Annotated in this window: 89 protein-coding genes and 1 tRNA gene (2 of these 90 cut by a window edge); 51 read left to right on the top strand and 39 right to left on the bottom strand. The window is 35.1% G+C overall.

The features are described from left to right. On the top strand, positions 1-389 hold the 3' end of the coding sequence (locus tag OZP07_RS08200) for a tRNA dihydrouridine synthase (protein ID WP_281637936.1). 559 nt of this gene lie to the left of the window's left edge; the window shows 389 of its 948 coding nt (coding positions 560-948); its start codon lies off the left edge, out of view; it ends in the stop codon at positions 387-389. Positions 390-449: 60 nt separating this feature from the next. Here the strand turns inward: OZP07_RS08200 and OZP07_RS08195 are convergent, their stop codons facing one another. The 4 genes from OZP07_RS08195 to OZP07_RS08180 all read right to left on the bottom strand — a co-directional run bounded on the left by OZP07_RS08195 (position 450) and on the right by OZP07_RS08180 (position 5,278). Continuing rightward, on the bottom strand, positions 450-2,666 hold the full coding sequence (locus OZP07_RS08195; protein ID WP_281637935.1) for a TonB-dependent receptor: 2,217 nt from the start codon (positions 2,664-2,666) through the stop codon (positions 450-452). 9 nt (positions 2,667-2,675) lie between these two features. Further along, complete coding sequence (locus tag OZP07_RS08190; protein ID WP_281637934.1) at positions 2,676-3,971, bottom strand: tetratricopeptide repeat protein; 1,296 nt, start codon at positions 3,969-3,971, stop codon at positions 2,676-2,678. A gap of 73 nt (positions 3,972-4,044) precedes the next feature. Beyond that, complete coding sequence (locus tag OZP07_RS08185) at positions 4,045-4,596, bottom strand: DUF4331 family protein (RefSeq protein WP_194642291.1); 552 nt, start codon at positions 4,594-4,596, stop codon at positions 4,045-4,047. 31 nt (positions 4,597-4,627) lie between these two features. Beyond that, positions 4,628-5,278 (bottom strand): DUF4331 family protein, encoded by a 651-nt coding sequence (locus OZP07_RS08180; RefSeq protein WP_281637933.1) that lies wholly within the window; start codon positions 5,276-5,278, stop codon positions 4,628-4,630. A gap of 225 nt (positions 5,279-5,503) precedes the next feature. Between OZP07_RS08180 and OZP07_RS08175 the strand changes: the two genes are divergently transcribed. Together OZP07_RS08175 and OZP07_RS08170 are read left to right on the top strand one after the other, a co-directional pair. Beyond that, the gene (locus OZP07_RS08175; RefSeq protein WP_281637932.1) at positions 5,504-6,034 is read left to right on the top strand and encodes an RNA polymerase sigma factor; all 531 of its coding nucleotides are present in this window, start codon (positions 5,504-5,506) and stop codon (positions 6,032-6,034) included. After that, the gene (locus tag OZP07_RS08170) at positions 6,034-6,822 is read left to right on the top strand and encodes an anti-sigma factor (protein ID WP_194642288.1); all 789 of its coding nucleotides are present in this window, start codon (positions 6,034-6,036) and stop codon (positions 6,820-6,822) included. The genes OZP07_RS08175 and OZP07_RS08170 overlap by 1 nt, the downstream gene beginning before the upstream one ends. Positions 6,823-7,083: 261 nt before the next feature. Here OZP07_RS08170 and OZP07_RS08165 read toward each other — a convergent pair whose 3' ends face one another. The 6 genes from OZP07_RS08165 to OZP07_RS08140 form a co-directional block, all read right to left on the bottom strand. Then, complete coding sequence (locus OZP07_RS08165; RefSeq protein WP_194642287.1) at positions 7,084-7,629, bottom strand: glutathione peroxidase; 546 nt, start codon at positions 7,627-7,629, stop codon at positions 7,084-7,086. 1,346 nt (positions 7,630-8,975) lie between these two features. Continuing rightward, a complete protein-coding gene (locus OZP07_RS08160) occupies positions 8,976-12,188 on the bottom strand; it encodes a cytochrome c biogenesis protein CcsA (protein ID WP_281637931.1) in 3,213 nt (1,070 codons plus the stop codon). 211 nt (positions 12,189-12,399) lie between these two features. Then, complete coding sequence (gene arsB, locus OZP07_RS08155) at positions 12,400-13,470, bottom strand: ACR3 family arsenite efflux transporter (RefSeq protein WP_281637930.1); 1,071 nt, start codon at positions 13,468-13,470, stop codon at positions 12,400-12,402. Between the two features lie 2 nt (positions 13,471-13,472). Then, the gene (locus OZP07_RS08150; protein WP_281637929.1) at positions 13,473-14,105 is read right to left on the bottom strand and encodes an arsenate-mycothiol transferase ArsC; all 633 of its coding nucleotides are present in this window, start codon (positions 14,103-14,105) and stop codon (positions 13,473-13,475) included. A gap of 89 nt (positions 14,106-14,194) precedes the next feature. Next, positions 14,195-14,662 (bottom strand): DUF6428 family protein, encoded by a 468-nt coding sequence (locus OZP07_RS08145; RefSeq protein WP_281637928.1) that lies wholly within the window; start codon positions 14,660-14,662, stop codon positions 14,195-14,197. 112 nt (positions 14,663-14,774) lie between these two features. Then, positions 14,775-15,107, bottom strand: a complete 333-nt coding sequence (locus OZP07_RS08140) for an ArsR/SmtB family transcription factor (RefSeq protein WP_194642282.1) — start codon at positions 15,105-15,107, stop codon at positions 14,775-14,777. Between the two features lie 178 nt (positions 15,108-15,285). Here OZP07_RS08140 and OZP07_RS08135 point away from each other — a divergent pair, with 178 nt between their 5' ends. Genes OZP07_RS08135 through OZP07_RS08110 form a run of 6 tightly spaced genes read left to right on the top strand, consistent with a single transcriptional unit; the run spans position 15,286 to position 19,222 of the window. After that, positions 15,286-16,047 (top strand): Rossmann-like and DUF2520 domain-containing protein, encoded by a 762-nt coding sequence (locus OZP07_RS08135; protein WP_281637927.1) that lies wholly within the window; start codon positions 15,286-15,288, stop codon positions 16,045-16,047. Beyond that, on the top strand, positions 16,031-16,558 hold the full coding sequence (locus OZP07_RS08130) for a KdsC family phosphatase (protein ID WP_194642280.1): 528 nt from the start codon (positions 16,031-16,033) through the stop codon (positions 16,556-16,558). The genes OZP07_RS08135 and OZP07_RS08130 overlap by 17 nt, the downstream gene beginning before the upstream one ends. Before the next feature lie 59 nt (positions 16,559-16,617). Further along, on the top strand, positions 16,618-17,550 hold the full coding sequence (locus OZP07_RS08125; protein ID WP_281637926.1) for a geranylgeranylglycerol-phosphate geranylgeranyltransferase: 933 nt from the start codon (positions 16,618-16,620) through the stop codon (positions 17,548-17,550). After that, positions 17,543-18,124 (top strand): Maf-like protein, encoded by a 582-nt coding sequence (locus tag OZP07_RS08120; RefSeq protein WP_281637925.1) that lies wholly within the window; start codon positions 17,543-17,545, stop codon positions 18,122-18,124. Before OZP07_RS08125 ends, OZP07_RS08120 begins: the two co-directional genes overlap by 8 nt. Before the next feature lie 17 nt (positions 18,125-18,141). After that, a complete protein-coding gene (locus tag OZP07_RS08115; RefSeq protein WP_281637924.1) occupies positions 18,142-18,675 on the top strand; it encodes a mechanosensitive ion channel domain-containing protein in 534 nt (177 codons plus the stop codon). 37 nt (positions 18,676-18,712) lie between these two features. After that, the gene (locus OZP07_RS08110; protein ID WP_281637923.1) at positions 18,713-19,222 is read left to right on the top strand and encodes a hypothetical protein; all 510 of its coding nucleotides are present in this window, start codon (positions 18,713-18,715) and stop codon (positions 19,220-19,222) included. A gap of 78 nt (positions 19,223-19,300) precedes the next feature. Here the strand turns inward: OZP07_RS08110 and OZP07_RS08105 are convergent, their stop codons facing one another. After that, positions 19,301-20,302, bottom strand: coding sequence for an alpha/beta hydrolase (locus tag OZP07_RS08105; RefSeq protein WP_281637922.1), 1,002 nt, complete (start codon positions 20,300-20,302; stop codon positions 19,301-19,303). 287 nt (positions 20,303-20,589) lie between these two features. Here OZP07_RS08105 and OZP07_RS08100 point away from each other — a divergent pair, with 287 nt between their 5' ends. Together OZP07_RS08100 and OZP07_RS08095 are read left to right on the top strand one after the other, a co-directional pair. Then, positions 20,590-23,121, top strand: a complete 2,532-nt coding sequence (locus OZP07_RS08100; RefSeq protein ID WP_281637921.1) for a PIG-L family deacetylase — start codon at positions 20,590-20,592, stop codon at positions 23,119-23,121. A gap of 112 nt (positions 23,122-23,233) precedes the next feature. Then, complete coding sequence (locus OZP07_RS08095) at positions 23,234-24,976, top strand: sodium:solute symporter family protein (protein WP_281637920.1); 1,743 nt, start codon at positions 23,234-23,236, stop codon at positions 24,974-24,976. Between the two features lie 103 nt (positions 24,977-25,079). Here the strand turns inward: OZP07_RS08095 and OZP07_RS08090 are convergent, their stop codons facing one another. After that, positions 25,080-25,925: a DUF2911 domain-containing protein gene (locus OZP07_RS08090; protein WP_194642272.1), complete on the bottom strand. Its 846-nt coding sequence runs from the start codon at positions 25,923-25,925 to the stop codon at positions 25,080-25,082. Between the two features lie 166 nt (positions 25,926-26,091). Between OZP07_RS08090 and OZP07_RS22145 the strand changes: the two genes are divergently transcribed. Next, positions 26,092-26,280 (top strand): hypothetical protein, encoded by a 189-nt coding sequence (locus OZP07_RS22145; RefSeq protein ID WP_349293676.1) that lies wholly within the window; start codon positions 26,092-26,094, stop codon positions 26,278-26,280. Next, entirely contained in the window at positions 26,196-26,417 is a 222-nt protein-coding gene (locus OZP07_RS22140; RefSeq protein ID WP_349293656.1) for a low affinity iron permease family protein, read from the top strand. The genes OZP07_RS22145 and OZP07_RS22140 overlap by 85 nt, the downstream gene beginning before the upstream one ends. On the opposite strand, the gene OZP07_RS08080 is transcribed toward OZP07_RS22140, so the two are convergent. The 4 genes from OZP07_RS08080 to OZP07_RS08065 all read right to left on the bottom strand — a co-directional run bounded on the left by OZP07_RS08080 (position 26,335) and on the right by OZP07_RS08065 (position 29,076). Next, positions 26,335-26,988, bottom strand: a complete 654-nt coding sequence (locus OZP07_RS08080) for an HAD family hydrolase (RefSeq protein WP_194642271.1) — start codon at positions 26,986-26,988, stop codon at positions 26,335-26,337. The two genes, OZP07_RS22140 and OZP07_RS08080, sit on opposite strands and share 83 nt — an antisense overlap. Before the next feature lie 10 nt (positions 26,989-26,998). After that, a complete protein-coding gene (locus OZP07_RS08075; protein ID WP_281637919.1) occupies positions 26,999-27,718 on the bottom strand; it encodes a tRNA threonylcarbamoyladenosine dehydratase in 720 nt (239 codons plus the stop codon). A 114-nt stretch (positions 27,719-27,832) separates the two neighbouring features. Beyond that, positions 27,833-28,474 carry a TatD family hydrolase gene (locus OZP07_RS08070; RefSeq protein WP_281637918.1) on the bottom strand — a complete coding sequence of 214 codons (642 nt, stop codon included), beginning with the start codon at positions 28,472-28,474 and terminating at the stop codon, positions 27,833-27,835. After that, complete coding sequence (locus tag OZP07_RS08065) at positions 28,474-29,076, bottom strand: DUF1684 domain-containing protein (RefSeq protein WP_281637917.1); 603 nt, start codon at positions 29,074-29,076, stop codon at positions 28,474-28,476. The genes OZP07_RS08070 and OZP07_RS08065 overlap by 1 nt, the downstream gene beginning before the upstream one ends. A 327-nt stretch (positions 29,077-29,403) precedes the next feature. Between OZP07_RS08065 and OZP07_RS08060 the strand changes: the two genes are divergently transcribed. The 4 genes from OZP07_RS08060 (at position 29,404) to OZP07_RS08045 (ending at position 33,467) form a co-directional block, all read left to right on the top strand. Further along, positions 29,404-30,621 carry an MDR family MFS transporter gene (locus OZP07_RS08060; protein ID WP_281637916.1) on the top strand — a complete coding sequence of 406 codons (1,218 nt, stop codon included), beginning with the start codon at positions 29,404-29,406 and terminating at the stop codon, positions 30,619-30,621. Between the two features lie 378 nt (positions 30,622-30,999). Next, positions 31,000-31,359, top strand: coding sequence for a BlaI/MecI/CopY family transcriptional regulator (locus tag OZP07_RS08055; protein ID WP_194642266.1), 360 nt, complete (start codon positions 31,000-31,002; stop codon positions 31,357-31,359). 4 nt (positions 31,360-31,363) lie between these two features. Then, on the top strand, positions 31,364-33,247 hold the full coding sequence (locus OZP07_RS08050) for a M56 family metallopeptidase (RefSeq protein WP_281637915.1): 1,884 nt from the start codon (positions 31,364-31,366) through the stop codon (positions 33,245-33,247). A 79-nt stretch (positions 33,248-33,326) separates the two neighbouring features. After that, on the top strand, positions 33,327-33,467 hold the full coding sequence (locus tag OZP07_RS08045) for an SsrA-binding protein (protein ID WP_281637914.1): 141 nt from the start codon (positions 33,327-33,329) through the stop codon (positions 33,465-33,467). Positions 33,468-33,568: 101 nt separating this feature from the next. Here the strand turns inward: OZP07_RS08045 and OZP07_RS08040 are convergent, their stop codons facing one another. Then, on the bottom strand, positions 33,569-34,081 hold the full coding sequence (locus tag OZP07_RS08040; protein ID WP_281637913.1) for an adenine phosphoribosyltransferase: 513 nt from the start codon (positions 34,079-34,081) through the stop codon (positions 33,569-33,571). A gap of 94 nt (positions 34,082-34,175) precedes the next feature. Here OZP07_RS08040 and OZP07_RS08035 point away from each other — a divergent pair. After that, positions 34,176-34,249: transfer RNA gene (locus OZP07_RS08035), tRNA-Arg, on the top strand. A gap of 148 nt (positions 34,250-34,397) precedes the next feature. Here the strand turns inward: OZP07_RS08035 and OZP07_RS08030 are convergent. From OZP07_RS08030 to OZP07_RS08020, 3 genes are all read right to left on the bottom strand, one after another. Continuing rightward, the gene (locus tag OZP07_RS08030) at positions 34,398-35,351 is read right to left on the bottom strand and encodes an ISAon1 family transposase (RefSeq protein ID WP_281638443.1); all 954 of its coding nucleotides are present in this window, start codon (positions 35,349-35,351) and stop codon (positions 34,398-34,400) included. Positions 35,352-35,373: 22 nt separating this feature from the next. Beyond that, the gene (locus tag OZP07_RS08025; RefSeq protein WP_281635552.1) at positions 35,374-35,721 is read right to left on the bottom strand and encodes an ISAon1 family transposase N-terminal region protein; all 348 of its coding nucleotides are present in this window, start codon (positions 35,719-35,721) and stop codon (positions 35,374-35,376) included. 283 nt (positions 35,722-36,004) lie between these two features. Further along, positions 36,005-36,190: a DUF4833 domain-containing protein gene (locus OZP07_RS08020; protein ID WP_281637912.1), complete on the bottom strand. Its 186-nt coding sequence runs from the start codon at positions 36,188-36,190 to the stop codon at positions 36,005-36,007. A gap of 293 nt (positions 36,191-36,483) precedes the next feature. On the opposite strand from OZP07_RS08020, the gene OZP07_RS08015 reads away from it, so the two are divergent. The 7 genes from OZP07_RS08015 to OZP07_RS07985 all read left to right on the top strand — a co-directional run bounded on the left by OZP07_RS08015 (position 36,484) and on the right by OZP07_RS07985 (position 45,057). Beyond that, positions 36,484-37,125, top strand: a complete 642-nt coding sequence (locus tag OZP07_RS08015) for a Crp/Fnr family transcriptional regulator (RefSeq protein WP_281637911.1) — start codon at positions 36,484-36,486, stop codon at positions 37,123-37,125. A gap of 151 nt (positions 37,126-37,276) precedes the next feature. Continuing rightward, positions 37,277-38,590: a TolC family protein gene (locus tag OZP07_RS08010; protein WP_281637910.1), complete on the top strand. Its 1,314-nt coding sequence runs from the start codon at positions 37,277-37,279 to the stop codon at positions 38,588-38,590. Positions 38,591-38,644: 54 nt separating this feature from the next. Next, complete coding sequence (locus OZP07_RS08005; protein WP_281637909.1) at positions 38,645-39,736, top strand: efflux RND transporter periplasmic adaptor subunit; 1,092 nt, start codon at positions 38,645-38,647, stop codon at positions 39,734-39,736. Positions 39,737-39,803: 67 nt separating this feature from the next. Continuing rightward, positions 39,804-43,082 (top strand): efflux RND transporter permease subunit, encoded by a 3,279-nt coding sequence (locus tag OZP07_RS08000; RefSeq protein ID WP_281637908.1) that lies wholly within the window; start codon positions 39,804-39,806, stop codon positions 43,080-43,082. Positions 43,083-43,155: 73 nt separating this feature from the next. Further along, positions 43,156-43,464, top strand: coding sequence for a hypothetical protein (locus OZP07_RS07995; RefSeq protein WP_281637907.1), 309 nt, complete (start codon positions 43,156-43,158; stop codon positions 43,462-43,464). Between the two features lie 132 nt (positions 43,465-43,596). Continuing rightward, positions 43,597-43,782: a YgaP family membrane protein gene (locus tag OZP07_RS07990; protein ID WP_281637906.1), complete on the top strand. Its 186-nt coding sequence runs from the start codon at positions 43,597-43,599 to the stop codon at positions 43,780-43,782. Between the two features lie 669 nt (positions 43,783-44,451). Beyond that, a complete protein-coding gene (locus OZP07_RS07985; protein WP_281637905.1) occupies positions 44,452-45,057 on the top strand; it encodes a 5'-methylthioadenosine/S-adenosylhomocysteine nucleosidase family protein in 606 nt (201 codons plus the stop codon). Positions 45,058-45,151: 94 nt separating this feature from the next. Here the strand turns inward: OZP07_RS07985 and OZP07_RS07980 are convergent, their stop codons facing one another. Further along, positions 45,152-47,653 carry a cation-translocating P-type ATPase gene (locus OZP07_RS07980; protein WP_281637904.1) on the bottom strand — a complete coding sequence of 834 codons (2,502 nt, stop codon included), beginning with the start codon at positions 47,651-47,653 and terminating at the stop codon, positions 45,152-45,154. A gap of 317 nt (positions 47,654-47,970) precedes the next feature. On the opposite strand from OZP07_RS07980, the gene OZP07_RS07975 reads away from it, so the two are divergent. The 4 genes from OZP07_RS07975 to OZP07_RS07960 are packed head-to-tail and all read left to right on the top strand — an operon-like array spanning position 47,971 to position 50,775. Then, on the top strand, positions 47,971-48,408 hold the full coding sequence (locus OZP07_RS07975) for a thioredoxin family protein (RefSeq protein WP_281637903.1): 438 nt from the start codon (positions 47,971-47,973) through the stop codon (positions 48,406-48,408). Between the two features lie 40 nt (positions 48,409-48,448). Beyond that, entirely contained in the window at positions 48,449-49,342 is an 894-nt protein-coding gene (locus OZP07_RS07970; protein ID WP_281637902.1) for an FAD:protein FMN transferase, read from the top strand. Next, positions 49,339-49,572 (top strand): DUF4266 domain-containing protein, encoded by a 234-nt coding sequence (locus OZP07_RS07965; RefSeq protein ID WP_194643600.1) that lies wholly within the window; start codon positions 49,339-49,341, stop codon positions 49,570-49,572. Before OZP07_RS07970 ends, OZP07_RS07965 begins: the two co-directional genes overlap by 4 nt. 18 nt (positions 49,573-49,590) lie before the next feature. Further along, entirely contained in the window at positions 49,591-50,775 is a 1,185-nt protein-coding gene (locus tag OZP07_RS07960; protein ID WP_281637901.1) for a DUF3570 domain-containing protein, read from the top strand. Positions 50,776-51,068: 293 nt separating this feature from the next. Here OZP07_RS07960 and OZP07_RS07955 read toward each other — a convergent pair whose 3' ends face one another. The 13 genes from OZP07_RS07955 to pnuC all read right to left on the bottom strand — a co-directional run bounded on the left by OZP07_RS07955 (position 51,069) and on the right by pnuC (position 68,005). Then, positions 51,069-51,566 carry a DUF2231 domain-containing protein gene (locus OZP07_RS07955; RefSeq protein WP_281637900.1) on the bottom strand — a complete coding sequence of 166 codons (498 nt, stop codon included), beginning with the start codon at positions 51,564-51,566 and terminating at the stop codon, positions 51,069-51,071. A gap of 67 nt (positions 51,567-51,633) precedes the next feature. Next, positions 51,634-52,755, bottom strand: a complete 1,122-nt coding sequence (locus OZP07_RS07950; protein ID WP_281637899.1) for an efflux RND transporter periplasmic adaptor subunit — start codon at positions 52,753-52,755, stop codon at positions 51,634-51,636. Between the two features lie 10 nt (positions 52,756-52,765). Next, positions 52,766-57,100 (bottom strand): CusA/CzcA family heavy metal efflux RND transporter, encoded by a 4,335-nt coding sequence (locus OZP07_RS07945; protein WP_281637898.1) that lies wholly within the window; start codon positions 57,098-57,100, stop codon positions 52,766-52,768. Positions 57,101-57,260: 160 nt separating this feature from the next. Then, a complete protein-coding gene (locus OZP07_RS07940; RefSeq protein ID WP_281637897.1) occupies positions 57,261-58,640 on the bottom strand; it encodes a sensor histidine kinase in 1,380 nt (459 codons plus the stop codon). A 4-nt stretch (positions 58,641-58,644) separates the two neighbouring features. Further along, complete coding sequence (locus OZP07_RS07935) at positions 58,645-59,313, bottom strand: response regulator transcription factor (protein ID WP_281637896.1); 669 nt, start codon at positions 59,311-59,313, stop codon at positions 58,645-58,647. A 6-nt stretch (positions 59,314-59,319) separates the two neighbouring features. After that, positions 59,320-59,763 (bottom strand): thioredoxin family protein, encoded by a 444-nt coding sequence (locus OZP07_RS07930; RefSeq protein WP_194643613.1) that lies wholly within the window; start codon positions 59,761-59,763, stop codon positions 59,320-59,322. A gap of 440 nt (positions 59,764-60,203) precedes the next feature. Next, positions 60,204-61,565 carry an AMP-binding protein gene (locus OZP07_RS07925; protein WP_281637895.1) on the bottom strand — a complete coding sequence of 454 codons (1,362 nt, stop codon included), beginning with the start codon at positions 61,563-61,565 and terminating at the stop codon, positions 60,204-60,206. Further along, positions 61,552-62,133 (bottom strand): hypothetical protein, encoded by a 582-nt coding sequence (locus OZP07_RS07920; RefSeq protein WP_194643617.1) that lies wholly within the window; start codon positions 62,131-62,133, stop codon positions 61,552-61,554. Before OZP07_RS07920 ends, OZP07_RS07925 begins: the two co-directional genes overlap by 14 nt. Beyond that, positions 62,126-63,877 carry a hypothetical protein gene (locus tag OZP07_RS07915; protein ID WP_281637894.1) on the bottom strand — a complete coding sequence of 584 codons (1,752 nt, stop codon included), beginning with the start codon at positions 63,875-63,877 and terminating at the stop codon, positions 62,126-62,128. The genes OZP07_RS07920 and OZP07_RS07915 overlap by 8 nt, the downstream gene beginning before the upstream one ends. Then, positions 63,870-64,841 carry a hypothetical protein gene (locus OZP07_RS07910; RefSeq protein WP_281637893.1) on the bottom strand — a complete coding sequence of 324 codons (972 nt, stop codon included), beginning with the start codon at positions 64,839-64,841 and terminating at the stop codon, positions 63,870-63,872. Before OZP07_RS07910 ends, OZP07_RS07915 begins: the two co-directional genes overlap by 8 nt. After that, positions 64,829-66,421 carry an AAA family ATPase gene (locus OZP07_RS07905; protein ID WP_228520958.1) on the bottom strand — a complete coding sequence of 531 codons (1,593 nt, stop codon included), beginning with the start codon at positions 66,419-66,421 and terminating at the stop codon, positions 64,829-64,831. Before OZP07_RS07905 ends, OZP07_RS07910 begins: the two co-directional genes overlap by 13 nt. Before the next feature lie 20 nt (positions 66,422-66,441). Further along, complete coding sequence (locus tag OZP07_RS07900) at positions 66,442-67,458, bottom strand: AAA family ATPase (protein ID WP_281637892.1); 1,017 nt, start codon at positions 67,456-67,458, stop codon at positions 66,442-66,444. Further along, entirely contained in the window at positions 67,427-68,005 is a 579-nt protein-coding gene (pnuC, locus tag OZP07_RS07895; protein ID WP_194643622.1) for a nicotinamide riboside transporter PnuC, read from the bottom strand. The genes OZP07_RS07900 and pnuC overlap by 32 nt, the downstream gene beginning before the upstream one ends. Positions 68,006-68,387: 382 nt before the next feature. Between pnuC and OZP07_RS07890 the strand changes: the two genes are divergently transcribed. The 5 genes from OZP07_RS07890 (at position 68,388) to OZP07_RS07870 (ending at position 85,289) form a co-directional block, all read left to right on the top strand. Then, positions 68,388-70,817 carry a beta-galactosidase gene (locus OZP07_RS07890; protein WP_281637891.1) on the top strand — a complete coding sequence of 810 codons (2,430 nt, stop codon included), beginning with the start codon at positions 68,388-68,390 and terminating at the stop codon, positions 70,815-70,817. A 229-nt stretch (positions 70,818-71,046) separates the two neighbouring features. Continuing rightward, a complete protein-coding gene (locus OZP07_RS07885; protein ID WP_281637890.1) occupies positions 71,047-74,991 on the top strand; it encodes a hybrid sensor histidine kinase/response regulator transcription factor in 3,945 nt (1,314 codons plus the stop codon). A 337-nt stretch (positions 74,992-75,328) separates the two neighbouring features. Continuing rightward, positions 75,329-77,701, top strand: a complete 2,373-nt coding sequence (locus OZP07_RS07880) for a TIM-barrel domain-containing protein (protein ID WP_281637889.1) — start codon at positions 75,329-75,331, stop codon at positions 77,699-77,701. 303 nt (positions 77,702-78,004) lie between these two features. Continuing rightward, on the top strand, positions 78,005-81,664 hold the full coding sequence (locus OZP07_RS07875; RefSeq protein WP_281637888.1) for a hybrid sensor histidine kinase/response regulator transcription factor: 3,660 nt from the start codon (positions 78,005-78,007) through the stop codon (positions 81,662-81,664). Between the two features lie 637 nt (positions 81,665-82,301). Then, on the top strand, positions 82,302-85,289 hold the full coding sequence (locus OZP07_RS07870) for a glycoside hydrolase family 2 protein (RefSeq protein ID WP_281637887.1): 2,988 nt from the start codon (positions 82,302-82,304) through the stop codon (positions 85,287-85,289). A gap of 259 nt (positions 85,290-85,548) precedes the next feature. Here OZP07_RS07870 and OZP07_RS07865 read toward each other — a convergent pair whose 3' ends face one another. Continuing rightward, a complete protein-coding gene (locus OZP07_RS07865; protein WP_281637886.1) occupies positions 85,549-85,779 on the bottom strand; it encodes a hypothetical protein in 231 nt (76 codons plus the stop codon). Positions 85,780-86,300: 521 nt separating this feature from the next. Between OZP07_RS07865 and OZP07_RS07860 the strand changes: the two genes are divergently transcribed. The 3 genes from OZP07_RS07860 to OZP07_RS07850 all read left to right on the top strand — a co-directional run bounded on the left by OZP07_RS07860 (position 86,301) and on the right by OZP07_RS07850 (position 92,819). Further along, positions 86,301-88,406, top strand: coding sequence for a hypothetical protein (locus OZP07_RS07860; protein ID WP_281637885.1), 2,106 nt, complete (start codon positions 86,301-86,303; stop codon positions 88,404-88,406). 96 nt (positions 88,407-88,502) lie between these two features. Next, on the top strand, positions 88,503-90,053 hold the full coding sequence (locus OZP07_RS07855; RefSeq protein WP_281637884.1) for a hypothetical protein: 1,551 nt from the start codon (positions 88,503-88,505) through the stop codon (positions 90,051-90,053). A gap of 423 nt (positions 90,054-90,476) precedes the next feature. Then, positions 90,477-92,819: a GAF domain-containing protein gene (locus tag OZP07_RS07850; RefSeq protein WP_281637883.1), complete on the top strand. Its 2,343-nt coding sequence runs from the start codon at positions 90,477-90,479 to the stop codon at positions 92,817-92,819. Positions 92,820-92,927: 108 nt separating this feature from the next. Here OZP07_RS07850 and OZP07_RS07845 read toward each other — a convergent pair whose 3' ends face one another. Next, the gene (locus OZP07_RS07845) at positions 92,928-94,118 is read right to left on the bottom strand and encodes a Pycsar system effector family protein (protein ID WP_281637882.1); all 1,191 of its coding nucleotides are present in this window, start codon (positions 94,116-94,118) and stop codon (positions 92,928-92,930) included. Between the two features lie 530 nt (positions 94,119-94,648). On the opposite strand from OZP07_RS07845, the gene OZP07_RS07840 reads away from it, so the two are divergent. Continuing rightward, positions 94,649-98,383: a metallophosphoesterase gene (locus OZP07_RS07840; protein ID WP_281637881.1), complete on the top strand. Its 3,735-nt coding sequence runs from the start codon at positions 94,649-94,651 to the stop codon at positions 98,381-98,383. Here the strand turns inward: OZP07_RS07840 and OZP07_RS07835 are convergent. Then, a complete protein-coding gene (locus OZP07_RS07835; RefSeq protein WP_281637880.1) occupies positions 98,366-99,244 on the bottom strand; it encodes an esterase-like activity of phytase family protein in 879 nt (292 codons plus the stop codon). The genes OZP07_RS07840 and OZP07_RS07835 overlap by 18 nt on opposite strands. A gap of 1,432 nt (positions 99,245-100,676) precedes the next feature. Here OZP07_RS07835 and OZP07_RS07830 point away from each other — a divergent pair. The 9 genes from OZP07_RS07830 to OZP07_RS07790 all read left to right on the top strand — a co-directional run bounded on the left by OZP07_RS07830 (position 100,677) and on the right by OZP07_RS07790 (position 110,590). Continuing rightward, positions 100,677-101,039 carry a hypothetical protein gene (locus OZP07_RS07830; protein WP_281637879.1) on the top strand — a complete coding sequence of 121 codons (363 nt, stop codon included), beginning with the start codon at positions 100,677-100,679 and terminating at the stop codon, positions 101,037-101,039. Between the two features lie 505 nt (positions 101,040-101,544). Continuing rightward, positions 101,545-102,552 (top strand): IS110 family RNA-guided transposase, encoded by a 1,008-nt coding sequence (locus tag OZP07_RS07825; RefSeq protein ID WP_281635805.1) that lies wholly within the window; start codon positions 101,545-101,547, stop codon positions 102,550-102,552. Between the two features lie 661 nt (positions 102,553-103,213). Then, positions 103,214-104,575, top strand: a complete 1,362-nt coding sequence (locus OZP07_RS07820; protein WP_281635814.1) for an IS110 family RNA-guided transposase — start codon at positions 103,214-103,216, stop codon at positions 104,573-104,575. A gap of 500 nt (positions 104,576-105,075) precedes the next feature. Further along, positions 105,076-106,437 (top strand): IS110 family RNA-guided transposase, encoded by a 1,362-nt coding sequence (locus tag OZP07_RS07815; RefSeq protein ID WP_281635814.1) that lies wholly within the window; start codon positions 105,076-105,078, stop codon positions 106,435-106,437. A gap of 64 nt (positions 106,438-106,501) precedes the next feature. After that, positions 106,502-107,194: a hypothetical protein gene (locus tag OZP07_RS07810; protein ID WP_281637878.1), complete on the top strand. Its 693-nt coding sequence runs from the start codon at positions 106,502-106,504 to the stop codon at positions 107,192-107,194. A 409-nt stretch (positions 107,195-107,603) separates the two neighbouring features. Further along, positions 107,604-108,584 carry an IS30 family transposase gene (locus OZP07_RS07805; RefSeq protein ID WP_281635297.1) on the top strand — a complete coding sequence of 327 codons (981 nt, stop codon included), beginning with the start codon at positions 107,604-107,606 and terminating at the stop codon, positions 108,582-108,584. After that, positions 108,568-108,894, top strand: a complete 327-nt coding sequence (locus OZP07_RS07800) for a hypothetical protein (protein ID WP_281637877.1) — start codon at positions 108,568-108,570, stop codon at positions 108,892-108,894. Before OZP07_RS07805 ends, OZP07_RS07800 begins: the two co-directional genes overlap by 17 nt. 163 nt (positions 108,895-109,057) lie before the next feature. Further along, positions 109,058-109,834 carry a hypothetical protein gene (locus OZP07_RS07795; protein WP_281637876.1) on the top strand — a complete coding sequence of 259 codons (777 nt, stop codon included), beginning with the start codon at positions 109,058-109,060 and terminating at the stop codon, positions 109,832-109,834. 255 nt (positions 109,835-110,089) lie between these two features. Next, the gene (locus tag OZP07_RS07790; protein ID WP_194640908.1) at positions 110,090-110,590 is read left to right on the top strand and encodes a hypothetical protein; all 501 of its coding nucleotides are present in this window, start codon (positions 110,090-110,092) and stop codon (positions 110,588-110,590) included. A gap of 196 nt (positions 110,591-110,786) precedes the next feature. Here the strand turns inward: OZP07_RS07790 and OZP07_RS07785 are convergent, their stop codons facing one another. Both OZP07_RS07785 and OZP07_RS07780 read right to left on the bottom strand, forming a co-directional pair. After that, entirely contained in the window at positions 110,787-111,176 is a 390-nt protein-coding gene (locus OZP07_RS07785; RefSeq protein WP_228520833.1) for a DUF1634 domain-containing protein, read from the bottom strand. A gap of 4 nt (positions 111,177-111,180) precedes the next feature. After that, entirely contained in the window at positions 111,181-112,017 is an 837-nt protein-coding gene (locus OZP07_RS07780; RefSeq protein WP_194640910.1) for a sulfite exporter TauE/SafE family protein, read from the bottom strand. A 465-nt stretch (positions 112,018-112,482) separates the two neighbouring features. Between OZP07_RS07780 and OZP07_RS07775 the strand changes: the two genes are divergently transcribed. The 4 genes from OZP07_RS07775 to OZP07_RS07760 form a co-directional block, all read left to right on the top strand. Next, positions 112,483-113,271 carry a protease complex subunit PrcB family protein gene (locus OZP07_RS07775; RefSeq protein ID WP_281637875.1) on the top strand — a complete coding sequence of 263 codons (789 nt, stop codon included), beginning with the start codon at positions 112,483-112,485 and terminating at the stop codon, positions 113,269-113,271. A 118-nt stretch (positions 113,272-113,389) separates the two neighbouring features. Continuing rightward, positions 113,390-113,968, top strand: coding sequence for a TetR/AcrR family transcriptional regulator (locus tag OZP07_RS07770; protein WP_281637874.1), 579 nt, complete (start codon positions 113,390-113,392; stop codon positions 113,966-113,968). A 149-nt stretch (positions 113,969-114,117) separates the two neighbouring features. Further along, on the top strand, positions 114,118-115,326 hold the full coding sequence (locus tag OZP07_RS07765) for an efflux RND transporter periplasmic adaptor subunit (protein ID WP_432419548.1): 1,209 nt from the start codon (positions 114,118-114,120) through the stop codon (positions 115,324-115,326). 11 nt (positions 115,327-115,337) lie between these two features. Beyond that, a protein-coding gene (locus tag OZP07_RS07760) for an efflux RND transporter permease subunit (RefSeq protein ID WP_281637873.1) crosses the window boundary here: on the top strand, positions 115,338-115,343 show its start. The gene runs 3,225 nt beyond the window's last position; the window shows 6 of its 3,231 coding nt (coding positions 1-6); its start codon is at positions 115,338-115,340; its stop codon lies off the right edge, out of view.

The following is a 115,343-nucleotide window of genomic DNA, read 5'->3' as shown; positions in this document are numbered from 1 at the left end:
ATACAAAGCACAAACTGTATTACAACGGCGATATTACTTCGGTAGCAAAATTTCATGAAATGCAGGAGCGTTTTCCTTCGATAGACCACTGGATGATCGGCCGAGGATTAATTGCTGATCCGTTTTTGCCTAGCATGATAAAAAACAACACTACTGAATATCCTAAAAACAAGATGGAACTATTCAGTGCGTTTCATGATACTTTATACGAAGGTTACAGCGAATCTTTATCGGGGCAGACCCATATTTTATTGAAAATGCACCATCTTTGGGAGTACTTTTCAGTTATTTTTTCGAACCCTCACAAAGTCCATAAAAACATCAAAAAAGCAAAAAGCATCCGAAATTACGAAGCCACTGTCAAGGAAATTATTGCAAAAGAAAAATAAAAAAAGGAGTCTGCCGCTAGCAACAACAGACTCCACAACAAACAAATTAAATTCTAAGATTTAAAAGTTATAAGTAATCATTCCTTTGAGGTAAAAAGGGGTTCCTGGCGTAAAATGAATTTCTTCGACAGGTGCAGGTTCATTTTGTAATCGTGATTCGGTGGCAAATTGGGTTTCATTCCATTTGGTATTGAATAAATTTTGAATCGAAATACCAAATAGTATCCTTTTATTATAGGTATAATTCAGATTGCAATCGGCGACAAAATAGCCTTTGGCAATTATCGAATTGTCTTCATTTGCAGGTCTGTCATCCATATAGCGATAACGGATTCCTCCCGAAAAATTTTTCCAATTCTGCAGACTAATTCCGCCCGTCGTTGTAAATGCTGGCGCCAGCGGAATATAATCCTCACCTTTTGGATCATCTATACTTCTAGCGTGAGTATAATTTCCATCAAAATCAAAAAACAAAAAGTTATTCAATTGGTAACGTAAACCTAAATCAAGCCCCATTCTTTTGGTTTTTCCGCTAGGCTCTACAATTCCTGCATCGCCAACATACACAAACTCTTGCTGTAAATACAAATACCACAAAGCCGAATTGACGATTAGCTTTGGAAAAGGCTTCCAAATCGTTCCTACATCAGTACCTATAGCAGTTGGCAAAATTTCCTCTCCACTATTCGCAACCACAACTCTGGTATCATTGGAGTGAAATCCCATCCCCGATTTTACAAAAAACTGTAAATCGTTATTTTCAGAATAAATGAAGTTTAACTTGGGAGAAATTTTCATCTTGTCCTGAGTTTGTGTTTCATAATTAACTTGCAGTTTGTCCAAATAATTGAACTTAAAATAATCCAATCGAACTGCAGGATTGATGATCAGTTTGCCCAAAGTAATTTCGGTATTCAAATAAGTAAACATATTCGATTGATCGATATCGCCCAATTTTATTTGTTCCAAAGTTGTATTTCGGTTTACTGTGTGTGATAATTCGGTGTCTTTGGTCTGATCGTTGCGGGCACCAACACCAATCTGGTATAAAACTTCGGTTTCGCCATAAAGATGCTTGTTATTCAATTCTGCATTTATTCCATAAATATTCCTGTTTTCTTTTTGACGAATTTGGTCGCCATTTATTGGATCTTCCAAGAAAAATGTAAAATTCGAATACAATTCAAATTGATAATTACTGTAAAAAGTATTCGCTTTCAAAAAAGTATTTGCATCTATTGACTTATTTATCGCTACATTAAAATTAGTTCTGGAAGTATTTCCTCCTTCGGTATCATCAACAGAACCAAATCTTGAGATAATTCCTGCATCAACCAACCGCTGTGGAATTTGCCCAGAAGCATCCCATTTGCTTGAAAAGCGCGAACCTAAAATAGAAACAGTGCTATTGTCCTCCAAAACTGCCGAATATTTACCCAAAATATTGATTCGGTTAAAATTTTGAGGTGAGTCAAACGGACCGTCAGTCATAATATATTCGGTTGCCAAATAAGCACTCTGCTTTTTTTGTTTACCCAATAAATCAAATAATCCGATAGTTCTAAAAGTATTGAACTGACCAATTTCGACTCCAATACTGCTGTTTTCCAGTTTATCCTTGGTTTTGAAATCAACATAACCGGCCGTATTAAAATCACCCTTATTGGCATAATACGTTCCTTTTCCGAAATCTATTTTGTCAACCGTTTCCGGAATTACAAAATGAAGATCCGAATAGCCTTGCCCATGCGCATGAGAAACCATGTTTACTGGCATTCCATCAACAGAAAGGGCTACATCAGTACCATGATCCACATCAAATCCTCTCAAAAACATCTGCTCCGCTTTTCCTCCGCCCGCATGCTGACCTATAAACAATCCAGGTACTTTGCGTAATATTTCTTGGGTAGAATTAACAGGCGAAGTTTCTAAATCAATTTTGGTAATCACATTCATAGCCGACAATTTTGGCTGAATAATAACTTCTGATAATTGAAAACTATCCGCTTCAAGAGTGATCAAAACCGTATCATTAGTTATTGTATAAGTTGTCTTTTTATAACCCAAAGCACTAATTTTCAAAATATTTTCGGCAGTTGTTTTTTCGATGCTAAAGACACCCAACTCATTAGTATGCGCATGACTTTCAGTAGTGGTATTTAGTACATACGCATTTTCTATTGGGTGCCCGAAAGCATCAATAATTTTTCCATTTACAGTTTGAGCATGAGAATACAAGCCAATAAAAGCGATTAAAATCAACAGGTTTTTTTTCATTGGAGAATTTTATAATTGGGAAATTTTACTTTCGAGATTCGGACCTAATTCATAAGTACTTTTTAATAATTCTTCTTTAATAGGCGGAATCCTTTCGGCAAAATCATTCGATTTGTAAATAGCTGCCAAGTGGTATTGCACTCTAGGCTCAAATGATTTCCCTGCTACATGCCTTTGAGCAATTTCCAGCGCTTTTTTAACATTCCCAACATTATAATACGACCAGGCCAATAAATCATACGAATCTGGTGTTGGTCTATGGTCTACTTCTATTTTAGCAATTTCTAATGCTTTCGGAGCTGTTTCTTTTTTATCTGCAAATAATAAAACATTGTATTTATTGTACATAGCGCCGTAATTATTAGTTTTCAGCATTGCAAAATATGCTGCCGTATTTGTATTTTCTTCGGCAGAGTTTCCTTCATACTGCGCAATCTGGGCTTTCAGCAGATAAAAATCGGGAGTGTTATGAGTTTTTGAAATCGTTTCAATTATTCTTTTCGCTTCAGCAGTATTTCTTTCGTGGGAAAAAACAATCCATGCAATTCCTTTTAAAGCATAGGAATAATTTGGATCTAATTCCAATGTCTGCAGATAACTTTTGTACGATTCCTGAATACGTCCTGCGTGACCGTAAAAATCACCCAAATTAGAGTAGGACCAAATTCGCAGTGTTTTATTGTCTTCTTTCTCGGCAATCGTTCTGGCTTTCTCCATAAATTGTATCGCTGTTGATAAATCTCCTTTATGATCGTTCCATTTTGCAATCCGAATTAAATAATCATAGTCGTTAAAGTCTTTAATGGCTTCAAGATTTTTGACTGCTTCATCGTAATTTCCAAGCTCCATCTGCCCATCAAAAAGTAATTTTTGAGTTTCTTTTTTTCCTTCACCAATTGCAAAAGCCTTATTGGCTAAAACTAAAGCTTCTTTAAAACGATGCTGTGAAATATAATTTCTGGCCAAAGAACGCAATGTTCCTACTCTGCCGTAATTATTGGCTTTATTGGCCTCTTCAAGAAGTGATTCTGTTTTATACAAATTTCCAATGGCACCGGTATATTCAAAAATCACAGCATAATTGGATGCTAATTGTCCCAAATAAGTACTTTGATTTGGAGCTCTGTCTAGTTTGTCTTCCCAAAAAATAATTTCCTTATGAGCCATATCAAGTGATTTATTATCGCTTATATGCAAATATTTTTCATAATCTTCAGCATTTGTAATTTGATTACTTGGATTGTTACTACAACTTGCTAGCAGTATAAGGCATAACAATACCAAAATGTTTTTAACTGTTTTCATAATAACTTATTTGTTTGTTGTTGAAAATAAAAACAGAACAAGCAGTAGGAACTTGCTCTGTTTTTAAAATAAATTACCAAGCTGCAGCTAAGTATGGGAATGAAGTTCCGAAGGCTGCGTCATTTGCGTTTACATGGTCTGAAGTCAATTGAGGATTTGAAGTTCCAGCTGAACCGCCAAAAATCAGTAACAATTCCACATCAATCACATCATCAGCCAAAGCTCTTCCTGTGAGAACATTTGTACCATCAAAAAAAGTGGTCTTTTTAGTCGTGGATACATTCAGTACATCGGTAGCCAAAAGTCCTGTAAATGCAGCAGCCGATTGTCCCAAAGCATTCATGTTATAAGCTGGATTCAAAGCCATCAGTCTCGATTGAAAAATCGGCTGATATTTGCTCCCCATATCCGATGGAATAGCAGCATTAAAATCATCTTTTGGCTGTCCGGATGCTATAAAAACGGTGTTTATTGCTGGTCTGGCCATTTGATCCTGCTGTACATACGTTCCTGAAAAATCCTTCATTTCGGTACCGCCATTGTTATTATCGTTATTATCACAATTTGCAGAAACCAATGCCGCAGCAAGTGCGATTGTCATCATTTTTAATTTATTCGTTTTCATACTATTATCTTTAAGTTTTAAATACTATTTCTTATTGTTTTTTCTTAGTTTCAGCCCAAACGTTTAAAGTTCCTGAGCCTCCCAGCATCGCTTTTGGCACTTCAACAACAACCGACAAAACATTTGTCCCTGCAAAAGTGTCTACACCCGGGTTATTAAATCCAGCTGCAGTTCCTCCGAGAATTTTTTGAAATTGACCTAAATCAAAGAAAAACGGATCGTCCCTTGGTCCTGCAAAAAACTTCATTCCGTTTTTAGACGCTGTTACCGGAGTCATTTTATAAGCAGAAATTGCAACGTCTCCAGAAGCTTTACTTACATCTATGGAACTGTTTTTTCCAGTCATGGAAGGTTTATAAGGTCCGAAGAAATACATTTTATCACCCCTTTTTACAGCCTGAATTACTAAATCTTCAACATTATCGCCTGTGTTGTCAATATTTACTTCGATCATCACATTTTCATTAAATACTGCTTCAGCAGTTTTATTAGGAGATAACAATCCTTGGGTATTAACAGCAAAAACTAAATTATTGGTGTCCTGTCCCTGAAAAGTGAACATGTCTGTAATGTCTGCCGCATTACCGGTTACTGAAGGCGCATCAATGTGATCTGCCGCAATTAGAACTAATCCTGAAACTGCCAAGAATGAAAGTCCTAATACTAATTTTGATTTTTTCATTTTATTATAATTTTTATAGTTATAAGAGCATTTACGCAATTGATTTGCTTTTGGTTTTAAAAAAATCAAAAAAAGTTAAAATAAATTCTAATAAACTAATTTTCAATACTTTGCAATTAAAAAATATTAAATTTTAAAATCAGATTTATTTATTTTCGATAATTATTAAAAATGTCAGGAATTAAAATGATTTGTATATGTTTGTAAATCACAAATCAAAACACCATGACGCAAGAAGAATTATTAGTTTTAATTTATAGTAAGGATGAAAAAGCTTTTACGCATTTATACGATATGTACTCTAAAAGTCTGTTTGCGGTCATCAATACTTTAGTCAAAAACCGGGAAGAAGCCGAAGATATTCTACAGGAAGTATTTGTAAAAATTTGGAAAAATATCGATTCATATCATGAAAGCAAAGGGCGCTTTTACACATGGATAATCAACATTGCACGCAATACTTCTATCGATAAACTGCGTTCCAAAAATTTTAATAACAGTCAAAAAAACCTTTCTTCGGATAATTTCGTAAATCTATTAGACGACAGCAATAAACTGTCACATAAAATTGATGCTATCGGAATTCAGGAATTTGTAAAAAAACTAAAACCCAAGTGTATCCAGATTATCGATCTGTTATTTTTTAAAGGATACACGCAGCAGGAAGCTTCGGAAGAATTAGCAATACCATTGGGGACTGTTAAAACACAAAACAGAAATTGTATTAACGATTTACGACTTTATTTAAAATTATAATGGATACAAAACAATATATAGACTCCGGAATTTTAGAGCTTTATGTTTATGGTTTACTTAGCGAAACAGAAAACATAGAGATTGCCGCTTTGGCAAAAGAGTACAGTGAAATAAACGATGAAATTATTTCGATTGAGAAAGCTATTGTAGCCTTATCTTCGACTTTTTCTCCATTTCATTCGGTTGCTAATTATGAAAAAATTAAAGCCAAATTAGAGCTGAAACACGGAAAAGTTGTTGAAATGACTCCGTCAAAATCAAAATATACTTATATCGGCTGGGCTGCAGCTGTAGTTTTATTATTAGGCATTGGCTATCAATACCTGCAGCTCAATGAGACCAAAAATCAAGTAGCTGAAATAAATTCTGAAAAAGAAAATCTGATTAAAACAGTAGATTCATTAGGTATAAAAAACAAAACCATCGAAACGGGTCTGGCTGTGATTCGTGATCCAAAAAATACTGTAGTAAGCTTGGGCGGGCAGACGGTCTCGCCTGCTTCATTTGCAAAAATATATTGGAACAAAGAAACCAAAGCCGTGTATGTAGATGCATCGGGTCTGCCGAAACCGCCAAAAGGAATGGTTTACCAAGTTTGGGCTTTAAAATTAGCACCCGTCTTAACACCGACAAGTATTGGATTACTTGCAAATTTCACTGCTAATGACCAAAAAATATTCGAAGTCAGCGACGCTGGTTTTGCCGAAGCTTTTGGAATAACATTAGAACCAGAAGGCGGAAGCACTTCGCCAACAATGGAGCAATTATATACTTTAGGAAAAGTTTAGATTAAGCCTTTATTTTAATAATTTTTATATGACTTTGCGCAAATAATATCATGTATTTTTTGCCGCTGATTACACAGATTATCACAGATTTCATTACTCTTTTTATAAAAAATCTGTGTAAATCTTTTTAATCTGTTCTGTGGCTGATTCAATCAGTTTGATATTAGCTAAGAATAGTAATAAATTTTTATATCTCACAAAAAAGAGTTTGCGATGCAAACTCTTTTTTATAACTGAATACTGAATACTGCTAACTGAATACTATCCCTTAATCCAATTTACCACTTCCGGATCTGTTGGCAGGGTTTTTGGAGAAATTACTTTTACTAATTCCCCTTTTTCATTGATAAGGTATTTTTGGAAATTCCATTTTACTTCAGAATCTTCCAATCCATTTTTAGACTTTTTAGTCAAAAACTGATAAACGGCACACATATCATCCCCTTTTACCGAAACTTTATCCATCATAGGAAAGGTAACTCCGTAGTTTAACTGACAAAAACTAGCAATTTCCTCATTAGTACCCGGTTCTTGTGAAGCAAAGTTATTGGCTGGAAAACCAACAATTACAAAACCTTTGGAAGCATACTCTTTATATAATGCCTCCAGATCTTTATACTGAGGTGTCAATCCGCATTTTGAAGCAGTATTGACAATCATAATTTTTTTGCCTTTTAGCGAAGCAAAATCAAACGTCTTTCCGTACAAATCTTCAACTTTGAATTGATAAATATTTTGTTTCACTTGTGCCTGAATTTGGATATTAAAAAGAAACATTGCGCAGAACGCTGCTATTATATTTTTCATAGTTTATTTTTTGATATAAAATTAAACAAATATCCCTGTTATTTAATGTTACAAATGTTAATAAAAACAGAAAGTATTTCTGGCTAAAATTCAGAATTAATTTTACTCTTCCCCATCTTCAGCTGATTGAATTTTGGTTCAGTATGGCACAAAAAAAAAGAGGTTCTAAAAAAACCTCTTTAATTGATAATTTTAATCAGATTCCCCCATGTAATTAATTTCCCTAAACCTAACCTACTAAATTAAAAAAAAATTACAAATCCTTAAAAATCATCATTTTGAATAGATACTCAAATATACAAATTCAAAACACTTACACCATAAAAAGATATATTTTATCGATAAAATACATGTTTTTTTAAAAAACATAAGTTTTTTACTACATAAATAAAACAAAAAACAACTTTATTAACCAAAAACAACAGTCTCATAAACAGGTGATTATAAAAAAGTCAAATTCATATTTTAAAATAGAATTCGAAAAACAATGTGATTTATATAAAAAAAGATGTTTCTAAAAGAAACATCTTTTAATGAAATAACAGACTGTTTTATAAGATGCCCCCATGTAATTTTATTATCCTAAACCTAACCTACTAAATTTAAAAATAAACCTTAAAACTACAAATCTTAAAAAATGTCTTTCTCTCTTAGTAAAAACAAATTTAATTCAAAAAAAGTATAAATAATCTACAAAATACCATTTTTAACGATTAAACACATAAAATTAAATATTAAATAAGATTTTACTTAACTAAGAAGCTACAGACTAAAAGTCCATAGATTTGGTTAGGCAGACTGAAAGTGCAAGGTTGGATTGCAAAAATTGATAAAATTTTGCCACAGATTCACAGATAAAAGATGATTTTAAATCTGTAAATCTGTGGCAAAAACTTTTTTAGAAGCTAAAGCGAGATGCACTGAAAGTACATAGTTTTAAACTCTGTTTGAGACCAATAAATAATTTAAGTTTTTAGTACTAATGTGAATAGCTAAACTTCAGGCTTTTAAAAAAATTGAGATTGCCCATAAAAAAAGATGCTCTTCTACGAGCATCTTTTAACCAAATAAAAACCAATAATATATAAGAGATAACCGTCTTTTAACTAACTATTGTAAACAAACCATGAAAAATAACCTTCTAACTTTACAAAGAGATCCATACCTCAAAACATCATCAGTAATGTATTTTCAAAGACCGTGCCAAAATCTTTAAACAACATTTTTTTACCGACAAAACATAATTATTTTTTCAAAATTGTAAGTTTTAACTTTTTTAATGCAGTTCAAAAAAAAATAAGGGCTACTCTTTCGAATAACCCTTATTTTCTATTTATGATAGAATCCTACTTCTTATAATACTTTTTATATTTCGGATAAGTAACTGCTCCAATCACAGAAATTGTCCCTAATGAATACCAAATCCAGCTTAGTGAATGTGCTTCTCCGCTTGCGTAGGAATGCAGTCCAACTAAGTGGAAATTCACACCATAATATGTGAATAGAATAGAGACAAAGGCAAACATACTCATCAGGTTAAAAATCCATTTTCCTCTTAATAACGGAACAAACCTAGCATGAATTACAAAAGCATAAACCATAATACTGATTAATGCCCAAGTTTCTTTTGGATCCCATCCCCAATAACGTCCCCAGCTTTCATTTGCCCACTGCCCTCCAAGAAAGTTACCTATAGTCAGCATAATTAAACCGATTGTTAATGACATTTCGTTGATATAGGTAATCTCTTTTATGTTCAGTTCCATCTTAGTTTTATTCTTTTCATTGGTAAAAAAGATTAGAAGAAGCGACACAAAACCTAAAATCATTCCTAACGCAGTTGGTCCATAACTCGCTACAATAACAGCCACGTGAATCATTAACCAATATGAGTTAAGAACTGGCTGCAAATTGGCAATTTCTGGATCAATCCAATTCATATAAGCTGCTGAAAGTATCATTGACGTAACAAACGTAGCCGAAGCTACAGTTAATTTTGATTTTATATCGAAAGCTAAGCCAAAAAACATTGTTGACCAAGCCACGTAAACGATTGCTTCATAAGCATTACTCCAAGGTGCATGTTCCGAAATATACCACCGTGCTCCTAATGTAATTGTATGCAAAACAAAAAGAATAGCAACAATTACATGCATCGAATTGACTAAGATGCGCATCAATTTTGAATCTTTAAAGATTTGAAGAATTGTAAATGTAAACATCAAAATCGATGCAAACATATACCAATAAGGCAATTTTTGAAGCAGGTCATATTTATTATAAGCAATCTCTAATTCTATTTTTTCTTCACTCGGTCTTACTTTACTGCCAAATTTTTTCTGAAAACCGTTGATGCTTTCCAAAAGATCATCAGCTGTTTTGTAGTTCTTTGTTTGAACAGCATGTCCCAATGTTCCAAAATAAAGAGGCAGGATACTTTTGGTATAAGTAGAATCCATTCCTTTCAAACCGGCATGCTCAAGTTCTAAATAAGAAATCCATTTATTGTTTGGTTCATTAGGAATTGGAAAAATTCGTAAAATACTGCCGCTCAATGCGGATTCCATTAAATTTACTTTCTTATCTGTTTCCACAAAATCTTTTTCAAACTGATTTGGATTTCCTGCTTTGTAAGCCGCATCAAGATAAGGCGATAATTTATAATTTCCTTTTGCATCAAAGAAAGCAATAAACGGTGCATATGTATCTTTGACATCAACCCCAATTATATGGCGAATACTGTCGTTACCCGGTTTTATATAAATCAGCGGGATTTCTATCCACAGCTGGGCACTTTGTGTCATCGATAAAAATACCTGATCCGAATTCATTCCGTTATACGTATCCGAATGACTTACTTTTCGCAGCAATTCTGATGAAAAAGTATTGATTGGTTTCATTCTTCCGCCAGCATCCTGAATAATCAGACGACCAAACTTTGCTGCATGTTCTTTGGTTACTGTAAAAGCAGTCAATACTGAATCCAATTGCTTCTGAGTTGGTTTTACCCTTACATGAGCAGGACTTTCCATTTGCGAATCGGCTTTTTCCGCAGTATGATCGTGGTTATGTTCATGATCGTGCTCGTGATTATGCTCCTGGGCAAAACCTGTCAAACTAAAAAGCAATACCAAAACCGTAAGCAGTTTTGCTTTTTTGTTTTTAACTACTTCTAATTTTCTTTTCAGATCAGCAAAACGGGAATGTTTGACAAACAAAATTGCAATCATACTAAAAAACAATAAAAAATATCCAATGTAAGTGATTGTTGTTCCCCAATAATCATGATTTACAGACAACACAGTTCCCTTCTCATCAGGGTCAAATGATGATTGAAAAAAACGATAACCCTCATGATCTAGTACATGATTCATATAAATTCTGGCATCAAATGGTTTTACAGAATCCTGAACTGTTACCTGGCTTTCAAAAGAAGAATAACTTTTTTCTGTACCAGGATATTTCTGTGCAATAAAATCATTTAGTTTTATCTTAAACGGTAATACATATGCTTTGCTTCCAAAGAAAAAGCTATACTCCTTTCCTCCAATTTTGACCGTTTTGGAATCCCCTACTTTGCCTTTTGATCCCAATAAAGAAACTGATTCTTCTTTGCCATCAGCAATAAGCTTAACAACTAAAATATCTTCGTGGTTTTTCTCTTTGTAATCATTTTTTGTTTCGTAATCAATTACCCCTTTAACAGCCGGTTCTGGAAAAACAAAGCGGATATCGCCAATACTGTACAAAGAACGCATCATCAAAGGCTGTACAATATCTTTAACTACTTTACCCTGTAACTTATCTGCCATTCTCATAAAATTCCCTTCAAAAGGCATTTGAATCGTATAACTACTTCCAGTTGTATTTATATTAATAGCTCCTTCGGTAAATTTATTCAAGGCAAAAAGAACATTATGAATATTCTGCACCTCACCTGATTTCAGAAAATGCTCCTCACGGCCGCCATCACCTGCCTCAACCAATTTAAAATACAAAGTCCCTTTTGGATCCGGTTTTACATATTCTTTGGCTCCCATAATATACTTTTCATACCGCACTTCAAAAGGATTTCCTGCAAAATCACCTTTCAATGAAAAATCATTATCAGTTGCAGGAGATAACAAAACTGGTTTTTCAAAAACCCTGCGTTTCATTTCTCCTTTATATTCACCATCTACAAAAAGAGTTAAAAATGTTTTATCTGAGTAAAACTGATTCTCTGCAGCACCTTCGCGAATAGGCATCATTCCTTCATAACTAATGTAGCGTGTTATAAAAGCCCCGGCAATAATAAATATAAAAGCCAAATGCAGCAGTAAAGTTGCCCATTTTTCTTTTTTCAGCAATTGATAACGCTTGATGTTTCCTATAAAATTAATCATGAAGAACCCCATAATTGCTTCAAACCACCAAGTATTATAAATCAAAATTCGGGCAGTATCAGTATTGTATTTGCTTTCTATAAAAGTTCCTGTTCCCATTGCAATTGCAAAAGTCAGAAATAATATAGCCATTAATCGGGTAGAAAATAGGACAGAGAATAATTTTTTATCCATTTGGAAGTGAATTTCGTTTAAATAAAGTGTCGCAAAAGTACTCAAAATTACACACTTTTTTAAAGGCCTAATTGTTAATTTAATCCAAAATTAAGGAGGTCTATTTTTGAAAAGAAAAACATAAATCTATCTGTCGAAGAGATAATTCTAAACGCAAAAAGAACAAATGAGACTGCCTGAAAAAAGGAAAGTCTCATCTGTAATTTCTTCTTTATATTTCTGTTCCAAAATATTTCTTTCGGAACCAAAAAGCTGCGTTTACTAATGCAATTAATGCCGGTACTTCGACCAAAGGACCAATTACGCCAGCAAATGCCTGTCCGCTATTAATGCCAAAAACACCTATGGCGACTGCTATTGCCAATTCAAAATTATTGCCTGTTGCCGTAAATGCGATTGCGGCAGATTTAGAATAATCGGCACCAAAATGTTTTCCGACAAAAAAACTAAGAACAAACATTACCACAAAATAAACGACTAACGGAATCGCAATACGAATGACATCCATTGGAATCTGTACAATGAGTTCGCCTTTTAGACTAAACATTATCAGAATTGTAAATAATAATGCAGCTAATGTTATTGGCGAAATTACAGGAACATATTTTGTCTGAAACCATTCTTCGCCTTTCAGTTTGATTAATGTGTATCGGCTAATGATGCCGAACGCAAAAGGAATTCCCAAATAAATCCCCACGCTTTCCGCAATTTGCCCAATGCTTATATTCACTTCAAAACCGGTATAGCCAAAATAAGGCGGTAAGATTGTGATAAAAACATAGGCATAAACACTATAAAGCAGCACTTGAAAAATACTGTTTAAGGCGATTAATCCTGCTCCATATTCCCGGTTTCCTTCGGCCAGATCATTCCAGACAACAACCATGGCAATACAGCGTGCTAAACCAATTAGAATTAAACCAATCATGTATTCGGGATAATCTTTTAGAAATAATAATGCTAATAAAAACATCAGTATCGGACCAACAATCCAATTCAGGAATAATGAAGCGCCAAGAACTTTGGTGTTTTTGAACACTTCACCCATTTGTTCGTACTTCACTTTTGCCAAAGGCGGATACATCATCAGTATTAATCCGGCTGCCAAGGGAATATTGGTTGTTCCGCTCGAAAATGAGTTGATAAAACCACTGCTTGAAGGTATAAAATAACCAATTGAAACCCCTATTGCCATTGCAAGGAATATCCAAAGTGTTAAAAACCTGTCCAGAAATCCTAATTTCTTTCTTTTCAATACTGGTAAACAATTATTTGCTGCCATAATTATTGTTTAATTTGTGAAAAAACATAAATCATTTCGGCTGCAATCTGCAGGCTTCTTTCTTCGTATTTTTCTGCTTGCTGCGGTGTGTTATCAAATGCTTTTGGGTCTTCAAAAGTAATTGGTACACGCACATCTGCTCCGGCAATAAAAGGACAGCCCTGATCGGCAGAAGAACAAGTCATAATAGCTGCAAAATCATTTTCAGGGTTAAAATCATCATCATAGGTTTTTGAAAAACCAATAATCGGGTGTTCATTTTTGGCATATTTTATACTATATATTGGATTGTTTCCGCCAGAAATGGTTTTAATTTTGAAACCCTGGTTTTCCAAAGTTTTTGCCACCATAGGAAACATTGCGGTCGCTTCTGTCCCACCCGAATAGCAAAATACATTTTTTATATTGAAATAAGCCGAAGCAGTCTGTGCCCAAACTTGTGACAAATGGCTTCTTCTCGAATTATGCGTACAGATAAGGTTTAATCTTATTTCCTGCTGGTTTGCAGCTTTGTTTTGGACAAAATCGACCAAAGGCTGCAAAATTTCTCTGCGTTCTGCCGAAATGTTCTCAATGTTTAAATTCTTAATTACTTTTTCTATTTCTGGAAATAGAATTGATTGGTTTGTGGTCATTTACTTTATTAAATAGATTTATGATTAATACGAATCAAGACCTAACAGGTTTAAAAAAACTGTTAGATCTCTTAAATTCCATAACTAGTTTAGCAGCATTTTGCTTCTGGAGCGCAGCAAGGTTTGGCATTAATATCTGACAATCTCACTTTCTGTTTTTCGGATGGAATTCCGCATTGATCTTGTGCTAAACAAGCAGTATGTTTGTTCAGTAATTCAAAATTTTCACCATTGAAGCCTAAATCATATTTACCAATTGTTGTGTTTTGATATTCAACTTCAATTTCAAAATCTTCTATACCCAGCACTTTTTCTGATAACTGAATAATATTTAAAAGTTTTTCGGGTTTCAGTCTGTGTTCAAAATCATTGGCATCCCAAAGCTGAAAATTCGCAACTGTTTCACTACGGACAGTTCCGCCGCAATCGATAAACCTTTTATTTATCAAACCCACTTCTGTAACGTGAAAATGTTCAGGAACAAATGTTCCGTTTGGCAATTGAAAATTTACAGTTTCAACTGTGCCTAACAGCTTTTTAATTTGTGAAAGTTTCATATATGTAAATTTATTTGTTTAAGGTCAAATATGTTATCGCCTTTTATTTATTGGTGTTTGCTTGCAGTAAACTTGTAATTAATGGCGATTCCATAATAATTATATTTAAAATTTAACAACAATCTGTTTTCTTTCTTTCAATATGCTCGTTTACATTTTGAAAAAAACTTTTTATTTTTTCAAATCCTTTTTCGTCAATGCAATAGCAGATTGCATTTCCCTCAATACTTCCTTTTATTAATCCTGCATTCTTAAGTTCTTTCAAATGCTGCGAAATTGTTGGCTGTGCCAAAGACAATTCATTTACAATATCACCGCAAATGCAAGAGTTAACTTTTAGAAGATATTCGATAATAGCAATTCGGGCAGGATGTCCCAATGCTTTTATCAAAATTGCCAGTTCGTTTTGATTTTCAGTGTAAAAATCTGTTTTAGTCGCCCCCATAGTTGTATTTCTATATTGCAATATTACAATATTACATTTAAACAAAAAAATTAAAGCCATTTTTATCAGATTATTTTTAAAATAAAGACTGAATATACATAATAACTTACAAGTTTTACCGTTAAACCAGATTAAAAAATTGAAATCAAAACTTCACTTTTTTTGTTAATTTTGCCGAATGATTAAAATAACAATTATAGGTTCTGGGAATGTTGCACAACACCTCATTGATGCTTTCGCAAAAAATAAAGCGATAGATATCATACAGGTATTTTCAAGAAACCAAAGGCAGATTATTCCAAATCTTGATTCAAGCAAAATCATCAATGACTGGAATGCTTTGGCAGAAGCCGATTTATATATAATAGCGGTTTCGGATGATGCCATTTCAGAAGTTTCTTCACAGTTACCTTTTAAAAACCGCTTGGTTGTTCATACATCCGGGAGCGCACCATTGACATCGTTAAACAGTAAAAACAGGAAAGGGGTATTTTATCCGTTACAGACATTTACCAAAGGAAAAACAATTGATTTTAAAACCGTTCCATTCTGCTTGGAAACGGAATTTGAAAACGATTATACATTACTGGAAAAAACTGCAGCTTCTATTTCGGACAATGTGCAGGCCATTGATTCCCATCAGCGAAAAGCATTGCATGTAGCAGCCGTTTTTGTGAATAATTTCACGAATTATCTGTACCAGTTAGGAAATGACATCTGCCAGGAAAATCATGTGTCTTTTGATATTTTAAAACCACTGATTCTTGAAACTGCCGAAAAACTACTGACGCTTTCCCCAAAAGATGCCCAGACAGGTCCGGCAAAACGCAATGACATTTCGACAATTGCGGCTCATGAATCTTTTTTATCCAATGAAAATCAATCAACAATTTATAAAATACTAACACAATCCATACAAAATCATGGCAAAAAGCTATAAAGAAATAATGAATGATATAACTGCGTTTATTTTTGACGTAGATGGCGTGCTTACTGACGGTTCCGTATTTGTTTCCAATGAAGGAGAAATGCTGAGAACAATGAATATACGTGATGGCTATGCCTTGAAAGCGGCTGTCGAAAGCGGTTATCATGTATGCATTATTTCTGGCGGAAGCAATGAGGGCGTTAGAATAAGACTGCGGAATTTAGGAATTACCAATATTCATTTGGGCACACCTGACAAAGTAAAAACTTTCAAAGAATATACTGATCTTTACGGCATCAACCCTGAGCAGGTTTTGTATATGGGAGATGATATTCCAGATTATCACGTTATGAAATTAGTTGGACTGCCTGCCTGCCCACAAGATGCAAGTCCCGAAATCAAAACAATTTCGGCTTACATATCACATAAAAACGGCGGTAAAGGAGCAGTACGCGACGTGATTGAACAAGTAATGAAAGTACAGGGAAAATGGACAACTCATTTTGATGGAAAACTTGACTAAAACATCCATAAGTAAACAGCTATTAACAAATAACCACCAATAACCCTTCGCAATTCACAATGAAGTATCTCAAATTAATACGTTTCCAAAATTTACTAATGCTTGCTCTGATGCAGCTGCTTTTTAGATACGGATTTTTAAATTTCCAAAATATCACTTTGGCACTAACTGATTGGCAGTATCTATTATTAGTATTGGCAACAGTCATGATTGCTGCTGGAGGCTATGTGATAAATAACATCATGGATCAGGCAACGGACAACTACAACAAGCCAAAAAAAGTTGTTGTCGGCAAAAGCATATCCGAAGCCAGTGCCTATAATATTTATTTTTTTGTCACTGTACTGGGTGTTGGTATTGGTTTTTATCTATCAAATGTAATTGCAAAACCTGGGTTCGCATCTATCTTTATTATTATTTCGGCTACCTTATATCTGTATGCCACAAGCTTAAAACAAATGCTGCTCATCGGCAACTTTGTTGTGGCTTTTTTATTGGCATTTAGTGTAATAATCATTGGAATTTTCGATCTTCTGCCAGTTATCAATCCAGAAAATAAAATCGAAATGGCCGAGCTGTTTTCGATACTTATGGATTATGCAGTATTTGCATTTGTAATTAATTTTATCAGGGAGATTGTTAAAGACATGGAAGATATCAGCGGGGATCACAAACAAGGAATGAATACATTACCTGTCATTCTCGGCTTGAAACGTACATCAAAGATTGTCTTTGTATTAAGTCTGATTCCTTTGATCATGATTACTTACTACATCAAAAATTACTTTTTACCTAATGATCTGCATTTGGCTACATTATATTCCTTGACATGTATAGTCTCTCCTTTAATTTATTTTACTATAAAAATAGATCATGCAAAAAAGAAAAAAGATTATCATCAGCTGAGTACTATTTTGAAACTAATCATTTTATTTGGCTGTTTTTCGATTGCCGTTGTCACTTATAATATTCTTCACCATCATCATGCTTAAAGAAAAACTAAAAAACTATAAACTTATTTTAGCTTCGGGTTCACCGAGGAGACAGCAGTTTTTTAAAGATCTGGATTTAGATTTTGAAATTAGGCTAAAAGAAATTGAAGAAATTTTCCCGCCAGAATTAAAAGCTGAAGAAATCACTAATTATCTTTCTTTGCTGAAAGCCAACGCTTTTGAAGGAGAATTACAGCAAAATGACATATTGATTACCAGTGACACTATTGTCTGGCACAATAATTGTGCTTTAGGAAAACCGAAGGATCATCAGAATGCATTTGAAATATTGAAGTCATTATCAAATACCACTCACGAAGTCATCACTTCGGTATGTTTTAAGACAAATTTATCTTTTAATTTGATCACCGAAACAACAAAAGTGACCTTTAATGCGTTAAGTGACCAAGCGATACTTTATTATTTGGAAAATTACAAACCTTATGATAAAGCTGGAGCTTATGGAATTCAGGAATGGATTGGTTTTATTGGAGTTTCAAAAATAGAAGGTTCCTATGCAAATGTTATGGGAATGCCGACAGATAAAGTATATGAATATTTAAATAATTTATAAATAACTGAAAAAAATAAATGATTTTTTTTGATCAATATCTGAAAGAGCAGATCAGCACAGGAGTATTGCTGATAATAGTTATTTTATCTCGAACACTAGTATCAAAATTAGTGAGAAGATATGCCAAGACAAGCCAGATTATTGAAAGAAGAACAAATTTAGTCATCAAATATATCAACATCCTTATTACTATCATGGCATTAATTACCCTGATATTAATTTGGGGAGTTCAGGCCAAAGATATTTTTATCACGCTTTCGTCTATTGCCACGGTGATTGGGGTCGCAATGTTTGCACAATGGTCAATTTTGAGCAATATTACATCGGGAATAATTTTGTTTTTTTCATTTCCCTTCAAAATTGGAGATGTTATATTAATCCATGACAAAGATTATCTGGTGGAAGGAGAGATTGAAGATATTGGAGCTTTTCATGTAACAATACGTTCTAAAGAAGGAGAAATTGTTATTTATCCAAATAACCTGTTCTTTCAAAAAGGAATTTCGATAATTAAAAAACCGCTGCATTCTAATGATGAATACATCGATTAATCAGCTAAATTTATTTACTAATCTAAATTTAAACACAATGAAAACAATTAAATTAGTTATTATAGGTCTCCTGTTTTTTGGCGTGCACAAAACGCAGGCTCAGGTTTCAGTCGATGTAAACATAGGAACTCCAAACGTAAATGTACATATAGGAACACCTCCTGTTTGGGGACCTGTAGGTTACGATGAAGCTGAATATTACTACCTGCCCGATATTCAGGTTTATTATGACATTCGTGCGACTCAGTATATTTATTATGGAAACGGAAAATGGATCCGCTCCAGGTATTTACCTTCCTATTGCAGAGGATATGATTTATACCATGGTTACAAAGTAGTTTTGACCGATTATCATGGCCGTACTCCCTATGCCTATTATGACACTCACAAAGTGAGATATTACAAAGGGTACAAAGGAAAGCCTCAAAAAATGAGAGGTCCTTATCAAGTGCATTATGAAGATCATGACCGCCATGAACATCATGATAATGGTAATCATAATGGCAACCACGGAGGAAATGGTAAAGGAAAAGGACACAAACATTAAACCTGTTTCTACACTTTCTAAAGCCGCAACAATTTACCAGTTGCGGCTTTTTTTATTCAAAATTCTATCTAACAGTCTTTAGCTAAAGCTTGTAGATTTAGACTTTGGGTTTACATTTTGACTGCTGGATTCTTCATCACTCAGCCACACGAAAACAGCATTAAAGACAATATCTCTTACAGGCTTTCTGGACAGTATCAAATCGTGCATGCCACCTGAAAAACCAATAACTTCTTTATGCGGAGAGTCAATTAATTTGGCTTTTTTAATAATATCATTTACGTTCAAAATTGCATCACCCTCAAATATAGCTTCATTCCATTTTGAAAGATAAACCGAATGTGATGAATGCAATATCAAAATTGGTTTTGATACCGAAATTCCTTTTGCAATCTTCAGATGCCCCTGATGTATCGCATTTACCCATCCTGCATTAATAGACGGAGCGGCATGAGGTTTCCACTGCAGACTATAATCCCATTCACCATAATCGTTTTTATGCAGGCTTTTGCCATAAAACTTTGAAAAACTAATTGGCAAAGCCAAATTGGGACTTAATCTTCCTAATAATGAAAGTAATGGAACAACAAGTATCTTCTGAATCCAAGGGACATTAAAATCATAAAAAGGGCTGTTGCAGATCAGTACATCAAAAAGAGCGTCATTCTTTCGGTCTGCTGCATATAAAGTAATAATGAGACCTCCGGCAGAATGTCCATAAAGCACTGTTTCATTATTACCTTCCTCCCTTATTATACTTAAAGCCTGGTCAATATCTTCATAATACTCTGACAACTGTCTAACATTATTAGATTTTTGATGCCGCAGTATAGACCGGCCGTATTTTCTTAAATCCAAAGCGTAAAAATTATAGCCTTTCTTTAAAAATTCATCGGCAATAACTTCCTGAAAAAAGTAATCATTGAAACCATGAATACATAAAACAGCTTTAACTGAACCCGTTAAGCACAGCTTTCGGATTAATGTGGCAACAACCTCTCCCTCATAATCATCATGCTGTTTAATGACAGCTTTTTCGAAACTGTTCTTCAAAATATCCTCCGTGTATTGTATATTCATTTGGAACTGCAGATTAATTATAAATTAAAGAAACTGTCTGAAATTAATTCTAAAAAATCATTTCACAATATTCTCAAATTTAGCATTCTAATTTTAATTAATTAACATAAATCAATATTATTTTTTAAGTATTTAATGAAATATATAGTAATTATTCCTGAAAAACAATTTACAAAATATTAAACATTAACATAACTTTTGGAGTAATATACAAATATTCCCATTTTTAAATTAGTATTTTTGAAGTTGAACTAATCCATTTTATTTTAAAACAATAAACCTGTTATATGCGAAAGCTTTTTTTTAAATCATTTTTGCTTTTTTTCCTTTCAATACAATTAACAAACGCACAAAAACCTCAAAAACCAAGTTCTGCAGAGATATACAATGAAATTCAGAAACTTAATTTTCTGGGAACTGTACTTTATATTGCAGCTCATCCCGATGATGAAAACACACATTTAATATCCTATATGGCTAATAATATCCATGCCAGAACTGGTTACTTATCCTTGACCAGAGGAGATGGAGGCCAAAATTTAATTGGTCCTCAACTGCGTGAATTATTAGGTGTCATTAGAACACAGGAACTTCTTGAGGCTAGAAAAATTGATAACGGAGAACAGTTTTTTTCAAGAGCCAATGATTTTGGCTATTCTAAAAATCCAGATGAGACACTTCAGATTTGGGATAAAGAAAAAGTATTAGCCGATTTGGTCTGGGTTATCAGAAAATTTCAGCCCGATGTAATCATCAATCGATTTGATCACAGATCGCCAGGTACTACACACGGGCATCACACTTCATCAGCGATGCTGAGCGTTGAAGGATTTGATCTTGCCAATAATCCTGCAGCTTTTCCAGAACAGCTGCAGCTCGAAAAACCTTGGCAGCCTAAAAGAGTTTTTTTTAATACCAACTGGTGGTTTTATGGCAGCAAAGAAAAATTTGATTCGGCAGATAAAACCAATTTGATGGCGATACAAACAGGTTCGTATTACCCAACCTTAGGAAAATCGAATCAAGAAATAGCCGCTTTGAGCCGCAGCAGTCATAAATCCCAAGGATTTGGATCTACTGGATCCCGAGGTGAAAGCACCGAATATCTGGAATATCTAAAAGGAGAACCTTTACAGAACAAAACCTCCATTTTCGAAGGCATAGATACAAGCTGGAATCGTGTAAAAGACGGAAAAACTATTGGCGAACTAATTAACATTATTGCCAATCAGTATGATTTTAAAAACCCGTCTGCCAGTATTCCGAATTTATTAAAAGCCTATGCCATGATTCAGTCATTAGACGAAAACCACTGGAAAACAGTTAAATCTGAAGAAATAAAAAAAATAATTGCAGACTGCTCCGGCTTGTTTCTGGAAGCTGTTTCAAACACTCAGGAAGCAACTCCCGGAAGTATCGTAACACTTAAGCTGGAAGCCATTAACCGAAGCCCTTCCGACATACAGCTGATAAGTGTTACCACGCTGCCTGAACAAAAAACTACTGTTTTGAATACTCCATTGAAAAACAATATACTTCAAAACACCTCGGTGGATTTACAATTACCTCAATCAATAAATTACACACAGCCTTATTGGCTGAAAGAAAAAGGAACAGTTGGTCTTTACACTGTAGAAGATCAAAAGAACATTGGAATTCCTGATATCATACGAGAAGTCAAAGTTGTTTTTAATGTAAAAATTAATGGTGTAGAAATCCCTTTTGAGAGAACAGCTGTTTATAAATACAATGATAATGTTAAGGGTGAAATCTATAACTTCTTAGATATTGTTCCAGAAATAACAACTACTATTCAGGATAAAGTGCTGCTTTTTCCTAATACAAAACCAAAGTATATAGGCATAACTTTAAAATCAGGTAAAGATGCAGTAAAGGGAACTTTAAAATTGGATTTACCAAAAGAATGGATAATTTCTCCTGAGTCTATTCCGTTTCAATTAGACAAAAAAGGAACAGAACAAACGGTATATTTTGAAGTCACTCCTCCTGTACAAGTGGGCGAAGTTACAGCCAAAAGTATTGCAGTTATTGACGGAAAACCTTACGACAAAGAGCAGATTATAATTAATTATGACCATATTACCAAGCAGCAGGTTTTAAAAACATCTGAGGTAAAATGCATCCGAATGGATTTGAAAACCAATCAGGAGAGAATTGCCTACATCATGGGGGCTGGAGATGAAGTTCCTCAGAGTTTGTCACAAATGGGATACAAAGTAACAATAGTAAAACCCGAAGAAATAACTCCCGAAAAACTGGAATCATTTGATGTTGTCATGACTGGGGTACGTGCGTACAATACCGTTAAAGCATTAGCAAATAAACAAGATATTTTGTTCGATTTTGTAAAAAGCGGTAAAACAATGGTCGTTCAATATAATACCACTGGAGCTTTGGTTACTCCAAACATTGCGCCTTATCCATTAAAAGTTTCAAATGACAGAGTTACTGAAGAGAATGCTGAAGTTCGATTTTTGAAACCGAATCATCCTGCTTTGAATTATCCCAATACGATTACTCAAAATGACTTCAAAGGCTGGACGCAGGAACAAGGTTTGTATTATCCGAAAGAATTTGATAAAAATTTCACACCGATACTTTCGTCAAATGATAAGGGAGAAAGTGCATTGAATGGGGCATTGTTAATTGCGCCTTACGGAAAAGGAAATTATATTTACACAGGCCTAAGCTTTTTTAGAGAATTACCCGAAGGTGTTCCCGGAGCTTATAAATTACTGTCTAATTTAATTTCGACAAAACCTTCAGTAAATATTCCAAACCAAAAAATAAAACAATAACATGGACTCAAAAGATCCCAAAATCTGGTCAAAAAGCTACACATTGGTTCTGATTGCCAACGCTTTGTTTATTATTATTTTCTATCTAATTATGAAATTATACTCTTAACCTATGCAATTATTTGACTGGATTGTACTGATAGTAACACTTTTATTTATAGTAATTTATGGTGCCTGGAAAACCCGAGGAAGCAAAAATGTAGAGGAATATATTCTTGGCAACAACGAAACGCCTTGGTTTACCGTTGGTCTTTCTGTGATGGCAACCCAAGCGAGTGCCATTACATTTCTTTCAACTCCCGGACAAGCCTATCATGACGGTATGGGATTTGTGCAGTTCTACTTTGGATTACCAATCGCAATGATTGTAATCTGCGTTACTTTTATACCTATTTATCACAAATATAAAGTCTATACTGCTTATGAATATTTAGAGAAAAGATTTGACCTTAAAACGCGTTCATTGGCAGCTATTTTGTTTTTGGTGCAGAGAGGTTTAGGAACCGGTATTACTATTTATGCCCCTTCTATCATTTTATCAGCTTTATTAGGATGGGATCTTACGTATATGAATATCGTTATTGGTATTCTGGTTATTATTTATACTTTTTCAGGAGGAACAAAAGCGGTAAATGTTACTCAAAAGCAGCAAATGTTTGTTATTTTGGCTGGGATGGTGATTACATTTTTTCTAATTCTGGATTATTTGCCTAATGATATGACTTTTGACAATGCCCTGCATATTGCCGGTGCCAATCAAAAAATGAATATTGTAAACTTCTCCTTTGACTTGGATGAAAAGTATACATTTTGGAGCGGAATCACTGGCGGATTCTTTTTGGCATTAGCCTATTTTGGGACAGATCAGTCACAGGTAGGACGCTACTTATCAGGGAAGTCAGTACGTGAAAGCCAAATGGGATTAATAATGAACGGGCTTTTAAAAGTACCAATGCAGTTTTTGATTCTGCTTACCGGCGTTATGGTTTTTATCTTTTTCCAGTTTAACGGAACTCCTTTAAACTTTAATCCAAACAATAAAATTACCGTTGAAAATTCAAAATACAAAGAAGAATATCAAAACCTCCAAAAAGATTTGGATAAGCTGTGCGAAGATGAAAAAGTAGTCAATCTGCTGTACATTGACCAGCTTAATCAGGATTATGACAATCCTGCTCTTCGAAAAGAATTAGTCGATCTGGCACTCAAAGAAAAGGAATTAAGAACACAAGCCCGGGAAATTATTTCCAAAGCTGATGACAAAGCCGAAACCAACGATAAGGATTATGTTTTTTTCTATTTTATTCTTCACTATTTACCAAAAGGACTTATTGGCTTACTGCTGGCTGTGATTATTTCGGCAGCTATGTCTTCTACAGCTTCTGGACTTAATGCATTAGCTTCTACTACAGCCATAGATATTTACAAACGCAATGTTAAAACAGAAAAAAGTGAAAAGCATTATCTGAATATCTCAAAACTCTTCACTCTTATGTGGGGAATTATTGCAATAGGATTTGCCTGTATTGCTACGCTTTTTGAAAACTTAATTCAGCTGGTAAATATTATTGGTTCAATTTTTTACGGAACTGTTCTGGGGATTTTCCTTGTTGGTTTTTACCTTCAAAAAATACGCGGAAAATCTATCTTTTATAGTGCAGTAATCAGTCAGGCAGCTATTTTTATCATATACTATTTTACCAACTTTATTTACCCTAGCGGAGCCGAAAAACTAGGCTATCTGTGGCTGAATTTTATTGGAGCTTTACTCACTATCATATTGTCTTATTTATTCCAAGTGACGATATTTAAAGATGAAGAGCAAAATGAATTAACACAAAATATAGATTCATAAAAATCATTTATACTGTAATGATTAAAAAAAATCCTGATTCACATTTATTTATGAATCAGGATTTTTTTGTTTAAAAAGACAATCCGGTTTTACTAATCCGCATTTACTTTTTACTCCACTCAGCAATACTTTCTCTGTTCATTTTTACATAATCCTGATTCTTGGCCGTTTCTGCAGCTGTAAGTGAAAGATTTGCAGTTTCAATTGCTCCCTTTTTATCACCAGCTCTAGCTTGAATTAATGATTTTAAACGAGTGTACCAATAAGGTTTCTCCGTACTCATTTCCATCGCCTTGTCCATGTAAGCTGATGCTTTTGCATTATCACCATTAGATTGATAAAGATACTGAGCCGCCGAAAAATAATCAGCAGATGTTGGACCTGCCAATACTTTTTCGATATTTGCCAATACTTCCTTTTGCGTAGGAACAATAAATTTCATTGAAACTGACGAATTTTCCCAAGCCATGTCTAAATCAGCTGCATCAGCAGTTATATTTCCAATTCCTATTGTGAAAGATTCAACTGGTTTTGATAATGCTTCTTCCTTTACAGTTGTTCTCAATACAACATTCGCTTCATTCCATACTTCAGGATTTCCCCAATTGTTTGTGGTTGAATAGAAAATCACTTCCCAGCTTTCAATTTTTGGAATAGTATACAAAGCATATTTCCCTTTTGGTAATGTTTTACCATCAATTACAACATCTTCACTAAAAGAGATTGTAGTATTTTCATTAGCTCCAGTTCTCCAGACTTTTCCAAAAGGAACCAGATTACCAAAAACAGCTCTTCCTCTGGCTGCAGGTCTGCAATACACAATTTCTACATCTGTCAACCCAACAGTTTGAAAAACCGTAGCTTTTGGACTGGCTTGAGGCGTTTTTAACTGAGCCCCAGCTATTAATGGCGCTGCTATAAAAGCGAAAGCAATAAGAATCTTTTTCATATGTGTTTTTTTTGTTTTTTTTCAAATTTACAAATTCGAGAAATCAATGATGTTAATATTTCCTTAATTCAAAAACCATTTCATTGCAGTTTTATCAAAAATTAAACTTAATCCAAGCCAAAAATAATGCAGGTAAAATTTCAAAATATAAGAATTTTATAAGCTTTTGAAAAAACATAAAACAAATCCGGTTATCAGTAAATTTGATTCATTTGCCACTGCAGCATCAAAAGCAATGGGAAGCACAGCAGTATTTTTGGCTGTATTGATTTGGGGCTTACCGGTCCTGTTTTTGATTATAGTGAAACTTGGCAGCTCATCATCAATACAGGAACAACTATTGTTACTTTTTTAATCCAAAAAGCACAGAATAAAAACTCGCTTGCTCTTCAGATTAAACGGAATGGAATCAATAGTTTGAAACTATCTCAAAGTTCAGCTCATCAAAATGGTTTACTACTACGTCTGCCAAAGTTAAATCCTGGTCTTTAGAATGAAAGCTATTGTAACCAACGCAAAAAATATCGGCTGCTTTTGCCGCTTTTACTCCATTAGTACTGTCTTCAATAACTATGCAGTTTTCTTTTGGAGCAGTTGACAAAGAAGCTGCGTGCAGGAAAATTGCAGGATGCGGTTTGGAATTTGGAAAATCTTCTCCGCTTACAATATGCGTAAAATACTGGTGCAGATTAAAACGTTTAAAAACCCTGTCTATAGTTACCTTTGATGCCGATGAAGCCACAATAAGCTGCATTCCGTTTTGATAAAAGTCTTTAATTAAATCTTCTACACCATCCAGCAAAGCTAAATCTTCTTTACTGTCGAAAGCATCATTAAAAATAGATCTCTTTCTCAAAATCAAATCTTCAACTTCCTGTTCTAACTGATAATGATCTTTTAATTTCTGAAAAGTATTGCGGGTTGACAGCCCTGTAAATGAAGTGTACATCTCCTCTGGAACTTCAATCCCAAGTTCTCCAAATTGTTTGTAATAAGCATAACGGTGCACCAGTTCGGTATCTACAATTACGCCATCCATATCAAAAATTACTGTTTGTATCATAAAAAACCATTTATTCTTTTTTAAGCAAATATCGGATCACGGTTTCGGCTGCGTGCAGGCCAAATAATCCCGGCATATAGCTGTTGGTTCCGTAAAAAGATTTTTTAAAATTGGTTCCATCTGTTCTTTTTACACTGCTTTCATCTGGCTTTTCAAGAGAAAAAACGGCTTTTACTCCTTTGCTCACACCCATTTTTTTGAGACGCTTACGAACCACTTTTGCCAGCGGACATACATCCGTTTTGCCAATGTCTTTCACAACTACTTTACTTGCGATCATTTTCCCTCCGGCACCCATGTTTGAAACAATTTTCACGCCTTTTTTCTTTGCCCCCACAATCAGATTCAGTTTTGGAGTGATACTGTCAATACAGTCCAAAGCATAATCATACTCTTTGGTCACAATCTCGTAAGCACGCTCAGGAGAAAGAAATTCTTTCACTCGAATTAAATTCAACTCTGGATTTATATCCATTAATCGGTCGCCTACAACATCTACTTTTGGCTGTCCCACAGTAGAATGCAAAGCTGGTAATTGTCTGTTTATATTGGTAATATCCACCACATCTCCGTCTACAATAGTCATCGTCCCTACTCCTGCCCTTGCCAAAAATTCAGCAGCAAAAGATCCCACTCCGCCAAGTCCTACGACTAAAACGTGTGCGTTTTTTAAATTGTGTAATCCTTCTTTTTTAAATAATAGTTCGGCTCTTTCTGTCCACTCTGCCATATTTTTTTGTTTAATTATTCTTAGTTTATTCTTTGTGGTTTATTGATTTTGGCAATTTGTTTATTTAATTGTTTAAAATAATATTCAACAACTATAAACCAAAAACTATAATATCTAAAAAACCGCTGCAAAAGTACTGTTTATTTGTTGTTTAAGCTCATCCAAAGTCCAATTTTTATATCGGGAGGCCAAAGAATATACTTCTTCGATTCCTTGCTCCACTGTATCAGTTTCCAGAAAAAAACGGTCATTGGGAATACTTTGAAAAACAGTTTCGAGTTTTGGATTTTGCAATAAAAACTTTCCAAACGAAAGATAAAATCCGTTATCGATAAGTTCCTTGGCAACTTGTTCATTTTTTGAGAAACCGTGAATTATCATTGGAACGGTAATTCTCATTTTTTTCTTTATGGCAATTATTTCCTGAAAAGCGGCCACACAATGAATCACAACCGGCTTATTAAATTTTTGTGCCAAGAGCAGCTGCTTTTCAAAAACCATTTGCTGTAAATCCAAAGGTTTATCGATTCGTTTGTCTAATCCGCATTCGCCAACTGCGAGACAATTTAAATCTCCCAATTTACTTTCAATCAGCTCCAAGTCAGTCTTTAATCTTTCCTGACTGATATACCAAGGATGAATTCCAATGGAATAACATGGAATCGAAGCATCAAATTCCTGCGGATATTGGTTCACGAGTTCCAGAACCGAATTTTGGTTTGTGAATTTGTGTGTATGGAGATTAAAAAACTCCATTAATTGTGAAACTTTTTTACACCAGCTTTTATTTCGATAGCCAAATCGTTTTCAAGCGGGACTTTTGGACAGGAATAATTGTGACTGTAAGCACAATACGGGTTGTACGAAAGATTAAAATCGATCACAATTGTATTTCCTGCCGGAATTTTCAAATCAATGTATTTCCCGCCTATGTAACTCTCTTTACCCGAAGTCAAATCGGAAAAAGGTAAAAACAGGTGGTCTTTATATTCTTCTCTTTTAGAAAGTTCAATATTGCGGTAAATATTCAGTTTCAGTTCTTTTCCGTCCATTACAAAATGAGCTTCGCCGTATTTCACATAAATCTGTTTTATTGAACCGGAAGCAGGCATTTTAAAAGGTTTTTCGTCTTTGGTACGGATAAATTTAGCGACTACAAAAGCTTTTTCATTTATTGGATAAAAATCCAAGGACTTGAATTTTGCCAAATCCTCAGTATTCAATGGACTTGTCTTTGCATCAGCATATTCGGTATTTAGTTCTTTCTGAAATTTCTGGACAGCCGTCACGTCAAATTTTTCTTGGCCAAAACCAAAAGTACACAGTGCCAATAACACCAAAGTCAATACTGCTCTCATAATTTTAAATTTTAGACAAAAATAGTTTAAAATAATATACCTAAAAAAATTAAGCACAAACGAACCACGGCAGTCGCATTTAAAAAAAATAAACCCTAATTCTTATCAAAATTGAAACCAAATTTTACAAATTTTTTACAGTTTCGAATATTTTGTGTATTTAAATAGTAATCTTAATTCGTGCAAATTAGTGTAATTCGTGTCAGAGACTTTTAAAAGCGAATGCCGTGCAAACAAACCGGAATAAATACAAAGTCAGATGATCTACATTGTGCTCTTTGCGGTTAATTATATAAGGTTTATCTTTGAAAAAACTCAAATTTTAAGATGCTAAAAACTGCTTTAGGCCGATATGTCAATAATTTCAAAGGCTTCTCGCGCGAAGTCTGGATACTGACGTTAATCACTTTTATCAATAGAGCCGGTACTATGGTGCTGCCTTTTTTATCCAAATATTTGAAAGAAGATTTGAATTTCACTTATGGTGAAGTGGGCTGGATAATGGTCGCATTTGGTTTGGGTTCTATGCTGGGTTCTTGGATCGGGGGTAAATTGAGTGATAAAATTGGTTTTTATAAAATAATGATTTTCAGCCTTTTTACTAGTGGAATTTTATTTATTCTGCTGCAGTACATCACAACGTTCTGGGGATTATGCTTTGGGATGTTTATTATTATGGCAATTTCTGACATGTTTCGCCCTGCAATGTTTGTATCGCTAAGCGTATATGCAAAACCCGAAAACCGGGTTCGTGCACTTTCTTTAGTACGTTTGGCGGTGAATCTCGGATTTACTGCCGGTCCTGCTTTAGGAGGATTGATTATCATAGGAATGGGTTATCAAGGGCTGTTTTGGGTTGACGGAAGTACGTGTATAATTGCTATATTGATATTTGCTTTCTGTATCAAAGAGAAAAAGAAAATCCCAGCAATTGCTGAAGATAATGTAGTAACAAGCGCATCAAAATCAATTTTTAAAGACAAGCCTTTTTGGTTACTGCTCTTTATCAGCTTTGTAACCTTTATGGTTTTCCTTCAAATATTCTCGACTTTGCCATTATATCACAATGAAAAATTCGGACTGACCGAATTTCAGACCGGAATACTGCTTTCCATCAACGGATTATTAGTTTTTCTATTAGAAATGCCCATCGTAAGTACCCTGGAAAGAAGAAAAACTAATAAAATCAAAAGCATTGCAATAGGTTCTTTATTCATTACTCTTGGCTATTACATTTTGCTGCTCGATTCTTGGGTTAGCATTTTGATAATCAGTATCATCCTGCTCACATTTGGAGAAATATTTTCGTTTCCATTTGTCAATGCAGTTGCTCTCAACCGCGCGCCAAAAGGCCAGGAAGGAAAATATATGGGTTATTATACCATGAGCTTCAGTCTGGCACATATTGTCAGTTCCAAAACGGGTCTGGAAATCATTGCACATTATAACTATCAGGTCAATTGGTTTGTAATGGGAACCTTGGGAGCGCTATCGCTACTTTGCTGTTTTTGGCTCAATAAAATGATACGCAGCGAAAAAAAATAATCATCAGAGCATGAACTCATTAAGTTAAGGATTAAACGATGATTTGATTGAAGAATTCTGATTAACGATTTTTGATTTTAGATGTATGAGTTCTTGAAAAATAGCAGCCTTTCTATTTCATCAGCATAAAAATCTGAAATCAAAAACCTTTTAATATACTGGCATTGACTTCTATCCCCTCACGCAAAAAAACAGCAGTTCTACTTCTAAAGATATTTTTTGAAACACAGTTCGGTAATTTAAATTATTCTAATTTTCTGTCGATAATCAACGTGATTCCAGTAAAAACAATAAAAAACTAAAATTTTAGTTAAATAACTATATTTATAGTTTGACAACTATAAATATAGTTGTATGTTTGCTTCAAATTAAATCATCATGCAAAAATTAACGAACAAAGAAGAAGAAATCATGCATATTTTATGGAAGCTCAAAAAAGCTTTTGTAAAAGAAGTAATGGCCGAAATCACCGAAGATCAGCCTCATTACAATACGCTGTCTACGATAATCCGCAATCTGGAAGAAAAAGGATATGTCAATCACAATGCCTTTGGAAATACCCATCAATATTTCCCAATTGTAAGCCTTGAGGATTACCGCAAAGGCTTTATGAGTACGGCAATCGATAATTATTTTAACAGCTCTTACAAAAACATGGTCTCCTTTTTTGCTAAAGAAGAGAAAATCTCGGCAGCCGAATTACGAGAAATCCTATCTATGATCGAGCAAAAACAATAACCCTATGGAAACACTATTCCTATATATTGTAAAATCAAGCGGGCTGATAGCACTATTCTATATCGCTTACCATTTCCTGCTGCGAAAAGAGACTTTTTTTACAGCAAACCGCTGGTATCTTTTGGCAGGATTGTTCACGTCGTTAATTTTGCCGTGGATAGTTTTCACCACTATTGTCTGGGTTGAGCCAACGCCAGCCAATTTTGATTGGTCCAGACTTCCAATGAGACCGGCTCAGAAAGAAAGTTTTGAAATCAACTGGTATCTCGTTCTCGCAATTGCTTATACAATTGGAATAGCATTGTTTCTAGTTCAGTTTGCATTGGACTTTTATAACCTAAATCGTGTTTTAAAAAGTAAAACTCCGCATCAGCAGGCAGACCATAAATTCATTGACCTAAAAGAAAATATTGCTCCGTTTTCCTATTTCAACACCATTGTTTACAACTCATCACTGTACAGCAAAGCCGAAATGGAAAGTATTCTGGAACACGAAAAAGTACATAGTGAGCAGTACCACACGATAGACGTTTTAATCACGCGTTTCTTCTGCATTCTGTTTTGGTTCAATCCTTTTATGTGGCTGTACAAAAAAGCCATTCTGCAAAACTTGGAATTCATCGCTGACTGCGAAGCGTCTAAAAATATTTCCGACAAAAAAGCGTATCAATTGACGCTTTTAAAAATAACAGCCCATGAAAATGGTGTTGTGCTTACCAATCATTTTTATCAATCATTAATCAAAAAACGAATCGTTATGTTAAACAAAAATCAATCAAAAAAATCGAATTCCTGGAAGTACGTACTTATACTTCCGGCTTTAATTGCCTTTGTGTTTTTATTCCAAATGGAAGTTATTGCAAAGGAGAAAAATGTGACTCCAAAAGCAGCGCAAGCAGCCTCCGAGGATGTTGATATTTATAAAATCACCAAAAACACAACTGAAACCGAATTAAAAGAAAAAGCCGCAACAATCTCCAAAAATTACGGTGTAAGCGTTCTTTTTTCGAATACAAAAAGAAATGCAGACAATGAACTGACAGCAATAACTGTTGAATTAAAAAAAGGCAATGAAATTTCTAATAACAGAAATGTAAACAGTTCCGAAGCTATCAAACCATTTGGAATAGTTATAACCAAAGATTCAAACGGAAAATTAAATATCAATTTTATTGAAGAAGACGATAAATCAATAGACAAAGTAGTTTCAACAAGTAAAATTGTGGCTCCTAATGCACCAATTCCAGCCGACACTCAAATTTATATTAATGAGAAAAAATCAGAAAAAGCTGCAATGGATGCGTTAGATCCAAATGAAATAGCTACTGTAAATGTCATCAAAAACGATGAAAAAAAAGAGATCCGAATAATTACAAAAGACTATCACAAAATTGGTGACATGGATGAGATTTACATCAATGGAAAAAAAGTCTCTCAAAATGAATTAGATCAATTAGATCAAGGTTCTATTGACAGAATAGATGTCACTAATAATTTTGGAAAAAAAGGAATGAGGATTACCACAAAAAACGGAACGTATTATCAAGAAAAAAATATGCCAGTTCCCCCTGCCCCTCCTACTCCTCCAGTCATGAAATTTAAACATCCTGTTCCTCCGGTAATGCCAAAAGCACCAAGAGCTCCAAAAGGTGATCCTATTCATGGTGACAAAAAAGCATGGAAAGAATTTGAAAAACAAATGGATGAATTTGACGCCAAAATGAAAAAAATCGAACCACAAATGGAAGCCTTCGATAAACAAATGGCAGAATTTGACAAACAAATGGAACCTTTCAATAAAGAAATGGAAGTTTTCAATGAGAAAATGAAAGTTTTTGACAAACAAATGGAAGAATACACATCAAAAATAGAGAAAGAAAAAAAATAATAGTTTTTCTAAAATAGAAAACAGCAGAAAGACGGTCATTCATCAAGACCGTCTTTTTTTATACCTTTGAAAAAAAACTATGTTTAAAATTCTAGCCAAAATCAACAAACTTATTTTACCAAGCTTCACCAAGCAGAGACTCGATATATCCAAAGCCAAAAAATGGCAAATGGCTATTATTGGGTATCGATATTATGTAACCACGAGAGCTCTTCACTGAAGATTTTGGTTAGTTTAAAATGGTTTAAAAGTTTAAGGTTTAGAGTTATTAAAAAATACTGCTAAAATAACCTTAAACACAAATTGAACAACTTTAAACAATCAATACTTCATAGCAGCAAAAATCTCGTTTCCGGCTATCTTTTCCCTTCCGTTCAAGAAAGTGAGTTCCATCAGGAAATTACACTGCACAATAATGCCTCCAAGCTGTTCTACCAGTTCGCAGACCGCTTTTGCAGTTCCGCCAGTGGCCAAAACGTCGTCGTGAATAAGAATTCGATCTCCTTTTTGAATAGCATCAGTATGAATTTCAAGTGTGTCGGTGCCATACTCTAAATCATAAGAAGCAGAAATAGTATCAAAAGGCAATTTATTAGGCTTCCTTACCGGAACAAAACCTGCATTTAGTTCCTCTGCTAAAAGCATCCCGAAGAAAAAACCACGGCTTTCAACACCAATTACCTTATCAATTTTTTTATCTTTTACTGATGAAACCATTAATTCTAGGCATTCTTTCCGCGCTTTTGGATCAATTAACAGCGGAGTTATATCTTTAAACACAATTCCTTCTTTTGGAAAGTCTTGAATATCACGTATATATTTTTTTAAGCTCATTTTTTTTATTTTTTATGCAGATTCATACTTGCAAGATACATATTTATTCCTATATTTGCACCCGCAAACAAGTTGAATAAACAAGTAAGCAAATGGCCTCGTGGCGCAACTGAATAGCGCATCTGATTACGGCTCAGAAGGTTACTGGTTTGAATCCAGTCGAGGTCACTCTTAAAAAAAGCTAAAACTTTCGTTTTAGCTTTTTTTTGGCCTTTCCGGAACGTTTTAACCATCATTTACATCGAAAAAGCAAGCGGTGTAAATCTGTAGAGTTAACATTACTTGATTAAAACGGATCAGGAGCAAAAGTTGGGGATTAGGCAAAAATATTAGATAATCTGAATAGAAAGAAATCTATCTTTCTTACACCTCTAAACTGACTTCTAAATGCTTTTATTTTAGCATTAAAAGATTCTGCAGAAGCATTGGTACTCCTGTTATCAAAGTAGTTTAAAATTGTCTGATAGTTAATAGTTACTGTATTGAGTAATATATTAAAGTTTTTAAACCCTGATTCTTCTACATTCCTGTACCAATGTGCTAGTTTGGTCATGGCAACGTGCTTGTCGTTGTTATTATTGTAAATACCTCGAAGTTGTTGACTCAAACCGTAAGCTTTCTTTATATCTGGATATAACTCAAATAACAATTGCGCTCTCTCATTTTGGTGCTCAGTCCATTTTTCGCGAGATTTATAAAGTACATATCTGCTTCTGGCTATAAGTTGTTTTAAGGAATCTCCATTAGGCAAGAGCTCCTGTATATATGTTTTATTCTCTTTTTTGGCTTGCATTATCAATTGATTCTCAAGATCCATAGCTTCCCAGCGATGTTTGATTCTGATTTCTTGCATGGCTTCCAATGCTAATTTTTGAACATGGAATCTGTCAGTGACCTGTATTGCTTTTGGGAAGCATTTTTTGGAGATCAGTTTCATAGAATTAGCCATGTCCAGTGTTATCTCTTGAACACCACTTCTTTTTTTATAATCAATCTTACTGATGTGTTCTATGACTTTATCTGCCTTTGTTCCAGCAATAATAGCCACTAAGCAACCTTGTTTGCCTTTGAACTTCTTGTTGGTTACAATGGTGTAAAGCTCTCCTTGAGACAAAGCTACTTCATCAATCGATAAGTGTGTACCTATGTTTTCAGGGTAAAGAATCCACTGATGGGCATGTTCTCGTGGAGCCCAAGTATTAAAGGAGCTCAGGTGTTTTTTATACTGTCTTTGAAGTTTTTTTCCGTTGACCCCGAAAAATCTCCCGATGGTGTGACAGTCGGTAGCGCTGTTATCTATTGATTTCTTTTAAAAAAGCCGCAAACTCTTGAGTCATGCGGGTTCCTTTAGCAACTAAAGTCCAATCTCTTTTAAGGATTTCTCCATTGGTTTTATTAGTCCAACGACGTCTTTTGATATGTAAATACACAAACTTACCTCGTAGAGGGAAATCCTGAATGGTAATTTCATCCACAAATCCCTTTGATACTAATTCAAGTGTATCAAACTCTTTAGGGGCTTTGGCTTTTTCCTCAAAGTATAGGTGTAATATCTCCTGAGTTTCATTAGCAGAAACTACCTCAAAGTGGTCAACTAAAAAATCAGGCAGCATAAATTTCAAAAGGTCTATAGAAGTCATTACAAATTGTTAGAGCGACAAATTTCTAATTTTTTTTCGACATTTCCTCCCCAGACTTTGTTCTTGATCCATTAAAACCACCTTAATGTACCGAAAATGTTGAGTAAAAGAAAATTAATCATCTTTAATTTAACAAAATCTTAGATTTATTAACATCTAAGAGCCTGTTTAAATTTTATTTTTGAGATTTATTATTAGAGGATTTTTGAGTGAAACAAGGCAAATTTTTATAAAATAGCAGAGCTATTGTATGAAAATTTAACGAAGTTGTAACCAAAAATCATCATAAGAGAGCCAATAAATAAAACTTAAACAGGCTCTTAATCTGAATCTGTTTTTTCAAAGTTAAGGTCAACTCTTTATACGATACAAACTGAAGCTCAAACTCCTCATTATTTACCGTTTTACTTTCTATTCCGTAAGCAAATTTGCACTGTATATAACTAAAAAAAATCTTCTTTCTCAGCAAATCCAATCCCCTTTTATAAGATTGCTTTTGTTTATTTTTCCATTTCTATCTAATTAGTATATATTTTATATGAAGATAATATGAATTTTATAAAACCCCATAATTAATATTAAAGTCGTTGATAAATCATTTGGTAAAAAGGCATAAAAGAAATAATTTTATTGTTTTAAAAACACTTCTGATAAATAAATCGTTACAATATTTTCTTAGTAAATCTGAATTTAAAAAGTGCTAAAAATTTGATTTGGTGTTACAAAATCGATCTTTATATAATTCCCTAAATCTAACAAACATTGACACAGCAAGAATTAAAATCAGTAATACAAAAACATTACAGTTATATTTTCGAAGAAACCCTTATTGACGAAATTACTTCAGTGGCAGTAATTAAAAACTTTAAAGAAGGGGATATTTTAATAGAAATAGGAAATACTATTTTTAAAATGCCTTTGTTACTGGAAGGCGTTATTAAAATTTTGAGGGAAGCTCCCGATCAGGGAGACTTATTTCTATATTTTTTAGAAAAAGGAGACACTTGTGCCATGTCTATGGCCTGCTGCATGGGAAAAACCAAAAGCGAAATCAGGGCTGTGGCCGAAACTGATGGAGTTGTACTGATGTTACCTGTCGAAAAAATGGAAGAATGGCTGGGTAAATATAAAAGCTGGCGAAGCTTTGTTTTTGACAGCTATACCAACCGTATGAAAGAGATGCTTAATGCGATTGATACTCTTGCTTTTATGAATATGAACGAGCGTTTAATCAAACATCTGAATGAAAAAGCAAAAGTAAACCAAACAAACATCATGCAGATTACCCATCAAGAAATTGCTGATGAACTCAATACTTCACGTGTGGTCATTTCAAGATTGCTTAAGGTGCTTGAAGACGAAGGAAAAATAAAACTCAACCGAAATATTATAGAATTATTGTAAAATTTTAATTCACAAACAAGTTATCTATTTTATAGTAAAAGTCCCTTTTTGGGACTTTTTAAATTTTATGTGTTCCCTATGTAACTATTGTTACAAACTACCTTTCCCCGCTCTCTTACTTTTGCTTCAAATAAATGAAACAACTGTAAAGATGAAAAATAAAAATATATTTACTCTCTTCGGGCTCTTAGCCTTATCATGGACCGCTTTCGGTCAAGATACTTTGCGTATTTCAAAAAAAGACCTGATACAGAGAATGTCCGAAAAAAATCTGCAAATCAAAATTGCTGAAAAAAATTATGAGTCGGCTATGGCCGATTATCATCAGTCAAACTCCTTATTTCTTCCCAATGTAAATGTGTCACATACCGCTATGCTGACCACAAATCCGCTGATGGCTTTTGGTTCAAAATTAAATCAGGCTATTGTCAGTCCTGAAGATTTTAATCCGGCAGTCTTAAATCATCCTTCACGGACTAAAAATTTTGCCACCAAAATCGAAGTGCAGCAGCCATTAATCAATCTTGACGGTTTATACGGGCGTCAGGCAGCAAAATCAAAAATGGATGCTTTTGCTTTGCAAACCGAACGTACCAAAGAATATCTGGAACTCGAAGTAAACAAAGCGTTTATGCAGTTGCAACTGGCTTACAAAGCGGTTAGGGTTTTGCAAAAGGCCGAAAGCACAGGCAAAGCCAATCTTAAATTGGTTGAAAACTATTTTAAGCAGGGAATGTTACAGAAAACTGATTTATTGAATGTGCAGGTTCGTGTAAACGAAATCAGTAATCAGCTGCAGTATGCCAAATCAAATGTTCAAAATGCTTCGGATTATTTGGGTTTTCTTTTAAATGATGAACAATCCAAAAAAGTGTACAAACCGACAGAAGAATTTGAAAGTGAATTTTCGGTTATCAGTGTAAATACAGTTTTACCAACAAACAGAAAAGATATTCAGGCTATGGATAAATCCTCTGAAGCTTACCAAAAAATGGTAACATCCGGTAAAATGAATTTGCTTCCTAGACTGAATGCTTTTGGAAGTTATGAAATGTACGATGACAATTTATTTGGGACTAGTGCCAAAGGATATTTGGTTGGAGCGCAATTATCATGGAATGTTTTTGACGGTTACAAATCCATAGGAAAATTAGAAAAAGCAAAAGCAGACTACAACAAAGCCCAAACAGAAACCGAGCAGTATAAAGCCAAAAGTCAGATGGAGCTAAACCAAGCAGTCCGTCAGCTTTCGGATGCAGAAAACAACGTAAAGCTAACTCAACTAGCTTTTGAACAAGCACAGGAAGCCTACAAAATCAGAAGCAATCGTTTTGCTCAGGGATTAGAAAAAACAACCGATTTACTACAATCCGAAACCTTGCAGTCCCAAAAGGAATTAGAAAACCTGCAAGCCATTTTTGAATATCGATTCACACAAGAATATATTCAATTTTTAACCAAATAAAAACCAATATCAATGACAATTACAAGAATCAATATCAATTTTAAAAATAGTATAATGAAGAACTTCTTTTTAAAATCAACACTAACGATTTCGCTTTTGGTTTTGCTGTCTTCCTGCAACGGAGAGAAAAAAGACGTTATTGCTAACGAACCTGCAATTGCAGTAAAAGTAAGCGGCACGGACATAAAAAACAACAGCCCATTTATAACGGCAAGCGGAAAAATTGAAGCCCAAAACAGCGCTAACCTAAGCACCCGTATGATGGGATATGTGACCAAGCTTCACGTGAAAGTTGGTCAAAAAGTCACTGTTGGACAGCTTTTGGTGAGCATCAACAATACCGATTTACAAGCCAAAAAAGCCCAAGTAGATGCCAACATCCTTCAGGCAACTGCCGGGTACAACAATGCCAAGAAAGACTACGACCGCTTTACGATTCTATTTAAACAACAAAGCGCTTCGCAAAAAGAATTGGATGATATGACTGCCCGTTATGAAATGGCAAAAGCCGGATTAGAAGGTGCCAAACAAATGCGTAACGAAGTAATGGCACAGTTTGCCTACTCCAATATCACGGCACCTTTTTCGGGAGTTGTGACGAATACTTTTGTAAAAGAAGGAGATATGGCCAATCCAGGAATGCCTTTAGTAAGTGTTGAAGGAAATTCAAAACTACAAGTAACCGCGATGGTAGCCGAAAGCGACATTGCATCGATAACAAGCGGAATGCTGGTGAAAGTTTTGATTAAATCTACAAACAAAACACTGAACGGAAAAGTGAGTGAAGTGAGTTTGTCAGCCAAAAATACCGGAGGTCAATATTTGGTAAAAATTAATTTGGAAGAAGCTGATAAAACAGTTTTATCTGGAATGTTCGCAAACATCCAATTTCCGGGAGTCAATAAAAATAGTACGACACAAACATCAGATAAAGTCTTGATACCTCAACCAGCATTAATTCATCAAGGACAATTGACAGGGGTTTATACTGTAGGTGCAGGAAATGTTGCTATTTTGAGATGGCTTCGTATCGGAAAGACTTTTGGTAATGAAGCAGAAGTATTGTCAGGGCTTTCGGCAGGAGAGCAATACATCATTTCGGCCGATGGAAAGTTGTATAACGGAGCTAAAATCAGTATTCAGTAAACAGTCCACAGTTTTCAGTTTCTACAGAACGTGAAACTTTAAACCTAAAACTTTAAACAAAAAAAATATGCAAGAAGGAATTTCAGGCAGAATAGCCCATTTTTTTATCAACTCAAAATTGACTGTCTTATTGATGGCAGCGTTGATGATTATTGGGGTTTACAGTTCGTTTCTGATCCCAAGGGAGGAAGAACCGCAAATTAACGTTCCTATGGCCGACATCATGGTTGGTTATCCGGGAGCAAGCCCGGCAGAAGTGGAAAGCCGAGTAGTGAAACCATTGGAAAAAATAATCTCGAACATCAAAGGAGTTGAACACGTACACAGTATGGCCATGAACGGTCAGGCTATGATGATTGTCCAATTTTATGTGGGACAGGATGTTGAGCGTTCGTATGTGAAATTATACGACGAATTGGCAAAACATGAAAATATGTTCCCAACCGGCGTTTATAAACCAATGGTAAAAACCCGTTCTATTGACGATGTACCCATGTTGGCACTGACCTTATGGAGCGAAAAACAGGATGAATTTCAGTTACGCCAAATTGCCGAAGAATTGACCTCGGAAATAGAGAAAGTTAAGGACGTGGCAATCACCAAAGAAATCGGAGGACAAAACCGCGAGGTAAAAGTGATTTTGGATAAAGATAAAATGACTGAAAACGGTGTAGATCCTTTGAGCATTATGCAAATGATCCAAGCCAATAACGGGAGTTCACAATCCGGAAGTTTTGTGCAAAACGATCAGGAGTATTTGTTAACGACAGGCCAATTTTTGTCAAATACAGAAGATGTCGAAAATCTTGTGGTGGGGGTAAACAAAAACATGCCGGTTTATTTGAAACAAGTTGCTACCGTTCAGGATGGGCCTTCAACACCTAAAAGTTATGTATCTTTTGGATATGGAAAAACCAATGAAAAATTTAAAACTGCAAAATCCGAATATCCAGCTGTCACGATTTCTATTGGCAAAGTAAAAGGTGCCGATGCAATGAAAATTTCAGCCAAAATTTTGGACAAAGTAGAACAGCTTAAAAAATCGTTGGTTCCAAATGATGTTCATGTAGAAGTAACCCGAAATTACGGAGAAACCGCATCTGATAAAGTTGGTGAACTGCTGATGCACCTTGGAATTGCGATTATTGCCGTGACCGTTTTGGTTATGCTGGCCATGGGATGGCGAGGCGGTTTGGTTGTTTTTATTTCAGTGCCTTTGACTTTTGCATTAACCTTATTTGCCTACTATCTGCTTGGATATACCCTAAACCGAATCACCCTTTTTGCCCTGGTATTCGTGGTGGGAATCGTAGTTGACGACAGCATTATTATTGCCGAGAATATGCACCGCCATTTCAAAATGAAGCGTCTGCCGTTTAAGCAAGCTGCCATTTATGCCATTAATGAGGTAGGTAACCCAACAATTTTGGCAACATTTACCGTAATTGCCGCGATTTTGCCAATGGCCTTCGTTTCAGGTATGATGGGACCTTACATGAGTCCAATGCCAATCGGGGCTTCTATAGCGATGATACTTTCTTTGTTCGTTGCATTGACTGTGACGCCATATTTAGGATATCATTTTCTTCAAGAAACCCACAACAATCACAATTTTTCTTCAAATAAAATTAAAAAGTGGGTTCCTAACGACCAAAATTTAAATAACATTTCGGAAGAAAAAGAAGAACAGGAGCACAAAGAAACTCACGGTCTTGAAACGAACTGGATATACCGTTTTTACAACAAATTCGAGCGTCCGTTTCTTGAAAACTCAGGAAAAAGAAAGATATTGATGGTTGTAACGGTGATTTTATTATTGGGTTCCATACTAATGTTCTTTACCAAATCAGTATTGGTAAAAATGCTTCCGTTTGACAACAAAAATGAATTTCAGGTGGTTATCGATATGCCGGAGGGAACTACGTTGGAACGTACTTCGGCGGTAACAAGGGAAATTGCACACTATTTGTCAACACGTCCCGAAGTGGTAAATTACCAAAACTACATCGGAACTTCTGCTCCAATTACCTTCAACGGATTGGTTCGCCATTATGATATGCGTGGCGGGAGCAATATGGCCGATATTCAGGTGAATTTATTGCACAAAGAAGAAAGAGAAGCACAGAGCCACGAAATTGCCAAAGAAATGCGTCCTGAAATTCAGAAGATTGCCAAAAAATATGGCGCAAATGTAAAACTGATTGAAGTGCCTCCGGGACCACCGGTATTGTCAACTTTGGTAGCCGAGATTTATGGGCCTGATTACAAAGAGCAGATAAAAGTGGCGGATCAGGTGAAAACTATTTTGAAAAACACTCCCGATATCGTGGATGTTGACTGGATGACCGAAGACAACCAAACCGAATACAAATTGGAAGTTGACAAGGAAAAAGCGATGCTAAACGGTATAGCACCTCAGCAAATCGTCGGTAATCTTACTTATCTGTTAAAAGAATATCCGGTTTCAAATCTGTATGACGAAAAATCAAATGATAATGTAGCAATCGTCCTTTCGCTTGACGATAAAGACAAAACCAACCTTCAGGATATTGAAAACCTGAAAATCAAAGGGAATCAAGGAAATATGATTCCGGTAAGCGATTTGGTTAAGGTAAAGAATGACACTTTACAGAAAACTATCTATCGTAAAGACCAAAAACGTGTAGTTTACGTAACGGCCGATATGGCAGGAACATTGGAAAGCCCCGTGTATGCGATTTTGGGAATGAACGAAAAACTTGCCAAAATAGCTTTGCCAAAAGGCTATAAAGTGAATGAATTATATATGGAACAACCCACCGATGAAAGTGATTTTACGGTAAAATGGGATGGTGAATGGCAAATTACACTCGAAGTATTCCGCGATTTGGGAGTGGCATTCATGGTGGTTATCGTCATCATATATATGCTGATTGTAGGGTGGTTTCAAAACTTTAAAACGCCAATAGTGATGATGCTTGCCATTCCGCTGTCACTTATCGGAATCGTCTTGGGGCATTGGTTATTGGGGGCTTACTTTACGGCAACTTCCTTCATTGGGATGATTGCTTTGGCCGGGGTTATGGTTCGAAACTCGGTTTTGCTGATCGACTTTATTGAGATAAGGCTTAACGAAGGTATCAATCTCAAACAAGCCATTATCGAGGCGGGTGCGGTTCGTACCACTCCTATTCTGCTGACCACAGGTGCGGTTGTGATTGGTGCATCGATTATCCTTTTTGATCCTATTTTTCAAGGATTGGCAATTTCACTAGTGTTTGGAGCAATTATTTCAACTATACTAACGCTTATTGTGGTGCCAATAATTTATTACATCACCGAACGCAAAAAGTGGGAGAAAGAATAAATATTTTTCGGGGCTTGAAAGTCTAAACTTAAAATTCAAGTCCTGATTTTTTTAAAATTTAAACTGATTAAAAATGAAATTAGTACTAATAACCGCCATTACTGCTTTTGATTCTGAGGTCAAAGCAATACTTAAGAAATCAAAAGTGAACACTTTTACTTATAGAGAAGTTAAAGGCCATAAAGATTTAAACGAATCGGAAAAAACTGAAAACAACTGGTTTGCAGCTGAAACGGTAGAAACCGACTCTACCCTGTTCTATGCTTTTCTACCAAGCCAACAAATGGAAGTTGTTTTTGAAGAAATCGAACAACTAAACTCCAAGCAGGATATTGCTTCAAAAACTCACATAGCTGTATTAAACATCGAAAAAATAAATTAAATATAAAATGAGCATGACTGGGAATTGGTTTAAAACACCAATGAAGATATGCGGCTCGAGTCCCGATGATTATCGGGACGAACAGGCGAAGCAATTACACATTACCAATAAAAAAACAAATATTATTTACATATGAAAAATAGAATTATCAGAGCCGTTGCGGGGAGTTTTATCTTGTTGAGTTTACTTCTGGCTATTTATGTCAACAAAAATTTCCTTTGGTTTACCGCATTTGTAGGAGCTAATTTATTGCAATCATCAATCACCAAATGGTGTTTACTTGAAGATATCCTTAGCAAACTTGGCATCAAAGACTAATCCATTTTAGATTTATGTTTCCTAAGTTTTCAACGGAAATTAGCTCTCTTATTTTTTTAAATAGCTTTTTATTTGAAAAAAAATAAAAATTAAAAGCCTGAATACTTAAAAATTCAGGCTTTTATTGTTCATATAGTTAATTTAAAAATACATAATGATAAACTAAACCACTCTACACTGAAAGTTTAGAGGTCTAGTTCTATGATAAACTGGAAATCTGCAAGATTGGATTCCGAAAAATTTATGAAATTGCCACAGATTCACAGATAAAAATGATTTTGAAATCTGTGAATCCGTGGCAAATGAATATTTTTTAGAGGCAAAAAGCGAATACACTAAAGTGCATAGTTTTTAACTTTATTTGAGACCAATAAAAGAGAAAAATTTTTGAAGCCAATAATAATAGTTTTATGACACGGCATTCGCTTTTAAAAGTTTCTGACACGAATTACACTAATCTGCACGAATTAAGATTGCTGTTTAATTACACAAAATATTCGAAACTGTAAAAGTTGTAAAATTTGATTTCAATTTTGATAAGAATTAGTGTTAATTGGTGAAATTCGTGTCAGAAACTTTTAAAAGCGAATGCCTTGGTTTTATGATTAGGCCAATAGAATACAGCTCAAAAATGAATATTTTTGCATATTCAAAAAAATAAAAAAACCGATGATAAATATAAATACCGATCACTCATTTTCAATAAGAAACACTTTATTCTCTTTTGCCTTAGCCTCCGAAGCTGCCGATGTTTTTGAAGAGTGCAACACTATTATAACAGGAATAGGAAAAGTGAATGCCGCTTATGAACTAACAAAAATCATTCAAGATAAAAAACCCTCATTGATTGTGAACCTGGGGTCGGCTGGAAGTAACTTTTTTCAGAAAGGAGATATTGTCTGCTGCACCAAATTCATACAAAGAGATATGGATGTACGCGGTTTAGGTTTTCAGTTGTATGAAACTCCTCTATCTGGCTTACCTCCTATTTTAGAATATGGTTTAAAAATGGACGGTTTACAGGAAGGAATCTGCGGAACGGGCGATAGTTTTGAGATGGAACACTCCGAAGTGTTATATAATGTTGTGGATATGGAAGCCTATGCCTTGGCTATGATTGCCATGAAAGAACAAATTCCATTTTTGTGTCTGAAATACATCTCGGATGGCGCTGATGATAATGCTGCTGAGGACTGGAGTATTCAGGTTCATAAAGCAGCAATGGCTTATGGAAATCTTTTGGGAATAAATAAGTGCAGCTCTGATAAACTTTAAAAAATCAGAAAGCATTTTTAGAACCAATAAAAACCTCCAAAACTGAATGATTTTGGAGGTTTTATTTTTTTTGGCAAAAGGTAACAAAATGGTATTAGCCTCTTTTTCTTCTTCTAAAATACTTCACCCCTTCAAACCAGAGTACAGATAGTGAACCTATTGAAATACATGAAATTAATTGAAAAAATGTAATTGATTCAAAACTAAATAAAGAACGTAAATATGGTATAGCAAACAATAATGTGACCAAAAATACAGTAATGCCTACTATTATAGGAATCAAAACATTTTTGTATTGAAGTGTCACCAATAATGAATAATAAAAAGACCTATTCACCAGCGTAAGCACAACATTGGCTGTTATTAAAGTCAGAAAGACCATGCTCCTAGTACTATTTTCATCCCATTGATTATATAATGACCACTGATATATGAGTAATACTCCTAAAGTTATAGCAATCCCTTGTAAAACACTTATCGTAAGTTCTTTTATATTAAAAAAAGTCGAAGTCATCGGTCTTGGTCCTCTTTGCATCGTATCAGCTTCTGCAGGTTCGTTTTCATATATTATGGAGCAGGTTGGTCCCATAACAAGTTCGAGTAAAATTACATGAAGAGGACTGAATATATTAGGATAGATCCACCCTAAAGCAAGCGGAAGGAAAACAATCAGGATTATGGGAATGTGTATTGAAATGATATACTGAATAGCTTTTTTCAAATTGGTATAAATCTTTCTGCCCATTGCAACGGCATCCACCATTTTAGAAAGATCATCTTCCACAAGAATAAGAGAAGCTGCATCTTTGGCTATAGCCGTACCTTTTGTTCCCATTGCAATGCCTATGTGAGCCGATTTTAGCGAAGGACCGTCATTGACACCGTCTCCTGTCATGGCTACGATCTGTCCATTAGCTTTTAAGGCATTAACAATCCTTAATTTAGCTTCGGGAAACATTCTGCTAAATACATTAATATTCATTACTTTGCTTTGCAGTTCTGCATCGTTCAGCTTCATGAGTTCTTCTCCCGTAATCGCTTTATCGGAACCCAAAAAGTTAATTTCCTCCGCAATGGCATTTGTAGTACGCGCATTATCACCCGTAATAATCTTCACCCCTATTCCTGCTGTATAAAAAGACTGTAAGACCTCTTTAATATTGTCTTTTGGCGGGTCATAAAAAGCTACCAAACCTTTGAATATAAATGGTATTTCCTGCTGTGTTTCCGGAAAATTAGTACCCTGCAGATCCCCTTTGGCAACGCCAAGAACCCTGTAACCTTTGCTCATCAGTTTTTCCATAGCCAATGTTACCTTTTCTTTTTCTTCTTTTGAAAGATGACAAACTTCAAAAATAGCCTCGGGTGCACCTTTTGCAGCAATTATACGACTTCCATTAGCTTCTTGAAATACATGCGTCATCATTGGAGGAGTGCCAGATAAAGGATATTCATGAACCATTTTATAACTAATTCTTAAATCTGTATCGGTGAATTTTTTATAAGCATTATGGAGGGCAATTTCCATTGGATCAAAAGCTATCGGCTCGCTTGCCCACATAGCAATTGTAAGGAGTTCTTCTGTTTCTTTTGATTCACTGAAAGTATCTGCTGAAACCTCGGAACCTGATGGCACATAAAGTCTTGCCAATTCCATCTTATTCTGTGTGATCGTTCCGGTCTTATCGGTACAGATTACTGTTGCACTGCCTAATGTTTCGACCGTTTTCATTTGCTTGACAATAATTCCCAGCTTCATCAGTCTGCGGGATCCGAGAGCCATAAATGTTGTAAAAGCAACCGGAATCTCTTCCGGCAGTATACTCATCGCTAAAGTTAGTGCCAGCAAAAGGCTTCCAAGAATATTTCCAAGTTTAATATAGTTGATGCACCAAACCAAAATGAACATTAAAGCTCCGGCAAAAACCATTTTTTTTATAAAATTCCCAATCTGAAGTTCTAAAGGTGTTTTCTCCTCTGAAATGGCTTCCAGGCTACTTCCTATTTTCCCTAAATTGGTCTGATTGCCAATCTCAGTTACCTGAATGACAGCCAGTCCGCTGACAACGGTTGTTCCTGAAAAAACGGTATTATCATCCTTTTTCCTATCCTTGAAAACAGACATCGATTCACCGGTTAGTATCGATTCATTTACTGAAAAATCATTCGACCGTATGATAAAACCGTCAGCAGGAACCATACTGCCTTCTTCAATAACGACGAGATCTCCAACCACAATATCATGCGTTTTTATATCCTGCTGTTGTCCTTCACGAATGACTTTGCATAAAGGTTCTGTGAATTCCTGTAATTTTGCCAGCGCATTTTGGCTTCTTTTTTCCTGATAAAGTGATATGGCAACAATTAATAAAATTGAAACCGAAAGAAAAACAGCATCACTGTATTGACTGTTGATAAAATAAATGGCAGAGGCAATAAGCAATAAAACAACCATTGGTTCGGCAAATACAATTTTTAGAAAAGCCAAAAACCGGTTCTCTTTTTTGTAATCATTCTTATTGATTCCAAATTTTTTTCTATTTTCAACTACTTCGTCAAAACTTAGTCCTTTTAATTCCTGTTCAGTTGTATTCATCGAATATTTCAGATTTTTAATTTTATTTTTTTTAATAACTTTAAATCAAGCATTTATTTACTAATTATAAAGTTTTAAATCGACATGAATCATTCAAATTTTCATAAACAAATTCGTGTAAATTAGTGTAATTCGTGTTTTTTTCAGGTGCTGCCACACCTATTTCTTGTCAGAATAATTTTAAATCTTCATGCTGTAAATTTATTAAATATATGAAGTAACCTTTTTGTCCGATTTTAAAATTAATTAAATCTTAAGCTGAGAAAAAAAATAAGACCAGCTATAATTCGTTATTTCGTATATCTAAAACAATCATTATGAAACTGATAACAATGTTCCTTTTTTTAACATTTATTCCTACAATAAATTGGGAAACTGACTTTACTATTGCAAAAAAAACTGCAAAGGAAAAAAACGAACTGATACTATTAAATTTCTCCGGATCGGACTGGTGCGGACCTTGTATTGTACTGCACAGGGATTATATCCAAAGCGAGGTTTTTAAAGAAATGGCAGACAAAAATTTAGTACTTGTTAATGCTGATTTTCCGAGAAAAAAGAAAAACATAGGCACGCCCGAACAAGTTAAGCAAAATGAACAGCTAGCTGAATTATATAACAAAGAAGGAAACTTTCCTTTTACACTGCTGCTTGACGCGAACGGAAAAATAATTAAAACATGGCACGGAAAACCTCAAAACAGTCCTGAGGAATGGACTGCCGAGATAAAAGCAATCTGTGACAGCAGAAAATAATATGCATAAAGATCAAAAGTATTCTCAATCCCTGAAACTCATGGGTAACATATTTACCATCAACGTTGTAGCGGCTGATGAAAGGACTGCCAATGGACATATTGAGACTGCCATAGAAGAAATCAAAAGAATTGAAAAGCTTCTTACAACTTACAGCGATGACAGCCAGACCAATCTCATCAATGCAAATGCGGGCATTCAACCCGTAAAAGTTGACCAGGAAGTTTTTAATCTCATTGAAAGATCCATCGGCATATCCAAAATTACCCAGGGTGCTTTTGATATTTCGTACGGAAGCATTGATAAAAGTCTGTGGAATTTTGACAGATCAATGACCAAACTGCCGGACAGTGAAACTGCTTTAAAAATGGTACATCTCATTGATTACCGAAATATTATTTTGGATAAAGAAAATACAACCGTTTTTTTAAAAGAAAAAGGGATGCGGATTGGTTTTGGTGGAATTGGAAAAGGATATGCCGCCGAAATGGCAAAACAGATTCTTCTCAAACAAAATGTAAAAAGCGGAATTATTAATGCAAGTGGTGACCTCTGCGTTTGGGGACAACAGCCCGATAACAAAAAATGGACCATCGGTGTGGCCGATCCTGTTTCTCCCAATAAGCCTTTCTCCTATATGGAAATTTCCAATAGCGCAGTGGCTACATCAGGGAATTATGAAAAATATGTAACAATCAACGGCAAAAAATATTCACATACGATAGATCCAAAAACAGGACTTCCAATATCAGGCATAAAAAGTGTCACTATCATAGCGCCAAATGCTGAGTTTGCAGATGCAATGGCAACTCCAATAGCGGTGATGGGAATCAAAGCCGGCTTGTTTTTGATCGATCAGATACCCGATTTACACTGTATTATAATAGATGACAACAATAAAATTTACACCTCAAAAAATATCCGTTTAAAATGAAAAAGCCTAATCAGAAAAGACTCCTGCTTGCATGCGGTATCGTTTTATCGACAACGCTCTTTGCTTCCTGCAGTCCTGTGAAAGAATACCAGAAAGGAAAAATCAACGATTCTGAAATGGTACTTTCCAACAGAAAAATCGAAAAAACAGAACTCAGTTTTCAATCCTACCGAGAAGGAGCTTCCGGAGCAAATTCAGGAAAAAGCGGCGGAGGATGCGGCTGTAATTAATTTTTGATAATATAAAAAATGAAAAGAATATTCATATCAGGGTTTGCTTTATTGGCATTTTTCCAATTAAAAGCACAAAACGTTTCTAAGGATACAACAAATTATGAAAACCGAAAGTTAAAAGTCGAGGAAGTAAATTTAGTTTCCAGTTATTATACCCAAGATGGAGATAATTCAGCCGTTACGGGAGGAATTGGCTCGGAACATCTTACCGATATTGCCAATACCATAGACGTAAAACTTGTCAAGTACGGACAAACGGGAATCAGACACACTTTTGATATCGAAGCGGGAATTGATCATTATACTTCTGCATCTTCAGACATGATTGATTTAAGTGCTAATTCATCAGCTTCATCTTCTGACATTCGTTTCTATCCATCTTTAAGTTATCTTAGAGAAAATATAGATAAAGGGAGAAGTTTTGGCGCAGGTGTTTCGTCTTCAAGCGAATTTGATTACCAGTCTTTTGGTGCGAACCTTAGTTTTTCTCAAAAAACAAAAGATAGAAATGGTGAGTTTACGGCCAAATTCCAAACCTTTATCGACCAATTAAAACTAATTGCACCTATTGAACTCCGAACATACGGACATCAAGGTTATGACAATGCTAACCGAAATACTTTCGTAGGAACACTTAGTTATTCCCAGATTATAAATAAGGAACTCCAAATAATGCTTGTTGGAGACATTATCAGCCAGAATGGATATTTGAGTCTTCCATTCCATCGCGTTTACTTTGCAGACGGTTCCGTTCACCAGGAAAAAATGCCGGATACGAGGCTTAAAATTCCGCTAGGAATCAGGGCGAGTTATTTCTTGGGAGACAACATAATTTTAAGAGCTTATTACAGATATTATTCGGATGATTGGAGCATAAAGTCACATACAGTCGACCTTGAAATTCCTGTAAAATTAACACAGGCATTTTCACTGAGTCCTTTTTACAGGTATTATACCCAGAGCGGAACCAAATACTTTAAGCCCCATGGCGAGCATACCTCAGCAGATGAGTATTACACCAGTAATTATGATTTATCAAAATTTAACAGTGGCTTTTTTGGAATGGGCATTAAATTCACACCTCCCGAAGGTGTCTTTGGTGTCAAACATTTGAACACTTTAGAATTGCGATATGGACATTATACCAGAACCACCAACATGGTTTCCGACATTGTAAGCCTTAATATTAAATTTAGATAAAATTTTATTGCCAATTCGAGCGCAGTCGAAACAATTATAGCTTTCGACTGCACTCGATAACAAAGCTATTAAGTTTGGATAAAATTCAATCTCGCAAAGATGCGAAGTCGCAAAGTTGTTAACGTATTACTTTGCGACTTCGCTTCTTTGCGAGCCTTATTTAGAAAAAAGATAGCTAGAAAACCTTAGCTTAATAACATTTTATACTCAACTTTATAATCAAAAAAAAATAGACCGCTTGAGTCTATTTTTTTTGATTTATATCAATCCCTTGACGAGTATAAATCTAAACCTTAATCTTCTTCCTTTTCTTCCAATTGTTTTACGGCTCCGTTAACCATTGTATTGGCATTAGCTCTAATTTCAGTATGACGAATTTCCCCTCCTGAAGTTCCAACTTTTTGAACCAAAACTAATCCGATGGCAGAAATAACCACAATCAAAAAAGAAAGTAATTTTGCTTTGGCATGATTTTTAAAATTCAGATACAATCCAACAAGCGAAAATGCTCCCAAAACATACAGCAATACCGCTAATTTTTCGGCCAACTCTTCGTGTTCGTGAATAATCTGTTTCCCGACATTTGGCATATCTTCAACGAACTCCTCTGCTCCTTCTCCTGTACCCATACTGATTGCCCCAAAAATGGCCGCAACAATTAATAATACATAAGAGGTATTCATCAGGGTCTTGTTCTTTAAAACCAATCCTGCTATCAAAATTCCAAATCCAAAAATGGTTCCGATAATCGGAAAATGGTTTACTACCATGTGTAAATGTGCATCGTTCATGACTTTATTAAATTTAATGGTTATAAGACTTTTTTAATTTATTTCCTTTATATAAATGTGATAAAAATCAATTTGCTATATCAAACACACCTTTGGTCAAGATTTTAGATGTAGCGTTAATTTCATTATCCGGAATTATCTCGACGTATTTCTCTGATTTTTCACCTAGAGTAACTTTAGTTTTTTTGAAAGAATATTCCTTTTTTGAACTATCTAATAAAAGTACGAAATTTTTATTATTTTCTGTAATTAATGCTTCCGCAGGAATCGCCAAACCTTTCTTGGAATCCACAAATATTCCAGCCTCAACAAACATTCCTGTCAATAATTTTTGCTTAATGTTGTCTTCCAAATGTCCGTGAACATTTATTGTCCTGTCATTGCCTTCAATGGATTTCCCAACCAAATGAACTTCGGCATTAAATACTTCTTTTGTAGCTTCAGGTACCGTAAATTCAATTTTTTGACCTTCTTTTACTTTTAAAATATCTTTTTCAAAAACAGACAATTCCAGGTGCAAATGTTGTGTATCGACGATTTCCAATATTACATCGGAAGGAGAAATAGGCATACCAACATTAGCATTCATAATAACAATATCACCCGAAATTGGAGAATAAATAGTTATTGTCGAAGTTAATTTTCCTTTTTCAACTTGAGCAGGATTAATATTGAGCATCAGCAATTTTTCGCGCAAGCTTTGATACATTGCTTTTGTTTTACGATAATCACTTTCTGCTTTCAAATAATTTTTTTGTGAAGAAATTTTCTCATCATATAAAGTTTTTTGACGCTCATATTCCGATTTTAAATAATTAATTTGTTCAGCCACTTCGAGGTATTCCTTTTGAATATCCAAAAACTCCGTATTCTGCAGAGTCAATAAAGCTTGACCTTTGGTTACTTTATCTCCAACCAAGAGATGGGTTGACTTAACATAACCTCCAATAAACGAAGTAATTTGAGCTCGGTTTTGCGGTGGGACATCAATCTTTCCGGAACATTTGATAACTACATTAAAATCCTGTTCTGATGGTGAAGCAATTTCCATTCCTGAAGACTGAAACTGTTGCTTAGTCACAGTAATCAATCCATCATCTTTAGGCATAGCTTCGGTCTTTTTTGCTTCTTTACAAGAAAAAAACAATGATGTAAATAGTAGGGCGTATATGATTAATGGCGATTTCATGTATTTAAATTTAAAAATTAAGGTATTGTAAATCCAATTGGGTACTATTAAACTGCAGTACAGCATCGAGATGTTCTATCTGAATGGTGGCTGCGTTTTCTAAACTTTGAATGTATTGAAAAAAGTCAATTTCTCCTTGTTTATAGCTTTTATTGGCCACTTTTAAAATCTCTTCAGACAATTTTTTCCCGTATTTATTATAGTAATCCAAAGCTTCCTGATATTTCATTAATTCATTATTCTTTTGGGTCACATAGTTGTCAATTTTACGCTCTTCATTTTGCTTTCTTTGCTCCCAGCTTTGCAGTTCCAGTTTTGCCACCTTTGTTTTAGACACAGTCCCTGAAAATAAAACAGGAATAGCCAAACCTACTTGAAATCCATATAAAGACTGTGTCAAACCACTATTTTTTCCTTGAAAATAATCGACATTTATGTCAGGCAGCCAATTTTGTTTTTTTAGTTTCAACTGATTTTCATATACATTGGTCACACTATTCAGATAAGCGTTATAATACGATTTCACAGTGTCGTTTACAACTTTACCGAGAGGCTTAATCTGATTGTTTTTAACTGTAATTTTTTCATCAGCCTGAATCAAAGAATATAAGATTTCGTACTGTGCCCTTTTCTCGCTTTCAATTTGGGAAAGCTTAGACCTGATGTGCCTGAATTTGGATTCTGCCGTAATTTTTTCAAGATAATTGGTTTCACCTAATTCAAACTTTCTCCCGCTTGCATTCGAAAAATTTTGGTACAGACTATCCAAATATATATACAGTTTTTCCTGATTTTGCAGAAAAACAATCTGCTGATAGGTCTTTGAAACCTCCAATGAAAGTTTCATTTTTTGAATATCATAATTGGCTTTTTCTTTTTTGTATTCGGAATTATATACTTTTTTTTGAGCCCCATACACCGTTGGAAATTCGAACTTCTGCTGTACTCCAAATACTTTTAACGGAACATTGTTAATAGCCAAATTGTTTTGGTCATAACTATAATACACATTGGTTTTATCAAAAGAATAGGCCGTTTTTGTATTCTCTTTCATTCGCTGCACCTGAAGTTCGGCTGCTTTTATCCCTTTGTTGTTTCCTAAGGCTTTTGCCACCAGACTATCTAATTCCGAATTATTGTTTTGGGAGAATGCCAATGAAGTACTCAACAGCATTAGTATAATTAAATTCGATTTATTGTGTAATTTAAACTTTGGTTTTTTAACTTCTTTTTCATCCAAAAACTTATATAAAATCGGCAAAACAATCATCGTTAATATAGTTGCGGTGAAGAGTCCCCCGATAACCACCGTAGCCAATGGTTTTTGAACCTCGGCACCTGCAGATGAAGAAACAGCCATCGGCAGGAAACCCAAAGCCGCCGCCGCCGCGGTTAATAAAACCGGACGCAATCTGTCGGTTGTTCCTTTTAAAATCAATTCATCCAAATCTGTCATTCCTTTATGTTTGAGTTCTTTAAAATGTTCAATCAGCACGATACCGTTCAGCACCGCAATTCCAAATAGTGCAATAAACCCGACACCAGCCGAAATACTGAAAGGCAGATCACGAGCCCACAGGAACAATATTCCCCCAACTGCCGAAAGCGGAATGGCAGAATAAACCATCAATGCCTCTTTAATCGAGCCAAAGGCAAAATGCAGCAATATGAATATCAACACTAGAGCAATAGGCACTGCAATTGCCAAACGAGCTTTCGCACTATTCAGGTTTTCAAATTGTCCGCCGTATTTCACATAATATCCGGGAGGCAGTTTTATTTTGGTATTAACGATTTTCTGAATGTCGGTCACGACACTTTGCAAATCTCGGTTTCTAACGTTTACACCTACTACAATCCTTCTGTTGGTATTGTCTCTTGAAATCTTGGCAGGCCCTTCGGTATATTCAATCTTAGCCAATTCACTCAATGGAATTTGCTGTCCATTTGGAACAGAAACATATAAATTTCTCAAATCTTCAATATCATGGCGGTTTGCATCGTCTAAACGAACCACCATATCAAAACGTTTTTCTCCTTCAAAAACATTTCCAACCGTTTTCCCTGCAAAACTCAATGCTATCATGTCATTCAAATCTGAAATATTAAGCCCATATCTTGCAATTTTGGAACGGTCATATTGCACATACATCTGAGGCAGACCAGCTGTTTTTTCGATAATAACATCAGAAGCTCCTTCAACATTTTTTATAGCTTTCTCTATTTCATGTGCTTTTTGAGCCAAAATAGTAAGGTCTTCGCCAAAAACTTTAATAGCCACATCAGAACGTGTTCCCGATACCAATTCGTTGAATCTCATTTCAATTGGCTGCGTAAACTCGATTTCCATGTTTGGAATTTCTGCTGTAATGGCTGCTTTTATTTTGTCGGCCAGTTCATCTTTGCTCGAAGCCGAAACCCACTCCTCTTTTGGTTTCAGCTTTACAATAATATCGCTTTCTTCCATAGACATTGGATCTGTTGGAACTTCGGCAGCACCAATTCTGCTCACAACCTGAAGCACTTCGGGAAATTTCTTTAAAATTATTTTTTCAATTTTGGTAGTAGTGGCAATCGTTTTAGACAATGACGTTCCAGTTTTCAGCACAGGCTGAATCACAAAATCGCCTTCATCCAGCGTTGGTATAAATTCACCTCCCATTGTAGAAAACAATGCTACGGCAAAAACCAAAAGTGCTATTGATCCATAAAGGACTTTTTTTGTATTGTGTAATGCCCATGTAATTACCGGCAAATACCAACTATTTAATTTTTGAATTAACTTAGAGGATATCGAATTAGGATTTTCCTCTTTTGGTTTCAAAAACAAAGAAGAAACCACCGGAACATAAGTAAAACAAAAGATCATGGCTCCCAATAATGCAAAACTGAAAGTCATAGCCATTGGTTTGAACATCTTTCCTTCAATTCCGGTCAAAGAAAGAATCGGGATAAATACGATCAAAATGATAAGCTGTCCGAAAACAGCAGAATTCATCATTTTGGAAGCACTTTTATAGGTTATTTGATCAATTTCCAATTGACGATCTTCTTTGTTCAAACTAACCAAATCATTTGATTTATGGGCAATTTGAAAAGCTATAAACTCGACTATAATTACCGCTCCATCAATAATAATTCCAAAATCTATTGCTCCCAAGCTCATCAAGTTGGCATCAATTCCGAAAATATTCATAAACGAAATGGCAAAAAGCAAACACAATGGAATTACCGAAGCAACCACTAGTCCCGAACGCCAGTTGCCCAACAAAAGAACCACAACAAAAATTACGATAAGACAACCCAAAATTAAATTTTCGGCAACGGTGAAAGTAGTTTTCCCCACCAATTCACTGCGTTCGAGGAAACCATTGATATAAACACCTTTGGGCAATGTTTTTTGAATTTGAGCTATTCTTTCTTTTACAGCACTAATAACCTGTTTAGAATTGGCATCTTTTAGCATCATCACCTGACCGAGCACTTTTTCACCTTCACCATTACCGGTAATGGCTCCAAAGCGATTGGCATGACTAAAACGAACCTGAGCAACATTTTTAATATAAACAGGAATACCGTTAGTGTTGTTTACCACAATATTTTCAATGTCTTCAATTGAATTGACCTTTCCTTCACCGCGGATAAAATAGCTCTGATTTACTTTTTCAATGTAGGCTCCACCAGCAATACTGTTGTTTTTTTCCAACGCAGTAAAAACATCCCTCATGGTAACGTTCATAGCTTTCAAACGGGAAGGAACAATGGCTATTTCATATTGTTTTAAATAACCACCCCACGTATTAATCTCAACAACTCCTTTAATTCCTGAAAGCTGTCTTTTTACAACCCAATCTTGAAGTGTACGTAAATCGGTGACTGAATATTGCTTTTTATATTCGGGCTTTACCTCCAAAGTATATTGATAAATCTCTCCCAAACCTGTTGTAATCGGTCCCATCTCAGGCACACCGAAACCTTCCGGAATTTTTTCTGAAGCTGATTTTAATTTTTCGGCAATCAATTGTCGGGGAAGATATGTACCTATACCATCATTAAAGACAATCGTTACCACTGACAAACCAAATTTTGAAACCGAACGAATTTCTTCGACACCGGGTAAATTGGCCATTTCAATTTCAACCGGATAGGTGATGAACTGCTCAATATCTTGTGTAGAAAGATTTCTGGAAGTGGTGATTACCTGTACCTGGTTATTAGTCACATCAGGGACAGCCCCTATAGAAATTTGGAAAACAGAGAACAAACCAAATCCCAATACTGAAGCAGTAAAAAGCAAAACAACCGCTTTATTTTTTAAACTGAAAGCAATAATTTTTTCTAACATTTTTCTTCTTAATTTATTATACAAAATTGCATCTAAGAAATAAAGTTATGCTTAAGAACAAATTAAAAACCGCTTAATAATGTCTTAATAAAAGATCGCTTGGTACGTATGAAATCAATATAGAATTCATAAAACCTTTACTCTAAAAAAAATAAGAGCTCTAACTAAAAATAAAAAAAACGGTAGTTCCTTTGTTTAATTCGCTTTCGATTTTGAATTCAATATTTAACAATCGTGTTATTCGTTCTACAATCGAAAGCCCTAAACCGGAACCTTTTATTTCAGGATGTAACGTTGGATTTGACCTGAAAAATGGATTTACGATTTTGTCCAAATCACTTGCAGGAATTCCTATGCCGCTGTCTGATATGGAACAGATTGTTTTTGAGTCTTTTTTATCAATATTTATGACAATTTTCCCATTTTCATGAGAATATTTTATGGCATTTGAAATTACGTTGCTCACGATTGTAGAAACCAAATAATTATCGGAGGTAACAAAATAGTCTTTTGTAAAATCATGCAAAACCTCCATTTTTTTATCGTTTATTTTGCTTGAATACAATGAAAGTGCATCCAAAATTATGGCATTCAGGTAAATTTGTTCGATACGCAGACTTTGTTTTTGATTCTCAAACCGGGCCAATAAGAGCAGCTGATCCACCAAATTATTCAAACGGTTAACTTCTGAAATGCTGAAATTGATTTTTTCCTCATATTCAGTCTGGTTTCTTGGCTTCCGTATTAAAACTTCCAAGGTTCCTTTTAAAACCGTCAAAGGCGTTCTTAACTCATGAGAAGCATCAGAGGTGAATTGTTTTTCCCTTTCGACTGCATTTTCAATTCGATCTAACAAATCATTAATTGTTTTAGAAAGCACAAATAATTCATCCTTATTTTGAGGCAGAATGATTCTGTCTTTCAAATTGTCTTTGGTAATTCTGCTGGAAGTTTCGGTAATTAGGGTTACGGGTTTGATACTGCGCCCTGCAATCAATCTGGCAATAAAAAACAACAGTACTAAAATTAATGGAAAGGCTACAAAAAGAGTGTTTCTAAGATTGGTCAGTATCAATGACGCCTCATCCAAAGACATCGCTACAAAAAGATATCCTATTTTTTTATTTTTATCAAAAAGCGGAATCTGAATCTGCCTGATTGGTTTATTATTCAGATAAGTATCGACAAATTGATTGTCTTTTTCGGGTTTGTGCAGTTTAAGCTGAAATCCTTTGAGATTGGGAGATTTATCAATTAATTTATTGTCATTGTCCAGAAACTGTACAAAAACAGGATTTACATTGACTCTATTGTTATCGCTTTCTCTCCATTGATCCACTTGAATCAGATAGGCATTATTACTGTCAATTTTTATCTGCTCCAAATATTCACTGGATTCCTCTAGAATATCATCATTTATATGCTTGTTAATGCTGTATAAAGTAATTCCATAAATAGTGCAGAACACAACCGAAATCAATAGTGCTGTGCTGAGAATGTAATTAAAGGCAATTCGGTTTTTATAGGAGAATGAAAACATCAATTTAATTTATGTCGTTTGCAATATAACCAACCCCTCTAATGGTTTTTATAAGATCTTCGTCTTTAGTCAAATTAAGTTTTTTGCGGATGGCATTTATAAAAACATCAATTACGCCGGTATCGTATTCAAAATGTATATCCCAGACATCATTGATAATTTCATTTCGTGTGCATACTTTTCCCTTGTTTTTTATCAAATAAGCAAGCAGTTCGTATTCTCTTTGGGTAAGCGAAACTTCATCATCATTTACCAATACCTGATGTTTGGACAGTATTATTCTGATCCTGCCAAGAGAAAGCACATCATTTTGACTTTCATTTCTAAAATGAATCTTGATACGCTCCACCAATTCGTCAAAACTGAATGGCTTTTTAATATAATCATTGGCACCTGCCTTCAAACCTTCGATGGTTTCCTGAATAGTATCTTTGGCCGTTAGAAACAAAATAGGTGTTTTTGAATCTTCTTTTCGGATTTCTCTGCAAACATCAATCCCCAGCATTTGAGGCAAAATCCAATCCAGCAGAACGATATCTACTTTTTGCTTTCTTGTTATTTCAAGTCCTGACTTTCCATCGTGGGCAACCAAGACTTCGTAGCCTTCCTCTTCCAAACCCTGCTTTAGAAAATTGGCAATACCTATTTCATCTTCAACAATTAAAACTTTCATTTTTTACTATTTTTCAAACGAATGGATGAGCTTAATATATTCGGATGCCGATGCATTTTTGAAACCCGTAGTACCAATTATTTTTCCTTTTTTATCCAAAAGCAAAACCAATGGAAAGCTGCCATGCTTATTATATTTTTCGGCTAATTTATTATTGCTTTCTGCCCGTTCCGGAGAAAGCTGATTTATTTTTTTTCTAGGAAAATCAGCTCTGTAGATAACCCAGTTATTATCAGCTTCGGTTTGAAATTCCTGTGATTTCCAAACTATTTTTTCCAATCTCATACAAGGTCCGCACCAATCTGACCCAGAGAAAACCAACAAAATGTTTTTATTTTCTTTTTCCGCTTTCATTTTAGCATCTTCAAAATTAGCGCTCCAATTTTGGGAATATCCAAAAACTGTAGTTGATAAAAACAAGAAACAGATTAGGTGTTTTATAAGTCTCATTTGTACATTTTATAAAATTAACTTAAATAATTTTGTATGATTGTATGATTGAATCGGTCTTAAGCCAAATTTAAGAAATGAATTCCTTGTGGTATCGTGTTACTCAAAAGTCAGCCGTAGTTGATTTTTGTTAAACGACTCATAAACAGTCTTTTCTTTCCCTTGATTTTGAATATATTTCTGAATCTGGCGGTATATAGTTTTTTCGCTTATTTTATTAATTTAAGCATCAAATATAAAGATTAATTGCAAACAGCTGGATGTACATCATGTATTATGTTTATCATCTGCCCCCCTATCTTCTGTGGATTTAACATGCATATGAATAAATTTCTTAAATAGTGATTAGGTAAATTCTGTTTTCAAAATACACACATAAACCTATTAATCAATACTTAAAATATAATATTGATAACCAGAAACACGGCTATTTTAAACAGTTAACCGATAATCAGATCCGAGGAATACTTAGACTTTTCGGCAGTATTATTTTGAGATACTGCTTGAATAACTGCATGAATATCGATATCATTTTTAAAAATGACATTCAATAGCTCAATAATTTCTTCCGAAGTAATGTCATTAGAATATCCTGTAAATTCAATCAGCTTGTCTTTTCTCTGATGCATCTTAAAACCTGCTAAAGACAGTTGGGACAAACGGTTTGAAATATCGATGTTATTGATTTTTACATCTGATTTTGTAAAGAAAACTATTGGATTCCTGGCTTCCAGATCCATTAAAAACGGAACGCCGTTTTCTATTTTCAAACTGCAGAAATCACCTGTCCTGTAACGTATTAATGGCAGAAAAGGGTTGATACCTCCAGTAACAACTAATTCGCCTCTTTGTCCATAAGGGAGCTGTATGTCCTGATATTCATCAAAAATTTCAAGATATAAATCGGGACGGATAACTTTATGACCGGTTTCGGAAGCGTAGGCTATATTTCTGCACTCCGTCAGCGAATAAAGATCTATAACGGGGCAGTTAAAGTAATTTTCTAATTTGCTTTTTGTGCCTTCTGTCAGCTTCATGGCCGAAGATATCAGTGCTTTTGGAGTAAGCTGAGGCTTTAATTCTGCTAATGCTGTAAAAGCCAGCGGATCACCCGTAAGAATCTGGGGGTTGTATTTTTCAAGATATTTTTTGGCATCATCAGGCTGGTTCCAGTCGGATGGATTTAGATTTATTTTCAAGACCCCTGCTCCCTCCAGATAAGTTGATAAAGAGGCATATGTCAATGTTTTTTCCTGGGCACAGATCAAAGCAATTGCTGTAGTATCTTTGCCTTCATCTATAGAAATATTAAAATCACTTAATACAGATTCTATCTGTGGCAGCCAGGAAGCCTGAGAAACAGCATCAAAAAGAACATCCAGCTTTGGTCCGGTAGAGCCAGATGTATAATACACCAGCAGCTCGGCTAAATCAGCCTCATTGGAAACAAGTAAATGAGCATACTCTCTTATATCATCTCTGGAAATAGTCGGAAAAGAATCGAAGTCATTTCCTTTGTGTTTATTTTGATAAAAAGGAACAGTTTTAAGACACCATTGTAAATAATCAGTTAACCAATCAGGAGTTTGTCCTTCGTTCCAGAATATTTTTTTATCATAATACTTTTTTTTATAATCCTTAACCTTTGAAAGCTGTACGGCATTTAATCTGTCACCGCTTTTAAAATTAAACTTTGGAGCAAACTCATCTTGTTTAAGTGCATTTAAAAAACTTAAATCATTTAGCAGCGGAAAACGTTCCTCGTCTGTTAATGCTATCTGCGGATTACTACTCTCGTCCATAAGTATTGGCGGCTTCTCTTGCTGCTTTTTCAGCCATTTCTCTTTTAATATTCATTATTCTTTCATGTGCTTCATAGGACTGCTTTAAGACTTTATGTCTTTCGGCACTATTTAAAGAGGATAATTTATCTGCTGCTTCGTCATAATTTTCTCCATGAGGTATAATTTCAGAGCAATTCAGCAGTAATCTAACCATTTCTTCGGCACGTTCCTCATCATTTATCCACTCATTAAATTTTACATATTCAGAGGCATCGGATAGACTTGTAAACCAAAAATCATATAATTTATTCTCAATAGCGGGAATAGCTGCAAAATCCTGATGAAAAAGCAGCCAAACCGAAATATGAATTGCACGCCAATGATTATCTTCAATAAGTTTTAAATGAAAATCTGGCGGAATTTTATAATCATTTCTTAAAAAATCATTAGTTACCGTCTTATAGGTGTCACATATCAAAGCTATAGAATTTACGCCTTCTTTTAATAAAAAATTAGAAGGCAGTAAATAGATATCCGGACATTTTCTTAAATGCGTAACAAGTTCAAAAACATCATATTTAGACATAGGCATAATTTTGTTGTGAAAATTCAGATGCAAATTTTAAAAGTTCCTGTTCATTTGTAACATAGTATACATTCCAGCCCATATTTTTTAATCGGATCACTAACTCATGCTGATAATCCGGACGGGAGTGCAAAACCATTGTTCCGTGTCCTCCAGCATTTTTTAATGCAGTTTCGGCTAATTCCCAATGTGTTTGTTTTGTTTCTGTATCAGCGTTTAACATACTAAATATATCATTGTCCGTAACAATTACAATATGCGATTTTTTATTGGGTTTTTCTTCAAACGGTTTTCGTAACCGCTCAATTCCGTAAGCGTAACCTGTACCTAAATATGACGTTAAGGTGGTCAGTAAATCTGTTTCATCGGTAATAAAACCACCCGTTTCCAGATAACTTCCAGGCTCGCCGGAAAGACATCCCATGACAGCTGCCCCGGCACGCAAAGCAGATAATCCTATAATTGTAGCAGCCAGAACTGGCCATGAAAAATTGTGTTTCGGATTCATCATTGAACCTGAACAATCAATACCCAGATATATATTTAAAGGATTTTTTGAAATATTAGTGTCAGAATCTGAGCCATAAGTTCTCTTTTGAGTCGTTAATCCCGGAATAATCTGAGGTGATAAAATCGCTGACTGCAGCCAGTCTACTTCTTCGATAGAATCTCCAATATCCCAGATCTCTAATCCTTCGGGCAGATCCAGAGAAACATTTTCAGAAATTTCGGGCGGGAAATCAATCAGATGAGGCAAAGCGATTTCTTTATAATAAACATTAATCAAATGCTGTTCGTCTGCGCTTGGATTGACCTGTTTCATTAAATCAATATAATTTCCCGGCCCCATATAACCATTTCTTGGTCCCTGGCCGCCTGCAATATTTTTTTCTACCCCCAAACTATTAGTTTCATCCTCTTCGTTTGAGTCAATGGCTTCTTTCCGCATATCAATTACCTCATCATAACCTTCTAAATCAAATTCGGCCATACCTGAAATATTCATAGCTCCCTTTCCCGCATCTTCTGCATCTAATAGAATTAAAATCTTTTTACGGGCATCCTGAAAAACTTTATCTTCCATTAAATAAGGGTACAGCATCACTGCAAATCTGCCGCCACCGTGAATCCAGCTTTTTGAATAACTCCTGATTAAAGAAGCTAATAATGAAGCATCAGCATCTATCTTTTTGCTGTGAAATGATAAATTTATTGCCAATTCTCCACGATTCAAACGCCATAAATATTCATAAGTACGCATCATCAAAGTCCACAATTCAGAGAAACTATCCATTGAATTGATCGCTTTAAAAACTTCTGACATCCTTAATTTATTGGTGCGCTGCAATTTATCATTGATTAAAAAATCGGTATATAAATTAGAAACCATAGGTGCCCGATCCTCAATACCCGGCAGGGCAAAACGAATCCGATTCAGTAAAACAGCATTGTCGTATAAATTTGCAGGCGCAAAAATATGATGGCCAATTTCGTGTGCCAGTACTTCGAGAGCATAATCTGTAATACCGCGTTCTGTAATTTCTTCTAAATTAATCACAATACGGTGATCTGTTAACCGGATCATTGCAAAACTGCCCGTAAGTCCCTCTTCTGCTGCTTCCTGATGTGACAAGCACCAAATTGGTTCCTGCAGACGCAGGAAAGGATTCCACACCAGTTTTGCCTGCTGCCAATGTGATTTCCACAAGGCTGCTATTTTTTCTATTTCAGATTGATTATGCATCTGCAAGGCTGAATAAATATAAAAAATAAGAATTATGAAGGGTAAAAACTAAAGTGTTTTTAGTTACCACAACAGATGAAAGAGCATTTCCGTCGATTTTTTCATTCTCTTTTCCCAGCCATTTTTTCAATGTTTCCAGCCTTTTAGAATTGGATAAAATATAAGATGCATCAACGGAATTGGCCGGAAGTAAAACTTTTCCAAACTGATCTGCAAAAAGCACATAATTACTTTTTGAATCTGTTACAAATATGTTTCCTTCTATCTCTGCCAGCTTTGGAGGATGCTCAAAAAAACCGGCAGCACCTTTAAAACCTCCCTGCACGCCTTCAAATTTTGTATTGTTATTTGTCCATGGGTTTTCAAAAATCTCTACTGTATTTCCAGAATAATTTATAGTATTGGCAACTGCTTCTTGAAGATTTTCAGAAAGTGAATGATAATCTTTCTTTAAACGGGTTCTAAGATGTGCCAAACCGCATTTCCATGCATAAATGCGTCCAGTAATTTTAAAATCTTCAATGGTTTTTATATCGGCAGTACTTGTTTCTATAAGTTTACACCACTCCCTGATTTTTTCCGGTGCATACAAATGGAAATTTGAAAGTACATCATTGAGTAACGAAATGGTTTTTACTGGAAATTTCACCAGCAGGTTAGGCATTTTGACCATTAACAGCCAAGCTTTCTTATATTCATCTTTATAACGGACTGCCTGTCCGCTTCCAATTAATTTAAGCGATTCCTGATACAATGCTTTTACTATTTCATGGATTTTTTCCGGAGCTACATTTTGCTCCACAGCCGATTTCACAATGGGCTCAACAACTTCTATCATCCAGACAGCAATGACATGAGACGGCAGACTGCCATACTTCATCTCGCTTTCATTGTACCATTGATTATAAAGTGCACTTTTATCTTTTAGTTCAGTAATAAGTTCCGGAAGGCTTATTTTTTCCATTGCAGCCATCTTTTATAATTGGTATAGCGCTGATGCAGATACTTTAATTTTAAAATATCATCGGCTCTGTATCCGTACAGTTTTTTCTCTTCAGACCATTTTTGCAGCTGCTTTTCTATATCCAAAAGTCTATTGTCAATTTCTCTTGAAGATATATTTTCCAGTCCTTTTTTAAATTCTGTTTCAAATTTATCAACTGGATCATTTCGGTCTAAATCCTGACTGGCATATTCATCGCAGGATAAATCGAATAACTTTCTAAGCCACACAATTCTGTCCACTCTGTAAACTTCATTGCCCATTTGATCAAAAAACGGTGATTCTAAATGAGGAGTTAAACTGTCATGCAGCACGAATGGCAAAACCTGTCTGATATCTTCTAATTCTACTTTTTTATTGCCTCTGAAATAAGCCATTGCTTTGGAAAACATTAGCAGAGTCATGATTTTTCTAACCGACAGACCGTTTTTCGCCTGTGAACCTAAATCTTTAATCGGATCTTTTCCTGTTTCTTTTCTAAAAAGGGAACGCATGTCCATTCCCGACAATTTTGCTGTATCTTTAGTCATGTATTCCAGCCTGTTCGATGCAGGTTCAAAAAACTCAAACTGACGGCAGAAAAACTCAATACGTTTGCGCAGCTCAGGATCTATTTTTACACCTCTAATCTGTTTATTTACAGTGGTCAGCTCTTCTTCGGTAAAAATAATTTCTTCTGGAATTATCGCTTCCGGTTTAAAGTTGAGTTCAATCCGCTGTAATAAATCTTCAATAAACCGCGTGTTAAAATGCATCGCTCTGATTACGATATCAATCCTGTCCTTTAAGGCTTCGATAACCTGATAGGTTCCTCCTCCGGCATCATCATTGGCAGTCAGGTACCATGCTCCCTCCGGACATTCATAAATCTGATCAAAAATCTCTGCATAATTATCTGCCAGAACGGTTAATAATGCCGACTGCGTTCTGGTGGGAATCCTATTGTATTCATCAATAATTTTCACGCGCATTCCTAACCATTTTCGCCAGGCAATTCTAATATCTGAAGTTTTTTCGGCCTTTACCATATCTGAAGGCAATGGATGTCCTAATAAATCTGAAATCGTCATTTGAGGCTGGCCGTGCTGGATAGCCCGCATTACATCCTTATTATCGTATCCCGCTAACAGACCCATCAGCACAGAAGTTGCGGTTTTCCCCCTGCCCGGCCCCCCAACAATAAGGCATTTTCCTCTTGCTGCTAAATTTAACAACGGCATTAACACAAAGCTGGAATAACTTTGGTCAGTAGGTAAATAAACAGGCACTTTACTGTCTCCAAACAAAAACTTTTTGGGATCCCCATCATTGAATTCTATATCATAATAAGGACTGATAACAGCAGTATTGGTAATCCAAAAATAGGCTTGGCGCAGTTTTTCATCCAGGGAAATGGAATTGTCTGATTCATCTTGCGGTGTATCGCTGGAATAAAGATCTTCTATCTGAAATTTATGGCTGCTTTTGATGTCCTGCGGATTTGTAGGCGATTCTGGGACTTTCTTAAAAAATCCCATCGTTTTATTTAATAGATCTGACATTAGTATGTTTTGGTTCTAAGTTAGTTAAATTTATTGTTTTCCGGGGCAGTCAATACATTTGATACTTGTTCAATTCTTTCATCAACGGTGCCTTTCAATAGGTAATATTTAAGATTTCTTGCATTTAAATCTTCGATTATTGTCTGCTGAAATTCTTTTCTTTTTACATCTCCGGATCTGTCCCAAGTATCATCATAAGGAATGTCTGTATCACATACAAAAATAATATCATGTCTATTTTCAGCTGTTTTGGCTAAATTTTCTAACGCTTCGAGAGCCTTTCCATGGTAATCCAGCGAAAACAGGTAAGTTGTAATCGCATTGGTGTCAGAGAACAAAAAACGATTGGATTCTAAAATTAGAGCATCTTCTTTTTCAATATGGATTTCGGCAATTTTCAAAAGATCTTCTAAAGTTAATCTCTTGTTTACCTGATGATTTTCCCAATACTCTCTTCCATATTCAGGCATCCATTGAGTATCAAAATGAACTGCTAATTTTTCTGCCAAAGTCGTTTTGCCGGTTGACGGAGCGCCAAGTAATACGACTTTCGTAATCAAATCTTTATAAACCACAGGATGAATAAATTTTTTATTTTTAAATGCATCTTCTCTAATTTTTGTTGCCGATATCGGAATGCTGTTCCGACTAATATCAACCTGACGATTTACTGCATTAAGGGCAACGCTCATATGCACACCATAAGGCTCACTCGAGTAAAAATGAGTAATACTGCGGTTTCCTAAAACTTCTGATACATAATCTTCCTGAATTTTCATTATTTCAGGCGTGTAACCAGAATCATTTGGAGAATTTACGCCTTCAATGACTTCAATTTGAGGATATATTTCACGTATCCAGCCAGCCCTGATGGATAAAGGAATGTTTATTATGGGATCATCATAAATTAATACTATCAATTCATTAACCTCCTTAATAGCAGTTTCTATCATTAGCTGATGCCCTTTATGAAAAGGAGCAAATTTCCCCAATGTCAATCCAACTTTATGTCTGTCTTTCATATATAAATTCTTCATTATATGCTTTTCTCCATTCCAAGTAACCAATTACAGCCATAATCAAAAAGAGCAGATACAAAACTGCTGTAAAATATAAGTCTTTATAAAAATATACCCCAATGGCAACCACATCGACTACTATCCAAAACAGCCAGGAATGTAATATCTTTTTTATCATCAGATATTGAGCAGCCAGACTTGCGACTGTTATAAAAGCATCCTCATATGGATAGGAAGCATCCGTTTTTGTCTGCATTGTGTATCCTAAAAAAAAGGCTGCCGTAACTGTTAAACTAATCCAAAAAGTTACATTTGTCAGTAATGTTACCCGTAATGTACTTTCATTGGAACCGCCATACTTCCAATTATACCAGCCATATATTTGAAGAAATATATAAATAATATGCAAAATCATATCCGAATATAATTTTGAGGTGTAAAAAATAAAGCAGTACAGTGTCACCTGAATTAAACCAAAATACCAACACAAGATATTTTGTCTGATAGTAAAATAAACGGCCAAAAAACCAAAAATTGTGCCTAATATTTCCAAAGCTGTATCCATAAATTAGGAGTATAATGATATATAATAATGAAATATTTTTTTAATTGATTACAAATCACATTTAAATTAATTAGCACTATTTTGCTGACGAACTTACTTATTTAAATTAGTAATTCCAATGAATGTTAAACAAAAATAGAGAAAAAATTAAAGCTTTTTTTATATCCAAAATTATGGGAGCGAACTGATATTTTTAAGTAAAAAAGCTGGGCTATTAAATATTTAGGTGATAAATTAAATCAGGATAGCACAAGATAGTTTTCTGGGACATGTACTATATTTTTGAATTGATTACTTTATTAGTACTATTATTTCAATTATAAAAAGCATACTAAAAGTGACATTCACTTTTTCTCTGATGATTTCTTAATTAATACTAACTATGAAAAAAATTATTACAGCCGTATTATGCATTACGTTTTTTGGAATCATGGAGGCGCAAAAAGTTTATGAGATCGATACAAATGTCCCCGATATTGATATATACGAAAAGTTAAAACTTGGCGGTACAAATCCAAAAGGCGAAAAAATAAGTGTAAACAATTATTATATGTCTGTTGGAAACAAACCGGTAATTCCTATTGTGGGCGAGTTTCATTTTTCACGATACCCAAGACAATACTGGGACGAAAGCATCAGAAAAATAAAAGCCGGAGGAGTCAATGTAATTGCTACCTACGTTTTTTGGAATCTGCATGAAGAGAAAGAAAACACATTTGACTGGAGCGGTGATAAAGACCTGCGTTACTTCCTTCAGCTATGCCAGAAAAACAATATTGAAACGATCGTCCGAATTGGACCTTTCTGCCATGGAGAAATACGCAGCGGCGGTATGCCGGACTGGCTGTTAGGCCGCGCTTTAAACATTCGTTCCAATGACCCATTATACTTAAAATATGTGGAGCGGCTGTACAATGAAATTGGAAAACAGCTCAAAGGCTTATATTATAAAAACGGAGGCCCAATTATTGGAATACAGATTGAGAATGAATATCAGCATTCTGCCGCGCCTTGGGGGCTTACCTACCCAGGCCAGCCTCTTGAAATGACGGCTTCCGAAAGAGATATGAGTGTCACACAGGAAGGTGTAGGAATTGCTAATGAAGTCAATCCATATTCACAGCTGGGCAACGATCACATGAAAATATTGAAATCGCTGGCACTGTCTGCCGGTATGGATGTTCCTCTTTATACCGCTACAGGCTGGGGCAATGCTGCCATTATTCCTGACGAAAGCATACCGGTAACAGCTGCTTATGCCTATCCTTTCTGGACGCCTACAAGGGACTACTCGCCATTTTTTCTGTATAAAGATATGCACCGTTTTCCAGATTATGCTCCAGTGCGTTATTCTCCTGAAAATTACCCCGCTTTTTCGGCAGAACTGGGTTCGGGAATTATGAGCGTTTATACCCGCAGACCAATTGCAGTACACAAAAGCTTTGACGCATTAATTAACCGTTGCCTTGGAAGCGGAGCAAACGGTATTGGATATTATATGTATCATGGCGGATCAACTCCAAAAGGAAAATTCTCTTATATGAGCGATGAGGCATATGGACTGCCAAAAATATCGTATGATTTTCAGGCACCTATTGGCGAATACGGACAGGTACGTGAAGGTTTTCAGCGGCTGAAACTGCTTCATTTTTTTGTACAGGATTATGGACATCTGCTCGCTCCAATGGCCACAGTACTGCCTTTGGATGTCGCATCGCTTGTACCGCAAAACATATCTTCACTCAGATATGCTGTCCGCAAAAAAGGCAGTTCCGGTTTCATTTTCCTGAATAATTTTCAGGATGACACTACGATGACAGCCCAGAAAAACATTCGCTTGAATATAAAAACGGCACAAAAGAATATCATGATTCCAGAAACAGGAAGCTTTGACCTCGACAGCGATGAAAACGTCATATTCCCATACAACCTTGATCTTGATGGACTTAATCTCAATTACGCAACAGCTCAGCTTTTAGCAAAAGACGAAGAACAAGCAGAGCCGTATTATATTTTCTTTACCCCTTCGGGCATAAAAAGCGAATTTTCATTTTCACCAAACGTAAATTTCGAAAATCTTCAAGGCACAGCATGTGATAAAAATCCGCAGAGAATACTGGTTAGCTGTAATGAGGCGGTAAATGAATTTAAGTTAACAGCAAATGGAAAAATTTTGCGCATACTCGTGATAAGCAAAGAACAGGCATTAAAAATGTACAGCATACAAATTAACGGAAAAAGACATTTTATTTTTTCCAATGCTATAGTATTAGAAAATGGCAAAAATATTCAACTGCTGAATGACGGCAATACTAATTTTGACTTTGAGATATATCCAAAAACTGCTATACTTCCTAAAACTGAATTTGGCAGTTTAGAAAAACTGAAAGACAAAGGAGTCTTTTCATCTTATAAAATCAGCCTTCCGCAAGCAGTGCTAAATATAGAAAGTAAACAGGTAAGCGAAAGAAAATGGGCTTTGAACCTTCCCTTATCTTTGCCAAAATATGTTAATGATGCTTATCTGACCGTACAGTATACTGGAGACACAGCAATGGGATTTATTGATGGCGAACTTGTTACAGATGAATTTTACAAAGGCATCCCATGGGAAATTGGATTGCGCAAATTCCTTACAGGCAAACCGCAGGAAATGGTGTTTTATTTCCGTCCTATGCAAAAAAATGCTTCCTATCTTGTAGATTTACAGCCTTATCCAAAGAGCATACCTGATTTTGGTAATAAAAAAGAATTCTTGAGTGTAAACGGATTTACCCTAAAATTTCAATATACCACACAGATAACTTTTTAGATTAAATACATCTTTAATCCGTTGTGTTAAATTATTTTTAACCACATAGAACATAAATTTTTCTAATGTTTAGCGGGATACAATAAAAAACAGTACTGTCTAAAGTTAAATTATTCAGCATCACTGGTACGATTTTGTACCGGCATACCTGTATAAAATAATGGATTTTTTATATTTGTCCAAATACTTCAGATGTAATCCCGTATTATTCAATCCGCTATTTCTTAAAATGACTGATTTTTTCCGCATTATCATAACCAAAAGAACAGTAAAGACATTCTTAATGACTTTAGCACTTTTCTTAGCATTTTATGGCAATGCGCAGCAAATGCTTTTCTCGGCGGTAGAGGGAAGAGAACAAATGAACGAGGCGCAGATAAGAAACATACTGCAGCTTAAAGACGGCAGAATTGGCGTCTTTACAGAAGGCATGCTCAACCTATATGATGGATCTGGTTTTAAGACTATTCATATAAATGACGAGAACACTATACCGCTTCCCGGTTATACAGGTTTTCATCACAGCTATCTTGAGTCGGATAGAATATGGTTTAAAAACAGAGGCAAACTAGCTGTAATTGACCTTTCGGAAGAACGAACAGACAAACAGCCTGCTGCAGTTCTAAAGGATCTGGGAATAAAAGAAATGCCTGCTGATCTTTATATAGACAGCAGTGAGGATATATGGATACTTACCAAAAACAATTCCTTATTATGCAGGGAAAAGAAAACCGGCAAAAAAATTACATTTATAAAAAACATTGACCTTCCAGATTTTAATGATCAATTATTTGATGTTGTATGCTCTGGTAACAGCATATACCTTCTCTATAAATCCGGTACACTGAGATGTTTTGACCGAAAATCAAAAATTGAACGCTATAATCAGGCATTGGCACCAAATATGCAGGGAGCATTTAGAGACTGGGCACACGTTACAGCAGTAAAAAAATGCCTGTTTATTATCCGAGCCGGAAACTCCAAAGGCCAGCTCATACGCTTTAACACTCTAACCAGGAAAACCGATGTCATACTTCAGGTAAATGATTACTGGCTCAACTGCTTTGCAGCAAACAGTAAAGGTGAAATTTCTTTAAGCTGCAAAAAAGGATTATATCAATTCCCGACCTCAACAGACAGACCAGTACTTGTTAAAGACATTCATATTTCTGGAGGCTCAAAAATACAAACCGAAATCAGTACAATACTCTATGACAAACAGGGAGGTTTTTGGTTAGGAACTCTTAACAAAGGACTATATTATTATCATCCCGATCGATTCCGCTTCAAAAAACTGCTGAAAAACGATTTTAAAGCAGAAGACAGTACTGACTTTGTTATTAACACTCTTGAACAAAGCACTGACAATACGGTTATTGCAGGTACCAATAATGCAGTATATAAAATTCCATTTCCTTTTTCTGCTAATAAAACGCCGCTCAAATTATTACAGCAGGGTTCAAATTTTCTATTTAAAGATCCTGCCGGCACAGTCTGGATTGCTTCAGCAGGCGGTCTCTACAGCATTGCGGAGAAAACAGCAAAAAAAGTCCTTGACGGATCATTCAATCATATTACTGCTGCAGGAAATCAATCCATCTATTTAAGTACTGCAGGACAGGGCGTATTAGAATACCAATATAAGTCAGAAGATAAACATATTAGAAAAACAGCCAGTCCAAAATATGTAAAACAAACTGCAGTTTGGAATAATAAACTCATCGGAATTTCCTCAGAAGGACCATTTATTACTGATATTAAAAATAATACATTCATTTTGCCTCTCCGGCAGGGAATCAGCAAACCTGCCATGTTTCGGCATGCAAACCACAGGTATACTTTTGTTTTTGCCGATTCTGGAAATGATTTATGGATGGGTACCTACGATGGATTATATATGTGGCGCAATAATGAACAAAAACTGTATCAATTTAATACATCAGCCGGATTGGTTAATAATAGTGTAAAGGCTATTGCAGAAGATCTTGACCATTCCTTCTGGGTTACCACATCAAGAGGAATCAGCCATATATTCAAAACTCAAAACAATTCAGGCTGTACATTCAGCATTGAAAACTATAATAGTCTTGCAGGCGTTCAGCAGCATGCTTTTGCCGAACGATCAATATTGCTGGGATCTGACGGCACTTTGTTCGCAGGCGGAATCGATGGTCTTAATTACCTGATGCCGGCACAAAAAGGCAATCTTCCAGTCCTTAACCCAGTATTGCTGTATCTCACAGTATTTTCTAACACCCAAAAATCATTACCCTATAATGGACTCAATTTAGCTTATAAAAATAAAATTACGCTTAAACATAATCAGAATTTCTTCAAGATTAGCTTTTCGGGACTGAATTACAGTAATCCTGAGCAGGTGAATTACAGATATAAACTTGATAATATTGATGACAGATGGCGTTATGGACAGCCTGTAAATGGTTTAGGTGAAGCCAATTATACCAATCTTGAACCAGGTGAATACCTATTTAAGGTACAGGCCAGTCCTGATGGTATTCATTGGAAAGGAGCTGCTAAAACGCTTTCTATTTCAATCACCCCGCCATTCTGGAAAACGCTCTATGCCTACATCTTCTATATATCTTTCACTATTACGGTATCGCTTTTTATAATTTTTCGTATTGCATCTGCCAGCAAAATCAAACAGCAACAACAGCAAGAACAGGCTGTAGCTAAAGCAAAAACTGATTTTATTACGAATATCAGTCATGAACTGCGCACACCTCTCACTCTTGTAATTACTCCGCTTCAAGCTCTTTTAAACAGTGTTGAAGATACCGATATAAAAAAGAAACTGCTGCAAATCAGCGGCAGTGCACAGCTGATGCTGGAAACTGTAAGCCAGCTTCTTGAATTTAAAAAAATGGATCTGGGCGGAGAAACTCTAAACCTGCACTTTTATGAGAGTCTGACTTTTATTAATGAATTATGCCAAGGATACTCACGGCTTGCAGATGAGAAAGGAATTGTTTTAAAAGAAGATATCAGCCAAGACATTGAAGGACTATTCATTGACCGGCAGAAAGTTACCCGTATTATTGGCAACCTGATTTCAAATGCCTTAAAATTTACACCGCAGGGAGGCACAGTTTGGATCTCGGTTTTGCATGATCCGACAGCAGAACTTTTAAAAATAATTGTGCGTGATAATGGCGTAGGAATAGCAGAAAACGAACTTACAAATATCTTTGACCGTTTTTATCAGGCAAATAATCAAAATGAAAGTTCAGCAGGCAGTGGCATTGGTTTATATATGGTAAAACAATATGCTCTGATTCACAGAGGCTCGGTAACGGCATCGAGCGGTTATGAAAATGGAACTTCCATAGAAGTCACTTTATCAGTTGCTGAAGAAAACTCAGAAAATCTTAATACTTTCTTTCCTAAAACTGATGTTAAAACGCTTCTTATTGCTGAAGATAGTAATGCATTACGAGAGTACCTCGCAAGTGAATTAAAACCAAATTTTAATATTGTTCTTGCCCAAAACGGTGCCGAAGCTTTAGAAAATGCAGTAAAACACAGCCCCGACTTAATTATCTGCGATATGATGATGCCTGTAGTTGGCGGTCCTGAATTCTGTCGTGCTCTTAGAAGCAATTTTAATATCAGCCATATTCCGGTTATCATGCTTACCGGAAGAACTTCAGATGAAGCCCGCTTAGAAGCCTATGAATCTGGAGCAGATGCATTTTTGGTAAAACCTTTTGATATTTCCATTTTAAATGTACGAATCATTAAACTGCTGCAGCTTTGTGATTCCAGAAGACGTGCTTTTAAAGAGGAAAAAGATATAAAAACCGAAACCATTACCAGTAATCCAATAGACAGAGAATTACTTGATACAGCCCTAAAACATGTATACAATAATATTTCAAAACAAGGCTATTCGGTAGAAAAATTTAGTTCTGATATGAATATGGACCGTACAGGTTTATATCGTAAACTTATGGCATTGACCGGACTCCCGCCTATAGCTTTTATTAGAGAAATCAGACTTCGAAAAGCTGCTGAGATGCTGGCTTCAACACAGGTTCCAATATCAGATATAGCACAGGAAGTTGGTTTCAGCAGTGTATCTTATTTTACAAAATGTTTCCACGAAGCATTTAACAAAACTCCCAGCCAATATAGAGCAGAAAAGACAACTTAAGGCAGTTATACATACTTAATAGTTTTTTGTACTAATCAATTATCTGAAGTTCTTTACTGTAATCCTGCTATGTTTTTTAGCTGAATAATAAAGGCGGATATAACTGCATCTGCTGTATGCTAGTTTTGTTAAACATATTAACTCAGCCAATATTTTTTTTTACAAAACATTGAAAATAAACAATTTAAAACTATTCAACATTTGTTATAATAGTTTCAACAAATGTTATAGTCTTATTTTTTCTTTCATTATAATTTTACAATTGTCCATAGAACAGTTTAACTGATTAATAATTTCAGTTAGGCAAAATTTATAAAATTTACTAATACTACAACTAATGAAAAACATCTTTTTAACCTTGTTTATGGTTTTAGTCCTTACGCAGGGAAGCACTGCACAGAACTATCAAAAAACAAAACAGGGTCTCAAAACTACGGTAGCAGGAAATGTCATCGAATTACAAATTTACAGCCCGGAAACCATAAGAGTTGTAAAATATCCCACAGGCAAAGATTTCAATAAAGAAAGTCTCACTGTTATCGCTAAACCTCAAAGTACACCCTTTCAGATTACCGACAAAGAATCTTCAATAATTCTTAAAACAAAAAAAATTATAGTTACTATTGATACCAAAACCGGTTCCTTAACTTTTCATACCACTGACGGCGGTATGCTGTTAAAAGAAAAAAATGACGGAGTCCGTTTTACTCCTTTTGATGACAGCGGAGTACCTTCGTATATTGTACATCAGTCTTTTGAACTTGACAAAGGAGAACCTATATATGGTTTGGGTCAGCATCAAAGAGGGAATTTAAGCCAGCGAAATCAAAACTACAGACTCGAACAGGGTAATCTTGATGATGTAGTGCCATTTTTTCAATCCATCAAAGGATACGGTATTTTTTGGGATAATTATTCTCCAACCGATTTTAAAGATGATGCTGCAGCAACTTCTTTTACTTCTGATGTGGGTGACGGCATCGACTACTACTTTATGTATGGTGCAACTTCAGACGGTGTTATCGGACAAATGCGGACGCTAACCGGTATTGCTCCAATGTTTCCTCTTTGGACATTTGGCTATTGGCAGAGTAAAGAGCGCTACAAAAGCCAGCAGGAAATTGTAGATGTTATAAAAGAATACCGCAGACTTGGGGTACCGCTCGATGGAATTATTCAGGACTGGCAATATTGGGGATCCAATTATCTTTGGAATTCAATGGATTTCCTGAATGCTGATTTCAATAAGCCACAAAAAATGATAGATGAAATCCATGCACTAAACGCTCATTTTGCTATTTCAATCTGGTCATCATTTGGTCCTATGACGAAACAATTCCGCGAGCTTAAAGAAAAGAAAATGCTCCTAAATTTTAAAACCTGGCCTGAGACAGGATACGACACATGGCCGGCTGACCCAGATTATCCGTCAGGCGTGCTGCCATATGACCCATATAATCCGGAGGCAAGAGCTATTTACTGGAGATACCTAAATGCAGGTTTGTTTTCAAAAGGCATTGACGGATGGTGGATGGATTCCACAGAACCCGATCATATGCAGGCAAAACCTTCAGACTATGACAATCAGACTTATTTGGGATCTTTTAGAAAAGTCCGCAATGCCTACCCGCTTATGTCTGTTGGAGGAGTGTATACCAACCAGCGTGCGGCTGCATCTGATAAGCGCGTTTTCATACTTACCCGCTCTGCTTTTGCCGGACAGCAGCGATACGGAGCCAATACATGGTCTGGAGACACAAATTCATCCTGGCAAACTCTTCGCCAGCAGATACCGGCAGGACTTAACTTTTCACTAAGTGCTATACCCTATTGGAATAGTGATATTGGCGGTTTCTTCCTTGGTAATTATAAAAATGCAACGACAAATCCTGAATATAAGGAGCTATATACACGATGGCTTGCGTTTGGTACATTTTGTCCTATGATGCGTTCTCACGGAACTGATGCTCCTCGCGAAATTTATCAATTTGGTAAAAAAGGAGATAGAGTCTATGATGCGATTGAAAAATTCATTAATCTTCGCTACAGTCTTCTTCCCTATATCTATTCTGCATCCAGAGATGTTACAGCCCATAATTCCAGTATGATGCGGGCATTGTTCATGGATTTTAAAAATGACTCAAAAACCTGGGATAATACGCAGGAATATATGTTTGGAAAATTTCTTCTTATAAATCCTGTAACACAGCCGATGTACACTGACAAAAATGGAAGTGTTATTACAGAAAACTACAGCAGTGTAAAATCGCAGGAAACCTATCTGCCGGAAGGTTCAGACTGGTACGATTTATGGTCAAACACTAAGTTTGAAGGAGGCAGAAAAGTGAGCCGAGAAACACCTCTTGACATCATTCCTGTCTATGTAAAAGCAGGAGCTATACTTCCAGTGGGGCCGAATGTACAATTTGCGAAAGAAAAGAAATGGGACAATTTAACTATGAAAGTGTATCCTGGAGCTGATGGTACATTTACGCTCTATGAAGATGAGTTTGATAACTACAATTATGAAAAAGGAGCATACAGCGAAATTGAATTTAACTGGAACGAAAAACAGCAAAAATTAACGATTAATGCCCGAACAGGGACATTTAAAGGAATAACTGAAATCAGAAATTTTACTATTGTACTGCCCGATGGAAAAAGCAAATTAGTAAATTACAACGGTAAGAAAACCCAAGTAGTATTCTAAAATAGTATTGATAAAAAGCTTCAGCCTTATTAACACTTTCATCTAAGGTAAATAGCTGTACAAATTTTAACGTTTCTAAACATTTGATCTGCCTGCGGTGTTTCTTCCGCAGGCTTTTCTAATTATGGTTTTATCAGTTTATTACATTTTACGAAAAACTCTTCATCATTATAACCTGCATAACACAGCTTATACAAATTGTGAAGCTGTCAATATCATTTTTAAATATATAGCCCTATATTCACAAAATATATTGAATGAGGAAATACAGCTCATAAATTAACTTGTATCCAAAACAGAATCATGCATTTAAGAAGAACTAATAAAAAACACAATTATATTTATATCATCTATTTTATGTGTTTAGCTAACTTAAATGCACAAAATCTTTTTTTTGAAAAAATTACAGGAAGAGATATAAAACCCGTTACACAAATACATGGAATTGTCAAAGATTCTCTTGGTTACATCTGGATAGGAAGCTGGAATGGCGCCTACCGTTATGACGGAAGAACATTCGACTTTTTCTATCATAATCCTAACGATAAAACATCCCTGCCCAATAACCGCATACGCAATATAGTCAACGATAAGACTTATGGGCTGTGGTTCTTTACCTTTGAAAGAAAATATGTCCGCTTTAATTATAAACTGAATTCTTTTAAGGCTGTTGACGCAGACAAAGTTCCTCGGGCAATTGTTGAAAAGGTACTGATTAACTCAAATACCTTAAACAAAAACAGAACCATTCAGGGAAAGAAATACTCTATAGACGAGCATCTTTTTACCGTTCTAGACATTCAAACAGGCAAAAAGTACCAATACACAGCCAATATCAATAATCCCGGACAGCTGTTAGATGACTACATCACCGATTTTTTTATTGATGAGCAGAATATAATCTGGCTTGGCACAAGAGGCGGTGATGTTTACAAAGCAAATCCTAACCGAAACCCATTTGAATTGCATTACAGCTTTACAAAAGGCAGTGACAATACAAAATTAGCCGATGTCAGAGCTGTAACAAAATGCAAGAGTGAAGTCTGGCTTGGCACTGATGAAGGCATTCTTATCTATAAAAACAATAAGCTCGATTCCAGCCATCCTTTCTATAGATCAAACAGCAGAATCAAAAATGTACGTACATTATTTAAGGACAGTAAAGACAGAATATGGATTGGCGGTATCAGCGGACTCGAATGTTATGATCCAAAAACGAATCAGTGTAAAGCAATAATAAATAATGTACTCGCTCCAAAACTGGAGACATGGTCCGTATTTGCCTTAAAAACATCGGAGCCCAACTATTTATGGGTCGGTTTGTTTGATGGTATTGCACAAGTAAATTTAGCAGACCTGACAATCCGTTTTTTTGATTTAGCCAAAGACATAAATGGCCACAGTGTTATGGATATACTGTCTGTCAGCAGTCATGAGCTTTGGCTGGCAACAGAAGGAAGCGGCATTATAACTGTCCAAATAGATAACAAAGGAGAAATACACAGCAGACTGCAGTTAAATACCTTTCAAAAAAACCGCATGCATATTTCGGACAATATTGTTTTCGCGCTTCACAAGGACAAACGAGGTATAATCTGGACCGGCACCAGTGAAGGTCTGAACAGGATTTCTATTAAAGAAAAATCTATACGTATAGAAAAAGTACAGCTTCTTTCAGAAATCCCAAATACCTACATATCTTCTATAACCGATGACAATAACGGAAATCTTTGGATAGCACACAAGCAGGGAATATCAATGGTCGATATTGTTTCTAATAGAGTATCCAATTACCAGAAAGAAGACCTATTTGGGTCATGGACATTCTCGGAAAGAGCTTTTTACAAAGACACTGCAGATCAAAAAATATATTTTGGAGACAGAAATGGCTATGTGGTTTTTAACCCAGATAAAATAAAGAATATTGAAGATAATAATAAACTTATCTTTAAAAATCTGTATATCTCTAATGAGAAAGTAATCCCTATGAATCCGATTAATGGACAGGATATTTTAACTCAGAACCTTTCGCAGACACAGCAAATAAAATTGGATTACGAAAACCGAAATTTTACAATTGAACTAGCTTCTTTAAATTACAGCAAAACAAACAAAGAAGTTCTCGAGTATATGCTCGAAGGATATGAAGACAAATGGATTAAAACCAGCGGCAGTAAAATCACCTACAATAAAATTCCTCCTGGAAGTTATACTTTCAAAGCACACATAGTCTCTCCTAATGATACCAAATCTACTGTTCAGACACTTGGGATACAAATAGGTGCCCGATGGTTTGAAACCTGGCTGGCAAAAGCACTCTTTCTTTTTCTGTTAATCGGTACTGTTTACTGGGTATTCAAAGAGATGCTTGATAGAGACCGCCTTAAAAACGAAGTCCGATCTGCCCTATTAAATGCGCAGAAAGAAAAAGAACTAAATTTAGAAAAATTAGAATTTTTCACCAATATTTCACATGATTTAAAAACACCTTTAACACTGATTGCTGATCCAATAAAACAGCTGGAAAACAAACAGCTCCCAGCAGATGAAAAAGCGCTTTATTTCTCAATAATAAATAGAAACCTAAATTACCTTACCAAGCTGATTCAGCAGATTTTGGATTTTAGAAAATCAGAAATAGGAAAACTAAAATTAAACATAAGCACTCAGGATTTTAATGCTTTCATAACAGAATGCTATAACACTTTTAAATACATAGCAGAAAAACGCAGCATTGACTTCAAACTTCAGATTGAAGAAAGTTCCCTAAATGTTTATTTGGATTTCGAAAAAACAGATCAAATACTAATTAATATATTGTCAAATGCATTAAAATATACTCCAGACGGAGGCAAAGTATTATTTTCAGCTTTTGCTGACAAAGAAAAAAATACTTTGGAAATCATAGTTGAAGACAACGGCATTGGCATCGAAGCGCAGGAATTAGAAAAAATATTTGAGCCCTTTAACAATACAGGTCCAAGCCCATTTCATGGTTATTCCTCAGGAATTGGCTTATCGCTGACAAAAAGCCTTGTTGATTTTTTAGGCGGAAGCATCACTATTGAAAGCGGAGCAGGTACTGGCACTAAAGCCTGCATTATACTGCCGTATGCCAAATCTGAAGAATTACCGGTACAGCACATTCCAGCGTCTTACGCAGAACCTTCAGGGAATAATCCAGAGCAGATAAATACACCGGCAGATTCAAATATTCCTACCTTACTCATTGTAGAAGACAATCCTGATGTCCAGGCTTACCTGCATAATGAATTAAAAAACAAATACATTATCATTCAGGAATACAATGGAAAAAAAGGTTTGGAAACAGCTATACAGCAAATACCAGACCTCGTCATTTCTGATATTATGATGCCCGAAATGGAAGGCACACAGCTCTGCAGAGAACTAAAAACAAATGAAAGCACCTGTCATATTCCAATAATTTTACTGACTGCAAAAGGATCTAATGAAAACCAGATCGAAGGATATGAATTAGGCGCTGAAGCATATGTGACGAAACCTTTCAGTGTTGAAATTTTAAAAGCCCAGATCAAAAGCGTCTTAGAAAACAGAACAATTCTTTTAAACCGATTATCCAGCATTACGAATCTAAATCAGCTGAAGGAAGAATCGGCAGACTTAGATAAAATTTTTATTGAAAAAGTTACAGACATCATTAGCTCTCATATCGAAGAAACAGATTTAAACCCTGAAATACTGGCGCAGAAAATTAAAATCAGCCAAAGACAGCTTTATCGAAAAATAAAAGCAGTCAGCGGATCTACAGTACATGAATTTATCACAAAAGTCCGAATGGAGCATGCTGCAGACTTACTCAAAAATTCTGACCTCAATATTTCTCAGATTGCCTACAAAGTAGGATTTACCGAAGCTTCTAATTTTTCACGGACTTTTTCAAAACATTTTGGATGCAGTCCTTCGCAATATAGTAAATCATAAATTACTTTTTCAATAATTTTCTATCGTCACACGGCATTCGCTTTTAAAAGTTTCTTACACTAATTTGCACGAATTAAGATTGCTGTTTAATTACACAAAATATTCGATACTGTAAAAAGTTGTAAAATTTGATTTCAATTTTGATAAGAATTAGTGTTAATTGGTGAAATTCGTGTTTATCTTTTTTTAAATCCGAATGCCTCGCTACCGTCAATATCTTTTATTTGACAAATTCTCCTGTATCTGATTTACTTGCTTGTATTTTTTATTCCAAAAAATAAAATATGACTGTCTGCAAATAATACCATGTATTTTTTTTACCACTGATTACATAGATTCTCACAGATTTCAGTACTGTTTTTAAAAAAATCTGTGTAAATCTTTTTAATCTGTGGCTGATTCAATCTGTTTGGTATTAGTTAAGGATAGTCATAAAATAAAAAACAAACAACTAACTATATATCAAAACATTAAAACAGAACAAAACTCCCCAGCACTCTGTTCATTTGGCAGTATATGATATAAATTGGCAGTAACTGATAGCAGAAAATAAGGTCTTACATCTAAATTTGCTAAAGCTTCAGCCCTTTACCAAGCTGAAATTTTCCACTATTAATAACTTATTTTAAAACCAAAAATGAATAGCAAGTTATCTTATTACGTTTACAGTTTATTACTGCTCCTCACTTGTGGAGTTTTTGCACAGAAGCAAAATTTAGATGGAGTCAAATATAATTTTAATTATGACTGGAGACTCCAGAGAGGCGATGCTGAACAAGCAAAAAATACAGATTTCAGTGACGCTGACTGGACAAAAGTGAATCTTCCGTATGCATGGAATCAAGCTGAAGCATTTAAACTTGATATTGCAAACCTCTCTACAGATATTGCCTGGTACCGCAAAACATTTCAGCTCCCAGCCGAAGCAAAAAGCAAAAAAATCTTCATCGAATTTGAAGGTGTTAGACAAATGGGAGAAATCTATGTAAATGGAAAATTCATAGGAAGACATGAAAATGGAGCAATGGCTTTTGGTTTTGATATCACGTCATTTTTAAATCCATTTCCAATGAACAACATAATAGCCGTTAAAACCGACAATGACTGGAAATACAAAGAGAAAGCGACAGGTTCAGGATTTCAATGGAATGATAAAAACTTCAATGCAAACTATGGCGGAATTTCCAAAAATGTATATCTGCACATAAAATCAAATGTATACCAGACTCTTCCATTATTTTCAACACTAGGAACAACCGGAACGTATGTCTATGCTTCAGATTTTGATATTCCGAATAAAAAAGCTCTAATAAATGTTTCTTCACAAGTAAAAAATGAAAGCCCTGATGCAGTCAATGCTCATCTAAAATTGACTATCCAAGACATGGACGGTAAAACAGTTGCAGCATTCACAGGTGCACCTGCCATTGTACAGCCTGGAAAAGAAATCGATTTAAAAGCATCAAAAATAGTAAATAATTTAAATTTTTGGAGCTGGGGATACGGCTACTTATATAATGTTCGGAGCGAATTAATAGTCAATAATAAAATAGCTGATAAAACTACGATACGCACTGGATTCCGTAAAACGAAATTCGAGAAAGGCATGATCTGGCTGAACGACCGCGTTATTATGATGCATGGCTATGCACAGCGAACGAGTAACGAATGGCCGTCTCTGGGTATGTCTGTACCTGCATGGATGAGTGATTACAGTAACAGCCAGATGATTGAAAGCAATGGAAATTTAGTACGCTGGATGCACATTACCCCTTGGAAACAGGATGTAGAGTCTTGTGACAGAGTTGGACTCATTCAGGCAATGCCTGCCGGTGATTCCGAAAAAGATGTTACCGGACGCAGATGGGAACAGCGCACAGAGTTAATGCGCGATGCAATCATTTATAACCGCAACAACCCTAGTATTTTATTTTACGAATCAGGAAATGAAAGCATTTCCGAGGAACATATGGCAGAAATGAAAGCCATTAAAAATATGTACGATCCTTTTGGCGGCCGTGCGATAGGAAGCCGTGAAATGCTGGACAGCAAAATCGCTGAATACGGTGGCGAAATGCTGTACATCAATAAAAGTGCGAGACTTCCTTTTTGGGCTACAGAATACAGCAGAGACGAAGGTCTTCGTAAATATTGGGACGAACTCACTACTCCATTTCATAAAGAAGGAACCGGCGGCACAAATCATACCAATGTAAACGGAAGTAAAATTACTGATGCCAGCTCTTACAACCACAATCAGGATGCTCATGCCATAGAAGATGTAACACGCTGGTATGACTACTATACTGAACGTCCGGGAACGGGAACAAGAGTGAGTTCGGGAGGGGTAAATATAATTTTTTCAGACAGCAATACTCACTTTAGAGGAGCCGAAAATTACAGAAGAAGCGGTGAAGTTGACCCTATGAGAATACCAAAGGAAGGCTTTTTTGCACATCAGGTTATCTGGAATGGATGGGTCGATATTGAAAATCCAGATATTCACATTATAGGACACTGGAATTATGACAGCGCTGTTACAAAAAAAGTAACCGTAGTATCAACTGCAGATGCTGTAGAATTATTTATCAACGGTAAAAGTCTTGGCAGAGGCACACAGTCTAAAAGATTTTTATTCAGCTTTGAAAATGTAAAGTTTGAGCCTGGAAGTATTACTGCTGTTGGATATAACACTGCTAATAAAAAAATATGCGAAACCCAGATTAAGACTGCGGGAAAACCTGCTACTGTAAAACTAAGCAGTATCCAAAGACCCGGAGGCACACTGGCTGACGGAAGTGATATTGTACTTGTACAGGTAGAAGTTGTAGATGCCAATGGCAGCAGATGCCCCACGGCACTGAATATGATTGATTTTGATGTTCAGGGACAGGGTACTTTTGTGGGAGGAATTGCTCAGGGACCAGATAATTATATTGGTTCAAAAAGTATTCCTGTAGAATGCGGCGTTAACCGCATAATGCTCAGAGCTGGAGAAAAACAAGGTGAAATTAAAATAAAAGCAATCTCTAAAGATTTAAAATCAGCGGAGCTGATAATTAAAACAATTGCTGCTGAAAATGGTAAACTAACAACAGTTATGCCGAGTAATAAACTGCCTTCTTATCTGAAAAAAGGACCTACTCCGCAGACACCATCGTTTAAAGTGTCACGAACACCGATCCGAATTATTTCGGCAAAAACTTCCTCAAATGAATCTGACGCAGTCAAAAGTTATGATGATGATGAATTAACGCAATGGTCAAACACTAAAGATGCCAGCCCGGTCATTGAATATGAATTGGAACGTGAAGCCCAAATAAACCAAGTGGTATTAAAGCTCGCTGGCTGGAGAAGCAAAAAATATCCTTTACGCATTTTCGTAGACGGCAAAGAAATTTTCAACGGAGTAACGCCTACTAGTTTGGGATATGTGACTTTGGACTGTAAGCCTGTTTTTGGGAAAAAAGTTAAAATTGAATTGTCTGCATCTGCTGAAAATAGCAGCGAAATAAATCTAGTTGAAATTACCGGAAAAGTAGATGCAGCAGGATTAAAACCAGAACAAAAATCAAATGGAGAACTACCAATTGTTGAAGTAGAGTTTTACGAACCGATATTATAGTCCAATTTTTAATACTGGGATTTATTTTTAAGAGGGACTTTTCAGTCCCTCTTTTTATTTTTAATCATGCGGAAAATGACTTTGGACATTAGCACAACTGTATTCTTTAGCCATAAAAACAATCAAAATTATTAAATCAGCGGACTCTCGTCATACAGCTCTTTTTACAAAAAAAAACATACTGCATTCACTTCTTTATTTTCTGCCAGTTTGTATTTCCACTGATAACCATTTAAATATTCTGAATATCAGTTAGTTTTTACCAACGCTCTGCAGCTGACTTTATTTTCATTCCGACATTTTCAACACGCGGCGCATCCTGAACTTTATTTTCTTTTAGAAATGTTTCATACGGCATAAATGAAGATGGAAATAATTGGCTGCTGGACACAAAATTCAAACTCTTTTTTCCTGTAAATGGATTTTGTGCACAGGAAAACAACAATCCAATCAAACACAATCCATCACCTAATAATAAGTATTTTTTCACAGCAAAACATTTTAAACTGTTCAATAAAATTACATTTTCAGCAGTGCTGTTATTTATACAATAAATGTAATAAGCATCAATATTTTCAGTTAACGCACATCAAAAGTTTTTATTAAAATCATACCTATTAACCCTTAATTTATTAAAATCTAAAAATCTAAAATTCAACATATTAAAGACAAAAATATCAGATAAACATTTCCATACCCTAATACATCGCTTCATGACATGTAATCTTCTTCTTATGCCAATTTTTAAGAATTAATTTGGTATCTAAAGTAATTTTAAGCTATAAATAAGATGTATAAAAGTTTATGTGTCATTCGAAATGTAGGCAATCCCCAAACACTATGCTTCGAAAAGTTAAAAAAAGCCATTAATAAACAGGCTTATTTTTTACAGCCAAAAGTATTTCCAGTTCAGGGGTACTTACTGTCTGGGTATTTGACTCGGACAGCATTTTTTTTCAAAAATTTAATTGCAATTTTTTTAAACCCCTTAAATCACAAAAAACTAACATTATGGAATTACAAAACACAAACGAACTGGATGATGTCGCTGTATTGAATAATACTAGCGGCAGTTTTACATTCAGAACGCCAGCTGGAATTCAAGATTTTCCGAATGATCCAGCTAAGCAGACGGCTATGAATTCATTATGGAGTTCAAATCTAGATGAATTTACACAACAGGGAATGTTAAGCAATCCTTGGAATTCTACCAATACTCCTAGTGTTACAAATTATTACAATCCTATACAGAATAATCCAAAAAGCAGTACTTACCCAGTTTTATGGTTTGCTTTTCCAGGAAGACTGCACTATAATTTTCCCAACGCAAATCAAGATCAGTTAAACGAAATGGCCGATACTGGCAATATGCCGAGTCTCATTAATAATAATCCATGCGGTACTCCTACTCAAACTATTCCATATTTTCCATATGGTCCCAGAGGCTGGCAGGATGAATATTGCGAATGGGCTGTAACAAGAAACTCAAAAAACCAGATTACCCGCATTGATTTTACCTGTGAAAATCCAGAATACTGGAACAGCCTCTGGCTTGTTGATCCTAATAAAGTGGTGTCCCTTTATCAATCCGTATTGAACAAACCGCAAATTACGCTTGCAGATCTAAGTCTGTCTGGTGCGGTTAATCCAATTACTGGAGGACCAGTATATAATCCGCTGAACAAATGGAACAGCGGTACTGTTTCTTCTGAAACTACTGGAGGTGCGATACATTTAACCAGTACACCCAATACTTTACAAACAGAGATTGGGCTGGCAACTGCTGCAACCGTTCAGCGCAATAATCCGTCTGGCACTACTGGAAATACTGTTTGGCCTCAAAGGCTTTATAACAATTTATTATGCGATGCACAATACGGGCAAAAAAACCGCAACAGCGACCCTACAATTGGCGGAAATGTAAACAATCTTGTAAATGGTATTCTTACTGCAAATGTACCTCAGGTTGCTACACTGGCCGATCCTCCGGGACTGTACATACAAATGCCTGACTTTACTAATTATAAAACTCCAGATGGAACTGATGCATCAGCTTTTTGGAAAATTGTACGCGGTTCTAAAACATTAAATGACCAATACGGCAATCCGATGCCGGGGAACTTTATTCTGCATGCAGTATTTGAAGTGCCTGCAGATAAAAATTATACCGTTAGTGATATAAAAATAAACGGCCAGCCGATACAATGGGGGTCACAGATAGCATCAACTTTCCAAATGCAGATTGTTGCCAGCGCGTATGCCACCTCAACACAGCCGATAGGATATGACGCTGTAGGCTCAAAAGATCCTGCATTTGCACAGCCATTACAGCTGTTTTATGCAGATTATTTTAATGCCATGTACAGCACTATGGTTCCAAATCCGGTAAATCATCCCATTTCATTATTAAGTAACAGTACATTTATTCCGCCAACACTGTTTAAATCGGCAAATGGAGTAAACATGGTTTTAATTAGTGATACCTGTACCGCAGTGCCCGGCGATTCTTCTACTTACCCAAAGGTAACTTTTGATGATGCTAATATTACTGCTGTGGTTAATTCTGTCCAAACCGGCATTAACTATGCAGTACCGGGAAACAGTATGCCGGGCAGTTATACCGCATTATTTATCACAGTAAATGTGGGACTAAACACTGCTGCAGGTCCTCACGGAATTTATATTACCAATTCCGGACAAAGCCAAAGCACAGCAATGCCTGCATTATTAACCGTTGCTCCTACAACTATACAAGCCAATGTAAAATGGCAGAATACAGGAGTAATGGTAACCCCTGGCATCCCGGTGAATATTGCTTATCAAAACGGTCTTTGGACAGCAAATCCAAATGATAACGGCGGACGGCTTTACAACGCAGCCGGAAACCCTTCATACATAACAGCGAAACCAGGTTACACAATGCCTGGCCAAAATGAAGGTGCACTGATAGGACAAGTAAGCGGTACTGTATTTTTTGTTGGTATGGGCGCAACTGTACCAAATAACGTTCAGGGTGAACTGCAGTTATGTATTAATGATGATTTAGATGGAATTTACGGGGTGGGTTTTGCTGATAACATCGGTAGTATATCAGTTACTGTAACAATTGGACAATAAACCACTCTTTTTCAATATTATGGGGAAGGTATTATGGCAGCGAACCTGCTTCATGCCATATGCTTTCCTTATTTTTTTAAACACAAAAACAAAACAATGAATAAAAAAACTACTTTTTCAAAAAAAAAACTTTGGATTTCATTTGCCATGATTCCGCTTGCAGCTATAGCAACAGGATTGGTATATGAAAAATCAATATCGCCATATAGTTCTATTCCTCCTGATTATATATATTCTGATACTGATTCTAATGCTAATACCTGCAGCTGCTATGCAGCTGATTCAACAAGTTTTAAGCTTCCGATAACTTTCAATAATGAAGTGCCGGGCGATCTGCAGCTGTTTAATCAGACATTAGCTGACTGTTTTGCATGGCAGGAATTTATTGCTTTAAATTGGCCTACAAACCCGTCTTCTTCTTTTGGTACGCCAAATGATTATTCCTTTGTCCAATGGGAAACCTATATGCCAAGAGAAGTACTGTTTCCTGATGACGGTTCAAAACCGCCTGTTTGGGGAACTTTAGTTTCTGACGAATACAGCAGCCTGTTTAAATCACAAAAACTGCTGATGAAAAAAACACAAACCAAACTATTGACGTTTGTCAGCAAAATTGAAAAAAACGGTTCAGAAGTAAGTTTCAGTCCCAATCAGGCTGCGCCATTTAATAAACCAAGCTGGCTTGGTGCACAAAACAATACCAATGTATGGTATGAAATTATGCTGAATAAAGACTACTATGATTTTATTGTAAAAAAAGGATTCTATAATGCTCAGGTGCAGCATGACACAGTACAATTGAACCAGCCCATTAATTTCCCGCAAGGGGAATATAAAGGAATTGTTGGTGCAATTGAATTAAAAGCGACGTGGCTCGAAGTCCCTGATCCGCAGTCACCAAAATGGACAAGATATAAACTTTCTAAAGCAACGGTATTAGACCCAATCACAAAAAAACTAAGAAATACTGTTGTAGCACTTGTAGGACTGCACATACTGCATAAAACACAAAACCAGCCTACATGGGTATGGGCAACATTTGAACAGATAGACAATACACCTGATCAAAGTGATCTTAACGCTCCTGCACCTTCTCAATATGGCTATAATTTTTACAATGCAAAATGTACCAACAGGCAGGTAACTGTTAAAACCTCTCATGGAGATTCTACAGCAGTTGTTAAATGTGTTCCTAATACTCCGCCTCCGTATTATTTAAATCAAGCAGGTCCTGTAGCCACACAAAGTACTAGGATAAACAGTATTGACCAAAAGTATGCTGCTCCAATTAATAAACTGATGCAGCAAAAAATTCAAAAATTCTATCCTAATTCAGTCTGGCAGTATTATGAATTAGTAGATGTTATATGGTCTATAACGGTACAGCCTGATCCAACAGTGCCTATTCAATCACCAAGGAATATAAATACTTCGTCAATGCTTAGCGGTGTATCTATTGTTGCCAATTCAACAATGGAAACCTATGTACAGTCAACCAACACCTGTTTTAACTGTCATATATACAGCACAATAGCACCTTACCCAAAGGATTCTGTAAATAATTCTAAGTTTGGTGATTTTAGCTTTGCTATATCTTTCGCTAAATATCCTGTTTCCTATCAAAAGAATAAAGGAATTAAAAAATAACTGAACAAAACAGCATTACGGCTAAAAGGCAGTCTCAAAATTAGGCCTGCCTTTTTTTATGCTCTCCCTTAAAATTTTCAATTGCAAATTATTTTTTTATAACTATCCTTAACTAATACCAAACAGATAGAATTAGTCACAGGTTAAAAAGATTTACGCAGATTTTAAAAAAAAAATAGTAATGAAATCTGTGAGAATCTGTATAATCAGCGGCGAAAAAAACACATGGTATTATTTGTGAACAGTTCTATTTTTTTTAAACAATTTAGATAAATTGTTACACGCTGTCACATCTGGCAAATAAATCACTAAATTTAAACTGTAATTATTTAAGCAGTATGCTTTCTAAAAAACACATTATACAAAACTCATAATCAGATAATTACAACACACTTAATACAACTGCCAACTTCAATTCGTTTTATGAATTATACCGAATTTACAAAAAGCCCGTTTAAAACACTGATTTCATTTCATAAACTGATAGAAAATTTAGAAGAAATTGCTGTATCAAATATAGATTACCGCTCTAATTATGCCAAAGCCTTACTAAAAGAAACAGCTCCTTATCCAGAATTCAGAGAAGGAATTACTGATTTAAACTTTATAAAAAAACACGAAGAATTAATCCATAATTTACTTGCCGATCTCTTCCCTACTGCGTTAACAAATAATGAAATTAAAGCTGTTTCTATTCCATTTCAAAATGTAACTTTTAATTATACCAAAAGGTTCAAAAAAATCCTCCAAGATGCAGGAATGACATTTGACATGGAAATTCGAGATTTTGAAGAGGATCAATTTTATATTCTTAACTGCATTCTGATTTTAAATGCATTTTACGGTCAGAATTTTGATTTCAACAAACCTTTGTTTTATGATATTCCAAATGCAAATGGTGTCATATACCATTACCGCATTTTATACAATGCCGATTTTCTTGAAATTATTCCAACACAAAATGCACCAAAAATCAGTCCGGAAGATATCAATCTGCTGATGAATAATTATGATAAGATTGAGCTTTGGAAAGAAAAATTTCCACGCGAAAGCTGGATTTTAAAGGGTTTTGGGATAGTAAGCCTTTTTGACGTAACCCGCGAAAGTGCCGTGTCAAATTTAAAAAGCAATCTTTTAAGAACTAAAGCAGCGCAAACGGCTTCAGACATTAGTTTTGAATCTATATTCAAATCCATTTTTAAAATTCCTGATTTAAGAATTGGATTTATCCTATATGATGAGGAAGAAGAAAGATTTACAATTCCTCCGTATAATGATAAAATGATCAAAAGCTATATCTTGAATGATATAGAAGAAATGGATTGTAGAAATGGTATTTATGGTCATTGTTTTAAAACTATTCTGGAAGACAAAAAAAATATTATAATCTCTGATGTCGAACAATTTTCAAAAATTGCAGGAAATGAAAAACTAGGACAGCATTTGCTGCAGCAGGGCATACAAAGCTGCATTTTTGCATTAGTCATAAAAGACGATAGTATTCTTGGCATTATAGAATTAGTTTCTTCAAAACCGAGTGCTTTAAACAGCATCAATGCAATAAATTTAGATTTATTTCTGCCTTATCTCGTTGATAATCTAGAGAGTTATAAAATCGATAAGGAAAACCAGATTGAAGCTATTATTCAAAGAGAATATACAGCCATTCACTCCAGTGTTTACTGGAAATTTAAGCGGGAAGCCCTGAAATATTTTCAGTCCAGCTCCCCTGCCAAAGATTATATTTTTAAAGAAATCATTTTCAAGGAAGTCTATCCTCTGTATGGTCAAATTGATATAAAAGGTTCCTCGGAACACCGCAATAAAACGGTCAAAGAGGATTTAAAAAATCAGTTAAGCACACTTATAAATCTTTTTGAAAGCCAAAAATCAAATGATAGTTTTGTTCTGCTGGAACAGCGGATATTTGAATTAAAATCATTTAATTCTGAACTCGATTCATCTCTAAAAGCAGATACCGAACAGCAAATTCAGAATTATATCGAAGCCGAAATTCATCCTATCCTGAAAAACACAACAATGGATCTAGAGCATGAAACCATAAAACAAAACTATTTTGAAAGTCTGGACGAAAAAACAGGAATGTTCTATCAGGCTAGAAAAAAGTTTGATAATACCATGTCTGTTATCAATAAAAAACTAGCCGTTATTTTGGACCAAAAACAAACGGAAGCGCAACTGATTTATCCGCATTATTATGAGCGTTTTAAAACCGATGGTGTAGAGCACAACCTCTACATTGGTGCTTCTATTGCACCCTCAAAACCATTTGATAATCTGTATTTAAATAATTTGAGATTATGGCAGCTGCAGACATTGTGCGAAATGGAATTGGAACATCATCAGCTCAAAGCTACTCTGCCTTATGAACTGGATGTGACTTCACTGATTTTAGCATTCAGCTCCCCTATTTCTATTCGTTTCAGAATGGATGAAAAACGTTTTGATGTCGATGGCACATACAATGCACGATACGAAGTAGTCAAAAAACGCATTGATAAAGCAACCATAAAAGGCAGCAAAGAAAGAATTACGCAAAAGGAAAAAATCACTATCGTATATTCTCATAATTCCGAACAAAACGAATATTTAAAATACATCAAATACCTGCAGTTCAAAAAAATACTGGAACCCGCAATTGAACAATTTGAAGTCGAAGAACTTCAGGGTGTGTCAGGGCTGAGAGCTATCCGCGTAAAAGTCATCAATACTAATTTTACAAATTACGCAAAAGACAATACCTAACAAGATTTAGTAAACTGACAGAATTAAAAAATTTAAAATACAAAGATTTAAAAAGTAACATTCTATAAAAAAGATTAGCATTTTGTAATCCTCTAAAAGAAAAAAACATCAGCCTCCAATTGTTTTGAAAGCAATAACAAAAGCAATTACTGACAGTACTAATCCAATCATAAAAATATTGTAGGCAATCCGCAGTAAACGGTATTTTTTTTCCAATACGATTCCCAAAAAATACAAATCCTTAATCAATGAATTATAGAGATATTCCCGGTCTTTCATCATTTCATTCATAGCCCATTGATAATCTTTTAAAGGCATTTTATAAAAATTTCCAAAAAACAGAAGATTTGTATTTCTGTCCTCAATGTCTTTTTGGGTAAAAACTCCTTTGGTAACTTTTGGCCTTGTAGAAAGTATCGCAAAAATAATAGTAATTACACTTGATAGCAGCATAATAAAAGTAGGAACTACTAAGTGCGCATTTTTCGGACTATCCAGTTTTGGAATCAATGTAGAAAGTGCAATCGAAATAATAATTGCATTTACCGAAAGTAAAATATTGGCTTTGCTGTCTGCAATACCGCTCAAACGGGTATGATTCCCTAAAGTAACTCTAAATAAAGTATCGATACCGCGATCTGGTTTATCTGGTTTGTCTATTTTGTCTTCTTTACCTTTTTTTTTATTCTCTTTTTTAAATTCTGCATCCATTTTTTTTATTTTTTTCTGAAGCCGTTTTATGTTTTTTTCTTTCAAAGGCTGCCAATGTTCGACAGCATACGGAGTATAAAATTTATGCATCGCTGTCAGAAAAAATTCATTTCCCTTAGCCCATTCTATATCCGTCATTGATTTTCCGTCAATGTTTTGCCACTCTTTCCTTAGACATTCACAATTAACAACATAACTGTCATTTAAAATATGGTGATAATCGGCGTCTTTAATGATTTTTTCTAAATTCGACTGTGGAATATAGTCTTTGACAGTAGCTCTAATTAACCTGTTAACAGCCGTAATATATGCTTCAGATTTTCCTTTTTCACTCAAAAACTGAGCTGCTATTTTTGTGCTGAACTCTTCGTGATCATTAAAACTGTCAACATATCCCGTATCATGAAACCAGGCGGCTATCAGTAGAATTTTCTTATCTGATGGATTTACTTTTTCTTCATCACATAAAATTTCAACAGCCCGAACTACCTCAAGCGTATGATCCATATTGTGATAGCTGTATAAATCAGAGAGTTTTTCTTTGATTAAATTGGAAACAAAATCCTGAACTTCATTTACAAGAGTCATACTTTGATTTTTATCTTAAGGCAAACATTAGGAACTGTTTTCTAAACAATTCGTCTGCCATGATTTTAAACGTCTAAATTATGAAATTGTTTTCTGATAATCATTTTTAACCAAAGAATAAAAACCGTGCTATACATTTTTAGCCATTTGATTATCAATTCACTCATTTAAAGTCTATAAAACCGGTCCTTTTTACCAGCCGGATTATAAAACTTTTCTAAAATGTTTGAAAAGTTCTATTTTCGAAACATTTTATGGAAGGTTAAAACTATTAATTAATCAAGGCATTCGCTTTTAAAAGTTTCTGACACGAATTACACTAATCTGCACGAATTAAGATTGCTGTTTAATTACACAAAATATTCGAAAATGTAAAAAGTTGTAAAATTTGATTTCAATTTTGATAAGAATTAGTGTTAATTGGTGAAATTCGTGTTTATCTTTTTTTTAATGTGAATGCCGTGTTAATCAATTTCCTTTAAGTACTTTTACTCTGTATCACAGAAAAGTTATTATAAAACCATAAAATCATGGGATTGTTTTTTAAAAATTCATTCATTAAAAGAATGACAGCGCTTTTTGGACTTCTTATTTTATTACTGATATTCCAATCTTGTGCGACACATCATCCTCAATATGGCAAAGATATCGACACAGCTGTCTCACAAGAGGAAACCGATTCCTCAAAAACTGCCCACACTTTTTATCTGATTGGAGATGCAGGAAATGCTGATGAAGATAAAGCACAAAAAACACTTGCACTGCTTCAGAACAGACTAGAACAATCTGATAAAAAAAGTACACTGCTGTTTCTTGGTGATAATATTTATCCAAAAGGTTTTCCAAATTCCGGTACTTCAGCAGAACAGGATTTAGCCAAAACTAAACTTATAAATCAATTGAAGCTGGCTAAAAACTTTAAAGGGAAAACTATTTTTATCCCCGGAAATCACGACTGGTACAGCGGTATAAAAGGTTTAGAACGGCAGGCAAAATTTGTAACCAATTATCTGAATGATAAAAAGTCGTTTATGCCTCAGCAAAATTGCGGTCTGGACGAACTAAAAATCACTTCAGATATTACGCTGATAACTATCGACAGCCAATGGTTTTTGGAAGATTGGGATTCATACCCTGCAATGAATGACAACTGCACGATTAAAACCCGCGAAGCTTTTTTTGAAGAACTGGCAAGTCTATTAAATAAAAATCAAGACAAAACGGTAATCCTTGCGATGCATCATCCATTAATGACCAGCGGTTCCCACGGCGGACAGTATTCGATAGAAAAAGAACTTTTCCCTTTGGAACAAAAAATTCCGCTGCCAGTTATTGGCTCAATAATAAATTTAATTCGGAAAACATCGGGAATCAGCCCGCAGGATATTCAAAATAAAGTATATCTCAATTTTACAAAACGGATAAAAACACTTCTGCAGAATCAGAGAAATGTCATTGTGGTTTCGGGTCATGATCATAATTTACAATACCTGGCCAAAAACGACATTAAGCAGATTATAAGCGGTGCGGGTTCAAAATCGGAATCGGCTAAGGCTGTAAATCCAAATGATTTTTCATACGGCGGAAATGGATATGCCACATTGACCATATATAAAAACGGACAAACAAAAGCTGCCTTTTATGGTAATGAAAACCAAAAGGAAAAACTGCTTTTTGAACAGACTATTATAAAATCAAAAGATACAATTACGCCAAAAAATCTGCCGAATCATTTTGCCCAAACAACCCAAACCTCCATTTATTCTAAAGAAATGACCCAAAAAAGTATTTTTCATAAATTCCTTTTTGGCCAGCATTACCGCAGCTATTACAGTATGCCCATTATAGCAAAAACAGCAGTATTGGACACACTTTTTGGAGGAGTAAAACCTATCAGAGAAGGCGGCGGACACCAGTCAAAATCATTACGCCTAGCTGATGCCAGCGGGAAAGAGTACGTAATGCGTGCCTTAAAGAAAAGTACTTCCCGTTTTCTGCAGTCTGTGGTGTTCAAAGACCAGTTTATTTTAAACCAATTTGATGACACCTATGCCGAAGATTTTTTATTTGATTTTTACACCACTTCGCACCCCTACACACCCCTTGCAGTAGGAAATATGGCCGACAAAATTGGTGTCGCGCACACCAATCCTCATTTGTATTATATTCCAAAAGAAACAGCGCTAAAAAGCTTTAATTATAATTTCGGAAATGAATTATACTTGGTTGAAGAGCAGTTATCCGGCAGTCAAAAGGAGGCAAAAAGTTTAAAAAATCCATTAGATATCATCAGTACTGATGATGTTATGAAAAACATGCACAAGGATGAAAAATATACGATTGACGAACCCGAATATATCAAAGCAAGATTATTCGATATGCTCATTGGAGACTGGGACAGACACAGCGATCAATGGCGATGGGGAGAATACAAAGAGAACGGAAAAATCATTTATAAACCTATTCCAAGAGACCGGGATCAAGCCTTTACAAAATATGACGGAACACTGCTTTCATTACTGATGAATATGCCGGCACTCCGCCATCAGCAAAGCTTTAAGGAAGATATTAAAAATGTAAAATGGCTCAATCGTGAACCCTATCCGCAGGATATTGCTTTACTAAAAACTGCCGATGAAAAGGAATGGATTACGCAGGCCAAATACATTCAGGAACACCTCACGGATGAGGATATAAATAACGCTTTTACCGCTTTGCCAAAAGAAGTTCAAGACGAAACGATTGAAGATATTAAACGCAAATTAAGAATAAGAAAAACGAAACTGCAGGATTATGCAAAAGAGTATTACAGAGTACTGCAGAAAACGGTATTGATTGTCGGTACAGATAAAAAAGATAAATTTATAATTACCCACACTTCAAAAAACAACACTGAAATTGCAGTTTACAGAGTAAAAAACCAAAATGATGAACTGCAGTATGAAAAAAGTTTCAATGCCGCGAAAACCAAAAATATCTGGATTTACGGCTTAGACGATGATGATTTATTTGAAGTAAAAGGCCCTTCAAAATCTGATATCAAAATCCGGTTAATCGGCGGACAAAACCACGATTCGTACAACGCAGAAAATGGCAAAAAACTCAAAATATATGATTTTAAATCCAAAGACAATACCTATGTATTAGATTCTAAAGCCAAAACTATTTTGACCGATGATTATGATCTTAACCTTTATAATTATGAAAAAATTAAATACAATGCCTTCTCTGGATTTCCATTTGGAGGCTACAATCCCGATGATGGCGTAAAACTTGGGATTATTGCCAACTATACCGTCAACAAATTCAATCAAAATCCGTACACGCAAAAACATACCCTGAGAGCTAATTATTTATTTGCCAGCAGCGGGTATGAACTTGCTTATAACGGCATTTTTCCTCAAAGTTTTGGAAAATGGAATCTCGAAATAGAATCAAAATTTACGAGTCCTAACTTTAGCGTGAACTATTTTGGATACGGAAATGAAACGGTAAACAGTGATCATATATACGGCATGGACTATAACAGAGTCCGCCTTCGAACAATAAAAGTGTCTCCTTCAATAAAAAAAACAGGACGTTATGGAAGCGAATTCAATTTCATTACGCTTTTTGAAAAAATAAAAGCCGAAGACACTAACGGCAGGTATATTAATATCCCAGGCACTGTAAATCCAAACGTTTTTGACAATCAGCAGTATGCGGGAGTTGGCGCTAAATATAGTTTTGAGAATTATGATGTACCTTCACTTCCTACTATGGGATTTGGTTTTTCACTAGCTGGAAGCTGGAAAATGAATTTGAATGAAACAAAAACAAATTTTCCTGCACTAGAAACCAAACTTAATTTCAATCATAAAATTGATCCCAAAGGAGAATTTGTTCTGGCAACAATATTGAAATCAAAAATACTGTTTAATAATAATTTCGAATTTTATCAGGGAGCTGCTTTAGGCGGTGATTATGATTTAAGAGGTTTTAGAAACGAACGCTTTTTGGGTAACGCCTCTTTCTACCAAAGCACTGATCTGCGCTGGAATATTGGTAAAATTAAAAAAAGTATCGTACCAATGTCATACGGAATTCTGGGAGGATATGATTACGGAAGAGTCTGGCTTGAAGGCGAAGAATCCCATAAATGGCATCAGTCCGTTGGCGGAGGAATATGGATAAACGGTCTCAATGTAATTACCGGACGGATTACCTATTTCAAAGGAACTGATGACCGAGCAAGAGTTGCTTTTGGTTTAGGGTATGGATTTTAGTTTTTCAAGAGACACTTCATAGACATTTCCGCCTAATTTATTTGTCTTTTCATCAGCAATAATCAAGGTTTTATTATCCTTGAAACAAACCGCCTCTTTTTGAGAAAAATGATTTAATTTGAATGATTTCTGAGTTCCTTTTAGAAAATTATCGCCCTTAAAATTCTCAAACAAAAAAACTTTGTCATGAGTCAAAAGTACAATTTTGGAAGCATCCGGGCTGATTGCAACACTGGTAACAGCACAGTGATTATAATTGCCGCAGGTTTTAAATTCTCCCATCAAAAGAGCTTTATGGTTCCCTGCTCTGTTTGGAAATCTGTATACTAAAACTGTACCGTCAAATCCTCTGCTTCTGTTTTTTGTAAAAAGATAAAAATTCCCATTGTATTCAAAAAAACCTTCAGCATCAAAAAACAGTTTTGTCTTTTTGGGCGGAAACTCTTTCTGTTCCGGATATGAAAACGAAACTTTATAGGCCGGAACAGCAGTTTCTTTCTGCAGCGAAGTCTTGTCTATTTTATAAATACATAAATCTTTTCGAGTATTGTCATTGTTCCCAAAGTCGCCTATATATAAATTTCCTTTCTTATCTTTTGTGATGTCTTCCCAATCAATATTTGGAGCGTCCGCTATGGTAATTCTTTTCTGAATAATACCGTCTTGGGCACTCAAACCATATATTTTATTGGCATTACCGCTGTCTTCCAAAGTCCAGAACATCTTATCCTTTTCAGAATAAAGAATACCTGAAACTTCTTTTAGCTTTTTAGGTAAACTATATAATTTTGTCAGCGTTTCAGAACCATTCTGACATGCCAATAAAATAAAAGCAGCTGTAATCGAAATATAATTTTTCATAGATTTCCTGAATAGACACAAAAATAACTCATATTTTTTTACCTTTTATAATTAGTTTACGAACTATTATAAATAGTTATAGACTTATCCGTGACTAATACCAAATCGATAAAATTGGCCACAGATTATAAAGATTAACACCGATTTCTAAAAAATGCATGTAAAATCTGTGCAATAAGTGGCAAAAAAAACATTTAGTGTGCTTTGCGAATAGTCATGATTATTTATATAAACATTAGACCTCACTGAGGTCAAAAAAACTCTTAACTTTAATTTGCTCTCGCAGAGACGCGAAGGCGCAAAGTCAAAATCTGCTTTCTTTGCGTCTTTGCGTCTCTGCGAGATTATATTTAAAAAAATATGACTATCCGTGACTAATACCAAATCGATAAAATTAGCTACAGATTATAAAGATTAACACAGATTTCTAAAAAATACATATAAAATCTGTGAGAATCTGTGTAATCTGTGGCAAAAAAAACATTTAGTATGCTTTGCAGATAGTCATGATTATTTATATAAACATTAGACCTCACTCAGGTCAAAAAAACTCTTAACTTTAATTTGCTCTCGCAGAGACGCGAAGGCGCAAAGTCAAAATCTGCTTTCTTTGCGTCTTTGCGTCTCTGCGAGATTATATTTAAAAAAATATGACTATCCGTGACTAATACCAAATCGATAAAATTGGCCACCAATTATAAAGATTAACACCGATTTCTAAAAAATACATGTAAAATCTGTGAGAATCTGTATAATCTGTGGCAAAAAAAACATTTAGTGTGCTTTGCAGATAGTCATAAATAGTTAAATCTAAGAACAAAGCCCAAACCGAAATTCGGCTTGGGCTTCCTGCTTACATTTTAGTCTTATAGCTTGATTGTTTTTGTAGCAGCCTGAGTTCAATTATTATATAAATGATTAATGTATTGGTTATCATTATTTATGATAAAATCAATTGCGTCTGGTTTTAGCCTGATGTTAAAATTTACAAAATGAATATGCCGTAACCACAGCACCAGTGTCAGCACCTATGCCCTAATGCGTTTTGTTCTCACAATACATACTGGCTCTTTATATCCAAAAGGGGCATTTTTTTTGCACCAAACACCTGCAGCAACCTGCTCCATAATAGTCGTAATTTACAAAAAACAGGTGTTAAACCATAATAGTAGAGGTGTTAAACCATAACAGTACAGGTGTTAAACACCTCTATTATTGGTGTTAAGCACCAATAAAATAGGTGTTAAAAGCCAATAGAGCAGGTGTTTTTCACCAATAGTATTGGTTATTAAAACCAATAGAATAGGTGATTTACACTAATAGTATTGGTGTTTAACCCTAATAGTAAAGGTATTTATAACCAATAGTATTAGTGATTAACACCTGTTTTAGCACCATTAAAAGAAATTCAATAACGATAAAGACAGAAAAAATGACAACCAATAACCGCAAATACAAGAAAGATCTCGGGAAAACCTATCCCTCAATTGGTAATTTTATTCATTACCACATTCTCCAGAATAAAATCAAGAAAGCCGATGTAGCTCGTGCGCTAGAGATACTAACAACCGGATTGAACGATTATTACAAAAGAGACTCCCTGCAGTTTGCCATTATATGGAAACTGAGCATAATCATGAAACACAATTTTATTGCCCAATTGGGTGAATACCTGCCCTATCGTTTTGAAACCAAACTTGAGAAAAGCCTTAAAGAGGAACTGGCTCAGAAAGACGCTCTGATCCAGAAGATGGAAATTCAGCTCGAAACCTTTAGGGAAATGAATCCTAAATAAGTAAATACTGTAAGAAAAAAAACAGCTAACAACAAAATTTTAATATATTTGGAAAGAGCTAAGAAAAGCCAAACATTCGCCAATCTACCCAAAAAGGGGTGTATATACGAAGGTTTGTTTCGCTTATATAGTAGTTGGGAGTAATTGGCAGTAGACTACGGAGTTTCTTGCACAATAAATTTTCGGGATATTTTTTTGGGATATTTAAAGGATAAAGCATTTAGGCTTCAAGTCTTTCGATTGGGAATCGTAGAAAGTTCACTTTCAATACGTTTGACAACGTAAAAGACTTGGCCTTTACTTTGTAAAAGCATAAATTTTGTAAATTTCTCAAAGGAAAGCAGAAGTGAACTACGCGCTTGGCCAGACTCATGATCCATACCTCGCATTAGTCTTCTGCTCCTCCTTGAGTTTTGTTGAATGGCTTCAAATAGAATGATAGACGACGGGTCTAATAAAGGCTTTAAAGCAAATTCAACTTTTTATTTCACTTAAAATCAAATGTATGAAAAACTATTTATTTTTTGTAGGGATTGATGTTTCTAAGTTAAAATTAGATGTTACTTTTCTTGAAAAACCATTAGGAAAGAAAACATTTCACTTTTTAGTAAGCAATGACGTCAAAGGGATTAAAGAGATTGTAAAGCAATTAAACAGCCGGAAAATTGCTTTGGAAAACGTATTGGTTAGTTTTGAAGACACTGGTGTTTATTCACTTCCTTTGGGATGTTATTTGACTCAGTACAAGATCGATTATTGGATGATTCCAGCCATTGAAATCAAACGCAGTAAAGGAATCTCCAGAGGGAAAACTGATAAAAATGACTCTAAGGATATTGCGTTTTATGCCTTAACACATTTGCACAAGCTACGATTAACACAGCTTCCAGAGTTATCATTAATGGAACTTAAATTACTTTTTACAGAGCGTGAAAAACTACTTAAAACCCTGCGTATCATAGGAAGTACCAGTGAAGGAATCGGCTACATCCCCAAAGAAGCTATGGATGATGTTTTAAAAATTAACAAAGTAGTTGTTAAACAGCTTCAAAAAGCAATCGAAAAAGTTGAACAGAAAATGAAAGAAATCATTCAATCCAATGAGCAGCTCAAATTGCAGAATGAACTCATCCAAAGTATCCCAGGAGTTGGACCACAAACTGCCTTGTATATTATCTTAGTTACCAAATCGTTTCAGTCCTTCGAAAACTGGCGACAAGTGGCTTGTTATGCAGGAGTGGCTCCATTTGAATACAGTTCGGGCAGTTCTATTAAAGGAAGGACAAAGGTCAATCATCTGGCAGATAAAAAACTAAAATCGTTACTGAATATGTGCGCTTTAAACAGCAAAAAACACGACACAGAACTTAAACAATATTACGAACGAAAAGTAGCCGAAGGAAAATCAAAAATGTTGGTTTTAAATAATATAAGATGCAAACTATTAGGACGAATTTTTGCAACCATTAACCGCGGAACACCTTATGTCAACATTAAAAAATTTGCAGCGTAATTTAGCATTTTTTACTTGGATTTTGCCATAGAATGCGAAGTTATCGAAAATAAATGACAAAGTCAAGAATTTACTTTCGAAAACTTAAACATCCCAAAAAAACAGCGCCCAAAAACCCCTATTATTGACTTCGCCTAGCAGGCTTGCTAAGCGCAATAAATAATTGGTTTCATTGATTTGGATTGTGTAGAAAGAAAAAGACAGGAGTAGTCTATCCAACTCCGTTACTGATTAAAATATGGATTGTGTATAAGTCAGTAACTACTCCCAACAGCGGCTATGAGAAATGCCTTCCGCTTTTTTTGGATAAAATAGTACAAATTGAAAAATTTGGCTATTTTAGCTATTATTAGTGAAGCGGCAAAGAGAAGGCACTTCGCATAGCCGCGAAACGTTAGCTGTAATCCCTCATAGTCCGCCTGCCTTACCTCCCGAAGCTAACGGCCATTGCATAAAAAATCAAAAAAACATAAATTAGCTACGCTCATTGCAAGGCCGATTTGTAAACTGTTGCGTAATAGCACGAGTGTAATCCTGGTTGGGAAGTGTGTGATACCTCCAGTGGTGGTACATTTTTTTTGTAACCCCGATTAGAATATTTTATTTATCCGAAAGAACTTCCTCTTTGAGTATTTTTTTAATTTAAATGTTCAGAATCAGAATGAAAGAACAAAATCAAATTTTGATGGAGATTGTCAATCCTCAAGCAGCAGGAATAGACATCGGAAGCAGGAGTCATTTTGTAGCTATTGGTCAAAAAGAAGAACACGTAAGAGAGTTTGGTGTTTATAATGAAGACCTCAAAGCAATATCAGATTGGCTCAAAGGAAATGGCATCCAAACTGTAGCAATGGAAAGTACAGGCACTTATTGGCAAGCATTATATGCTGTTTTGATAAACGATGGTTTTCAAGTGATATTGTGCAATGGAAAATTTACCAAAAACATCAAAGGAAAGAAAACCGATGTACAAGACTGCCAATGGATACAAAAATTACATTCCATAGGCCTATTATCTGGAAGTTTTTTGCCAGATTTACAAACTGAACAACTCCGAACTTATTGCCGACACAGAGCCGGTTTAATTGATGTTGCTGCTGACACAAGCAAGAAAATGCAAAAATACCTTCGTTTACTCAACCTTCGTCTGGATATAATTGTTAAAGATATTTGTGGTTTGACAGGACTTAAGATGATAGAAGCCATTTGTAATGGCGAAACTGATTCTCAGAAATTAGCCTCCCTGAGAAACGGAAACTGTAAAAAAAGTGAAGCAGAAATGCAAAAAGCACTCCAAAGCAACGGCCGTAAAGATTATCTATTTGCCCTAAAGCAGGAATACCAGATGTATCAAAATCTGCAAAATCAGATCAAAGACTGCGATATAGAAATAAAAAAATTACTTCAAGACCAGATTGACAGCAGCAACAATAAAAAGCAACATTACACGGATCCGAAAGTTCATAAAAGAGTTAATAAAAATACACCTAAAAATATTGATTTAAACCTCATTGGCTATCAATACTTCGAAGGAGTAGATTTATTAAAGATAGAAGGATTCAGCCATCAAACCTTACTTACATTAATGAGCGAAGTGGGGTTAGAAGGGATTAAAAAATTCGGTACAGCCAAACAATTTGCAAGCTGGCTCAGACTTACTCCGAACAATAAAATAAGTGGCGGAAAAGTACTCAGTTCTCGCGTGCCAAAAGGGAGTAACCGCTTGAAAATAGCCCTGAGGAATGCTGCCAATGCCATCGGAAATTTAAAAGAATCAACACCTCTGAGAGACTTTTTTCATCGAATTAATTTTCGAAAAGGAAGAGTATCTGCCATAAGCGCAACAGCAAGAAAATTAGGTATAATCATTTGGAATATGATTGTAAAAAACACCTCCTACTATAATCCGGAAAATTACTTATATTTAGACGAAAAAAGAAAACTAGCGGTACAAAGAAGAATACAAAAACAAATGGAAAAACATCAATTCAAAGTCGATGATTTTAACTTTGTAACAATTTAGTTTTTAGATATTTACAAAAACGTTAGTTAGAAGAAAAAGACAGGAGTAGTCTATCCAACTCCGTTACTGATTAAAATATGGATTGTGTATAAGTCAGTAACTACTCCCAACAGCGGCTATGAGAAATGCCTTCCGCTTTTTTTGGATAAAATAGTACAAATTGAAAAATTTGGCTATTTTAGCTATTATTAGTGAAGCGGCAAAGAGAAGGCACTTCGCATAGCCGCGAAACGTTAGCTGTAATCCCTCATAGTCCGCCTGCCTTACCTCCCGAAGCTAACGGCCATTGCATAAAAAATCAAAAAAACATAAATTAGCTACGCTCATTGCAAGGCCGATTTGTAAACTGTTGCGTAATAGCACGAGTGTAATCCTGGTTGGGAAGTGTGTGATACCTCCAGTGGTGGTACATTTTTTTTGTAACCCCGATTAGAATATTTTATTTATCCGAAAGAACTTCCTCTTTGAGTATTTTTTTAATTTAAATGTTCAGAATCAGAATGAAAGAACAAAATCAAATTTTGATGGAGATTGTCAATCCTCAAGCAGCAGGAATAGACATCGGAAGCAGGAGTCATTTTGTAGCTATTGGTCAAAAAGAAGAACACGTAAGAGAGTTTGGTGTTTATAATGAAGACCTCAAAGCAATATCAGATTGGCTCAAAGGAAATGGCATCCAAACTGTAGCAATGGAAAGTACAGGCACTTATTGGCAAGCATTATATGCTGTTTTGATAAACGATGGTTTTCAAGTGATATTGTGCAATGGAAAATTTACCAAAAACATCAAAGGAAAGAAAACCGATGTACAAGACTGCCAATGGATACAAAAATTACATTCCATAGGCCTATTATCTGGAAGTTTTTTGCCAGATTTACAAACTGAACAACTCCGAACTTATTGCCGACACAGAGCCGGTTTAATTGATGTTGCTGCTGACACAAGCAAGAAAATGCAAAAATACCTTCGTTTACTCAACCTTCGTCTGGATATAATTGTTAAAGATATTTGTGGTTTGACAGGACTTAAGATGATAGAAGCCATTTGTAATGGCGAAACTGATTCTCAGAAATTAGCCTCCCTGAGAAACGGAAACTGTAAAAAAAGTGAAGCAGAAATGCAAAAAGCACTCCAAAGCAACGGCCGTAAAGATTATCTATTTGCCCTAAAGCAGGAATACCAGATGTATCAAAATCTGCAAAATCAGATCAAAGACTGCGATATAGAAATAAAAAAATTACTTCAAGACCAGATTGACAGCAGCAACAATAAAAAGCAACATTACACGGATCCGAAAGTTCATAAAAGAGTTAATAAAAATACACCTAAAAATATTGATTTAAACCTCATTGGCTATCAATACTTCGAAGGAGTAGATTTATTAAAGATAGAAGGATTCAGCCATCAAACCTTACTTACATTAATGAGCGAAGTGGGGTTAGAAGGGATTAAAAAATTCGGTACAGCCAAACAATTTGCAAGCTGGCTCAGACTTACTCCGAACAATAAAATAAGTGGCGGAAAAGTACTCAGTTCTCGCGTGCCAAAAGGGAGTAACCGCTTGAAAATAGCCCTGAGGAATGCTGCCAATGCCATCGGAAATTTAAAAGAATCAACACCTCTGAGAGACTTTTTTCATCGAATTAATTTTCGAAAAGGAAGAGTATCTGCCATAAGCGCAACAGCAAGAAAATTAGGTATAATCATTTGGAATATGATTGTAAAAAACACCTCCTACTATAATCCGGAAAATTACTTATATTTAGACGAAAAAAGAAAACTAGCGGTACAAAGAAGAATACAAAAACAAATGGAAAAACATCAATTCAAAGTCGATGATTTTAACTTTGTAACAATTTAGTTTTTAGATATTTACAAAAACGTTAGTTAGAATAGTCCCAAAAATGAGGAGAATTCAATAACCTATGAAAAAAATAGTCTTTAAATTAAAAATTATCGCGAGTTGCTTATTACTAACTTCTTGCAATTTTAATAAATCAGAAAACAAAGTTGAATCGACAAAAACTACTAATTGGAAAGTTTTTATTCCTCAGAATATGGAAGTAACAGATAGTATTTCTTGCGATTTTAATAAAGATAAGATTGATGATATTGCATTTGTATTGAAATCAAAAAAAGCAGTCATTTTAAAAAACGACACTATTTGTTTTGGAGATTCAATTTACTTTCCCAAAAAACTTATTGTTTTACTAAATAAACAATCTAAAGGATATGAGAAAATAATTGAAACATCTACTATTTTTGGAACTTGTAATTGGGGAATACAAGGGACAGATGCTTACTCGAATTTGACAAAACGAAAAAACACATTAGGAATTATTTTCTCTTCAGGAGGCACATTAAGAACACAATATTCTTATTATTTTGGTCTTAAAAAAAATGATTTTGAATTAATTGGAGCTACAAGCAACGAATATCAAGTTCCTAATCCTGAACAATATATTACAGATATTAATTTATTGACAGGAATAAAAGAAACCTATGAAGGAAGTGGGCGTAAAAATTACACAAAGGAAAATATTGGTAAAAAACAACCTATAAAACTTTTGACTTTTGAACCATTAACAAATATAGACCCTTTACGAGAAGACAGATAAAACTACTACTGCTAACAGCCGTTACAAGAGATTTGGGCATCGGGCTGAATTTAAAAATGGTTTTGTACTTAGGAAATTTGTGCATAATGGAAAAAACTCGCATCTTTAATCCCAAACCTCTTGTAGCGCCAAGACGTTAGCAGTCATACCAGACCAATATAATTTATAAAAACCAAATAAATATGAAATCTTTTAAAATCCTTTTTATTTTTCTGATGCTTACTTTTCAAGCAGTATCTGCACAACAAGAACAAAATATAACAGATGTGAAGTTTGATAAACTTAGATTCAAGTAATAAATGCAACGTGAAAAAAAACTCTAGTGTTATTCTTTTGACCTAGGTCAAAAGAATAACACTAGAGTTGGCGAAAAAATCATCATATCTTTGGGTTGCAACACTCAAAATAGATGGCACATTTAACGTTAGAACAAAGATACAAAATAGAAGTATATAGAAATGCCGGTATCAGTATTTCCGAAATTGCTGAATTGGTAGATAAAAACAAATCAGTTATTTCTCGAGAAATAAAACGTAATTCTGATCAAAGAAGTGGTGTTTATAAAGCTGTTTTGGCGGATAAAAAAGCTTTAAACAGGCATAAGGTTAAGATCAAAAAATGCACTTTAACCTCAGAAGTTGAAGCAAATATTTTGTTTTATTTAAAGCAAGATTACAGTCCTGAACAAATTGTTGGCAGAGCAAAAATTGACAAAAGAGCAATGGTTTCTAAAGAAAGAATCTATCAATATATTTGGGAAAATAAACGCAAAGGAGGACTCTTATATAAACATCTTAGGACCAAGGGTAAAAAGTATAAAAAAAGAGGACATTTAAAGGATAAAAGAGGACTTATTATTGGTAGGGTCGATATTAGCGAGCGTCCAAAGATTGTAGAAAAGAAAAGTAGATTGGGCGATTTAGAGATTGATTTGGTCATTGGTAAGAATCACAAAGGAGCGTTACTAACTATCAATGACAGAGCCTCTGGAATACTTTTTATGGGAAAAGTAGAAAGCAAAGAAGCTAGTGCAATACAGCAGAAAACAATTGAATTATTGAAAGATTGGAAACCAATAATCAAGACCATTACTTCGGATAATGGAAAGGAATTTGCCAATCATCGGGCCATTGCAGAAGATTTAGATATCGATTATTATTTTGCCAAACCCTACCATAGCTGGGAACGAGGAGCCAATGAAAATTTAAACGGATTAATAAGACAATATTTTCCTAAAAAATCTAACTTTGAAAACATCGAAGAACAACAAATAAAAACAGTAGTTAATACATTAAACAACAGACCCAGAAAAAGATTTGGCTATAAAACACCTAATGAAATTTTCGCCGAAAAAATCAATAAATTGAATACTGTTGCATTTATATGTTGAATCCACCAAAGAAAATATTATACTGAATAATCAAAATGCATTTAATTATAAAAAAGAAGGAAATCATTTCTCAATTTCTACGTTAAAAAATGTGGAAATTATATCAGGAGATATTTCTTCACTTGGAGATGGAAAATTTTCAAACATCATTACATTCATTCCTCAGAATAAGACTTTCTCAAACGGAAAAATAATCGGTAGAAATCAATTGATTTTTGCATTAGCAGAAAATAACGTTATCAATAAAGACTTTACAATTGACGAAACTAAACTAAATGATTTTTTGAAAAAATACAACGAAATAAAATAAGGTACGACTGCTAACACTTGCTACAAGAGATTTGGGCAATTGGCTTAATTTAAAAAATGGTCTTGTATTTTAAAGTTTAGGCAAATCTGAAAATAAGACTTAATTTAACCCCAAACCCGCTGTAGTAGCAACACGTTAGCGGTCATTGTAAAAAACCACACCTATGAAAAAATCATATCTAATATTATCTGTTTTATTGTTGTTTTTTGGATGCAAAGATGAAGTAAAAAAGGTCGTGCCGAAAAGCGAACCAGTAACAATTTTTCCTACAGTAACAAATCCAAGAAATATTAAGTATGGGTCACTTTTTGATGAAGAAAATCCAACTTGGATTTCTACAGCAAACTACAATTTTAACTATATAGGAAAATTGAAAGATTCTATATCATTAGGGATAGAAGCTTTTTCAATTGCTGAATTTCCCCAGAATAGAAAGAAAGGTACAAAAATTGAAAAGCGACAACGTCCAAACGCAGAATATTATATTGAATGGGACAAAAAAAATCGTTATTCATTTATGAAAGAGCAAAAAGTTGAAATTCAAATAAGCTCTAAAAAAATTAATAATTTTTATACTGCTCTATTAAGAAACAGAACTAAAGATACAATTGCAATTGGTTTTGGAGATAGAATTCCTTTGATTTTGGAAGCGAAAAATAAATTGGGTAAATGGAAACCTATACAAGAAAGATTTGTCTATATGTGTGGAAATGGAGTTGGGACTATCATTTTGCCCCCAAAAGAAATAGCCATAACATTAGTGCCCATTTTTAAAGGGAATTATAAAACCCAATTACGGCTTTCTATGGGAAACAATAAATCAAATGCCTTTTTGGGAAATATAAGTTACAGACAATTCGAAAGCAAGTTTGATGAAAATGGAAATTATAGAGAAGAATATAAAAATGAAATGAAAATGCGCGGAAACAACGACCTCTAATCGAGTAGACGGCTCCGCCTCTAAAGGGACGGAGTGCGCCTCTCACACCACCGAGCTTACTCGGCGGTTCGCAAATCATCATCCAAAAGCTCTTTACACCTTTTGGGCTATCCATAATTTACTTTAAGATTAGGCTAAAGTAAACTTTCCTAATCCAATTTCTTGGAGGTATCTGGGAAATTTTAGGTAAATCCGAAAATAAGGCTTAATTTAACCCCAAACCTCTTGTAGCCCCAGGAGGTAGGCAGTAATTTTATGAGACAGCACAAAAAATATATTACACAATTCTTAGTGTTATTTGTTTCCATGATTTCTAAAGGACAAACAAATGACAATTCGATACAACAAACAGTTCTTAGAAGTAATCTTCCCAATAAGACTTATACCTTTGGTAAATGGTCAAAAAAAGGAGGAACCGAAACTCACTTAACATATTTAGGAAAAGTAAAAACAAAAAATGGAAAAACATTCAAAGTGATGAACTCCATTTGGTTCTGGGGTTTATCACATAGAGCAACAACTAGAATACTGATTTTCAATCAAAATAACACGTATTATGGAAATTATGGATTAAGTATGAGTTATGAAATTCCAGACAAATTAGAAAATGGGAAACTATATTTTGCATACAATAAAAAAGATAATTGCGATTGCAACGCAGTAACAGTCGTAAATTTAAAAAATGGCTTGCCAAACGAAATATTTATAAAATGCAAAGATTTCGGAGAGTTTTATAGTTTAGATATCGAAAAATAAAAACTACTGCCAACTGCTAGAGTTTCGTTGCGTGCGCAGCACAAACAATAAAACTCGTGTTGAACGGAATCACTCCGCATCCATCCACCCTTACAGATATGGAATCTGAATCGCCGCAAAGAGGATTTATGTCTTGCCGTCTGGACACATCTAAAAAAAATAGGACACAGATGATACCTTGGTAAAAGTATTGGCTTTAATGCGAAAATCCCAGTGTAATACTTCCTATAATTATGGCAATTACGATTAGTGTTATAACAACGTACAAATAATCCTTCTCCAATAAAAATGAAAAAAGTGAAAGTATTACACGAAATACGGGGGTAAGAAACAGCAATACGATGCCGAAAAATATAATAGATTCGCCCTCGCCTTGAACAACTCCTTTAAATACATTGGCAATTAATTTGAATATATTAGTGTCATTTTCATGAAAAACAGAATAATTTTCAATTGTATTCCCATGATTTATTAAGTAAATAATTCCACCAATAAAGGCAACTGACAATGAGATCCAAACCCCATAACGCAGTAAATTTCCAACAATCGTCTGAAACTCCTTCTCTCCAAATTTTTCGTTTTTCATGGTTCTAGATTTTTCCATTAAGTCCGTTATAAATCATATTTACTGCCAATACAAAAATTAAACAGGCAAAAAATATTCTAAGTTTTTTAGGGTTAGTTTTTACTAATATTTTTGCTCCGGCCATAGCGCCAAACAATACTCCAATAACAACGGGCATACAAACTCCCGGTTCTATATACCCTTTTTGAATATAAATTACTGAACTTGCCATTGCGGTAACCCCCATCATAAAATTACTGGTTGTAGTAGAAACTTTAAAAGGAATCTGCATAATATTATCCATTGCAATTACCTTAAAAGCACCTGAACCAATTCCTAATAATCCAGACATCATTCCGGCAAGCCCCATCATACTGAAACCGCCAATTACATTTTTGGTTCCATACGAAACAACTTCACCGTCATGCGTAGGATAAGTACCATTTAGCCGAAGCTTACCTGCCAGCTGACTAGATTCCAAAACGATATGCTCTTCTTTTTTTCGTAAAGAGTTTATCGCAGAGAAAATTAATGTTAATCCGAATAAAACGGCAATGAATGAGGTTGGTGCAACAGCAGAAAGCAATGCACCGCCTATAGCACCAAGTGTAGTGGCAATTTCGAGGAAAATGCCAAGGCGCATGTTGGTAATTCCTTCCTTTACATAAGCAGCTGCAGATCCGGAAGAAGTGGCAATTACAGAAACTAAAGCGGCACCGATTGCATAATGAATGTCAACGCCAAGTACTATTGTTAATAATGGTATAATGATAATTCCTCCGCCAAGCCCGGATAATGAACCTATAAAACCAGCTAGAAAAGCACCAAAAAGCATTATTAACGTAAAAGTAAGTACCGTCATAAAATTCCATTTAATTTGTCGCAAATTTACGACTTGAAATCCTTTTATATGAAGCTTTATAGTTTTTATAACATTACAATTTGTCCCGAAATTGATAAAGTAAATATTAAAAATCATAGTGACAGTATAATATTTTCAATATCTTTGAATTTATCGTCGCTGGCGCTCATTTGATCACCTATTGAAGTGCCTGCCTTGCGGCGATTGCCTACTAAAATTAAAAGATGAATCGCAGTATTTACAGAGCAGATTAAATGAAACTGAAACCCGCTTTGGCAGCCAATTAATAGGAACCGCACTTTAAAAACCGCTTATTTTTTTTTCAAATGCAAGTAAATACTTGTTGCAAACGAAAGCTCCAGAACAGCTATAAACATATCACATAGATAAAACTGATTAAAATTTCTTTTTTAAACTAACGCAACCAATTATTAAAAAGAACATCTATTTACAAAACAGCCAGCTATGAAAAATATAAAATTCTTATTTATTGCAGTTAGTATCTTCTTTTTCAACTGCGATAATGATAACTCTTCGACACAAGAATCAGACCAGGAAAACCTATCCAAAGCGTACAGCGAAATTATTACCGCTTCGATGGCCAATACTACTCCATGCACTAATCCTGCAGAATGGACTTTTACAGCGATTGGATCAAAAGCATGCGGCGGTTCTGTTGGTTTTATTCCATATTCCTTGAAAATTGATGTTCCCGCATTCCTTAAAAAAGTAGAAAGTTACACCAAAGCACAAGCAGCGTACAATAAAAAATGGGGGATTTTCTCAACTTGTGATGTTGCTATTCAGCCTTCCAAAGTGGACTGCGTAAATGGAAAACCAGCATTAATTTACAACATCGATAATGAAACTGCTGGAAGCTCAATCAATCCAATAACCATTCGGAAATACATACTGTATGGTAATGGAGATGAAAAAATACATCAACAAAATTTAATAATAAATTCAAATTCAGATTGGACACAGCTCATGCAGCAAATGAATACAAGAAATAATGTTACAAACAGCTTTAGTGAGACAAATATTGATTTTAGTAAATACACTGTAATAGCCATTTTTGATAAAATCTATGGAAATGGAGGTCACAGTATTGATATTACAAATATTGCTGAACATCAAAACAATATAATTGTAACTGTTGCCAATTTATTGACTGGTGATGCTGCCACTGTAATGACGCAGCCTTTTCATATTGTAAAAATACCAAAAACTACAAACCCAATAATCTTCCAATAATATCAAGTACAATATACTTAGCAAAATAGGCCTTTTGAAAAAAATTCTAAAAAAATATCCATTCTGGAACGCTTGTTTCAAAAATAGTTTTACATTTGCAGAGTGAAATTAAAATGCTATGGCACGCTGTGTAGAATTTAACGAGGTCGAAAAAATTGAAAAAGCAATGAATGTCTTTTGGGAAAAAGGATATAATGCTACTTCTATGCAGGACTTAGTGGATGCTATGCAGATCAACCGAAGCAGTTTATACAACACTATTGGCGACAAGCATCAGTTATTTATGAAATGCATTGGCAATTATTTTGATAATGCCATGTGTGAATTAAAACAAAAAGTCGCCAAGGAAACCTCGGCCAAATCAGCGCTGATAAAGGTCATTTCTGATAAAGCAGATTGGATTATATCTTGTGATAAAGGATGTCTGGGTATGAAAACGACATTCGAAATAGCTCCAGATGATAACGCAGTCCGAAATCAAATGAGTAAACAAAATGATATTTTCATTGAATTTATGGCTACAATAGTTCAAAAAGCTATGGATGATGGTGAAATGGACAATTCAGAAGATGCATCATTAATGGCTGAGTATATTGCAACCTCCTTTACAGGCTGGAAGCAATCATACATCGTCAATCAAAATCCAATCAAAATCAAAAAAATGTCAGAATTCCTGATTAAAAATATATTTAAATAGCTCCTTTTTTTTGCCTACATTCTGAAACGTTTATTTCAGAAAATAATATACAATACGCATACCATTTTTTAGACAACAGCACTGATTCTGAAACGATTATTCCAGAATTATTGCTATACAAAAACTATAACCTTTAAATAAAAAACGCCATGAATTCTGAAACGATTATTCCAAAAAGCATACTATCCAACACTAATTTTAAACCAATAACAACCATGAAAAAAATCTCTTTTTTAAGCTTAATGGCTGTATTTATAATCAGCTGTGCCGATAAATCGCAGGCACCTGCTGCTGCACCCGCTCCCCTTCTGCCTGTTATGGCAGTAACTACTGAGAACACCACTACCGATGCTGAATATCCTGCAGCGATACAAGGAACTGTAGATGTAGAAATCCGTCCGCAGGTAAGCGGGAACTTAGACCGTGTTTTGGTAGATGAAGGCGCTTATGTTACCAAAGGACAATCTTTATTCAAAATAAACGAACGTCCTTTCCGTGAGCAGTTAAATACTGCTCTAGCCAGTCTTCATGCTGCCGAAGCGGCTTATATCAACGCTCAGCTTGAAGTGGATAAACTGACTCCGCTAGTTCAAAACAAAGTAGTCTCAGATTATCAATTGAAAACCGCCAAAGCTTCTCAGAAAATTGCAGCCGCCAATATTGAACAGGCCAAAGCAATAGCCGCATCGGCAAAAATCAATTTAGGGTACACCAATATTACAGCTCCAGTAAACGGTTACATCGGAAGACTGCCTAAAAAACAGGGAAGTTTAGTTTCTGCCAATGATATTGAAGCCTTAACAACACTTTCAGATGTTAACGAAGTGTATGCTTATTTCTCTTTGGGTGAAACGGATTTCATCAAATTCAAATCACAATATGCAGGAAACAGCATTGGTGACAAAATCAAAAACCTGCCTCCGGTTACATTACTATTAGCCGATAACAGCGCTTATCCGCAAACGGGAAAAATCGATATGGTCGACGGGCAGTTTGATAAAACTACTGGAGCTATTACGGTTAGAGCCAAATTCTCCAATCCGCACAAAACGTTACGTTCCGGGAATACAGGAAAAATCCGTTTAGGAATAGAACACGACGATGCAATTTTGATTCCGCAGTCGGCTACTATCGAAATGCAGGATAAAACATTTGTTTTTGCGGTAAGCAAAGAAAATAAAGTTACCAAAATGCCTATCAATGTTATCGGAAAAAGCGGCACCAATTATCTTATCAAAGACGGTATAAAAGCGGGCGACCAGATTGTATTAAGCGGTATCGACAAACTTCAGGAAGGACAATTAATCCAGCCAGAAAAAAAAGATACTAAAGTTGCTCAAATCATTAACAAAAAATAATTTCTACAAAGATGTTC

It is taken from the genome of Flavobacterium marginilacus (genome assembly GCF_026870155.1).
GTDB lineage: Bacteria > Bacteroidota > Bacteroidia > Flavobacteriales > Flavobacteriaceae > Flavobacterium > Flavobacterium marginilacus.
Note: the sequence above shows the minus strand (reverse complement) of the source record. Positions and strands in the feature narration are given on the sequence as shown.

Coding starts and splice junctions, on each gene's coding strand:
- OZP07_RS08195 (WP_281637935.1), bottom strand. CDS start 2,666: ATGAAAAAAAACCTGTTGATTTTAATCGCTTTTATTGGCTTGTATTCT.
- OZP07_RS08190 (WP_281637934.1), bottom strand. CDS start 3,971: ATGAAAACAGTTAAAAACATTTTGGTATTGTTATGCCTTATACTGCTA.
- OZP07_RS08185 (WP_194642291.1), bottom strand. CDS start 4,596: ATGAAAACGAATAAATTAAAAATGATGACAATCGCACTTGCTGCGGCA.
- OZP07_RS08180 (WP_281637933.1), bottom strand. CDS start 5,278: ATGAAAAAATCAAAATTAGTATTAGGACTTTCATTCTTGGCAGTTTCA.
- OZP07_RS08175 (WP_281637932.1), top strand. CDS start 5,504: ATGACGCAAGAAGAATTATTAGTTTTAATTTATAGTAAGGATGAAAAA.
- OZP07_RS08170 (WP_194642288.1), top strand. CDS start 6,034: ATGGATACAAAACAATATATAGACTCCGGAATTTTAGAGCTTTATGTT.
- OZP07_RS08165 (WP_194642287.1), bottom strand. CDS start 7,629: ATGAAAAATATAATAGCAGCGTTCTGCGCAATGTTTCTTTTTAATATC.
- OZP07_RS08160 (WP_281637931.1), bottom strand. CDS start 12,188: ATGGATAAAAAATTATTCTCTGTCCTATTTTCTACCCGATTAATGGCT.
- arsB (WP_281637930.1), bottom strand. CDS start 13,470: ATGGCAGCAAATAATTGTTTACCAGTATTGAAAAGAAAGAAATTAGGA.
- OZP07_RS08150 (WP_281637929.1), bottom strand. CDS start 14,105: ATGACCACAAACCAATCAATTCTATTTCCAGAAATAGAAAAAGTAATT.
- OZP07_RS08145 (WP_281637928.1), bottom strand. CDS start 14,662: ATGAAACTTTCACAAATTAAAAAGCTGTTAGGCACAGTTGAAACTGTA.
- OZP07_RS08140 (WP_194642282.1), bottom strand. CDS start 15,107: ATGGGGGCGACTAAAACAGATTTTTACACTGAAAATCAAAACGAACTG.
- OZP07_RS08135 (WP_281637927.1), top strand. CDS start 15,286: ATGATTAAAATAACAATTATAGGTTCTGGGAATGTTGCACAACACCTC.
- OZP07_RS08130 (WP_194642280.1), top strand. CDS start 16,031: ATGGCAAAAAGCTATAAAGAAATAATGAATGATATAACTGCGTTTATT.
- OZP07_RS08125 (WP_281637926.1), top strand. CDS start 16,618: ATGAAGTATCTCAAATTAATACGTTTCCAAAATTTACTAATGCTTGCT.
- OZP07_RS08120 (WP_281637925.1), top strand. CDS start 17,543: ATGCTTAAAGAAAAACTAAAAAACTATAAACTTATTTTAGCTTCGGGT.
- OZP07_RS08115 (WP_281637924.1), top strand. CDS start 18,142: ATGATTTTTTTTGATCAATATCTGAAAGAGCAGATCAGCACAGGAGTA.
- OZP07_RS08110 (WP_281637923.1), top strand. CDS start 18,713: ATGAAAACAATTAAATTAGTTATTATAGGTCTCCTGTTTTTTGGCGTG.
- OZP07_RS08105 (WP_281637922.1), bottom strand. CDS start 20,302: ATGAATATACAATACACGGAGGATATTTTGAAGAACAGTTTCGAAAAA.
- OZP07_RS08100 (WP_281637921.1), top strand. CDS start 20,590: ATGCGAAAGCTTTTTTTTAAATCATTTTTGCTTTTTTTCCTTTCAATA.
- OZP07_RS08095 (WP_281637920.1), top strand. CDS start 23,234: ATGCAATTATTTGACTGGATTGTACTGATAGTAACACTTTTATTTATA.
- OZP07_RS08090 (WP_194642272.1), bottom strand. CDS start 25,925: ATGAAAAAGATTCTTATTGCTTTCGCTTTTATAGCAGCGCCATTAATA.
- OZP07_RS08080 (WP_194642271.1), bottom strand. CDS start 26,988: ATGATACAAACAGTAATTTTTGATATGGATGGCGTAATTGTAGATACC.
- OZP07_RS08075 (WP_281637919.1), bottom strand. CDS start 27,718: ATGGCAGAGTGGACAGAAAGAGCCGAACTATTATTTAAAAAAGAAGGA.
- OZP07_RS08070 (WP_281637918.1), bottom strand. CDS start 28,474: ATGGAGTTTTTTAATCTCCATACACACAAATTCACAAACCAAAATTCG.
- OZP07_RS08065 (WP_281637917.1), bottom strand. CDS start 29,076: ATGAGAGCAGTATTGACTTTGGTGTTATTGGCACTGTGTACTTTTGGT.
- OZP07_RS08060 (WP_281637916.1), top strand. CDS start 29,404: ATGCTAAAAACTGCTTTAGGCCGATATGTCAATAATTTCAAAGGCTTC.
- OZP07_RS08055 (WP_194642266.1), top strand. CDS start 31,000: ATGCAAAAATTAACGAACAAAGAAGAAGAAATCATGCATATTTTATGG.
- OZP07_RS08050 (WP_281637915.1), top strand. CDS start 31,364: ATGGAAACACTATTCCTATATATTGTAAAATCAAGCGGGCTGATAGCA.
- OZP07_RS08045 (WP_281637914.1), top strand. CDS start 33,327: ATGTTTAAAATTCTAGCCAAAATCAACAAACTTATTTTACCAAGCTTC.
- OZP07_RS08040 (WP_281637913.1), bottom strand. CDS start 34,081: ATGAGCTTAAAAAAATATATACGTGATATTCAAGACTTTCCAAAAGAA.
- OZP07_RS08025 (WP_281635552.1), bottom strand. CDS start 35,721: ATGACTTCTATAGACCTTTTGAAATTTATGCTGCCTGATTTTTTAGTT.
- OZP07_RS08010 (WP_281637910.1), top strand. CDS start 37,277: ATGAAAAATAAAAATATATTTACTCTCTTCGGGCTCTTAGCCTTATCA.
- OZP07_RS08005 (WP_281637909.1), top strand. CDS start 38,645: ATGAAGAACTTCTTTTTAAAATCAACACTAACGATTTCGCTTTTGGTT.
- OZP07_RS08000 (WP_281637908.1), top strand. CDS start 39,804: ATGCAAGAAGGAATTTCAGGCAGAATAGCCCATTTTTTTATCAACTCA.
- OZP07_RS07995 (WP_281637907.1), top strand. CDS start 43,156: ATGAAATTAGTACTAATAACCGCCATTACTGCTTTTGATTCTGAGGTC.
- OZP07_RS07990 (WP_281637906.1), top strand. CDS start 43,597: ATGAAAAATAGAATTATCAGAGCCGTTGCGGGGAGTTTTATCTTGTTG.
- OZP07_RS07985 (WP_281637905.1), top strand. CDS start 44,452: ATGATAAATATAAATACCGATCACTCATTTTCAATAAGAAACACTTTA.
- OZP07_RS07980 (WP_281637904.1), bottom strand. CDS start 47,653: ATGAATACAACTGAACAGGAATTAAAAGGACTAAGTTTTGACGAAGTA.
- OZP07_RS07975 (WP_281637903.1), top strand. CDS start 47,971: ATGAAACTGATAACAATGTTCCTTTTTTTAACATTTATTCCTACAATA.
- OZP07_RS07970 (WP_281637902.1), top strand. CDS start 48,449: ATGGGTAACATATTTACCATCAACGTTGTAGCGGCTGATGAAAGGACT.
- OZP07_RS07965 (WP_194643600.1), top strand. CDS start 49,339: ATGAAAAAGCCTAATCAGAAAAGACTCCTGCTTGCATGCGGTATCGTT.
- OZP07_RS07960 (WP_281637901.1), top strand. CDS start 49,591: ATGAAAAGAATATTCATATCAGGGTTTGCTTTATTGGCATTTTTCCAA.
- OZP07_RS07955 (WP_281637900.1), bottom strand. CDS start 51,566: ATGAACGATGCACATTTACACATGGTAGTAAACCATTTTCCGATTATC.
- OZP07_RS07950 (WP_281637899.1), bottom strand. CDS start 52,755: ATGAAATCGCCATTAATCATATACGCCCTACTATTTACATCATTGTTT.
- OZP07_RS07945 (WP_281637898.1), bottom strand. CDS start 57,100: ATGTTAGAAAAAATTATTGCTTTCAGTTTAAAAAATAAAGCGGTTGTT.
- OZP07_RS07940 (WP_281637897.1), bottom strand. CDS start 58,640: ATGTTTTCATTCTCCTATAAAAACCGAATTGCCTTTAATTACATTCTC.
- OZP07_RS07935 (WP_281637896.1), bottom strand. CDS start 59,313: ATGAAAGTTTTAATTGTTGAAGATGAAATAGGTATTGCCAATTTTCTA.
- OZP07_RS07930 (WP_194643613.1), bottom strand. CDS start 59,763: ATGAGACTTATAAAACACCTAATCTGTTTCTTGTTTTTATCAACTACA.
- OZP07_RS07925 (WP_281637895.1), bottom strand. CDS start 61,565: ATGGACGAGAGTAGTAATCCGCAGATAGCATTAACAGACGAGGAACGT.
- OZP07_RS07920 (WP_194643617.1), bottom strand. CDS start 62,133: ATGTCTAAATATGATGTTTTTGAACTTGTTACGCATTTAAGAAAATGT.
- OZP07_RS07915 (WP_281637894.1), bottom strand. CDS start 63,877: ATGCATAATCAATCTGAAATAGAAAAAATAGCAGCCTTGTGGAAATCA.
- OZP07_RS07910 (WP_281637893.1), bottom strand. CDS start 64,841: ATGGAAAAAATAAGCCTTCCGGAACTTATTACTGAACTAAAAGATAAA.
- OZP07_RS07905 (WP_228520958.1), bottom strand. CDS start 66,421: ATGTCAGATCTATTAAATAAAACGATGGGATTTTTTAAGAAAGTCCCA.
- OZP07_RS07900 (WP_281637892.1), bottom strand. CDS start 67,458: ATGAAGAATTTATATATGAAAGACAGACATAAAGTTGGATTGACATTG.
- pnuC (WP_194643622.1), bottom strand. CDS start 68,005: ATGGATACAGCTTTGGAAATATTAGGCACAATTTTTGGTTTTTTGGCC.
- OZP07_RS07890 (WP_281637891.1), top strand. CDS start 68,388: ATGAAAAAAATTATTACAGCCGTATTATGCATTACGTTTTTTGGAATC.
- OZP07_RS07885 (WP_281637890.1), top strand. CDS start 71,047: ATGACTGATTTTTTCCGCATTATCATAACCAAAAGAACAGTAAAGACA.
- OZP07_RS07880 (WP_281637889.1), top strand. CDS start 75,329: ATGAAAAACATCTTTTTAACCTTGTTTATGGTTTTAGTCCTTACGCAG.
- OZP07_RS07875 (WP_281637888.1), top strand. CDS start 78,005: ATGCATTTAAGAAGAACTAATAAAAAACACAATTATATTTATATCATC.
- OZP07_RS07870 (WP_281637887.1), top strand. CDS start 82,302: ATGAATAGCAAGTTATCTTATTACGTTTACAGTTTATTACTGCTCCTC.
- OZP07_RS07860 (WP_281637885.1), top strand. CDS start 86,301: ATGGAATTACAAAACACAAACGAACTGGATGATGTCGCTGTATTGAAT.
- OZP07_RS07855 (WP_281637884.1), top strand. CDS start 88,503: ATGAATAAAAAAACTACTTTTTCAAAAAAAAAACTTTGGATTTCATTT.
- OZP07_RS07850 (WP_281637883.1), top strand. CDS start 90,477: ATGAATTATACCGAATTTACAAAAAGCCCGTTTAAAACACTGATTTCA.
- OZP07_RS07845 (WP_281637882.1), bottom strand. CDS start 94,118: ATGACTCTTGTAAATGAAGTTCAGGATTTTGTTTCCAATTTAATCAAA.
- OZP07_RS07840 (WP_281637881.1), top strand. CDS start 94,649: ATGGGATTGTTTTTTAAAAATTCATTCATTAAAAGAATGACAGCGCTT.
- OZP07_RS07835 (WP_281637880.1), bottom strand. CDS start 99,244: ATGAAAAATTATATTTCGATTACAGCTGCTTTTATTTTATTGGCATGT.
- OZP07_RS07830 (WP_281637879.1), top strand. CDS start 100,677: ATGACAACCAATAACCGCAAATACAAGAAAGATCTCGGGAAAACCTAT.
- OZP07_RS07825 (WP_281635805.1), top strand. CDS start 101,545: ATGAAAAACTATTTATTTTTTGTAGGGATTGATGTTTCTAAGTTAAAA.
- OZP07_RS07820 (WP_281635814.1), top strand. CDS start 103,214: ATGAAAGAACAAAATCAAATTTTGATGGAGATTGTCAATCCTCAAGCA.
- OZP07_RS07815 (WP_281635814.1), top strand. CDS start 105,076: ATGAAAGAACAAAATCAAATTTTGATGGAGATTGTCAATCCTCAAGCA.
- OZP07_RS07810 (WP_281637878.1), top strand. CDS start 106,502: ATGAAAAAAATAGTCTTTAAATTAAAAATTATCGCGAGTTGCTTATTA.
- OZP07_RS07805 (WP_281635297.1), top strand. CDS start 107,604: ATGGCACATTTAACGTTAGAACAAAGATACAAAATAGAAGTATATAGA.
- OZP07_RS07795 (WP_281637876.1), top strand. CDS start 109,058: ATGAAAAAATCATATCTAATATTATCTGTTTTATTGTTGTTTTTTGGA.
- OZP07_RS07790 (WP_194640908.1), top strand. CDS start 110,090: ATGAGACAGCACAAAAAATATATTACACAATTCTTAGTGTTATTTGTT.
- OZP07_RS07785 (WP_228520833.1), bottom strand. CDS start 111,176: ATGAAAAACGAAAAATTTGGAGAGAAGGAGTTTCAGACGATTGTTGGA.
- OZP07_RS07780 (WP_194640910.1), bottom strand. CDS start 112,017: ATGACGGTACTTACTTTTACGTTAATAATGCTTTTTGGTGCTTTTCTA.
- OZP07_RS07775 (WP_281637875.1), top strand. CDS start 112,483: ATGAAAAATATAAAATTCTTATTTATTGCAGTTAGTATCTTCTTTTTC.
- OZP07_RS07770 (WP_281637874.1), top strand. CDS start 113,390: ATGGCACGCTGTGTAGAATTTAACGAGGTCGAAAAAATTGAAAAAGCA.
- OZP07_RS07765 (WP_432419548.1), top strand. CDS start 114,118: ATGAATTCTGAAACGATTATTCCAAAAAGCATACTATCCAACACTAAT.